The following is a 112,084-nucleotide window of genomic DNA, read 5'->3' as shown; positions in this document are numbered from 1 at the left end:
GATGATTCCGAAGACGACATGGGCATAGCGCCGGGGAATGGCCAAGGCGGTGACTCCTGGGGGGCGTTGGGTTGAAGGCCATTTTCATGCCAGCCGGCGCCGAGGCCGGCCGGGGTGGCGTCGTGCGGAACGTGTCGCGGGTCAGATCGAGCGCATCAGCCCGCCATCGACCCGAATGTTCTGGCCGGTGATGTAGCCGGCATCCGGTGAGAGCAGGAAAGCGATCGTGCCGGCGATCTCGTCGCTGCTGCCGTAGCGCTGCATCGGAACGCGCGCGCGTCGCTCCTCTCGCTCCGGCAGGCTGTCGATCCAGCCCGGCTGGACATTGTTCATGCGGATGTTGTCGGCCGCGTACTGGTCGACGAAAATCTTGGTGAAGGTCGCAAGTCCCGCCCGCGCCATCGCCGAGGTCGGGAACATCGCTTCCGGCTCGGAGGCCCAGGCCGTGGTGATGTTGACGATCGCGCCGGATGTCTGCGCCTGCATGATCGGCGTCACCAGCCGGATCGCGCGCACCGCACTGAGGAAGTAGACGTCGAGGCCGCGCTGCCAGTCCTCGTCGGTGATCTCCAGGATCGGTCCGCGTGGCCCGTGCCCGGCGCTGTTGACCAGCGCATCGACGCGGCCCCAGCGCTCCATCGTCAGGTCGACCAGACGTTTCATGTCGTCGCCGGAGAGGTTCGAGCCGGTGACGCCGAGCCCACCGAGTTCCTGCGCCAGCGCCTCGCCCTTGCCAGACGAGGACAGGATCGCGACGTCGTAGCCGTCGCCCGCAAGGCGCCGCGCCGTCGCTGCGCCCATGCCGCTGCCGCCCGCCGTGACGATCGCCACCTTCCTGATCATGTCCGTGTCCTCGCTTGTGTTGCGCCCGTTGTAGCGAATAGGCTGCCGTTGCGGATAGGGGCTCTCACCCGATCGCAGTCGATGGCGAACGCCGTCGCGTCGCCTGCTGACATGCCTGCCAACATGCCTGCCGATATGCCTAAGCGAGAGCGTGCAGACCTTGTCCGGCCTCGTATGCCCAAGACGCCGATCGCGGCCAGCCGCGGCTGGCACGAGCCTTGCCTCGCACAAAAGCCACCCAGAATGGCCTTCACAAATCAAAAACAGGGGAACGAAGACCGATGCAGATGCCGAACATCAGGAAGACCGCCGCGCTCCTGGCCTTCGCGGCCGCCACCATGGGCCTCTCGATGGAGGCCTCTGCGCAGGCGACGCTGGCGCAGGTCAAGGCCCGTGGCAGCCTCAATTGCCAGGTGGGCCTGCCGACTCCGGGATTCTATGCCCTGGCCTCCGACGGAACCTGGTCGGGCATGGATGTGGACATGTGCCGCGGCGTCGCGGCCGCCATCTTCGACGATCCGAAGAAGGTCCAGTACCAGTCGGTCACCTCCGCCGTGCGCTTCACCTCGCTCGCCAACGGCGAGTCGGACATGCTCTCGCGCACCACCACCTGGACCGCCGTGCGCGACACCCAGCTCGGCCTCGAATTCGCGGGCGTCAATTTCTACGACGGCCAGGGCTTCGTCGTGCCGAAATCCTCGAACATCAAGTCAGCGAAGGAACTGAACGGCGCCACCGTCTGCGTCCTGACCGGCACCACGACCGAGCTCAACCTCGCGGACTACTTCCGCGCCAACAACATGACCTTCAAGCCGGTGACGAACGAGAACGTCAACGTGCTGGTCGAGACGTATCTGGGCGGTGGCTGCGACGCCTACACCAACGACAAATCGGGCCTCGCCGCCCGTCGGTCCGCTTTCCCGAAGCCCGACGATCACATCATCCTGCCCGAGACGATCTCGAAGGAGCCGCTCGGCCCCGTCGTCCGCCATGGCGACAACAACTGGGGCGACATCGTGCGCTGGGTGCTCTTCGGCATGATCGAGGCCGAGGAACTCGGCGTCACCTCGGCCAACGTCACCGAGATGCTCAAGTCCAGCAACCCCAACATCAAGCGCCTGCTCGGTGTCGAGGGCAACGTCGGCGAGGGCATGGGCCTGCCGAAGGACTTCATGGTCCGCGTGCTCAAGCATGTCGGCAACTATGCCGAGGTCTATGAGCGCCATGTCGGCGCCAAGACGCCCGTCAACATCCCGCGCGACGGCTCGCTGAACGCGCTCTGGACCAAGGGCGGCATTCTCTACCCGATGCCGTTCCGGTGAGCGGGCGGCCGGGCAGGCCGCGCCGCGCCTGAGACCACGTCTCTCCACCGTCCGGCGCAATGCCGGGCGATGGAGGTGGCTCGGGCGCTGTCGCGGCCATCCCGGCAGGCCAATCCTCCGGGCTGACGGCGCAACCTCGCCGTCGGCGGTCGCATGAGCCCTTCGGCGCGAGGTCGCAGCATGGCCCTTTTCGAAAGCACGGCCCCGTCCAGCGCGGGCACCCGCCTGCTGGCGTTCGTCAACAACGCCTCGGTCCGTGCCGTCTTCTATCAGGCACTCACCCTCGGCTGCGTGGTGCTGCTGTTCTGGTACCTCATCAGCAACACCATCGAGAACATGTCGCAGCGCGGCATGTCGGCCGGGTTCGACTTCCTCGGCGTCTCGGCCGGCTTTGGGATCGGGTTCACGCTGATCCCCTATCGCGAGGGCGACACCTATCTGCGCGTCTTCATGGTCGGGATCGCCAACACCATGCTGGTGGCTGTGGTCGCGATCCTGTTCTCGACGATCCTGGGGCTGATCGTCGGGCTGGCGCGGCTTTCGAACAATTGGGTGATCCGCAACGTCGCGCGCTGGTATATCGAGATCCTCCGCAACACCCCGCTGCTGCTCCAGATCATCGCTTGGTATTTCGGCGTCTTCACGCTGCTGCCGCGGCCGCGCGAGAGCCTTGGCTGGCTCGATGCCGTCTTCCTCAACAACCGCGGGCTCTACATCCCGGCGCCACTGGTCGGGGGCGGCTTTTCCGTCGCGCTGGCCGCGCTGCTGCTGGGGATCGCGGGCGCCGTCGGCTGGGCGCGCTACGCCCGCCGCGAGCGCGAGCAGGCCGGCCGGATCAGGCCCGTCCTCGGCCCGGTGCTGGCGCTGCTGATCGTCCCGCCTCTGCTGGCGGCGCTGGCGGCCGGTGCACCCCTGGCCTGGGACATGCCGCAGCTGCGCGGGTTCAACTTCGTCGGCGGCATCAACATTCCGCCCTCCTTCTGCGCGCTGATCATCGCGCTCTCGATCTACACCTCCTGCTTCATCGGCGAGAATGTCCGCTCCGGCATCCAGTCGGTCAGCCGCGGACAGACCGAAGCTGCACGCGCACTCGGCGTGCCGCCCGGCCGAACCATGCGCTCGATCATCCTGCCGCAGGCGCTGCGGGTGATCATCCCGCCTCTGATCAGCCAGTACCTCAACGTCACCAAGAATTCGTCGCTGGCCATCGCGATCGGCTTTCCCGACCTCGTCAGCGTCTGGATGCACACCTCTCTCAACCAGTCCGGTCGCGCGATTCCCATCGTGGCGATGACCATGGGATTCTACTGCGCGGTCAGCCTGGCCGTCTCGCTGGTGATGAACCGCTACAACCGCTCCATCCTGATCAAGGAGCGCTGAGCCATGGATCACGCCGCCAGCCAGGCTTCCGCTCCTCCGCCCGCGGAGATCTTCCGTGCAAAGCCCGCGCGCCCAGCGCCGCCGAGCACGCTCGGCGTTCAGGGCTGGATCCGTCAGAACATGTTTTCCAGCGTTCCCAACGCGCTGGTCACCGTCATCGGCATCTGGATCGTCTACGCCTTCTTCGACGCGCTGTTCGGCTGGGCGGTCGGCAACGCCGTCTGGCAGGCCGCCAGCCGCCGCGAATGCCTCGACCAGGTCGGCCGCGCCGGGGCCTGCTGGCCGGGCGTCATCGCCTGGATTCCCAATCTGATCTACGGGCTCTACCCGAAGGACGAGGTCTGGCGCATCAATCTCGCCGGGCTCGTCCTGCTGCTCTGGGCCGCCCCGCTCTGGCTGCCGCGGGTGCAGTCGAAGGTCCAGATCGGGCTGTCGCTCGTCCTGCTCTTTCCCCTGCTTGCCTCCTACCTGTTCCTCGGCGGCGAGAAGGGGATCGTCTGGAGCGCCTTGATCGCGCTCGGTCTCGCCGCCTTCCTCTGGACCCTGCTGACGGCCGCGACGGAAACCGTCTTCGGGCTCGGCATCGCGCGCTTCGCCGTGGCGGCGCTCGGCTTTGGCGGGCAGGGCGACGAGGCCCGGCGGCGCCTCGCCATCGCGGTGCTGTTGGCCATCTATCTCGTCGCGGTGCTCCTCGTTCAGGCGCTGTCGCTTCCCTTCGTGCCGACGCGCGTCTGGGGAGGGCTGTTCCTGACGCTGGTGATCTCCGGCATCGGCATTGCCTTCTCGCTGCCGGCGGGCATCGTGCTGGCGCTGGGCCGGCGCTCGCGCATGCCGTTGATCAGCCTGCTCTCGACCACCTTCATCGAGCTGTTCCGGTCAGTGCCGCTGATCACCATCCTGTTCATGTTCAACACGATGCTGCCGCTGTTCCTGCCCGTCGGCGTCGAGGTCAACCAACTCCTGCGCGCCATCGTCGCCGTTTGCCTGTTTTCCGCCGCCTATATGGCTGAAGTCGTTCGCGGCGGGCTGCAGGCGATCCCGCGGGGCCAGTACGAGGCGGCCTCCGCCATGGGGCTGGGCTTCTGGCAGGCGACCGGGCTCGTGATCATGCCGCAGGCCCTGAAGATCATGATTCCGACCATCGTCGGCAACTTCATCGGCCTGTTCAAGGACACCACGCTGGTCTCGATCGTCGGTCTCTTCGACCTGCTCAGCATGTCGCGCGCCGTCGGCGAGGACACGCGCTGGCTCGGGTTGTTCCTCGAGCCCTTCTTCTTCGTCACGATGATCTATTTCGTCGTTTGTTTCGGCATGTCGCAATACAGCCTCAACCTCGAACAGCGCCTCTCGGCGGGAGAGCGCCGATGAGCGAGGCTGTTGCCGGGGCGCCGCCGATCGAGCTGATCGGGCTGAACAAATGGTTCGGCGCCTTCCATGTCCTCAAGGACATCGACCTGCGGGTGCAGGAAGGCGAGCGCATCGTCGTGTGCGGGCCGTCGGGCTCGGGCAAGTCGACGATGATCCGCTGCATCAACCAGCTCGAGACCCATCAGGAGGGGACGATCCGCATCCATGGCCGCAGCTATGGCCGGGATCCGCGCGAGAACGACGCCATCCGGCGCGAGATCGGCATGGTCTTCCAGTCCTTCAACCTCTTCCCGCATCTGACCGTGCTGGAGAATTGCACCTTCGCGCTGACCTGGGTGCGGCACATGCCCAAGCAGGAGGCGGAAGACCTCGCCATGTCCTTCCTCGCCCGCGTGCGCATCCCCGAACAGGCGGCCAAATATCCGCTGCAGCTCTCCGGCGGCCAGCAGCAGCGCGTCGCGATCGCCCGCGCGCTCTGCGTGCGGCCGCGCATCATGCTGTTCGACGAGCCGACCTCCTCGCTGGATCCCGAGATGATCAACGAGGTGCTCGACACGATGGTGGAACTCGCCGAGAGCGGCATGACCATGGTCGTGGTGACCCATGAAATGGGTTTCGCCCGCAAGGTCGCCGACCGGGTGATTTTCATGGACCAGGGCGAGATCGTCGAGGAGGCGCCGCCGGAGGCGTTCTTCGCCGCCCCGCGCTACGACCGGACGCGGCTGTTCCTCAGTCAGGTGCTCTAAGGGCGGGTATGGCGGCACTCTGACAACAAGACGCCGCCGTCGCGCAGGGCGCTTCGGCGGCGGGATGGTTGGTCGTGCTGTCAGGCCGTGCCTTCACAGGCTAGGCCAGCGCTGCTCAGAAGCGGTCGTAGCGGCGATAGCCATAGCCCGGACGGGGCCCGTAACCGGGGCGTGGGCCATAGCCGGGCCTTGGACCGTAGCCTCGCCCATAGGCGGGGCCACGGCCATAGACCGGGCCGCGCCCGTAGCCGCCACGGCCATAGCGCTGCTGGCGCTGGGTTTCCTGCATCATGTAGAGCCGGCGCTGCTTGGCGGCCGTCATGGTGTAGTCGGCATCCTGACGGTCGAGGCGCAGGGCCGTCTCGGCGGGCAGCGCCTCCGTGGCGGATGCGGGCGTGAGCGTTCCCAACCCGGCCAGGGCGAGGGCAGCGACGAAGCCGGCGAGGAGCGAAGACCGTTTCATGAAAATCCCTTTCGCGCCGCGGCGAGGCGGCCGAAGTCAACCGCGGGCCCGACGATTCGTTCCCGCCGGCCGACACTGAGGGCTGCAAACATCTTCGGCAATCATGACGATGCCTGCCGCTGCCGACCGAATGCCTTGCCCTTGACGAAACATGCCCGCGCAGGCGTCATGCGGCCATGACCGGTGCGATGCGAGCGATGGCAGTGCAGGCGAGCAGGAGCCCGAACGGGTCCGGCCCGGCCCGGCCGCGCGGGCGTCACGGCGCCCGAGGTTGAAGGCTGCGCGCTGCCCACCGTCCGTTCTCCCGCAATCCGCTCGACCAGGGACCCGCCAAAGCGGGCCGATCTCATGTCCGTATCCACGATGATCCTCGCTCTCTCTTGCCCCGATCGGCCGGGCATCGTCGCCGCCGTGTCGACGCTTCTCGCCGAAGCCGGCTGCAACATCCGCGACGCCCAGCAATTCGACGACCTCGAAACCGGGCGCTTCTTCATGCGCGTCGTCTTCGACCGGCTGCCGGGCGCCGCAGCGCCTGATGCGATCCGCGCCCGCATCGACGACCTCGCCTTGCGCTTCGCCATGGCCGTCTCGCTGCGCGATGCAGCCGAGCGGAAGCGCGTGCTGCTGCTGGTCTCGAAATTCGACCATTGCCTCGCCGACCTGATCTATCGCTGGCGCATCGGCGAACTGCCGATGGACATCACCGCGGTGGTCTCCAACCATGCGCGCGAGCACATCGCCTCGACCGATCTCGGCGATCTGCCCTTCCATCACCTGCCGGTCGACCGAGCCAAAAAGGCGGAGCAGGAGGCGGCGATCTGGCGGCTGGTCGAGGAGACCCGAAGCGACCTCGTCGTGCTCGCCCGCTACATGCAGATCCTGTCGGACGGCTTTTCCGGGAAGCTGGCCGGACGCTGCATCAACATCCACCACTCCTTCCTGCCGGGCTTCAAGGGGGCCAGGCCCTATCACCAGGCGCATGAGCGCGGGGTGAAGCTCATCGGCGCGACCGCCCATTACGTCACCGCCGATCTCGACGAGGGCCCGATCATCGAGCAGGACGTCGAGCGAATCTCGCATCGCGATCAGCCGGACGATCTCGTCCGCAAGGGGCGCGACATCGAGCGGCGCGTGCTCGCCCGCGCGGTGCGCTATCACCTCGAGGACCGCGTCCTGCTGAACGGCCGCAAGACCGTCGTCTTCACGGACTGACGCGCCGCCCGCTTAGCGGCGAAAGATCTGGCGGATCGAGCCTTCCATCAGGAAGGCGATGCCCAGCCGCGCGCCGACCATCATGCCGAAGATGGCGATCGGCCAGGACAGCGCCATCATCGAACCGGCCGAGATGCCCTGCCCGACGGTGCAGCCGCCGGCGAGGATGCCGCCCCCGCCCATCATCACCGCGCCGACCAGATGCCGGCGCATCTCGTGATGGTCGTCGAAGGCCTCCCAGCGCAGCTCGCGGTCGACCAGCGCCGACAAGAATGCGCCCAGCACAACGCCGAGGACCGAGCCGATGCCGAAATCCAGCAGACCCTCGGGCGTCGTCAGCACGGCATACAGCGCGCGCCCGACCGGCGACACGAAGGTCAGGCTCTGGGGGCGGGCGTGGAGCGAGAACGCGTCGACGGCCACCCCCGTCGCCCACCATCCGGTGACGACGCCGAGGCCGAGCGTCAGGCCCGCCAGCAGCAGGCGCGGGGAGCGCCGCAGGCGCCGGTCGAGCGCCACGGCGAGGACGAGGAGCGCGGAGGCGGAGGCGGCGATCACGAGCCGCAGGTCGCCGAGCCCCAGCCAGGCCAGAAGCGAGGGCAGGTCGCCCTGGCTGGCGCCGGGCACGGGGAGGGCGATCGCCTCCAGCCAGTCGATACGCAACGGCGCCAGGATCCCGCGCAAGGTGGCATAGGCCGTCGCGCCGAAGACCATCATCACGATGAGGCTGCGCAGGTCGCCGGTGCCGAGCCGGATCAGGGAGCCGAAGCCGCAGGTGCCCACCAGCGCCATCCCGAGGCCGAACAGCGTCGATCCGAGCAGGATCGCAAGCCAGGGCAGGGCGCTGGGGGTGTATGTCGTCAGCGCCGGATCGAGCGCTCCGCTCCAGACCATGGCCTGCGTGCCGAGCAGCGCCACCCCCAGCGCGAGTCCGAAAATCCGCAGCCGCCGCGTGTCACCGCCGATCCAGACGTCCTCGATCGCGCCGAATGAGCACAGCCTCGCCCGCCGTGCGGTGAAGCCGCAGGCCACGCCGATGGCGATGCCGACGAGTGCGACCGACCAGGCGGGCAGCGGCCCCATCGGTCAGGGCAGGAGCGGTGGGCGGCGCCGCGGCATCACTCTGCGGCCGACGGCTTCGGCGGGCCGCAGAAGATGTCGTAGATCACGGCGATCATCCGGCGGACATCGTCATTGGCCAGGCTGTAATAGACCGCCTTGCCGTCGCGCCGTGTCGTCACGAGCTGGTCGAGCCGCAGCCGCGCCAGCTGTTGCGACACCATGGGCTGGCGCAGCGAGAGAATGTTCTCGAGCTCGGTCACGGTCCGCTCGCGCTCGGCGAGCAGGCAGAGCAGCAGCAGGCGGTTTTCGTGCGAGAGCGCCTTGAGGAAGTCGCTCGCCTTGCGGGCCTTGCGCATCAGCACGTCGAGTTCGGCGGAGAACTCGGCGCCGTCGCGCAGTTCGTCTTCGAGAGCCTTTGATACGATCGCGCTCATGGTCAATCCAGTCTCGCGGCGGTGCCGCTCCGGTGAATGGGGCTTGGCATGTCAGCAAGCATCTTGCCAAGCAACCCCCAGAAGGCATCGTCTCCCTGGTAGCCCGTGATGCGACCCGTTTCGTGGCCGTCTTCGAACAGCACGAAGGTCGGCGCCGCGATGACGGGCGCGGCGAGCCCGGCGAGGTTGGAGCCACCGGCCTTCAGTTCGACGCGTCGCAAGGGTGCGCGCTGCCCTTCCTCCGTCCGGTGATAGGCGGGGGCGACCTCGCGCTCGAAGCGTGCGCACCAGGGACAGCCGTCGCGCGTGAACATCACCAGTTCAGCCGCGGTCGCACTCACCGGCGCGACGCTGGTCAAGATGAGGCCGAGCAGCGCCATAAACGCCATCGTGGAGGAACGGATGAATCCCATTGCGGTAATATAGTCGTATTCGTATGTTTATGCGAGTCACGAGCCGAAGGCTGTTTCGTGCCGGGAGTTTCGCCATGCAGACGCGCCGCACGATCCTCGCAGCCGGCCTTTGTGCCGCCCTTCCGGCGAGCGCCTCCGCGCGGGCGACGCTGGGTGAGGACGGCCTTTACAAGCTCGACTGGTATCTCGAGAGCTTTCTCGATCTGGCGGAGGATCTTGCCGCCGCGACCGCCGCCGGCAAGCGCTTCGCCATCCTCTGGGGGCTGAAGGGTTGCCCGGCCTGCCGCCGGATGCACGAGGTCCACCTCGCCGACCCGGCGACGGAGCGCTACATCCGCGAGAATTTCGAGATCCTGCATCTCAACATTCTCGGCCAGCGCCCGGTGACCGATTTCGACGCCAGCACGCCCGGCGAGAAAGCCTTCGCCGCGCGCTATGCGATCGAGGGAACGCCCTCGATCCAGTTCTTTCCGGAAACGGCGGAGGGGTTGGCCGCCAAGGCGCCGGCCGCCCGTGAGGTGGCGCGGATGCCGGGCCTGCCCGACACGCGCGCGTTCCTCGCCTGGTTCCGGTTTGTGCGCGAGAAGGGCTATGAGCGCGGAACTTTCGCCGACTGGCCCGGTAACAGGCCAGCCGGCGGCTGAAGCACCTATTTATTGACCGGTGATTCCGGGTCGAACAGATAGGCCATCACGTCCTTGATCTGCTGCTCGTCGAGCACCTTGTTGGTGCCGAAGCGCGGCATGTTCGAACAGGGCACCACCGCCATCGAATTGTAGATCTTGGTGTAGGCGTCCTTGATCGCCTCGGCGTCGTATTTGCGGTCCCGGCCATAGGCCGCGAGGCTGGGGCCGAGCGTGCCATAGCTGACTTCCTTGGGGTCGAGTTGGTGGCAGGCGAAGCAGTTGCCGCCGGCCACCGTGCCCGGCGGATCGGAGAACTGGCCGCCGCGGCCGTTATTGGCGACGCGGTAGCCCTTCTTCCAATCGCCCAGCAGCTTGCCGTCGGCGGGATAGACCACCTTGGCCAGTTCGCGCTTGATGATTGCCTCCGATTGCGCGGAGGTGACGTTGTTGCGCGTGGTGTTGCAGACGGCGAGCGACTCGTCGGGTGTGATCCTCGCCTGCCATTCGGGCGAGGCCTTGCCGAAGGTGGATTTGACGTAAGCCTCGATCGTGGCCTGGCTCGGCTTCTGCTGCGCAAAGGCTGGGCCGGCGATCAGGAGCGCGGCACAGGCCGCAGCGGCGAAAGCGGTTCTGGTCATCGGTTCCGTCCTCTCAGCGCTTGATCGAAGGCACGGCGATCTCGCCGCCGGTTGCCTGCTTCTGTAGGAAGACGGTCAGCGCCGTCAGGCTGTCGGAGCCGTATTCCGGCACCGGCCAGCGCTGCTGGCGATAGCAGTCCCAGAGCCGGTGCTGCATCGTGCGCAGCGCGCTCTGCGAGACGCGGTAGGTCGGCCAGGAGGCCATCGTCGCCTGCGCCGCGGCGCCCGGCGTCGACAGGTTCGGCAGACCCTGCAGGCGGATGCGCTTGCCTTCCTCGGCGTGGCAGGTGGCGCAGGAGAAATCCATCACCCCGCCGCGGCGGTAGAACAGCTCCTCGCCGACCGCCGCCATCTCGATCTCCTTGGGATGGCTGAGCTGCGGCTGGATTTTCATCCCGCTCGACTTGTTGGCGATGAAGGCCGTGAGGTCCTCGAGATCCGAGGCACGGCCGGGGCCGGAGAAGCGGCGGGTGACAACCTCCTTGGTGTCGAGGCCCTGCAAGGTGTCCATGCACCAGAGTAGCCGCTGCTCGGTGTCCATGACGCGGTCGGCATCGGCGAAATAGCGCGGCAGCTTGGCGAAGGCGCCTTCCAGCTTGCCGGGCCCCTCGCCGAGATCGCAGGCCTCCAGCGACGCCTTCTTGGTGCCGCGCGGCTCTGCCCAGAGCACCTCGCCGCGGTCGACCGCGAGAAAGCCGGGATTCGAGAACGGGTCCGACAGCATCTGCCGGTAGCGCTCGATTTCCTTCTCGCTGTCGTCCTGTGGCGGGGCCTGTGCGGTCAGGTGCCCGGCGGCCAATGTCATGGCGGCCGCCAGCACAGCCGCTCCGATGATGGGGAGCTTCATCCCTTGCCCTTTCGTTTCCTCAGGCGGCCGCGATGCGCGACCTTTGTTGCACGCCCCTCTCTGTCGGAGGGACTTTACATTCATAGAAAACAATATCACGATACGTGCAAATGATGATCGCGTGGCGGCCCTGCCGTCAAGAGCGGAACAAGAACATTTCCAAGGAGGAAGCCGATGCCATTCCCGAACGCGGGTCTCACCCGCCGCACCACCCTCACGGCCGGCGCACTCGCCGCTTTCGCGAGCCTGCTCGGCTCGCGCCTCGCCTTCGCCGACGAAAAGATGGTGATGGCGGAGATCAAGAAGCTCTATGGCGACAAGCCGATGGCCGAGGGCAAGATCAAGCTCGACGTGCCCGAGATCGCCGAGAACGGCCTTGTCGTTCCCGTCAATGTCGAGGTCGAAAGCCCGATGACGGAGGCCGACTACGTCAAGGCCGTCCACATCTATGCCGACGGCAATCCGCAGCCGGGCATCGTCAGCTACAGCTTCACGCCGGCCTGCGGCAAGGCTTCCGCCGCGACGCGCATGCGCCTCGCCCAGACCCAGAACATCGTCTGCGTCGCCGAGATGTCGAACGGCTCCCTCCACATGGCCAAGGCCAATGTGAAGGTGACCATCGGCGGCTGCGGCGGCTGACGGCCGACGCCCCCACCCCATAAAAAACGACTTCAGGTGAGGATAACGCCATGACGACCAAACCCACCCCGCGCGTGCGCGTCCCGGCCAAGGCCGCCGCCGGCGAGCTGATCGAGATCAAGACCCTGATCTCCCACGAGATGGAATCGGGCCAGCGCAAGGATGCGCAGGGCAAGACGATCCCGCGCAGGATCATCAACCGGTTCAGCGCCAGCTTCAACGGCAAGCCGGTCTTCGCGGCTGACTGGCACCCGGCGATCTCGGCCAACCCCTACCAGTCGTTCTTCTTCAAGGCGACCGAGTCGGGCGAGTTCACCTTCGTCTGGAAGGATGACGACGGCTCCGAGTACACCGCGAAGAACAAGCTCACCGTCGGCTGAACGGGCCGGCCAGGCCGGCGACAATCCTGATGAGGTGACGCGCGATGTCCTGAACGACATCGCCATGGGCAGCGCTTCGCGTTCGCTCAGAGGGTGAATCATGGTCTCCAGACGCGAATTTTTTCAGGCGACGGCCGCCGCCGCGGCGATTGCGGCAGCCTCGGGCCTCGGCCCGCTCGGGCGGGCGGCGGCGCAGCAAAGGCTGGCGCAGAGCGACATCCTGCGCTTCGATGCGCTGGGCACGCTGACGATCCTGCACGTCACCGACATCCATGCGCAGCTGATGCCGCTGCATTTCCGCGAGCCCTCGATCAATCTCGGCGTCGGCCCGGCCAGAGGCCAGCCACCGCATCTCGTCGATGCCGAGTTCCGTGCGCATTTCAAGATCGCCGCCGGCTCGCCCGACGCTTTCGCCCTGACCGCGGACGACTTCACCTCCCTGGCGAAGACCTACGGCAAGATGGGCGGGCTCGACCGGGTCGCGACGCTGGTCAAGGCCGTCAGGGCCGAGCGTGGCGACGACAAGGTGCTGCTGCTCGATGGCGGTGACACCTGGCAGGGCAGTTGGTCCGCGCTCCAGACCAAGGGGCAGGACATGGTCGACGTCATGTCGGCCCTGAAGACCGACGCCATGGTCGGGCACTGGGAGTTCACGCTTGGCGCCGACCGCGTCAAGGAAATCGCCGAGAGCGCGCCCTTCGCCTTCCTCGCCCAGAACATTCGCGACCGGGAATGGAACGAGCCGGTCTTCCCGCCGCGCAAGGTCTTCGAGAAGGGCGGCGTCAAGGTCGCGGTGATCGGCCAGGCGCTGCCGCGCACGGCCATCGCCAATCCGCGCTGGATGTTCCCGGACTGGGAGTTCGGCATTCGCGAGGAGGAGATCCAGAAGCAGGTCGACGAAGCGCGGGCCGAGGGCGCCGCCGTGGTCGTGCTGCTTTCCCATAACGGCTTCGACGTCGACAAGAAGCTCGCCTCGCGGGTCAAGGGCATCGACGTCATCCTCACCGCCCACACCCATGACGCGATGCCGGGTCTGATCCGCGTCGGCAACACGGTGCTGGTCGGCTCCGGCTCGCATGGCAAATTCGTCTCGCGGCTCGACATCGCTACCAAGGACGGCAAGCTCGCCGATATCCGCTTCAAGCTGATGCCGGTGTTCTCGGACGCGATCGCCCCCGATGCCGACATGGCCGCGCTGATCACCAAGGTCCGCGCGCCCTTCGCCGCCGATCTCTCGAAGGAAATCGGCCGGACGGATTCGCTGCTCTACCGGCGCGGCAACTTCAACGGCACCTTCGACGATCTGATCTGCGAGGCCATGCTGGAGCAGCGCGACGCCGAGATCGCGCTGTCGCCGGGCTTCCGCTGGGGCGGCACGCTGCTGCCGGGCGACGCCATCACCTGGGAGGCGATCACCAACGCCACGGCGATGACTTATCCCAACTGCTACCGCAACGAGATGACGGGCGCCCAGCTCAAGGACATTCTCGAGGACGTCGCCGACAACATCTTCCACCCCGACCCCTATTTCCAGGGTGGTGGCGACATGGTCCGCATCGGCGGCATGGGCTACGCGATCGATGTCGGCAAGCCGATGGGCAGCCGCATCTCCGGCCTGACCCATCTGAAATCGGGCCAGCCGATCGATGCGGCGCGCAAATATGTCGTCGCCGGCTGGGCCAGCGTCAACGAAGGCACGCAGGGTCCGCCGATCTGGGACGTCGTCCGCGACCATGTCGCCGCTCGCAAGACTGTCAGCATCCGCCCCAACGACGCCGTCAAGGTCAGCGGCGCCTGAGCGCGCTCCGCCGATCCTGGGCACCACAACCATGGGACATCCGCCGATGAGCTCAGACCCGAAGACCCAACCGCTCAACCGCCGGCGCTTTCTGGGCGCCGCCGGCCTCGCCGGCGCGGGGCTCGCCACCTCCGCGCTGCCGCTGCGGGCGCAGGAGGCCAAGCCCGACCCGCTGATCACCGAGGTGCAGGACTGGAACCGCTATCTCGGCGAGGGTGTCGACAAGCGCCCCTATGGCACGCCCTCGCCCTTCGAGAAGCATATCGTCCGCCGCGACGTCTCCTGGCTGACCGCCTCACCGGATTCCTCCGTCAATTTCACGCCGTTGCATGAACTCGACGGCATCATCACGCCGTCCGGCCTGTGCTTCGAGCGCCATCACGGCGGCATCGCCGAGATCGATCCCGCCAATCACCGGCTGATGATCCATGGGCTGGTGGACAAGCCGTTGGTCTTCACCATGGAAGACATCCGCCGGATGCCACGCCAGAACCATGTCCATTTTCTCGAATGCGCGGCCAATTCCGGCATGGAGTGGCGCGGCGCGCAGCTCAATGGCTGCCAGTTCACCCACGGCATGGTCCACAACGTCATGTATACGGGCGTGCCGCTGAAGCTGCTTCTGGCCGAGGCCGGGCTCAAGCCCAGCGCCAAATGGCTGATGCTGGAAGGCGCCGATTCCTCCGGCATGAACCGCTCGCTGCCGGTGGAGAAGGCGCTCGACGACGTGCTGATCGCCTTCGCCATGAACGGCGAGGCGTTACGCCCCGAGCAGGGCTATCCGCTGCGCGCCGTCGTCCCGGGCTGGGAGGGCAATATCTGGGTGAAGTGGCTGCGCCGGATCGAGGCCGGCGACAAGCCCTGGCAGGCGCGCGAGGAAACCTCGAAATACACCGATCTGCTCGCCGATGGCCGCTCGCGCCGCTACACCTTCATCATGGACGCCAAGTCGGTGGTGACGAATCCCTCGCCGCAGGCACCTCTGAAGCACAAGGGCCGCAACGTGCTGTCGGGGCTCGCCTGGTCGGGCCGCGGCACGATCAAGCGGGTCGACGTCACGCTCGACGGCGGCAAGAACTGGCAGTCCGCCCGCATCGACGGCCCCGTACTCGAGAAGTCGCTGACGCGCTTCTACGTCGATTTCGACTGGGCCGGCCAGGAACTGCTGATCCAGTCCCGCGCCATGGATTCGACCGGCTATGTCCAGCCGACCAAGGACGAGCTGCGCAAGGTCCGCGGCGTCAACTCCATCTACCACAACAACGGCATCCAGACCTGGCATGTCCGGCCCAACGGGGAGACCGAGAATGTCGAGATCGCTTAAGCCCGTCCTGCTCTCAGGCCTGGCCGCTCTCGCCATCATCGGCGCCGGCCCGCTGATCGCCCAGACGGCCAAGACGCCTGCGGCGGAGAAGGCGGCCCCGGCCGCCAAGGCCCAGACTCCGGCGGCCACGCCCGCCGCTGCGGCAAAGCCCGCTCCGCTCGGGCTGGGCCGCCTCGCTCTGCCCGCCGAGATCAAGGCCTGGGACATCGACGTCCGCCCCGACGGCGTCGGCCTGCCGCCGGGCAAGGGCACGGTCCGGCAGGGCGACGAACTTTTCCAGGCACAATGTGCCAGCTGCCACGGCGAATTCGGCCAGGGCAATGGCCGCTGGCCGGTGCTGGCGGGTGGGCAGGGCACGCTCACCGCCGACCGGCCCGAGAAGACGATCGGCTCCTTCTGGCCGGATCTCTCGACGGTCTACGACTACATCCACCGCGCCATGCCCTTCGGCAACGCCCAGTCGCTGAGCCCCGACGACACCTACGCGCTCACGGCCTATCTGCTCTTCCTCAACGACATCGTGAGGGACGAGGACTTCGAATTGTCGGACAAGAACTTCACGTCGGTGAAGCTTCCCAATGCCGGCGCCTTCTACGACGATGATCGCGAGACGGCCGAGAAGGCGTTCTGGGGCAAGGAGCCCTGCATGACGAACTGCAAACCGGAGGTGAAGATCACGGGCCGCGCCGCGGTCCTCGACGTCACACCCGATTCCAAATCGGCGCCGAAGGTCGACTGATGCGCAGCCCCCGGCAATCGCCCGGCTGGTTCAGCTTCGTCGCCTTCGCGGCTTCGCTGTCCGGCGGCCCCGCCTTGGCCTCCGGCGATGTCGCGCTGGGGGAGTATCTCTCCTCCGAATGCACGGCCTGCCACCAGACCAGCGGGCGGCAGGTCGGCGGCATTCCGGCCATCGTCGGCCACCCGGCCGACCAGTTCGTCGCGCTGATGGACGCCTACCGCGACAAGCATCGCGAGAACCAGATCATGCAGACCATCGCAGGCCGCCTCACCCGCGAGGAGGTGCTCGCTCTGGCCGCCTATTACGAGAGCCTGAAACCAGTCCGATGAACACAGCCTCCGGAGAGAGGCGAAGGGAGGTCGAGATGACCAGCGCACGCGACGAGACGTCACGCCGGACGATGATGGCCGCGGCCGTCGCGGGGTTGGCCGGCATGGCCGCTCCCGCGCTGGCGGCGCCGCGCGAACTGAAACTGGCCGATCTCAGGAAGGAGGCCGATGTCGCCTGCGTCTACCATTGCGACTTCGGCGATCCGCCGCGCTTCGTCCAGATGCTGACCAATATCGCCAATCACTATTCCGCCTACGGCGCAGACCCCTTCGCGCTGCAACTGGCGATCGTGGCGCATGGCCAGGGCGTGAAGTTCTTTCTCGAATCGCTGGAGGAGACGACCTGGCGTGACGAGGTCATGGTTCCCAAGATCTTCGAGCGGGTCGAGGACGTCGCGAAGAACGGGCTCAAGGTTCATCTCTGCGAGATCACCTTCAGCCGCCTGAAGCTCGACAAGGCCAAGGCGCGCAACGCGCCGTTCATTTCCTTCGTGCCGTCGGGCGTGGCGACGGTGGCCGCGCTCCAGTCCAAGGGCTTCGCCTATATGAAGATCGGATAGGCCCGCCAAGGGCCCGCAAAGAGGCCACCGGGGACGTCAACGCGCCAACAACCAACAAGAACAATCCGGGAGAGAGACATGAAGATCGATCGTCGTGCATTCACATTGTCGGGCCTGTCAGCGGCGGCGACGCTGGGTCTGGGCGCGCCGGCCGTCCTCGGCCAGGCCAAGCCGCGCGTCGTCGTCATCGGCGGTGGCGCTGGCGGCGCGACCGCCGCGCGCTATCTCGCCAAGGACAGCCAGGGCGCGATCGCCGTCACGCTCGTCGAGGAGAACGAGACCTACCAGACCTGCTTCCACTCCAATCTCTATCTCGGCGGGTTCAAGACCTATGACGAGATCGTCCATCGTTATGACGCGCTGGCGAAGACCCATGGCATTGCGGTCGTCCGCGCCCGCGCCACCCAGATCGACCGCGACAAAAAGGAGGTGGTGCTCTCAACCGGGCAGCGCCTGCCTTACGACCGGCTCGTGGTCTCGCCCGGCATCGACCTGAAATACGATTCCGTGCCGGGCTGGTCGAAGGACGCCGAGGAGGTCATGCCGCATGGCTGGAAACCCGGCCGCCAGACGCAGCTCATCAAGCAGAGGCTCGACGCGGTGCCCAATGGCGGTCTGATCGTGATGATCGCCCCACCCAACCCCTACCGCTGCCCGCCCGGCCCCTATGAGCGCGCCTCGATGTTCGCCCATGCGCTGAAGAAGGCCGGCAAGGGCGACGCCAAGATCATCATCCTCGATCCGAAGGAAGCCTTCTCCAAGCAGGGCGTGTTCCAGGCTGACTGGGAGAAGCGCTATGGCGGGATGATCGAATGGCTCGGCCCCAAGGTGCATGACGGCATCAAGTCGGTCGATCCGAAGACCAACACCGTCGTCACGGGCTTCGAGACCTATAAGGACTGCGCCTTCGTCAACGTCATCCCCGCGCAGATGGCGGGCGAGATCGCTCGCAGCGCCGGCCTCGCCCCGGCCGGAGGCTACTGCGCGATCGAGGCTGCGACGATGAAGTCGACAGTGGACCCGGCCATCTTCGTCCTCGGCGATGCCAGCATCGCCGGCGACATGCCCAAATCCGCCTTTTCGGCCAACAGCCAGGCCAAGGTGGCGGCGATGACCATTCGCGGCGAGTTGACCGGCGCGCGGACCTTCCCGGCACGTTACGTCAACACCTGCTGGTCGCTGGTCGATACCGACGACACCATCAAGGTAGGCGGTCGCTACGAGCCCAAGGACGGCAAGATCACCGCGACCGAGACCTTCGTGTCGAAGCCCGGCGAGAGCGACGCGCTGCGCAAGGAAAACCAGGCCGAGAACCAGGGCTGGTATGCCGCCATCACCGCCGACATGTTCGGCTGACGGGTCCCCCCGCACCGTGCCCTCCCGCGCGGTGCGACCTCCCTGGCCGCGCCCTGGGCGCGGCCTTTTTTTAGCCCCCCAACGAAGGACACCTCATGACAGTGCTGACCCGCACCCTTCTCGTGGCCTCGGCCCTCGCGGCCGCCTCGCCCGCCCTGGCGCAGGACATCGCCGCCGGCGAGCGTTCCTGGAACAAGTGCCGCGCCTGCCACCAGATCGGCGAGACCGCGAAGAACGGCGTCGGCCCCCATCTCAACGGCCTGTTCGGCCGCCATACCGGCGAAGTCCAGGGGTACAGCTACTCGGCCGCCAACAAATCGGCGAACCTGACCTGGGACGAGGCGATCTTCGCCGAGTACATCAAGGACCCGCGCGCCAAGATCCCGGGCACCAAGATGGTCTTCGCCGGCATCAAGAACGAGAAGGAAATCGCCGATCTGACGGCCTTCCTCAAGCAGTTCGGCAAGGACGGCAAGAAGCTCTGAGGACCTCGCCGGCTGCGGCGCCCGGCGCGCCCGCAGCCGGCGGACCCGGCGTCAGCCCGGCTGGACGAAGCGATAGGCTGCCCCCTGCTTCTCGACGCGGCCGATCGCGCCCGGCAGATGGTAGCCGATGATGCGGGCCTTCTCGGCCGCGGCGCGCTCCAGCAGGGCGCGCCGCGTCGCGACCGCCCTGTCGGGCTCATGGTCGGAGGTTGGCCGCCAGTCGGGATGCGCAAACGAGATCACGGGGTGCGTCAGCGCATCGCCGACGACGAAGACCGGCCCCTGCGCATCGCTGAAAGCGAACGAGACATGGCCGGGCGTATGGCCGGCCGTGGAAAAGGCGGTGACGCCGGGCGCCCAGTCCTGCCCGGCGCTGCGTGTCTCCAGCCGGTCGCCGAGTTCCTTCAGCACCCGTTGCGCGCCCGCTGCGAAGGCGTGGCGATCCTCCGGCAGGCCGTCATAGACCTTGGGGCTCGTCCAGTAGGCGACCTCGGCCGCGTCGGCGAGCCAGCGCGCATTGGGAAAGAGCGGCGTGTCGAAATCGTCCAGCGCACCCCAGAGATGGTCCGGGTGCAGATGGGTGAAGAGCACATGGGTGACGCTGTCGGGCGCGATGCCGGCCGCCTCGAGGCTGGCGGCGAGCTTGCCCGTGCCGGGCAGGAAATTCGCGCCCGAACCGCAATCGAAGACGATGGTGTCCTGGCCGCGCTTCAGGCAGGTGACGTTGAGCACGGTGGTCAGCGCCCCCGGCAGCTTCGCCACCTCCCGGACCTGCGCGATGTCGATGTCGCGCGCCAGCATCGCCGCCGGCATCTCGAAGCCGCCATCGCTCAGGACGATGACGCCGGCTGCGCCATCGCCGGTCTTCGCGACGACCTGGGCCGATGCGGGCAGCCGTCCCGTCGGCAGGAGCAGGGCCGCTCCGGCGGCGAGCATGCAGCGACGATCCAGCATCGAAACCTCCCTTTATATTGTTAAATAGGAATGTATCGAAATTTGATGGGTGCGCAAGCGTGCTCCTCCGGCCGGCCCATCACCGTGTCGCAGCGCCGCGCCAGTCAGGATGTATCCAAAATGGCCCTAGAAACTTCTGTGCGCTGGATTAGGCACGTTGTTTGCATACAATAATGCGATGTTCTTGATGTGCCGGAGAGAGGAGAGAGGCATGCAGACCCCGCTGCGGGAGATCGTGGCCGTCCAGGCGCGGACCTGGTCAGGCATTGAACAACCCAATGAGGCGGCCGGCGTCATGGCCGATGCCCTGGCCGGCACCATCGCCGGCTTCGAGGCCCTGCGCGGGCAGCTCGCCTTCGAGGACGAGCCCTCGAGCTTCGAGGCCGCGCTCCAGGAAACGAAGGAGCCGCAGCCATGAACGCCGCCGCGAAAAGCTCGCTCCTGCATCTCTCGCTGACCGACGCCGCCGACGCGCTGAAGGACGGCTCCGTCACCGCCGTCGAACTCACCACCGTCGCGCTGGAAGCCTTCACCCGTATCGACAAGGCGATCAATTCGGCGATCTGGCTGGAGGGCGCCGCTGCGCTCGAAGCCGCCGAGGCTCTGGACAAGAAGCGCAGATCCGGCGCGACGCTGGGTCCGCTCCACGGCCTGCCGCTGGCCCACAAGGACATGTACTACAAGGCCGGCAAGCTCTCAACCTGCGGCTCGGCGATCCGCAAGGATTTCCGCCCGACCTATACCGCGACCGTGATGGAGCGGCTGGAGGAGGCCGGCTCGGTGACGCTCGGCGGGCTGAACATGGCCGAGTTCGCGCAGAACCCGACCGGCCACAACCAGCATTACGGTCATTGCCGCAATCCCTGGCACACCGACTACTGCACCGGCGGCTCCTCCTCCGGCTCGGGCGCGGCGGTCGCGGCCCGGCTGGTCTATGGCGCGCTGGGCTCGGACACCGGCGGTTCGATCCGCCTTCCGGCCGCGATCTGCGGCGTCACCGGCATTAAGGCGACGCAGACCCGCGTCTCGCGCCATGGCGTGATGCCGCTCTCCTTCTCGGCCGACAATGTCGGGCCGCTGACGCAGACCGCCCGCGATGCCGCGCGCTTCCTCGGTGTGATCGCGGGGCATGATCCCAAGGATCCGACCTCGTCGGCCGAGCCGGTGCCGGACTACGAGGCGGCGCTGACCGGCGACATCCGGGGCATGCGCATCGGCGTGCCCACGAACTACTTCTTCGACGGCATCGATCCCGAGGTCCAGGCCGCCTTCGACGCCGTGGTCGCGGTGCTGCAGGCGCGCGGCGCCGTGATCCTGCCGGTGACGATCCCGCATATGGATGCGGTTTCGACCTATGGCGGCATCGTCTCGCGCGTCGAGGGCGGCACGATCCACGCCCAGTGGATGCGTGAGCGCCCGCAGGACTATGCCGTGCATCTGAGCGGGCGGCTCTATCCCTCGCAGGGCATTCCCGGCACCTATTACCTCGAGGCGCTGGCAAGGCGCGGAGCGATCCTGAAGGCGGTGGCGGCTGCGGTCTTCGGTGTCTGCGACGCCTTCATCACCCCGACCCTGCGGATGAAGGTGCCGACGCTGCTGGCGACCGACATCGATGCCGGCACGCCGGGCGCGATCGAGACCTTCCAGGACGTCTCGATCAACACGCGGCCGATCAACTATCTCGGCCTGCCCTCGGTCAGCGTGCCCTGCGGGCTCGATTCCAATGGCCTGCCGATCGGCTTCCAGATCCAGGGCCGCCCCTTCGCCGAGGCGCGCGTGCTGAAGATCGCCGACGCCTATCAGCGCGACACCGACTGGCACCGCCGCCTGCCGCCCAACGTCTCCTGACATGGCATACGGATCTGCCGCCGCCCCGTCGGCGGCAGATCGCCCTCAGCGGATCGAGGGCCGCCGCTGTCCGCCATCGACATGGATGTCGGCCGCATTGATGCCCGCCGCGCGCGGCGAGACGACGAAGGCGATCGCGTCGGCGATCTCCTGGACGGTGCTCAGCCGCTTCGCGGGAAAATCCTCCGCCTCGAACTTGGCGAAATCCTCGGGCCGCTCGGCCCGGGTCCGCTCCCAGCCGCCGCCGGGGAAGATCGTCGAGCCCGGCGAGACCGCGTTGACGCGGATGCCCTGGGGTCCCAGCTCCCAGGCCAGCGAGCGCGCGGCATGGATCAGCCCGGCCTTGGCGGCGGCGTATTGCGCGCCGCGCGCGGCCGGAGCGCGCCCGGAGATCGAGGCGACGAAGACCGCATTGCCGATGTCGCTGCGGGCGAGCGCCGGCGTCGCTGCGCGGAGCGCCGCGACCGCATGGCCGACATTGAAGCGGAAGGTCTCCTCCCAGTCGGCGTCATTGCTGTTTGCCAACTCGCGCTCGCCGAAGCTGCCGCCGGCATTGGCGATCAGGATGTCGAGCCCTCCATAGGCGGCTATCGTCTCCGCCACGGCCCGCGCCGAATCGGCGGGGTTGCGGAAATCCGCCTGGATGGTCAGGACCTCGCCGCCCCGTTCCCGGATCTCGGCCGCGGTCTCCGCCAGCGTCTCCGCCCCGCGCGCGGCGATGGCGAGGCGGGCGCCCTCGCCGGCGAGCAGCAAGGCGGTAGCCTTGCCGATGCCGCGGCTGCCGCCGGTGATCAGTGCGATCCTGCCCTTCAGACCCAGATCCATCTCAGGCCGCCTTCGGGAGCAGGAGCTTCTTGGCGAGCATGCAGTGGATGCCCTTGGAGCCGTTCACCGTCTGCGTTACCCGCAGATCGGCGGCGATCGAGCACAGCGTATAGGCATCCTCGCGCGACAGCCCCGCCACCTCGCCGATCAGCACGATCATGTCGCGCAGTGCCATCTCGGCGCAGCGATCGAGATCGGGGTCCATGCCCATGGTCAGGTAATGCGTCGGCGTCTCCGCCCGCGGATAGGTGAAGGAGAGGTCCTCGCGCAGGATGAAGGTGAAGCGGCCCTGCAGCGCGGTCTCGATCGCCGTGACGCAGACCTCGCCGTCGCCCTGCGCCGCATGGCCGTCGCCGCAGGAGAACAGCCCGCCCTCGACGAAGACCGGCAGGAAGATCGTCGCGCCCTCGACCATCTCCTTGTTGTCGAGATTGCCGCCGAAGGCGCGCGGCACGATCGAGGTCACGCGGCCCCAGGCCGGCGGCGGTGCCGTGCCCATCACCCCGAAGAAGGGCGCGAGCTCCAGCTCCAGGCCCCAGGGCAGCTTGCCGATCTTGGCGTTGAGGTCGAGCGGGATGTGCAGCAGCCGCGTGGCGTGGAAATCGCTCTGCAGCGTGCCGGCGAGCGGGCGGATGACGTTGTAGCCCCAGTCCTGCCGGAGCTGGATGTCCTCGATCCGCACCTCCAGCACATGGCCGGGCCTGGCACCCTCGACGGCAATGGGCCCGGTCAGGATATGGCCCGGCAGGGTCTTCTCGGCATGGGCATGGACGTCGGTGATCTCGGGCGGGGTGGTGAAGCCGCTGCCCGGCTTGGGGTGGACCTCGGGAGCACCGGTCACCGTATCGACGGTGACCGTGTCGCCGCTGGCGATCACCAGCTTCGGCTTCAGCGCCGCGTCAAAAAAGCCCCAATGGCAGGTCGCGCCGCTGGCTTTGAGGTGATGATGGGTCATGCGTCGTCGTCCGCTTCAGGGGGAGGGGAGGGTGTCGTGCAGGGCTGAGGCCACTGGGGCCCGCGCGCCGGCATTGTGGCGCATCGTATAGAGGGTGCCACCGGCCACCAGAGCGGCGCCGACGATGGTGACGAGATTGGGCAATTCGGCGAAGACGAGATAGCCGCTCACCGTCGCCAGCAGCAGGCGGACGAAGTCGAGCGGGGCCAGCGCCGAGGCCTCGCCCATCTGGTAGGCGCGGGTGACGAGCCATTGCCCGGCCGTGCCGACCACGCCGATCCCGACCATCAGTGCCCATTCGACCGGCGTCGGCGGCGTCCACAGGAAGACGGCGGGCAAGCCCAGCGCGATCAGCACCACCGCGCCCTGCCAGAACAGGATCGTCTCCGTGCGCTCGGACTGGCCGAGCACGCGCACCGAGATGGTGATGCCGGCCCCGAACAGGGCGCCGAGGATGGCGAGCAGCGCATAGCCGTTCATCGCCTCGCCGCCTGGCCGCAGCATGACGAAGACCCCGGCGAAGCCGATCGCCAGCGCGATCCAGCGCCGCCGGTCGACGACCTCGCGCAGGATCAGGATGGCGAGCAGCGTCACGAACAGCACCTGCGCGAAGCCCAGCGCCGTCGCCTCCGCCATCGGCAGATGGATCAGGGCCGTGAAACCGCAGAGCATGGCGCCGAGCGAGAACATCCCCCGCAGGAACTGCAGCCCCGGGCGGCTGGTGTGCATGATCCGCGGCAGGGCGCGGCCGACCACCAGAGCCAGGATCAGCGTCATCACCAACTGCCGGACGATCAGGATCTGCGGCAGGGGAATGCGCCCGCCGGCCAGCTTGATCAGCGTCATCATCACCGCGAAGGCGGTGAAGGCGGCGATCATGAGCAGTGAGCCGCGCAGATTGGGCGTGGCCGCCAGCCACCAGCCGCGGGCGCGTTCCAGGGGGCGCCGTCGCTCCGTCGGCAGGGCATTCGCCGCTGCCGGCAGGGCGGTTGCGGCGAGGATCGAAGCGGCGGCCGCGAGGCTGTCCGCCGAGGCCTCGACGGTGACAATCTCCGGAGCCGGCTCCGGCAGCGCGTCGTCAGGCAGGAAAGCGACGGCGCGCGCCCCGGCATCATCCTCGCTCATGGGGGCACCGGGTGTGGCCCTCGGCGCACCGGCGCCTCATGCCGCCTGCCTGAGTGCGGCTGTCGCCGGCCTCAGCCCCGTGAGCGCCAGCGCCGTCTCGATCTGCGCCCCGATGCGCAGCACCGTCGCCTCATCGAAGGGCCGCCCGACGATCTGCACCGAAAGCGGCAGGCCGGAGGCCGAGAACCCGGCCGGCATCGACATCGCCGGGTTGCCGGTGACGTTGAACGGCATGGTCTGGATCGGCCAGTTCGGCGGGAAGGCGTCCGACATGCTGTCGAAGCGCGCGGCCGGCGCCAGCGCCGAGGCGCAGAGGATCGCGTCGTAGTGCTTGAGCAGCTGGTGATTGACCGCGACCGCCAGTTCCCGGCGCAGGCGGTAGGCCTGGGTCAGATCGGCGGCGCTGAGTGTCGCCCCCAGGATCATCCGGGTGAAGGTCAGGCGGCCAAAATCGAGCGGCCGCTCGCGATAATCCTTCTCGTGGATGGAGAAGGCCTCCGAGAACATGATCACCCGCCCGACCGCGTTGAACAGCTCGTAATCGGGGATCGTGACCTCCTCGACGATCGCGCCGGCCTTCGCCAGCAGCGCTGCAGCGTTGTCGATCGCGGCGACGACCTCCGGCGAGACGCCCTCGGCCTGCGCGAAGAAATGGCGCGGCAGCGCAATCCGGAGACCGCTGACATCGCCGTCGAGCCCGCTGCGGAAATCAGGGAGCGCAACATCGGCGCTGGCGGGGTCGAGCGGATCATGGCCCGCGATGACCTCCATGGTGATCGCGCTATCCTCGACGGTCCAGCTCAGCGGGCCGCAATGGTCGAGCGTGTAGGAGAGCGGGAAGACGCCGCGCCGCGACACCAGCCCATAGGTCGGCTTCAGCCCGACCGTGCCGCAATAGGCGGCCGGCCCGCGGATCGAGCCGCCGGTGTCGGAGCCCATCGCCATGCGGCACAGGCCCGCCGCCACCGCCGCGCCCGACCCGGAGGACGATCCGCCGGGAATGTGCTCGGGGTTCCAGGGGTTGCGCGCCGGGGGAAACGGCAGGTCGAAGCTCGGGCCGCCCAGCGCGAATTCATGCGTCGAGAGCTTGCCGAGCAGCACGCCGCCACCCGCCTTGAGCTTCGCGGCCACGACGGAGTCGGCGGCGGGCACATTGTCGACCAGCAGCTTGGAGTGGCAGGTCGTGCGGATGCCGGCCGTGTCGTAGATGTCCTTCAGCGCATAGGGCACGCCCTGCATCGGGCCGGCGTCGATGCCCGCCTTGAAGGCGGCGTCGGCGGCGTCAGCATCGGCGAGTGCCCGTTCGGCCGTGACGGTGATGAAGCTGTTCAGTGCGCCGTCCAGCGCGGCGATCCGCGCCAGCGCGTCCTGCGCGAGCATGGTCGCGGTCACCTCGCCCGCACGCAGGGCAGCGCCGGCCTCGGCAATGGAAAGTTCGTGCAGCGGTTTGGTGGTGCCGGTTGCGGACATATCAGACCCCCTTCATCAGGGTGACGAGGGAGAAGGTGTTGGAGGGCTCGGCGGCGGCCGTGCGCGGCTGGCGCAGCAGCGCGCACATGCGCTTAAGGTCGCCATAGCCGGAGAGGACGGCGTCCATCCGGTCCGCCGGGACCGCCACTTCGGCGCGCCGCAGCAGCACCTCCAGTTCGAGCTTCAGATCGGCCGCGCTCGTCTCGCTCATCGCCCTGTCTCCGGTTCCGCTTTCGTCGGCCGGGCGATGCAACCGCCATGCCATTCCTGCGTCATTGTATCCAATAAAGCTCGGTGCCTTGCGCGACGGCGGGGGCGACTCGCCTGCTGGCCTGCGGTCGCCGACGATGGCGGGGCGTGCAAGAGCCCAATAAAGCGGCGGCTATGCCTCAACTTATCAGGTGTAGAAGCCGCTCATCTCGACGCTCCGGCCTCGCTCCGGTGCGGCGCGTCCATTTTGGCGGCAGTGCTGCATTGAATACAATCACTCGAAGCTTGGCACGGGGCTTGCTGTGATGGCGGGGCTATCGTCGGCGCGGCCCGAGGTGGGGCCTATGTCGGCGCGACCCTCACCCCGTCGATCAGGAGCGTCCCATGCACACCATCGCGATCCCGGAATACGTTCTCCAGCGCGTCGTCGAGCGGCGTGGCAAGGTCAGGCTGTTCGAGACGCTCGATCCGACCCGCACCGCGCTGATCGTGGTCGATCTCCAGAACGGCTTCATGGCGCCGGGCCAGCCGGCCGAAATCCCCTTTGCCCGCGAGATCGTGCCCAACGTCAACCGGATCGGGCAGGCGCTCAGGGCCGTCGGCGGCCTCGTCGTCTACATCCAGAATACGATCACGGACGAGACGCAGGCCGACTGGTGCGTCTGGTTCGACAACTTCACCAAGGGCGACTTCAAGCAGCGCATGATCGCTGCCTTCGCGCGCGGCAGTTTCGGCCACGCCATCTATCCGGACCTCGAGGTCCTGCCCGGTGACTGGGCGGTCGAGAAGCAGCGCTTCGGCGCCTTCGTCGAGGGCTCGTCGACGCTCCATGCGCAATTGCAGGAGCGGGGCATCGACACGCTGATCATCGTCGGCACGGCGACCAATGTCTGCTGCGAGTCGACCGCGCGCGACGCGATGATGATGAACTACAAGGTCGTTTTCGTGTCCGACGCCAATGCCTGCCGCACGGACGAGGAGCACAACGCGACGCTCGGCAACATCCTGGCCCTGTTTGGAGACGTCCAGTCGACCGACGAGGTCATCGCGGCGTTCGGCGCTGGCGCTGCGGTGCTGCAGGCGGCCGAGTGATGTCGATCCCGCGAGGCGGCCGCGCCTTCGGCGGCGCGGCCTGCACGGCGGAACCAAGATATGTTCGCAGCTTCTCCGGAAAAATATTGTGCAGCGCAGCAGAGTGCGGCCTGCACAATGGCCACTTCGCTTCGCCCGCTGGCCGCTATGGCCAAATTGTGTGCAATGACGTGATCGGGGCGTGATAGTGCGCGTCGCTCGGTCATGACGGCGAAGCCAGATCAGATGGGTTAGGCGCTTGTTTCCGCCGGAATTCGAACTCTGCGCGCGCGCCGTCTCCCGGCAGTGTACAGCGCTGCGTGGCCGGATTGGACACAATCGAGCCGGCTTGGCACGGCCCTTGCTAAATTCCCCGGGACGCCGCTCACGACCTCATCGCATCCCGGAGGGAGCCTGCATGCCTCACCACACCCAGACTTTTCGGAAGAACGCCGCTTGTCTCGCCGCCGGCATTGCCCTGGCTTTCGGGGCCTCCGCCCTATCCTCCATTGCCCCCGCCCAGGCCCAGACGACCTTGCGCGTCGCGATGACCGCGGGCGACATCCCGGACGTCACCGGCCAGCCCGATCAGGGCTTCGAGGGCTACCGCTTCGTCGGCTACACGCTCTACGACTCGCTCATTCTCTGGGATCTCTCGCGCTCGGATGTCGAGGCCTCGCTGACGCCCGGCCTCGCCACGAAATGGGAGATCGACCCCAAGGACAGCAAGCGCTGGATCTTCACCCTGCGAAAGGACGTGAAGTTCCATGACGGGTCGGATTTCAACGCCGACGTCGTGCTCTGGAACATCTCGCGCCTCACCGACGAGAAGGTCCCGCATTTCAACGCCAAGCAGTTCGCTTCGATGCGCACCCGCACGGTCAATATCGACCGGGCCGAGAAGGTCGACGATCACACCGTCGCGATCATCACCAAGGAGCCGGATTCACTCTTCTACGTCCAGATGAGCTTCTGGATGATGATCTCGAAAGCCCAGTTCGAAAAGGCCGGCTCCTACGAGAAATACGCCCAGATGCCCTCAGGCACCGGTCCCTACCGCTTCGCCGGCATGGTGCCGCGCGAACGGCTGGAGCTGACCCGCAACGAGACTTACTGGAATCCCAAGCGCATTCCCAAGCATGACCGGCTGGTGCTGCAACCGATGCCGGAGGCCACGACGCGCGCCGCCGCGCTCCTGTCCGGCCAGGTCGATTTCATCGAGGCGCCCTCGCCGGACACGATCGCCCGGCTCAAATCCTCAGGGATGCAGGTCATCACCCTGCCTTACCCGCACAACTGGCACTACCAGTTCAACTTCGTCGACGGTCCCTTCAAGGACAAGCGCGTGCGCCAGGCGGCGAACTACGCGATGGACCGCGGCGAAATGGTCGAGATGCTGAACGGCCTGGCCCAGGAGGGCTACGGCACCGTGCCGCCGAGCTCGCCCTATTTCGGCAAGCCGGTCCTCTACAAGCTCGACCCGAAGAAGGCGACCGCACTCCTCAAGGAGGCGAAGTGTTACCCCTGCGAGGTCACGCTGGCGATCTCAACCTCGGGCTCGGGCCAGATGCAGCCGCTGCCGATGAACGAGCTGGTCAAGTCGCAGCTCGAGGCGGTCGGCTTCAAGGTCAAGCTCGAGGTGATGGACTGGAACGCGCTGCTCGACGTCACCTTCAAGGGCCGCGAGAAGTTCCCCGCCTACCACGCCATCAATGTCAGCCGTGCCACGCAGGATCCCTTCTCCGGCATCTTCCGCTTCGCCATGCGCAAGCAATGGGCACCGGCCGGCGGCAACTGGGGCCATTACCAGAACCCGGAGATCGAGAAGCTGATCACGGAGATCTACAACACCTTCGACCAGGCCAAGCGCGACGCGATGATCACCCGCGTCCACGAGATCATGAACGCGGACGCCGCCATGCTCTTCGTCACCCATGACCTGAACCCGCGCGCGCTCTCGCCCAAGGTCAAGGGCTTCGTCCAGGCCCAGAGCTGGTTCCAGGATCTGACGCCGATCACCGTCGGCACGACGAACTGACGCGGCCCCGCCTTCGGGATGCGGCCCGTCGGGGCCGCATCCCCCTCCGAGCCCAAAGCGATCCAGGACCCGAGCCGACCGAAGGAGACCTCCATGTGGCACTACATCGCAAGGCGCATCGTCTACGCGATCCCGATCGCCATCGGCGTCACGGTCTTCTGCTTCGCGCTCGTCTTCCTGGCGCCGGGCAACCCCGTCCAGATGCTGCTCCCGGCCGATGCCAGCCAGGAGGTCGTCGACCTCATCATGAAGACCTACGGCTTCGACCGGCCGCTGCCGGTGCAGTACTGGACCTGGCTGACGCGCGCCGTCGTCGGTGATCTCGGGGTCTCGATCCAGTCCAACCGGCCGGTGATCGACGAGGTGCTGCGCGCGCTGGGCAACACCGTCTTTCTCTCCTTCGGCGCGGTGATGCTGGCCTTCAGCATCGCCTTCGTGCTCGGCACGCTGGCGGCATATTACCGGGGCAGCGCGGTCGATCGCGGCGTCACCGCCTTGTCGATCGTCGGCGTCTCGATACCCAATTACTGGCTCGGCATCGTCCTGGTCATCGTCTTCGCGGTCGAGCTGAACTGGCTGCCGGCGACCGGCATGGGCCCGCGCGGCTCGGAAACCTTCGACCTCTTCAACTGGTCGCATTTCAAGCATGTCATCCTGCCGATCATCACGCTCTGCATGGTGCCGGTCGGGATGATCACCCGCACCACGCGCTCCGCCGTCTCCGAGGTGCTGGGCAATGACTTCGTCAACACGCTGCGCGCCAAGGGCCTCGGCGAGCTCGCGGTGATCCGGCACGCGCTCAAGAACGCCATGCCCCAGATCCTGGCCGTGATGGGTTTGCAGTTCGGCTACCTGATGGGCGGCTCGATCCTGGTGGAGACGATCTTCAACTGGCCAGGCACGGGCTTCCTTTTGAACAAGGCGATCCTGACCCGCGACATCCCCGTCCTGCAGGGCACGATCCTGATCCTCGCCCTCGTCTTCGTCTTCACCAACCTCGTTGTCGACCTGTTCCAGACCGCGGTCGACCCGCGCATCAAGCGCTCCTGAGGAGGCGACCATGACCGATTTCACCACGGCGACCCGTCTTCTCGCAGCGGAAGAAGAGGCCCCGGCCACCAAGGTCCGCGGCTACTGGCAGAATGTCGGCTACCGCCTGCGCTACGACTACGTCACGCTCGCCTTCGCGCTGGTCATCGTTTTGATCGTGGCCCTGGCCGTATTCGCGCCCTGGATCGCGCCAAAGGACCCCTACAAGACCTCGATGGCCTTCCGGCTGCGCCCGGTCGGCTTCCGCGACTTCCATCTCGGCACCGACGAACTCGGCCGCGACATCCTCTCGCGCCTGATCCATGGCGGACGCATGTCGCTGCTGATGGGCGTGGTGCCGGTGGTCTTCGCCACGCTGATCGGCGGCTTCCTCGGCGTGCTCGCCGGATTCATCGGCGGCAAGCTGAACATGGCGATCATGCGGACCATGGACGTCTTCTACGCCTTCCCCTCGATCCTGCTGGCGGTCGCGATTTCCGGCGCCATGGGCGGCGGTATGGCCAATGGCATGGTCGCGCTGACGCTGGTTTTCATCCCGCCGCTCTGCCGCATCGCGGAGACGGCGACCACACAGGTCCGCGGGCTCGATTTCGTCGAGGCCGCCCGGGCCTCGGGCGGCTCGACCGGCTCGATCATCGCCACCCACATCCTCGGCAACGTGCTCGGCCCGATCTTCATCTACGCCTCCGGCCTGGTCTCGGTCTCGATCCTGATCGCCTCGGGGCTGTCCTTCCTCGGCCTCGGCGTCGAGCCGCCCCATCCCGACTGGGGGCTGATGCTCTCGACGCTGCGCCAGTCGATCTACGTCAACCCGATCGTCTGCGCGCTGCCGGGCGTGATGATCTTCGTCACCTCACTCGCCTTCAACATGGTCAGCGACGGGCTGCGCCAGGCGATGGACGTCAGACTGTGAAAGGGCCCGCCATGTCCACGACAGAAGCGCTGATCTCCCGCCCGCCGCAGCTGTCCTCGGTCCCGGAGGGAGACCTCCGCGATCGCGGCGGCCCCTCCCAGCCGATGCTGATCGTCTCCGATCTGAAGAAGCACTTCGCGATCAAGGGTGGGATGCTCAACCGCACCCAGGGGCATGTCCGGGCCGTCGACGGCGTCTCCTTCACCGTGCTCAAGGGCGAGACGCTCGGCGTCGTCGGCGAGTCCGGCTGCGGCAAGTCCACCCTGGCGCGGCTCCTGATGCATCTCATCCCCTATGACGGCGGCGAGGTGCTGTTCGATGGCGAGGCGATCGGCGGCGTCCGCGGCCTGACCATGAAGGAGTTCCGGCGCGCCATGCAGATGGTGTTCCAGGACAGCTACTCCTCGCTCAACCCGCGCCTGCCGGTCGAGGAATCGATCGCCTATGGCCCGCGCGTCCATGGCATGCCGGCCGCCAAGGCCAAGGAGATCGCCCGCGAACTCCTGACCAAGGTCGGCCTCAAGCCCGACCTCTTCGCTCAGCGCTATCCGCACGAGCTCTCCGGCGGCCAGAAGCAGCGCGTCAACATCGCCCGGGCGCTGGCGCTGGAGCCGCGGCTTCTGATCCTGGACGAGGCGGTCTCGGCGCTCGACAAATCGGTCGAGGCGCAGGTCCTGAATCTGCTGCGTCAGCTCAAGCGCCACTTCAACCTGACCTATGTCTTCATCAGCCACGATCTCGACGTGGTGCAATACATCTCCGACCGCGTGCTGGTGATGTATCTCGGCGAGATCGTCGAGATCGGGCCGGTCGATGCGATCTACGACCATCCCAAGCACCCCTATACCCGCGCGCTGCTCGCCTCGCGGCTCTCCTTCGATCCGGCCGAGCGCGTCCATGAGGCGCCGCTGACCGGCGACCCGCCCAACCCGATCAACCCGCCATCGGGCTGCCGCTTCCGCACCCGCTGCCCGATGGCGGAAAGCGTCTGCGCGGAAACCTCGCCCCGGCTCGAGGGCGCCGTCGCGGCCGACATCCATGTCGCCGCCTGCCACGTCCAGAACCCGGGCTCGGGCCACAGCCTCGCCGGCAAGGCGCCGGTGCTGGTCGCAAGGCCCCAGCCCAGTCCCAAGGTCGAGGCCGCCCCGCTGGCCGCCACCGCGTGAGGAGGAACCGATGACGACAGCCACCGCGCCATCCGCCGTTCCCGGCCCCGTCGCCCTCGCCGCGGTCCGCCCGCTGGTCGAGGTCGAGGACCTCTCGGTCAAATTCGTCAGCCGCGAGGCCACCGTCGCCGCCGTCAACGGCGTCTCCTTCTCGATCCAGCCGGGCGAGGTGCTCTGCATCATCGGCGAATCCGGCTCCGGCAAATCCGTGACGATGCGCGCCCTGATGCGGCTTCTGCCCAAGGGCCGCACGAAGATCGGCGGGCGGATGCGCGTCGGCGAGCACGACATCATGGCGCTCAGCGACAAGGAGCTGACGCAGATCCGCGGCTCCACCATCTCGATGATCTTCCAGGAGCCGATGACGGCGCTCGACCCCGTCTACACGATCGGCCACCAGATCGCCGAAACGGTCGTCAAGCACGAGGGCTGCTCCTATGCCGACGGGCTGAAGCGCGGGCTGGAACTGCTCGAATTCGTCAAGGTGCCCTCGCCGGAGCGGCGGCTGAAGGCCTATCCGCACGAGCTTTCAGGCGGCCTGCGCCAGCGTGCGATGATCGCGATGGCACTGTCCTGCCGGCCGCAGCTTCTGCTGGCCGACGAGCCGACGACCGCACTCGACGCGACCGTGCAGATCCAGGTGCTGGTGCTGCTGCGCAAGCTCCAGCGTGACATGGGCATGAGCGTGATCTTCGTCACCCATGATCTCGGCGTCGCCGCTCAGATCGCCGACCGCGTCGCGGTGATGTATGCCGGCCGCGTCGTCGAATCCGGGCCGGTGCGCGACGTGCTGATGAACCCGCAGCACCCCTATACCCGCGGCATGCTCGCCTCCTCCGTCCATGGCAGCGCGCGCGGCGTCGACATCGAGGCGATCCCCGGCTCCCCGCCCGACATGCGCCGCCTGCCGCCGGGCTGCGCCTTCGCGCCACGCTGCAAATTCGCCGACGATTCCTGCCGTGCCGCGAGCCCGCCGGAAACCTCGCCTGCGCCCGACCGCACCGTCTGCTGCTTCAAGGTCGGCGCACCCGCCTTGTCCTCCTGAAACCCGCACGAGAGAGCCCGCCATGCACAAGGTCGAGATCCCCGCCTATGTCACCGAGCATGTCGTCGCTCGTCGCGGCGTCGAGCATGTCTATGCCGATCTCGATCCCGCCCGCACGGCGCTGATCGTGGTCGATCTCCAGAATGGCTTCATGATGCCGGGCGTCGCCCATGCGCTCTGCGACACGGCCCGCGAGATCGTGCCCAACGTCAACCGGATCGCCGACGCCGTGCGCCGGACCGGCGGCAAGGTGTTCTGGATCAAGAACACCCATGACGAGGCCTGCCTGACCTCCTGGTCGCATTTCCATGAGGACCTGACACGGCCGGAGCGGCGCGGCGCGCGCGTCGAATCCATGTCGGAAGGCAAGCTCGGCCACGAACTGTGGGCCGATCTCGAGGTCGCGCCGGAGGACGAGATCGTCCGGAAGACGCGCTTCAGCGCCTTCATCCAGGGCTCGTCCGATCTCGAGGCGAGGCTGCGGGCGCAGGGCTACGACACCCTGATCATCACCGGCACGGTGACCAATGTCTGCTGCGAATCGACCGCCCGCGACGCCATGATGCTGAACTTCAGGACGATCATGGTGACCGACGGCAACGCCGCCAATTCCGATGCCGAGCACAACGCCTCGCTGATCGCCTTCTACCTCACCTTCGGCGACATCATGGACACGCAGATGCTGATCGGCTGTCTTGAGAAGAACGCCCGCTTCCGCGAGGCGGCCGAATAACCCGGCGCGCGCGCCCGACACCCCGAGAGAGATATGCCTGTTTTGCCCAAGGTCGCGGTCATTGGGACCGGCGGCACGATCTGTTCCATCGGCACCGGCCCCTTCGACATCCTCGACTACGGCGCCAATGAAACGATGCTCCATGCCGACGCGCTGGTGGCGATGTTTCCCGACGTCGCCCAGCTCGCCGAGATCATCGCCGTTCCGTTCAAGGCGGTGCCGAGCCCCAACATCTTCTTCGAGGACTGGAAGGCGATCGTCCTGACCTGCGACCGGCTCGTCGCCGAGCATCCCGACCTCGCCGGCATCGTCATCCTGCACGGCACCGCCTCGCTGGAGGAGACGGCCTATGTCCTCAGCCTGACGCTGAAGGTGGCGGTGCCGGTGGTCGTCGTCGGCTCGCAGCGCCCGGCGAGCGCGCTCTCGACCGATGCGGGGATGAACCTCGCCAATGCGATCCGCACCGCGGCTTGCCCGCAGGCGCGCGGGCTCGGCGTTCTCGTTCTGCTCAACGACGAGATTCACGCCGCGCGCGACGTGACGAAGACCTCGACCTTCCGGCTGCAGACCTTCCGCTCGCCCGATTTCGGCGTGCTCGGCCATGCCGATGGCGACGCGGTCGTGTTCTACCGCAAGCCGGTGCGAAAGGCGGCGCCCGACACGGAGTTCGATATCCGCAGCCTCGACGCCCTGCCGCGCGTCGACATCGTGCTCGCCTATACCGGCTCGGACGGCACGGCCGCCCGCGCCTTCGTCGCGGCCGGCGCGAAGGGCATCGTCTCCGCCGGCTTCGCGCCGGGCTTCGCCGGCCCGGCTGATTTCGAGGTGCTGAAGCAGGCCGCTGCGGACGGCATCGTCGTGATGCAGTCGACCCGCGCCGGCTCGGGCCGCACCTTCAAGGGCAAGCGCCTGCGCGAGGGCGGCTTCCTGATCACCGACAATCTCACGCCGCAGAAGGCAAGGCTGCTGCTGGCGCTGGCGCTGACGATCAGCGCCGAGCCGGCCGAGATCGAACGCATCTTCCTGACCTACTGACGATGACTGTGATCCTGAAGGCGCCGGCGGGAGAGGAGCGCGATGCGCGACGCGGCGTCGTGATGATGCTCGTCGGGTTGGCGCTGTTCTCGATCCTGAACGGTGTCGTCAAGGCGCTGGCCGAGACCTTCGCGGTCAACCAGATCGTCTTCTTCCGCAACGGCTTCGCACTCGTCACCCTGCTGCTGATGGCGCGCGGGCTCGGGGGCTTTGCCGCGCTGAAGGTCCACAACCGTCCCGGCATGGCGTTGCAGGCGGTCCAGTTCACGGCCGTCCTGCTCTTCATCTTCGTGGCCTATCGCCACATGCCGCTCGCCGACGCGACCGCGATCTCCTTCCTCCAGCCGGTCCTCGTGCTGCTGCTCTCGGCGCCGCTGCTGGGCGAGAAGGTGACGCGGCTGGGCTGGCTCGCACTGCTGCTCGGACTCGGCGGCGTGCTGCTGATGGTGAAGCCGAGCGGCGGCGGCAGCCTGTTCGGGCTGACCATGTCGGTCATCGGCACGGTTTTCAGCGCGCTCTCGCTGATCCAGCAGCGCAGCCTCTCGCGCAACGAAACCTCGCTGTCGATCGCCTTCTGGACGCTGGCCGGCTCGGCCCTGCTCGTCCTGCCGAGCCTGCCCTTCAACTGGGTCCAGCCGACGCCAGCGCAATGGGCGCTGCTGATCGGCAACGGCCTGGCCTCGGGCGCCTGCCAGTATTTGACCACGCGGGCGCTCTTCCATGCGCCGGTGGCGACGATCGCGCCGCTCTCCTACACCAAGATGCTCTGGGCCCTGATCGTCGGCTTCGTCTGGTTCGGCGACGTGCCGACGCTGCTCGTCCTCGGCGGCTCGGCGATCGTGATTGCCGCGAGCGCGCTGGTCTATCTGGCCCCCAGGCCGGTGCCCGCCCCGGTCAGGCTCGAAGAAACGCCATGAATCCTCTGACATCCCCCGTCGCAGCCTGGATGCGGGACATCCGGGCCGGCTTTGCCGCCATGCGACCCTCCCGCTTCCCGTATCCCCGCTTCGCCCTGGCGCTGGCGCTCGGCGTCGCGGGCGGCTTGCTGTTCCAGCGCCTGTCGCTGCCCTTGCCCTGGATGATGGGCCCGATGGTGTTCTGCACGCTGGCGGCGCTGCTGCGTCTGCCGGTGGCCGCGCCCCCGGTCATTCGCCCGCCCATGACGATGGTGATCGGCGTCATGCTCGGCGCGGCCTTCAGCCCCGATCTCATGGCGCGCATCCCGCAATGGTGGCCGGCCACGCTGGGGCTCGTCGCCTTCATCGCGCTCTGCGGCGGCTCGGTGGTCTGGTACTTCCGCGCGGTGGGCGGCTATGACCGCACCACCGCCTATTTCGCCGGCATGCCGGGCGGGCTGGTCGAGATGATCAGCATCGGCGAGGAGCGCGGCGGCGACGGACAAGTCATCGCGCTCGTCCACTCGGTCCGCATCCTGCTCATCGTCATGACGCTGCCCTTCGCCATCCAGTGGCTCGAGGGCGTCTCGCTGAACCGGATGGCCGGTGCCGTCTCCGTCTTCTCCACGCCAGCGACGGCGGAACTCTGGCTGCTCGGCTGCGGCCTTGCCGGCTGCCTCCTCGGCCACAGGCTGAACCTCCCCGCGAAATATCTGCTTGGACCGATGCTGGTCAGCGCTGCCGTTCATCTCGCGGGCTGGAGTGACTTCAAACCGCCCTTCGAGATCGTCAACGCAGCCCAGCTGATCCTCGGCGTCGTCATCGGCTGCCGCTTCGCCGGCACGGCGCCGCGCACGGTCGGGCGCATCATCCTGCTCTCGCTGGGCTCGACCGCGATCCTGCTGTTCTGGACCGCCGCCTGCGCCGCCCTCGTATCGTGGCTGACCGGATTTCGCGCGATGACGCTGATCCTGGCCTACTCGCCGGGCGGCCTGGCCGAAATGAGCCTGATCGCGCTCGCCGTCCATGCCGAGGTCGCCTTCGTCGCCGCCCACCACATCATCCGCATCTTCGTGGTGATGGTGGCCGCCGCGCCGGTTTATGCGGTCATCGCCCGCCTCGGCCGGGACCGGGCCGGCTCACCCGCGCCGCGCGGGATGCCGGCCGAATGAGACGATCCGGTTGCTTGTATTGCATACAATGAAGCACTGAAGCGCCCATCATGCACACTTTCTCGTCAGCGCCGCCGGAATCGCGTTGACGTAGGGGCCATCGCCCCCTAATTGCCTGCCGACTGTACACGATCGGGATGATTCTGCCGCCGGCATGATCATTCTCCGGCCGCGGGCAGGTCCCCTTCTTCATCCGCCTCTTCGACAGGACGGCACATCATGGCGACACGCGGCGTCTCGGTCACCAACAAGCTCAGGGAAGCCGTGCTCGGAGGCGACTATGCTGGCGGCACACGCCTGAACGAGGTCGATCTCGCCGATGCGCTGGCGGTGTCGCGCACGCCGATCCGGGCCGCCCTCTCCACCCTCGCGGCCGAAGGGCTGCTCGAATATCGCCCCAACAGCGGCTACGCGGTGAAGACCTTCGCCGCCAAGGACATCGAGGGCATCTATGTCGTGCGGGCCAATCTCGAGGGCCTGTGCGCACGGCTGGTGGCGCAGCAGGGCCTGTCGGACGTCCATCGCGGGCTCCTGCACAAGGTGCTGGCGGAAAGCGAAGATCTGCAGAACGTCGAGAGCTGGACCGACGAGGTCTCCGATCTCTGGCGCGATCTCAACGACCGCTTCCACAACACGCTGATCGAAGCCTCGGGCAACTCGCATCTCGCGATGATGCTGCGCAAGTCCCGCACCATTCCGCTGCTCAACCAGCTCAAGTTCCGCTGGTTCGACATGGAAACGCTGGCCCGCGCCCATGACGACCACAGCCAGATCTTCGCCGCCATCACCGGCGGGCAGGTCGTGCGCGCCGAGAGCCTCGCCGAGGAACATGTCTACCGCTCGGGCCAGCGCATCATCGAACACTGGCGCAAGATGGATACGCGCAAGCCGGCCGCCGGCACGAAGGCCCGCGCCGCCTGACCTGCCGCTGTCGCCGCCTCGTCGCGGCACGGCCCGGGGGCCGTGCCGCGCGGCAGCCGCCTCAGGCGGCCTCCGCGAGGCCAAGCATGGCCGGGCGCCTTTGCCGCCAGGGCGTGGCCTGCTCGAAGGCATGCGCGGCCTGCAGCAGCACCGCCTCGCCGAAGGGCCGCGCCGCGAGCTGGATCGACACCGGCAGGCCATTGGGGCCGAAGCCCGAGGGGACGCAGATCGCCGGCATCCCGGTCAGGTTGAAGGCCATGGTGAAGTTCGGCTTGTCGAGATTGTCCCAGCGCGGGACCTGGTCGATCGGCGGCGCCTCGTCGGGGTTGCCGGCGGTCAGCACCACGTCGACGCCGGCCATCGCCGCCGCCATTTCCGCGATCAGCTCGCGCCGCCGCCGCAGCGCCTGGACATAGTCCATGCCGGTGCAGAGCGCGGCGAAGACCAGGCGGTCGCGATAGCGCTGGCCGAACTTCTCGGGGTTCTTCAGCATCATCCGCTCATAGGCCGCGCCGCGCTCGACCGTCGAGATGAAGAAGCCGGCCGCATTGTACTCCTGCATGGCCGAGAGCTTTATCTCGACGATCTCCGCGCCGAGGCTCTCATAGGTCGAAATCGCGGCGTCGATGCCGGCCTTGACCGCGGGAGCCACCGGCCTGTCGGTCTCGTGCCAGCGGCTGAGCACACCCACTTTCAGCCCCTTGGCCCCCTTTCCGAGCCCGGCGGTGTAGTCGGGCACCGGCCTGTTGGCACTGGCGGGATCGGCGGGGTCGTGACCGGCCAGCGCCTGCAGCATCAGCGCGCAATCCTCCGTCGTCCAGGCCATCGGGCCGATATGGTCGAGCGAATAGGCGGCCGGCGCGACGCCGGCGCGGCTGACCAGCCCATAGGTCGGCTTGAGGCCGACGATGCCGCAGAGCGCCGCAGGGCCGCGGATCGAGCCGCCCGTATCGGTGCCGAGCCCGCCGAGCACGAGGCCGGCCGCAACCGCCGCCCCCGTGCCGCTCGAGGATCCCGCCGTGAAGCGCTGCGTATTCCAGGGATTGCGCGAGGGCGGCCAGGGCAGATCGAAAGACGGGCCGCCATCGGCGAATTCATGCGTGGTCAGCTTGCCCATCAGCACGGTGCCGGCGGCATCGAGCGCCGCGGCGCAGGTCGCGTCGGTCTCGGGGATATTGCCGATGTTGTGGGCGGACTGGCAGGTCGTCAGGATGCCCTTGGTGTCGATGATGTCCTTGAGGCCGATCGGGATGCCGTGCAGCGGCGATGCCGGGCCCGAGGCCTTGATCTCGGCCTCAGCCTTCTTGGCGTCGGCCCGGGCGCGATCCTCGGTCACGGTGACGAAGGCGTGCAGCTCCGGCTCGAAGGCCTTGACGCGGGCCAGGCACATCTCGGTCAGCTCGACCGGGGAGAGCTTGCCGGCCTTGATCAGGGCGGCGGCCTCGCTGATGGTCAGGATGTCCGTGCTCATCGGGCGACCTCCTCGGTCGGGAAGCTGAAGACATGGGCCGGCTCGGCCATATAGCTGCGCTCGCCGCGGATCCGGGCCGACATCTCGACGATGTAGCCATAGGCCTCGGCATATTCGGCGATCTGCTCGGGCGTCAGGGTGAAGCCGGCGCGTGCCAGGAAGGCGCTCATCTCGGCTTCGGATGCGATCGGTGTCGGCATGGCTGGCGGTTCTCCTGTGGCGCGGGTCGAATGCCCGCAGGCCTTGCGGGCGGCGAGGGGCCGGGCTCCGGCTAGAGCGGAACCTGGCGACGCTTGCGGTGCTCGTCCTGGAAGATGAAGACGGTTGCGCCCATCACGATCGCGGCGCCGACCAGCGCCCAGCGATCGGGAATTTCCTGGTAGGCGAGCCAGGCGAACAGCGCGATGAAGGGCAGGCGGGCGAAGTCGAAGGGCATCACGGTCGAGGCCGGCGCATTGCGCAGCGCCAGGAACAGTGTCAGCCGGCCGACGAACATCGCCACCGCCATCACGACCAGAAACAGCATCATGTCGAGGGACGGTGTCCGCCAGTAGAGCACGGCGGGGATCAGGCCGGTGACCACCGGGATGAGGGTGGTGATGGCGACGATGCGGCTGGTGCTCTCGATCTGCGTCAGACGCTTCGAGATCAGGTACATCGAGGCCATCGAAAGGGTCGAGATCATCAGCGCGATCGTGCCGGCGTCGAGCGCGACGAAGCCCGGCCGCGAGATCACCATCACGCCGACGAAGCCGACCATCACCGCCGCCCAGCGGCTGCGCGAAACGCTCTCGCCGAGCAGGACGCCGGCCAGCGCCGTCACGATGATCGGGGCGGCGAAGGTCATCGCGGTCGCCTTGGCCAGCGGTACATGAGCGAGCGCATAAAACCACGTCAGGTTCGAGACGCAGCCGACCGCGGTCATGATCGCGTAGAGCCTGCGCTTCTCGCGCCGGTCCGGCAGGCCGGCCCCGCCCCGCAGCTGCGGCCAGACGAAGACGAGCATGATCAGATTGGTCAGGAAGCTGATCTGGAACGGATGCAATTCGGTTGCGATCTGCCGGACCAGCGAATTGCCGCCCGCCAGGAAGGCCGTGCTCAGGATCATCCAGAGGATCCCGGCCTGGGCGGTGTTGCGGGCCTCGGCCATGGCGCGGCGCATTCCTCGAATACGGGGCAGGGGGAACGGGCGGCCCCGGCGGGCCGCCCGGCATTAGGGTCAGGCGGCGAGCAGGGCCGGCCGCGTCGCACGCCACTGGGTCGCCTGCTCATAGGCGTGGCCGAGCTGAAACACGGTCGTCTCGGCGAAGGGGTGCCCGACGAGCTGGATCGCGACCGGCAGGCCCGTTCCCGGCTCGTAGCCGGCGCAGAGCGCCAGCGCCGGCAGGCCGGTGACGTTGAACGGCATGGTGATCGAGGGCTTCTGGTACATCAGCCATTTCGGCACCTCGTCGATCGGCTGGGCCGGGAAGGGCGAGCCGGCCGTCAGCAGCACGTCGATGCCGATCATCGCCTCCGCCACCGCGGCTTTCAGCTCCTGGCGTCGGCGCAGGGCCTGCACGTAATCCGCCCCCGTCAAGAGTCCGCCCATGCTGATCCGGTCGCGCGCGATCTCGCCATAGAGCTCCGGCGTCGCGCGCAGATCCGCCTCGTGGATCGCGAAGGCTTCCGACGACATGATGATCAGGCCAACGGCAGCGAAGTCCATCAGCGGCGGCAGCGTCACCTCCTTGATGACGCAGCCGAGCGATGTGTAGACCGTGATCGCCTGCTCGATCGCCGCCAGCACGGGCGGCGCCGCCTGATGGTCGGTCTCGTGGAAATGGCGGATCACGCCGATGGTCTTGCCCTTCACCGTCTCGTCGAGCTTCTCGGTGAAGTCCGGCACCGCGACATCGGCGCAGGCCGGATCGAGCGGATCATGCCCCGCCATCGCCTGCAGCATCAGCGCCGCATCCTCAACCGTCCAGCACATCGGCCCGGCATGGTCGAGCGATTGCGACAGCGGCAGGATGCCCCTTCGCGAGAGCAGCCCATAGGTCGGCTTGATGCCGGCCAGCCCGCACAGCGAGGACGGGCTGCGGATCGAGCCGCCGGTGTCCGAGCCGGTCGCGCCCAGCACCATCCCGGCTGCGACCGCCGCGCCCGAGCCGGAGGAGGAGCCACCGGTCGTGCGGGCCGGGTCCCAGGGGTTGCGCGCGGGCAGCGTGAACAGGTCGAAGGAGGGGCCACCGATGGCGAATTCGAAGGTGCCGAGCTTGCCGGTGATGACCGCGCCGCTCTCGCGCAGCTTCGCCACGGTGAAGGCGTCCTCGGTCGGGACGCGGCGCTTCAGCAGGTTGGAATGGCCGGTCGTCGCCACGCCGGCCGTGTCGTAGATGTCCTTCAGCCCGACCGGGATGCCATGCATCGGGCCGCGCGGCCCGCTCTTGCCGATCTCGGCCTCCGCGGCCTCGGCCGCTTCCAGCGCCAGCTCCGGCGTGAAGGCGACATAGGTGCTCAAGCTGGCGTCGAGCGCCTGCGTACGCGCGATGCAGGCCTTCGTCAGCTCGACCGGTGAGAGCTTGCGCGCCGCGATCAGTGTCGAGGCCTCGCGGATGGTGAGCAGCGTGGGATCGCCGGTCATCTCAGCGGCCCATGGGGGAAAAGATATGAGCCGGCTCGGCATCATATCCGCGGGGCTTGCGCACGCGCTCCCGCATCGCCTGGAGCAGCATATAGGCGCTGCGCATCTCATCCATATGCTCGGGCTTGACGCTGATGCCCGCCCGGTCGAGCAGCACCTGGAAGGCTTCGGTCGAGATGGTCTCGCTCATGATCGTCTCCACGAAAGAAGGAAAGGCACCGGGTCACTCGGCGGCGAGCGCCTGCTGCGCCCATGGTGCCGGGCGCAGGTCGCGGAAGGCGGTGGCTTTCTCGAAGGCGCTGCCGACGCGCAGCACGAGGTCGTCCTGGAACGGCCGCCCAACGATCTGCATGGCGAGCGGTAGCCCCGCCACCGAGAACCCCGAACAGACCGACAGCGCCGGCGAGCCGGTCAGGTTGAAGACGCGGGTGAAGGAAGGCCGCGAGCGCGACATCATGTTGCCGAGATCGCCGAGCTTCGGCGCCACGCCCGGCATGGTCGGACAGATCAGCACGTCGACGCTCTCGAACACGGTCGCAATCTCGGTGATCAGGCGGCCGCGCTCGCGCAGCGCGTTGACATAGTCGCAGGCCCGCACGAACGCGCCCATCATGATGCGCTGGCGGGCGAGCTCGCCATAGAGTTCAGGGGTCGCCTTCAGCGTCTCCTCATGGAAGGCGAAGGCCTCCGAGCGCGAGATCAGCGCCGCGACGTCGCCATAGGCCGAGAGCGGCGAGAGCGTGACGTCGACCACCTCGCAGCCCAGCTCCCGGAAGGTCACCAGCGCCGCCTCGATGCCGGCCTTGATCTCGGGGTCGGTTTCGGCGTCGCTCTCGAAGAAATGCCTGACCACGCCGATGCGCAGCCCCTTCACATCCTTCTGCACGGAGCCGGCGAAATCGGGCCTGGCGACGTCGGCGCTGCCGGGGTCGAGCGGGTCGTGCTGCGCCAGCACCTCCATCATCAGCGCGCAATCCTCGCTGGTCCAGCACATCGGCCCGCCGTGGTCGAGGCTGAAGGAGAGCGGCAGGATGCCCCGGCGGCTGACCAGCCCATAGGTCGGCTTCAGGCCGGAGATCCCGCACCAGGCGGCCGGCCCGCGGATCGAGCCGCCGGTGTCGGTGCCCATCGAGCCCATGGCGAGCCCGGCCGCGATCGCCGCACCCGAGCCGGAGGAGGAGCCAGCCGGATCATGGGCGAGGTTCCACGGGTTCTTCGCCGGCGGCCAGGGCAGGTCGAAGGAGGTGCCGCCGATCGCGAACTCCCAGGTCGAGAGCTTGCCGAGCAGGATGGTCCCGGCCTCGGCCAGGAGCCGCGTCGTCGTCGCGTCCTCGTCCGGGACATGGTCCTTGTAGAGGGCGGAATGGCCGGTCGTGGGGATGCCCTTGGTGTTGTAGATGTCCTTCAGGCCGATCGGCACGCCATGCAGCGGCCCCTTGTAGCCGCCCTTCATGATCTCGCCTTCGGCCTTGCGCGCGGCCGCCATCGCCTGCTCCGGCAGCACGCGGATGAAGGCGTTGAGCTGCCCGTCGAAGGCCTCGATCCGGGAGAGATAGGACGCGGTCAGTTCGACCGGGGAAAGCTTCTTGGCCTGCAGCAGCGGGGCGGCTTCGGCGATGGTCAAATCGTGCAGCGCGGTCATGGCGGCCCCCTTCACTTGGTCCAGAGCCGGAGCGCGTGGACCGGCTCCTGCAGGTAGCTGCGCTTGACCCGGATGTTGCGGGCGGCGGCCTCGAGATCGGCGACGGAGCCCTTCAGGGATTCCAGCGTCTCCGGGCCGACCTTGAGGCCGTATTCGGCGAGCTTGGCCTCGATCGGGATCGGCGTGGCGGGCGTGTCGGTCATGGCGGCCTCCGGGACGCGGATGAGAGGGGCGGGCGGCTATTCGGCGGCGAGGCTCATCGGCGCCGCGGCCTCCAGAGCGGGCCGGCGTTCCCGCCAGGCGGTCGCGGCCTCATAGGCCTGGGCGGCGCGGTAGATCGTCGCCTCGCCGAAGGCATGGCCGGCGATCTGGACCGACAGCGGCAGGCCGGATGCCGAGAAGCCGCAGCACATCGTCAGCGAGGGCATGCCGGTGACGTTGAAGGGGAAGGTCAGCGGCGGCTTGGCGAAGAGGCCGAATTTCGGGATCTCGGTGATCACCGGGGCGGGCGTTGCGGTCGCCGCACAGACGATGATGTCGAAGCGAGACATCGTCTTCGCCACGGCCGCGACCAGCTCCGTCCGCATCCGCAACGCCTGGACATAGTCGCTGGCGTCGATCAGCCCGGCGAGCAGCAGCCGGTCGCGCAGGATCTCGCCATAGAGTTCGGGCTTCGCCTGGATGTTCGGCTCATGGATGGCGAAGGCTTCCGATAGCAGGATCATCATCCCGCAGGCGGCGAAATCGGCCAGCGGCGGCAGCGTCACCTCCTCGACTACCGCACCGAGGTCGGCGAGCGTCGCAGCCACCCCGGCGACCGCGCCCTGCACCTCCTCCGTGGCCTCGGCCTGCGCCCCGAGCGAGGGCAGGTAGCCGACGCGCAGACCCTTCACGCCCGCGCCCAGCAGCGCCTCGGGCGTGGGGTCGGGCCGGTCGGCGCTGGCGGGGTCGAGCCGGTCATGCCCGGCCAGAACCTTCATCAGCAGGGCGTTGTCCTCGACCGTCCAGGTCATCGGGCCGATATGGTCGAGGCTCTGCGAAAGCGGCAGCACGCCGCGCCGCGAGACCAGCCCATAGGTCGGCTTCATCCCGACGATGCCGCAGAAGGCGGCCGGCAGGCGGATCGAGCCGCCGGTGTCGGTGCCGAGCGCCGCCGGCACGAAGCCTGCCGCCACCGCCGCGCCCGAGCCCGAGGAGGAGCCGCCGGTGAAATGCGCGAGGTTCCAGGGGTTGCGCGCCGGTGGGAAGGGCAGATCGAACGAGGGCCCGCCCATTGCGAATTCATGCGTCGCGAGCTTGCCGAGGATGACGGCGCCCGCCGCGCTCAGCTTTTGCGTGACGAAGGCGTCGTCGCTCGCCCAGTTGTCGATGAGTTGGTGCGAATGAGCGGTGGTGCGCACGCCCTTGAGGTCGATGATGTCCTTCAGACCGACCGGCACGCCATGCAACGGCCCGCGGCTGATCCCGGCCATCACCTCGTCCTCGGCCTTCTTCGCCTGGGCGAGGGCGAGGTCCGCGGTCACCTCGATGAAGGCATGGGTCATCCCGTCGAGCGCGGCGACGCGCGCGATCAGCGCCCTTGTCAGTTCGACCGGGGAGACGGTCTTGGCCGCGATCCCCTTGGCAAGGTCTGCGACGGTCATGAAATGCAGCGGAGCGGACATGGCAGGGGCCTCCTGACGGCGCGGGCAGCGGAACAGGGAAAGAAAGGGTGGCGCGGAGGCGGGCCGGGGAGGAAACCGCCCCCGCGCCGGTGGCAATCAGTCGAGGCTGATCGTCACGAAGTCCTGCATCCAGCTCTGGGCCGGGACGAAGCCCTTCACCTTGGGCGACATCGCCCGCGGGTTCAGGTCGTGGACGATGAAGAGCCGGCCGGCCTGCTCGCTGATGATCTCGTGCAGGCGGATGAACATCGCCAGCGACTTCTCCGGCTCGAAGGTGTTCATCGCCTTCTCGGCCAGCTCGTCGAACTCCTTGTTGTCGAACCAGCCCCAGTTCCACCCGCCCGGAGCCCGCCGCGACGTCGCGAAATGGCCGATCATGCCCGAGACCGGGTCGACCGAGCCCAGCGAGATGTTGATCGCGTCATAGGTCGGCGCGCGCTCCCAGCCCTTGAAGAACAGGTCGAGCAGGGCGTTCCAGTCGAGCACCTCGAACTTGACCCGGAAGCCGACCGATTCGAGCTGCGCCTTGACCAGTTCGTTCATCGGCAGCGGCTGCATCTGGCCCGAGCCCGAGGTCGAGATGCCCACCGTGATGGCGCAGGGGTAACAGCCGGCCTCCTTCAGCAGGGCGGTCGCCTTTTTGGCATCGTAGGGGTAGGTCTTAGGCTTGCCGTAGATCGCCTGGTGCGGGGTGAACAGCGCCTCGCTGGCCTCGGCGATGCCGCCGAGCATCTCGACCATCTCCTGGCGGTCCATCGCGTGGTTGGCCGCCTGGCGGACGCGAATGTCCTTGAAGGCGCCGCGCTGGAAATTGAACTGGTAGTGCCAGTTGTGCGGATAGGTCAGCGTCGTCACGCGCATGCCGGCCGCCTTCAGCCGCGGCAGCGTGTCGGGCGAGGGCGCCTCGATGAAGTCGACCTGGCCCGAGAGGAGCGCCGCCGCCCGCGTGGTCGCCTCCGGCATCGGGATCAGCACCATCCGGTCGTGCTTGGGCACGCGGGCCGGGTTCCAGTAGTCGGGATTGCGCACCAGTTCGAGCCGCTCGCGCGGCACGACCGAGCCGAATGTGTAAGGGCCCGACCCCTGCGGCGAGAGCGCATAGACCTTGTAGTCATAGCCCGCCTTCTCGAGCGCGCATTTCGAGATCACGAACCAGACGGCCATGTTGTAGGGGAAGACCGCTTCGGGAACCTTGGTGTCGATCGCGATGGTGTAGTCGTCGATCTTGACGGCGCCGGCGACGTTCACGGTGCGCGAGCGGTTGCGCGCGAAATGGACCGGGTTGAACTGCGGCGCCTTGTCGTCGGTGATGCGCGCGATGTTCCACAGCGCGGCCTCCGCGTTCCAGGGGCAGCCGTCATGGAACTTCACGTCGCGCCGCAGCTCGAAGATCCAGCGCCTGGTGTTGGCGGGATCGGGATACCATTTCGAGGCGAGCCCCGCCGTCGGCACCGCCTCGCGGTCCGAGCGCGTCAGGTCCCAGTTCAGGAAGCTGTCATAGAGCGAGAAGCCGACGAAGCGCTGGCCTTCCGCGCCCTGGTCGGGATGGCCCGTCCAGTCGGGAATGTCACCGGCGGTCATCGCGACACGCAGGACCTTCTCCTGCGCGTGCGCCGGGGCGGACGGCGCCAGCGTCAGCGTGGCGCCGACGGCGAGCGCGGCGAAGGCAGCCGACACGCTGCGGGTGACGCGGGAACGGGGCGAGGGGATGGAAGCCGGGAACCGCATGCGAAACCTCCGGGCAGGATGGGGGAGCCGCGAGGCGGCCCGGGCCGGGTTCTGCAATGCGCGTGCCAAGACGTCATGATTGTATCCAATAAAAAGGGCGCGCGCCGGTCTCGTTGCGGAAAATAGCGATGAAACACAGGGGTTGATGAGAAATTGCGCGGGATTGCATCCATATGACCGCTCTGAGTCCTCTCGATGCGGGTCGAAGGGCGCTGTCAGCGGCATGGCGGCCCTGCGGCTTTGGTCTGCGTCTTGAAGAGCTCATCGGCGCGCGCCGACGTTCGATCCGGACGGACGCTGTCGCGCGTCGTCAAGAATGGATACAATTTCGGTCGCTTGAATGGAATTTGGGCAGGCCGGCCCCGGCCGGGGCCGTCGCCGCCGAGGGCGATCTCGCCGCACGGAAACCCGCTATCGGCGACCTTGAGGGTTCACTCGACGGCGGTGATGACGGCATCGACATCCGTGACGACACAGACATTCTGCAGCGCGTAATTGACCGAGGCCGTGTGCCACTCGGCGTTCATGGTCGAGCAGGCATCCTCCGGCACGAGCATGAAATAGCCCTTGTCGGCGCCGGTGCGGGCCGTGTGCTCGATCGACATGTTGGTCCAGGCGCCGGTGACGATGACGACGTCGCGGCCCAGCGCCTTGAGCACGGTTTCGAGCCGTGTCCCCTCCCAGGCGCTCATGCGGCACTTCTCGACGACATGGTCGCCGGCCTGCGCCTCCAGCCCCGGCACGGGCGCGCAGCCCCAGGTGCCACGCACCAGCGCCTTGGCGTCCGCCAGCCCCTCGAACAGAGGCGCGTTCATGGTGACGCCGGGCGCTCCCGCCTCGACCACGAACCAGACATGGATCACCGGGATGCCGCGGGCACGCGCCGCCTGCGCCAGGCGGGCCGCATTGGCGATGGCGTTCTGCTGCCGGCAATGCTCCGGTGAGCCGGAGGAGGCGAAAGCGCCGCCCTCCATCACCACGTCGTTCTGCATATCCTGGATGATCAGCGCGCAGCGCGCGGGATCGAGCCGGTAGCCCGGCGCCGCCTTCTTCGCGCCGCTGGCGGCGACGGTCGCGGCGGGTTTGACGCCTGACACGGGCTCGGCCTGGGTGCTGCCGCTGCTGCGGCCGCTCGGCCCGCCAGTGGCCTTCATATAGGGCTCCATCCGCGGGCCAACCTTGGTCTCGACGGCATAGAGCGAATGCGTCGCGGTCAGGAAGAGCGTGCGCCAGTCCGGCCCGCCCCAGGTCAGGTTGCCGACGAGTTCGGGCACGCGCAGCTTGCCGATCAACTCGCCCTTGATCGTGTAGACCCAGACGCCGCCGGGTCCGCAGACCCAGAGGTTGCCCTGCGCGTCGCACTTCATGCCGTCGGGGACGCCGGATTCGCTGACCGAGACGATGCCCGACGCGAAGATGCGCCCCGGTCCGAGCCGCCCGTCGGGCAGGATCGGAAAGACGCGGATGTTGTGCTGCACCGTGTCGTTGACGAAGAGCCGGTCCTCGGTCGGGCAGAAGCACAGGCCGTTGGGCTGGTCGAACAGATAGCGGTCGACCAGGAGCTGCGGTTCGCCGCCCCCTGGCGGAATGCGAAAGACACCCTGGAAGCCGAGTTGCCGCGGCCGCTCGACGCCGAAGACGGGCATGCGGCCATACCAGGGATCGGAGAAATAGATCGCCCCGTCCGACTTCACCACGACGTCATTGGGGCTGTTGAGCTCCTGACCCTCGAAATGCGAGGCGACGACCTCCCGCCGACCATCCGGCCGCTCGCAGATCAGCGAGGAGGTGGCGTGTTCGCAGACGATCAGGTTGAGCTCGGCATCATAGGTCATGCCGTTGCATTTGTTCGCCGGGCGCTTGACCTCGCGCACGCCGCTTTTGTCCCAGCGACGGCGGACATCGCCCGGCATGTCGGAGAACAGCAAATGCTGCTCGCGCGGATGCCAGACCGGCCCTTCGCAGAATTCGAAGCCGGTGCCGAGCTGGCGCACCGGCGCCCAGAGATCGACGAGGTCGGCGAAGGCCGGGCGGACGGCGACGTGCGTGGTCATGGCGGCAGGCCCTTACGCCGCGAACCAGTTGCGCGGCGGCAGCGACTGCACGACCGGGCCGGGAACCGCCATATCCATGCGGCCGACGACCTGACCATGGGCGATCTTGGCCGGCTTGTCATGGACCGGCAGCAGGAATTTGCCCGTCGAGAGGAGCTTCTTGATCGCGGCCTTCTCCTCGCGTTTGGAGACGCCGTGATTGCCGGTGGTGCGTGGTTCGTTGGCGCTGATCTCGTGGAAGGGCGTGACGATCTGGTCGTTGAAGTCGTAGATCACGTCGCCGCAGATGATGGCGCGGCCCTCGATCGTGTCGACATGGACATTCATCGAGCCCTCGGTGTGGGCGCCGGCAGCCTCCAGATAGCAGCCGGGGAAGAGCTCGATCATCCCGGAAAGCTCCAGATCCTCGAAGCGCAGCGCGTCGCGCGTGTGCAGCCGGTCGATCAGGTGCTTGATGTCGGGCGCAGGATATTGCGGGTGCATCAGGCCGGAAACGGAGTATTCCAGCTCGCGCCGGTTGACGATCACCGTCGTGTTCATCGGGAAGAGCTCGTCCTTCCCGGCATGGTCGATGTGGAGATGTGTGTGCATGACGTAACGCACATCGCCCATCCGGACGCCGTATTTGGCGAGCTGGTTCTCGATCATGTTCTCGTGGAACTGGAGACCGCGCATGCCCAGCGTCTCCATGATCTGGTTGTGCCGGTAGCCGGTGTCGACGACGACCGGCCAGGGGCCGCCGAGGATCAGGAAGCCATAGGTCGGCACGCGCCGCGTGCGCCCGCAATCGCGGCCGAGCACGAGGAAGCTCGATTCCAGCTCGATGTCGCCATAGTCCAGAATCTTGATTTCGAGCGCCATGGAGTGTCTCCCGTCAGGGCTGGGCGAGGCGGTAGACCCGCCGCGCGGTGTGGCTGAAGATGTGATCGGAGGCGTCTGGCGGCACGGCGGCGCGATGGGCGCCGATCAGGTCCGCATAGGTCGTCCAGAGCTTCTCGATCGGGAAATTGGAGCCGAACAGGCAGCGCTCCGCGCCAAACAGCGTGAGCGTCTCCGTCGCGACGAAAGCGACATGCGCGGGGTCGTTCCGACGCAGGAAGGTACCGAGTCCCGAGAGCTTGCTGACGATGTTGGGCTGGCCGGCGAGGGCGCGCATGCCGTCCCGCCACTGCTCGATGCCGTCCGGCGAGAGGTTCTCCAGCATCCCGGCGTGTTGCAGCACGAAGGTCACATTCGGGCAGGAAAAGGCGAGTTCGGCCGCGCCGGCCATCTGTGGCGCAAAGACCTGAAGGTCGAAGCTGAAGCCGTAATCCGCAAGCCGATCGACATTGGCCTGAAGCCTGGGCTCGCGGCAGAGATCGGCTCCGCCTGCGAAGCGATAGAGCGGGTTCTCGTGCCAGTGCAGCTGCATGCGCACGCCGCGTACCCGCGGGTTCTGAGCCAGGGCGTCGAGCTGCGGCCGGACGTCCTCAGCCAGCATGTCGGCATAGGCGACGATGGCGATCGGGAAGCCGGATTCGTCGGAGGCCCGGGACACGAAGGCGACCTCGTCGAGATGGCGCGCCGGTGCCCAGTTCGCCTGGACATAGACGGCCTCGATGACGCCGCAAGAGCGGCAATCCGCGAGATACTCCGCGACCGGATAGTCCCGCCGGATCGGCTCATACGGGCCGAAGATGCGCGGCTGCATCGGACCGACGAGCCATGGCAGGTCGGCCTGGTGCCAGATGTGGAAATGCGAATCGACGATTCCGGTCATGCCGCGGCCGAGCCTCCGAGCGAAAGGATGTGCCGGCAGATCCGCGCCGTGCTGGCGCCGTTGCCGAGGCTGGCGAGTTGGGGCGCGATCAGGCGCAGCGCCTCGGTCTCGGGCCGGTAGCCGGGGTCGGTCGCAAGCGGCGTCAGCCAGTCGATGCGGTGGGCCCGGGCCGAAAGCCTCGTGACCGCCGAGACCAGCGCGGCCGGATCGCCGCGTTCCAGACCGTCGGACAGCACGACGACGACGGCGCCACGCGCATAGGAGGCAAAACGCGGCACGGCGAGGAAGGCCTGCAGCGCATCGCCGATGCGGGTGCCGCCATCCCAGTCGGCCACCAGCCCCGACGCTTCAGTGAGCGCCTGTTCGCGGCGCTTGCGGCGCAGCGCCCGCGTCACCCGCGTCAGCCTGGTGCCGAAGGTGAAGACCTCGACGCGCGGTGTCGCCTGCACGATCGCATGCGCCAGGGCGAGATTGGCGTCGCTGCGCTGCTTCATCGAGCCGGAGACGTCGATCAGAAGCAGGATCGGCCGGGGCCGGGTGACGCGCCTCAGCTTCTTCAGGCTCATCACCTCGCCGTCATGGCGGATCGCGGCGCGCAGGCTGCGGGCGAGATCGACGCTTTGCCCTCGCCTGGCGCCACGATGGCGATAGCCGCGGCGGCGGGGCAGCGCGGCCGGCAGAGCGCGGGCGAAGCGCCGCAGCGTCTCGCTCTCGTCCAGCGGCTGCAGGGCCCGAACGGACAGCGCTTCCGCCCCCGTCGCGGCCTGGCCGGTCTCGTTGACCTCCTCGCCGACCAGGATTTCGCGCGAGCCGGAATCCTCCTGGACCGCCATCTCCTCGTCGGGCGCGAAATCCTCGTCGCCGGGCTCTGCGATGGCGCCGAGGAAATGCAGGTCGAACAGCGCGTCGAACAGCTCGCGCTGTTCGGGATGCGGCGCGAGCGTCGCCACCGCCGCCTTGCGGATGTGCTCGATGCTGCGGGGCCCGAGCAGCTCGATCGCCATCAGGAAGCTCGTCGTCTGCTCCGGCGCGACCGAGAAGCCATGCCCGCGCAGGAGCGTCGGGAAGGCGACGAACAGGCGTCCGGCTGCGGGGAGCGGGGCGATCATGGCCGACTCCAGCCGTCATTGCGAGGAGCGCCAGCGACGAAGCAATCCAGGGAGGCGTTGAGCATGGCCGCCCCTGGATTGCTTCGCTGCGCTCGCAATGACGATTGAATGCTCATGCCGCCAGCCCCGGGATGATCAGCGGCAGGCGGGGCCGCAGATGGACGAAATCCTCCTCGTCCTTGATCGCGGCGCCCAGCGAGCGGCGGAAGGCCTCGGGCCAGGGCGCGCCGGCCCGGGCGAGCGCGGTGGCGGCCTCGGCCCAGTCGACGGCCTCGGCCACGCCCGGTGGCTTGGCCAGCGGCTCCAGGCGCAAAAGACCGATGGCGTGGACGACGGCGCGCGCCGTGCCCTCGGCGACGGCCGAGGAGCGCATCATGATGATCTGGGCCTCCCGCTCGGGCTCGGGATAGGCGATGTAGTGGTAGACGCAGCGGCGCCGCAGCGCCTCATGCAGCTCCCGCGTGCGGTTCGAGGTCAGGACCACGACCGGACGCTCGGCGGCGCGCAGGGTGCCGCGCTCGGGGATCGAGATCGAGAAATCGGACAGGAATTCGAGCAGGAAGGCCTCGAATTCATGGTCCGACCGATCGATTTCGTCGATCAGCAGCACGGTCGACTCCGGCCGGCGCAGTGCCGTCAGCATCGGCCGCTCGATCAGGAAATCGTCGCGGTAGATGTCGAGCGTCTCGCCCTCCCGTGCCTGGCGGATCGCCAGCATCTGGCGCGGATAGTTCCACTCATAGAGCGCAGCCGACGCGTCGATCCCCTCGAAGCATTGCAGCCGGATCAGCTGGCGCCCGAGGATGCCGGCGATCGCCTTGGCGGCCTCGGTCTTGCCGACGCCGGGCGCGCCCTCGAGCAGCAGCGGCTTGCCGAGAGCGAGCGCGAGGTAGCCGGCGGTGGCGATGCCGTCATCGGCGAGATACATCGCGCCCGTCAGGGCCCGGGCGAGGTCCTCGGGGCTGGAGAGGCCGGCGACGGTGGTGCGCAGCGCCATGCCGTCACCGCCAGTTCACGGGGCCGCCGCGGCGCGGGCCGGGCTTGACCCCGCCATTGGCCTTGAGTCCGCGCAGGATCTTCTCGGGCGTGATCGGCAGCTCATCGACGCGCACGCCGACCGCGTTGTAGACGGCGTTGGCGATCGCCGGCAGGACCGGATTGGCGCACATCTCGCCGGGTCCCTTGCCGCCATAGGGCCCGTCGGGCGCCGGGCGCTCCAGCACCGTGACGTGATAGGGCGCGATCTCGCCCGGCCCCGGCATCAGGTACTCGTTGAAGTCGCGCGGGCCATGGGCGGTGTCGGGATAATAGGGCTCGGGCGTCTCGTAGAGCGCATGGCTCATGCCCATCCAGGCCCCGCCGACGAGCTGCTGCTCGACCATGCGGGGGTTGATCACCCGGCCGAGCTCATAGGCGCTGGTCATCCTGAGCACCTCGACCTCGCCGGTCTCGTCGTCGACAGTCACGTCCGCCACCAGGCAGGCATGGGCGAAGGCGGTGTTGGGGTTCATCTCGCCGGTTTCGGCATCGACGGCCGAGAGCGGGATCAGGAAGATGCCGCGCCCGGCGATGGTCTTGCCCTGCTTGAACTGCGCCGCCTGGGCGGTCGCCTTGACCGTGATCGAGCGCGAGGGCGCGCCGCGAACGTGGATGTTGCCGCGTCCGTCGGTGACGAGGTCGCCGGCATCGACCTCGAGTTCCTCGGCCGCCGCCTCCAGCAGCACGCCGCGGGCCTCGCGCGCCGCGACGATGATGGCGTTGCCCATGCGGTGCGTGCCGCGCGAGGCAAAGGAGCCCATGTCATGGGGACCGGTGTCGCTGTCGGCGGTGTCGACATAGACGTCCTCGACGGGCACGCCGAGCGTCTCGGCCGCGATCTGCCGCGAGACCTGCTTCATGCCCTGGCCGAGATCGATCGCCGAGAGCGCGACGGTGAATTTGCCGTCCGGATTGGAATGGATCAGCGCCTGGCTCGGATCCCCGCCGAGATTCATCCCGATCGGGTAGTTCACCGACGCCATGCCGCGACCTTCGTGACGGGCCATGTCAGCGCCTCCTGCCGAAGACGGACGAGAAGCGCACCGCGCCATGCTGGGTTTGCGCCGGAGCGGCCGGCGCGGGCGAAGGCGGCGCCGGGGGTGGCTGATAGGGTGGCGGCTGCTGGCCAGATACCGGCTGGTAGGGCGAGGGGGGCTGCGGCGGCGGAGAGGCCGGCTGCGCTGCGTAGGACGGTGGCACGGCCGTTGCGGGGCGCGGCGCCTCGTAACGCGGCACCTGCGTGGGCGCGGCGCGCCCGTCGCGCGCGCCCTCCATCACCGGCTGCTTGCTCAAGGCGATGCGGGAGGTGCCGGCCGGCAGGGTCTGCGTCGGGCCCGATTGCCGCGTCTCGGGCCGGCTGATCTGGCCGCGTGCATCGAGCACGGTGGCGGGGATCTGGGCGCGCTCGCCTGCGCCGCCGCCGGTGAGCGAGGATTGCCGCTTGCCCTGTTCCGAGATCGGCCAGTTCGCCTTCTCCGCCGCCACCTGGACGCATTCGATCAGCGCCGTGTTCGAGGCCTTGCGCCGATGCGGCTTCATGTCCCCGTCGCGGTAGGCGTTGAGGATCCGGAACTCCATCGGGTCCATGCCGGCCGCCTCGGCGAGCCGGTCCATCTGGACCTCCAGCGCGAAATCCACCGCAGTGATGCCGAAGCCGCGCATGGCGGTCGAGGGGCAGCGGTTGGTGTAGGCGACATGGACGTCGGAGGCGACGTTGGGAATCCAGTACGGCCCTGGCAGATGCGCGGTGCACTTGATCGCGGCATAGCTGGAGAGCCGCGTATAGGCGCCTGCATCGAAATAGCTGCGGATGTAGCGGGCGACGATGCGCCCGTCGCGCATCAGCCCGTCCTTGATGTAGATGCGCTCGGCCCCGCGCGGCGAGCCGTAGAGCATCTCCTCCTCGCGATCGAGCACGAAGCGGACCGGGCGCCCCGTCACCATCGAGCCGAGCACGGCCAGAGGTTCGGTCAGTGAATCGACCTTGCCGCCGAAGCCGCCGCCGACCGTGCCGCCGATGAAATGCAGGCGGTTGGACTCGACCGCGACGATCTTGGCGGTGGTGCCGAGCGCGAAGAACAGACCCTGCGCGCAGGAATGGACGACGAAGCGGCCGTTCTGCTCGGGCGCGGCGATCGAGCCGTTGGTCTCCGTCGGCGCATGCTCGATCGGTGACATCTGGTAGCGGTGCTCCAGCACCATGTCGGCACCGGCAAAGGCGCGCTCGACATCGCCGAAGCGCAGCTTCTGATGGTCGAAGCGCTCGTGATACTCGAAATAATTCGCCGGATAAGTTTCGTTGACGACCGGCGCGCCCGGCTTCAGCGCCTCCTCGACATCGAACACGGCCGGCATCGGCTCGTAGTCGATGCGCACCAGCGCCTTCGCCGCGAGCGCCTGCGCCTCGCTTTCGGCGATGATCGCGACGACGGGCTCGCCCACATAGTGCACCTTGTCGACCGCCAGCGAAGGCTCGTCGTCCTTGCCGAAATTGATCAGGCTGAGCAGCGTGTTCCTGTTCACCGGCACGTCGGCCGCGCGCAGCACGCGCTTGACGCCCGGTGCACGGGCGGCGGCCGAGACGTCGATCGAGCGAATGCGGGCGCTTGCATGGGGGCTGCGCACCACCTTCAGATGCAGCATCCCGTCGAAGGCGTGGTCGTCGAAGTAGCGCGTCAGCCCGGTGACATGGCCGGGCATGTCCTGACGCTGGATGCCCTTGCCGACGACGTTGAGATTATCGTCGCGCTCGTCGGCGAAGAGGTCCTTGCGGAGTTCTAGCATGGCCGGGTTCTCCCTGTGAGCGTCCTCCGGAAAGGTGCGTTCCCTTCCCCCCGCTTGCTGTGGGGAAGGGCTAGGGATGGGGGGGCGTGACGAGACCGCTCTGACCGTCCCGCCAAGCGGCACGCCCCCCCACCCAACCCTCCCCACCGCAAGCGGGGGGAGGGCTTGAGCCCACCATGGGCGCGGCCGTGTAAGAGGTGCGATCGCAGCGCAGGATTGACGCGAGCCACCGCGAGAGCTTCCGTCACCATCACCACCTTCATCATGCCCGCCTCGCGCTCTGCCCGCCGGCGGCGAGGATCGCGGCGACGATGGGCTCGTAGCCGGTGCAGCGGCAGATGTTGCCGCTGATGGCTTCGATGACCTCGTCGCGGGTGGGGTTGGGGTTTGTGTCGAGCAGGGCTCGCGCCGCCGTCAGCATGCCGGGCGTGCAGAAGCCGCACTGGGCGGCGAAATGCTCCATGAACTGCGCCTGCAGCGGATGCAGATCGGGTCCATCGGCCATGCCCGAGGCCGTCTCAACCTGGCGGCCCTCGCAGGCCACCGAGAGGGTCAGGCAGGAGAGATGCGGCTCGCCGTCGATCAGCACGGTGCAGACGCCGCAGGCTCCCTGGCCGCAGCCATATTTCGGGGCGAAGTCGCCCAGGCTCCGGCGCAGCGTGTTGAGGAGCGTCTCGGGCGCGTCGACGAAGGCGGCGCGGTCGGTGCCGTTGAGGCGGAACTGGACAGGAATTTTGGCCATGGCGCGCTCCTCAGCGGGGCTCGCCGGCGAGCAGCCGGCCGAGATGGACGGGCAGCACCTCGCGGCGATACCACTCGCTGGCGATCGCATCGGTCGCGGGCCGGCAGCCTTCGAGCGCGGCCTGTTTGGCGGCGGCGATGGCGGTGGCATCGAGCGCCTTGCCCTCCAGCGCCCGCTCGACGCCGCGCGCGCGGATCGGCGTCGGCGCCATCGCGCCATAGGCCACCCGCGCCTGGCTGACGCGCCCGCCCGCCAGCGGCAGATGGGCGGCGATCGACAGCACCGAAATCCCCTTCGGCTTGACGCGGCTGATCTTGCGGAAGTGGAAATCGCCGGGGCTGGCGGGTCGCGGGAACTGGATGGAGGCGACCAGCGCCGGCCCCATGCGCCCGCGGGCCGTCAGGAACTCCTCCAGCGGCGTCGCGCGCCCACTGCCGAAGCCGGATTGGACCACCACCTGCGCATCGAGCGCCAGCAGCGCCACGGTGAAATCGCCGTAAGGCGTGGGCGCGAAGAGATTGCCGCCGACACTGGCCATGTTGCGGACGGCCGGGCCGCCGATCGCGCGGGCCGCCGGATGGAGAAAGGCGAGCTCGCGGCTGGCCAGGAGCTGGCCCATCGTGACCCCGCCGCCGAGCTCGATGCGGGCCCCATTGGCCTCGATCCGCCGGAAGGCGGGATCGGTGACTCGCAGCAGCGTGCCCTCGGTCAGCCGGCCTTCGTTGACGTCGCGCATGACCAGCGTGCCGCCACCGATCAGCACCGCTTGCCGGTCTCCGGACAGGATGCCGGCGGCTTCCGACAGCGTCGCGCAGCTTCTCACAGCGAGCATGTCAGACCGCCTCCCGCGCCAGTTCGGGCAGGTGGCGCACCGCCTCGATGCCGTTGGTGTAGACCTCGTCGCCGACGATGCGGGCGAGCTCCGCCTCGCGGCCGCGGGGCGTGGTGAAGCGGCTCTCCCAGTGCCAGAAGGCGCGGTTGCCGTCGGTCACCGGCAGCAGCCGGACATGGGCGACATAGTTGAAGAGCGGGATCGGCGTATCCAGCAGGCAGTAGCTGAAGGTCATTTCGAGGTCCGACAGCGTGAGGAGCTGCTCGCGCAGCTCGCTGCCGTCCTGCAGCCAGAACCGGCGCACGCAGCCGATCCGGTCGGACGGGTGGCCGCGCTCGATTTCGCTACGTGCGACGATCGGGTGCCAGCGGTCATGGCCGTTGAAGTCGCGCAGCACCGACCAGAGCAGGTCGACCGGCGCGTCGATGATCGTGCTGCGGACGACGTGAGGCATGCCTCATCCCCCGAATGCGCGCTTGAGGGCATCAAAACCGCCCTGGAAGACATTGGTGCCGATGCCCTCGACCAGCTCCGCCTCGCGCTCCGGCGCGCAGTCGAAATCGGCCGACCATTCGATGAAGGTGCGCTCCTGGTCGGTGATCGGGGTCAGCCGCAGCGTCGCGACGTAGTTCGTCAGCGGCATCGTCGAATCCAGGATCGAGTAGGTGCAGAACATGTCGTAGTCGGAGAGCCCGAGCAGCTGCTCGCGCAGCCGGTCGCCGCTGCGCAGCGAGAAGGCGCGGATGCAGCCGACCTTGTCGGCGGGCTCGCCATTCTCGATCCGGCTTTCGGCGATGCGCGGATGCCAGTTCGGCAGGCCGTTGAAATCGCGCACGCGGGCCCAGACCTTGGCGGCGGGGGCGGAGATGACACTGGAGACGTAGACGCGGGCCATGATGCTGCAGCCTCAGGAGGTCTTGCCGGGGCCGGCTTCGGAGGCAGAGCCCTCGCCACCGGTCGTAGGCTCGCTCTTGGCATCGCCGCCGCCCTTCGGCCTGGCCGGCTGCGCATCCTTGGCGACGCGCTGCATGTCGGACGCTTCGCGCATCAGACCGCCCATCTTGGCGAGGTTGCCGCCCTCGATGCCGATCTCCTTCAGCACCTGGTCGATCATCGGCGCCTGGACGCGGTAGCGCAGCGCCGACTCGATCACCTCGTCGGTCGGGGAGCGCGCCGCGCCACCCGAGCCGCCCGAGCCGCCGCCACCGGCGAGACCGTCGACATGCAGGATGCGGATGCCCTCGATCTTCTCCATCGGCTTGACGCTCTCGCGCACGATGCCCTCGATCTTGTCGAGCAGGCGGCGCCGGAACAGCCCGTAGCGGGCACCGTCGCTGAGCACGTTCTCGGCCTCGTAGAGCAGCTTCTGGGCCTCGGCCTCGACGGTGCGGCGCACCTTGTCGGCCGCGGCGGCGATGTTGGATTCCTCCGCCGCCTTCTCGGCGAGCAGCACCTCGACGGTCTTGCGCCGTTTCGCTCCTTCGCTCTCGCGGATCGTCTTGACCTGTTCCTCGGCCTCGACCGCCTTGGCGCGGGCGCTTTCGGCATTGGCCTGGGCGGCGGATTCCTCGAGCGACTTGGTGTAGAGCGCGATCGCCTTGTCCATGGCGGCCGCCTCGACATCGCGCTCCCTCGCGATCTCCAGCTTGCGCAGCTCGCGCTGGCGCCCGACACGGGCTTCGTCGAGTCCGCGGTCCGACGAGATGCGGGCGCGCTCGACCTCCTCGTTGGAGGCGATCTGCGCCTCCTGCAGCGCCTGAGTCCGGGCGATCTCGAGCTGCTCCAGCGCGCGCCGTCGCTCGATCCGGGCGGCCTCCAGCGCCTGTTCGCGGACGATGTCGACGGATTCGACCTGCTGCTTGGCGGCGATCTCGGCCTGGCGCAGTGCGCTGTCGGCGTCGGTGCGCTCGACCCTCTTGGCGGCGAGCACGATGGCGCGGTCTTCCTCCGCCACCTCGACCGCCTTCTTCTGGGCGATCTGCAGCATCTCGCGGGACTTCGCCGCGTCGATGCGCTCTTCGTCCAGACCGAGTTCCGTGGCGATGCGCTGGCGCTCGACGGTGTCGCGGCGCTTCAGCTCCGCGGTGTCGAGATCGGCGTTGCGGCGGATCTCCAGCTCCTTCGTGGCGAGTTCCGCCGCGATCCGTTCGGCAGCGACGACCTTCTCCTGGGCGATGCGCGCGGCTTCCGTCGCCTCGCGCGCGGCGATCTCGGCGGTGTCGATCGCCTGGTTGCGGGCGATCTCGAGATTGCGGACCTCCTCGTCGCGGCGGATGCGCTCGCTGGCGACGGTCCGCTCCTGGCTGATGCGCGCCTTCTCGACGCTCTCGCGCGCCGCGATCTCGGCGGCCTCGATCGTCTCGGTCTGCTCGATCTCGAGCAGGCGCTTGCGCTGCTCCAGCGCGATGCGCTCGGCCGTCAGCACGTTTTCCTGCGCGATGCGGGCCTTCTCGACCGCCTCGCGGGCGGCGATCTCGGCCTCGTCGAGGGCGCGGTTGCGGGCGATGCCGAGCGCGCGGACGCGCTCCTCCTGGCCGATGCGGGCGGTGTCGACCGCCTCGCGCGCGGCGATGTCCTCCTGGTCGAGCACGCGGGTGCGCTCGATCTCGCGGTTGCGGATCTCCTGCTCGCGGATGATGCGCTCGGCACTGATCGCGGTTTCCTGCAGGATGCGCGCCTTCTCGGTCGCCTCCCGTGCCGCGATCTCGGCGGCTTCAAGTGTCTGCGCGCGCTCGATTTCCTTCTGGCGGATGTCGCGCTCGGAGGCGATGCGGGCCGCGCTGATCGCCTGCTCATTGGCGATGCGGGCCTTCTCGATCAGCTCGCGCGAGCTGATCTCGGCCTCCTCGACGGCCTGCGTGCGCGCGATCTCCTGCTGGCGGATGTCGCGCTCGGAGGCGATGCGCGCTTCGCTGATCGCGCGCTCGTTGGAGATGCGCGACTTCTCGATCTCCTCGCGCGAGAGGATCTGCGCCTGCTCGGCTTCCGTATCGCGGGCTGCGCGCTCGCGGGCGATCTCGGCCCGCTGCACGGCGCGCTTGATCTCGATCTCGCGCTGCTGTTCGAGGCGCGCTGCCTCGCTGTCGCGCTCGATGTCGAGCGCCTGGCGCTCCGCCTCGAGGTTGCGGGTGCGGATGCGGATCATCGAATCCTGCTCGATGTCGTTGCGCAGCTTCCGCTTGTCCTCGATCTCCTCGATGATCCGCGTCAGGCCGGCGGCGTCGAAGCGGTTGGAGGGGTTGAAATACTGCAGGTCGGTCTGGTCGAGGTCGGTGAGCGCGACCGATTCCAGCAGCAGGCCGTTCTGGTCGAGCGCCTCGGCCGCGGCCTCCTTGACGCGCTGGACATACATCCCGCGCTGCTCGTGCATCTCCTCCATCGTCATCTCGGAGGCGACGGTGCGCAGCGCCGAGATGAACTTGCCCGAAAGCAGCGCATGGAGCTGGTCGGGCTGCAGTGTGCGGCGGCCCAGAGTCGCGGCGGCGATCGAGACCGAATCCCGCTCGGGCTTCACCCGGACATAGAACTCGGCGTCGATGTCGACGCGCATCCGGTCCCGCGTGATCAGCGCGTCGTTGCTGGCGCGCGTCACGGCGAGCTGCAGCACGTTCATGTTGACGGGCGTGACGTCGTGGATGATCGGCAGCACGAAGGCGCCGCCATTGATCACCACCCGCTCGCCGAACAGGCCGGTGCGGACGAAGGACACCTCCTTCGACGAGCGCCGGTACAGCCAGTTCACCAGATAGACGATGATGGCGATGACGATCACCGCCACGATCAGCCAGAGGATCAGCGATCCGATCAGCTGTCCCGTCATGTCCTCATCCTCCCACCCGTGGCCCGGGTCACTTCGCCTTGCCAGCCTTCCCGGCGGGCTTTTTGTTCGTCAGATCGCGCCCGATGCGCTTGAAGGCGCGCGTCTGGTCGCGGATCGCGACCTCGACCGGCAGCCGCTCCATCGAGGATGCCCCGTAGAAGCCGTGGCAGTACTTCGTGTGCTTCATGATGAAGTCGGCATCCGCCGGCTCGGCGACCGGGCCGCCATGCACGAGGATGAGCGCGTCCTTCTTCACCGCGAGGGCAGCGGCAGCCCAGGCGTCGACCAGCGCCGGGCAGTCGGCGAGCTTGAGCGCCGTCTCGGCGCCGATCGCGCCGCCGGTCGTCAGCCCTAGATGGCAGACGATGATGTCGGCGCCGGCTTTCGCCATGGCGCGCGCATCGGCCTCGCAGAAGACGTAAGGCGTCGTCAGCAGGCCCTTGGCGTTGGCGAGACGGATCATCTCAACCTCGAGGCCGTAGCCCATGCCGGTCTCTTCGAGGTTCTTGCGGAAGATGCCGTCGACCAGTCCGACGGTCGGGAAGTTCTGCACCCCGGCGAAGCCGATCCGCGCGACCTCGTCCAGGAAGACGTCCATCCGCCGGAACGGGTCGGTGCCGCAGACGCCGGCGATCACCGGCGTGCTCTTGACGACCGGCAGCACCTCGGCCGCCATCTCCATGACGATGGCGTTGGCGTCGCCATAGGGCATCAGCCCCGAGAGCGAGCCGCGGCCGGCCATGCGGTAGCGGCCGGAATTGTAGATGACGATGAGGTCGATCCCGCCGGCCTCTTCGCATTTCGCGGAAAGCCCGGTGCCGGCGCCGCCGCCGACGATCGGCTCGCCGGCCTTCACCATGGCCCGGAAGCGCTTCAGCAGGGCCGTCTTGTCGAAGGCGGTCATGGGCGTTCCTCGAAGTCGAAGCCGCCGCCGAACGCCGTCATTGCGAGCGCAGCGAAGCAATCCAGGAGGAGGTAGGGCGCTGCCGCCCCTGGATTGCTTCGTCGCTGCGCTCCTCGCAATGACGGTGAGGCGATCATCATCGAGTTCATGCCCTGCCTCCATTGGCCCGCTCGCGCCGGCGCCCGGCGTGCAGGGCCCTGAACTCCCGCACCAAAGCGGCGGCGAAGGCCGGGTCGTTGATGTGATGCGGGCAGCGGATCAGCTGCCGCGTCGGCGTCTGCCGCACGGTCTGCTCCAGCGCCTGGAACAGGGCGGCGTCGGCGGCGGGATCGTGGAAAGGCTGGCCGGGCGCATCGAGGGCCGAGACGCCGCGCTCGGGCAGGAGGAAGCGCACCGGCCCCTCCATCAGGTTCAGCCGCTCGCCGATCCAGCGCCCCATCCGCGCATTCTCGTCCGCCGTTGTGCGCATCAGCGTGATCTGCGGATTGTGCGGATAGAGATTGCGGCCCCGGTAGCGCTCCGGGACCGTCTCGGGGGCGAAGAAATTGACCATGTCGAGCGCGCCGACCGAACCGACATAGGGAATGCGCGTGCGGATGATCGCGCCGAAGCGGTCTTCCGTCGCGGGCAGGAAGCCGCCCATCATCATGTCGCAGATTTCGGTGGTGGAGACGTCGATGACGGCCCCGACCAGCCCGGACTCGACCAGCTTCTCCAGCGCCCGCCCGCCCGTGCCGGTGGCGTGGAAGACGAGCGGCTCCCAGTCGGCCTCCAGCAGCCGCGAGACCTGCTGCACGCAGGGCGTGGTGACACCAAACATGGTGAGGCCGACGAGCGGCTTTTCGGGCTCGGCGCGCCGCGTCGTCGCCGGTCTGGTCAATTCGGCCAGCCGCGCCTTGGCCATGGCGGCCATCGCCCGCGCCCCGTTGCCGAGCACCAGCCGCGAGACCCGGTTGATCCCCTGCACATCAGTGACGGCATGCATCATGGTGATGTCGGCGGCGCCGACATAAGCCGCGACATCGCCCGAGGCCATGGTCGAGATCATCAGCTTCGGCAGCCCGATCGGCAGGGCCTGCATGGCGGGCGTCACCATGGCGGTCGCCCCCGAGCCGCCGGCCGAGATCACGCCGAGAACGCCCTGCTGGCGCGGCAGCCAGGCCTTGAACGCCTCCGTCATCGCCGCCACGGCCGCGCCGCGGTCGCCCGACGCGATGCCGGCAGAACCGCGCGGATGGGCGAGCGCGATCTCCTGCGGGGTGACGTCGCCGCCGGCACTGCGGCCCGAGGTCGAGATGTCGACCAGCCGTGCCCGTACCCCGTCAGCCTGGACGAGATCGCGGATGAAGCGCAGCTCCTCGCCCTTGGTGTCGAGCGTGCCGACGACGATGACATGCGGCTCGCCGCTGCCCGAGGGCGCATGGCGCCGGCCGTCCGCGACCCGGGCACCGTCGCGCGTCGCCAGCGTCGGGCGCGAGATCGTCCGCGCCTGCGCCTCGATCCGCGCCGCCGGGACGGGCTGCGACCAGCGCGTCGGGATGACCGGATTGGCGTTGTAGACCCGCATCGGGCCGCTCGGCGGGGCAGGGGCGCGGGCCGTCCCGCTCTCCGACGTCTCCGCTGGTTCGGGCGCGCCGTCGGTCTCGTCATGGCTGTGCCGGCCGACGCCCAGCAGGCGCTGCTGCAGGTCGCGGTCACCCGCCAGCGTCGCCGAGGCGATGATGCGGTTGATCCGGCCATTGACCATGATGGCGACCGGGTCCGACATTTCGGTCGCGACGCCGATGTTCTGCTCGATGACCAGGATCGCGACGTCGCCCTGCTCGGCGAGGCGCACCAGCATCTCCTCGACATGGGCGACGATGACGGGCGCGAGCCCCTCCGTCGGCTCGTCCATGATCAGCAGACGCGGATTCATCAGCAGGGCCCGGCTGATCGCCAGCATCTGCTGCTCGCCGCCCGAGAGCTGGGCACCGCCATTGTTGCGGCGCTCTGCCAGCCGCGGGAAAGCCTCGTAGATGCGCTCGGGCGTCCAGACGCCGCGCTTGGAGCGCTGCATCAGCCGCAGATGCTCGTCGACCGTGAGCGAGCGCCAGAGCCGGCGCCCCTGCGGCACATAGCCGATGCCGAGCCGCGCGATCTCGGCCGGGCTGCGCCCAGCGATCTCCTCGCCGAAGAATCGGATCGAGCCCGAGCTGACCGGCACCAGCCCCATGATCGCCTTGCACATGGTCGTCTTGCCCATGCCGTTGCGGCCGACCACGGAGAGCACGCCGCTATGGAGGGTGAGGTCGACGCCCTGCAGCGCATGGGAGCGCCCGTAGAACACGTTGAGGCCGGCGATCTGCAGGATCGGCACGCCGACGCCGGGCGGGGCCTTGAGACGCTCAGCCATGCCCGCCTCCGACATGTCCGCCGCCGAGATAGAGCTCCTGGACTTCCGGGTCGCTCTCGATCTCCTGCGGCGCGCCTTCCTTGAAGATGCGGCCGTTGTGCATCATCGTCACGCTCTCGACGACGCGCAGCGCCACATCCATGTCGTGCTCGATGATGATGTAGCCGATATGGCTCGGCAGCGAGGTCAGGATGTGGACGAGGTCGCGCCGCTCGGTCGGCGAGAGCCCCGCCGCCGGCTCGTCGAACAGGATGAAGCGCGGCGCGCCCGACAGAGCGAGCGCGATCTCGAGCTGGCGCTGCTGGCCATAGGCGAGCTCGCCGACCAGCCGGTCCTTGACGGCCGAGAGATGCACCGCCTCGACCAGCGTCTCGGCCGCATGGACCAGCGCATCGTCCCGGCGCGGGCGCAGCAGCGAGAAGCGGTTCCGCGAGACGCCCCGGCAGGCAAGATAGACGTTGTCGAGCACCGAAAGCCCGGTGAACAGCGACGAGATCTGGTAGGTCCGGCGCAGGCCCCGCCGGATGCGCTCCTGCGGCGGAAAGGCGGTGACGTCCTCGCCGAAGAAGCGGATCACGCCCGAGCTCGGCGCGAAATCGCCGGTGACGCAGTTGAACAGCGTCGTCTTGCCGGCTCCGTTCGAGCCGAGCACGGCGCGCCGCTCGCCGGGCTTCACCGAGAGCGTGATGTCGGTGAGCGCCGCCAGCGCGCCGAACAGCCGCGAGACCCCGCGCAGTTCGAGCGCATTGGCAGAGCCCGCCGCTGTCAGCCGCTCGCGGGAGACGACCGCGCTCATGGCGCGCCTCCGCCTGTGCCCATCTGGCTGTCGCGGGCCTCGCGGCCGCGGCGATAGCGCTCGCGCAGCCGCTGGAAGATGCCGATCAGCCCGTCGGGCGAGAACAGCACGATGACGAGAAAGCCGAGCCCGATCAGCAGCTGGTAGCGCCGCCCGTCGAGGCCGACACCCTCGAGCACGTCGAGCGCGAAGGTGCGCAGCAGCACATAGACCAGCGCGCCGATGAAGGGGCCGATCGGGCGGCTCAGCCCCCCGACCACCGCGATGATCAGCATGTCGACGACGGGCCCGACCCCGGCCGTGCCGGGCGAGATCTGGCGCTGGTACCAGACCAGCAGCACGCCTGCCGAGGCGGCGATCAGCGAAGCAAAGGTATAGGCGGCGATGCGATGCGCGACGACGTCGAAGCCGAGCGCCGCCATGCGGCGGGGGTTGTCGCGCGTGCCCTGCAAGGCGAGCCCGAAGGGGGCCCGCGAGACATAGATCACCGCGCCATAGGCCAGCGCCGCACAGGCCAGGGTCAGGTAGTAGAAGGGCAGGCTCTGCCCCCAGTCGATGCCCAGGAAGACCGGCGGCAGGATGCCGTTGAAGCCGCTGAAACCATTGAAGATCGTGTAGTTCTGCAGCGTCAGGTAGTAGAAGGCCGAGGCGATCGCGAGCGTGATCATGATCGTGTAGATGCCCTCGGTGCGCACCGAGAGCGCTCCGCTCAGCGTTCCGAACAGCGTCGCGACCAGGATCGCCACCGGCACCGCTGTCCACCATGGCCAGTTCAGGCTGATCTGGGTGATGGCGCTGCCGCCGAGGATCGCTACGAGGTAGCCGGCAAAGCCCGCCACCGTCATCTGGATCAGGCTGACGATGCCGCCATAGCCGGCCAGGAACATCAGGCTGAGCGCGATCAGGCCCAGGATCATCGCATAGGCGATGATCTGGACGAGCCAGAACGGGCTGGCGATGGCGGGCATGACCAGCAGCAGGGCGGACACGACCCAGAAGGCCGTGCCCCGGCGCGCGACCCAGTCCCCGAAGCCCTCCTGGGGGCGGGCGCGCTGCGGCAGATCGAGGTCGGCGATGGCCATCGTCAGCGCCTCGCCGCCAGGCCTTCGGGCCTGATCGCCAGGACCGCGACCATGATCAGGAAGGTCAGCATCACCGCATAGGTCGGCATGTAGACCGAGCCGAACTGCTCGGCGAGGCCGACGATCAGCGCCCCGACCGCCGCCCCGGGGATCGAGCCCATGCCGCCGACGATGACGACGACGAGAGAGGACAGCAGGATGCGCGTATCCTCGCCAGGCTGCAGCGACTGGAAGGTGCCGCCGACGACGCCGGCGAGGCCGGCGAGCCCGGCCCCGAAGGCGAAGACCATGACGAAGACGAGTTGCACGCGCACGCCGGTCGCCGACAGCATGTCGCGGTCGTCCACCCCGGCGCGCACCAGCATGCCGACCCGCGTGCGGTTGAGCGCCAGCCACATCAGCACGCCGACGACGATCGCCCCGATCAGGATGGCGATGCGCACCAGCGGATAGGTCATCATCACCGCCTCGCCATTGCTGCGCAGCGCGACTGCCAGGGGCAGCGTCACCGGCCCGGAGAGCCAGTCCGGCGCCGTGACCTGGAAGGTGTCGCCGCCATAGCTCCACAAAAGCAGGTCGGCGAAGATGATCGAGAGCCCGATGGTGACGAGCGTCTGGCGGAGGTCCTGGCCCTCCATCCAGCGAAACAACAGCACCTGCATGAGGATGCCGACGATCGCGACGACGAGGAACGCCGCGAGCAGGGCAACAAGCCAGGAGCCCGACCATTCGCCGACGCTGTAGCCGACATAACCGCCGAACAGATACAGCGAGCCATGGGCGAGGTTGACGTTGCGCATCAGCCCGAAGATCAGCGTGAATCCGCTGGCGACCAGGAAATACAGCGCCCCCAGCGTGATGCCGTTGAACAGCGCGCTCAGGAAGACACGCTTGCGCCCGAACATCGCCTCCATCCCCGGCGTCCAGATCGAAAAGACGAGCCAGGCCAGCACGGCCAGCGCCAGCAGGATGATCAGCGACCAGATCGGGCGGCGGGCGACGAAATCAGACATGGCAGGCCCGCAGCGACGGGCCGGAGAGCTGCGGCGCCTGGCCGATACGGCGCAGGACGCGGCGATAATCGCGCGGCGCCATGCCCATATGGGCGGTGAAGAAGCGGGTGAAGACGCTCTGGCAGGAGAAGCCGAGCGCCTGGCTGATCTGCGTGACCGGCTCGCCCGAGAGCACGAGGCGGTCGAGCGCGGCATCGAGCCGGACGGTGTTGGCGAAGACGGTCGGGGTGACGCCGACCTGCTCGCGGAAGAGCTTGAAGAAATGCGCTCGCGACAGCCCGGCCTCCCGGGCGACACGGGCGAGCGCACCTTCATGGGCGGGATGGGCCTCGATCAGGCGTTGCGCCCGCGCCACCCGCCGGTCCAGCACGCTTTCCGGTGCGACATGCAGCAGGGCGGAGGCGAGGTCCTGGCCGATCGGCTCGCTCGAGGCTTGGGCCAGCGCCATCAGCACGGGCGCGAGGTTGAGATCGCGATGGGCCGACAGCAGCATCTCAACCGCCTCGTCCCGCCAGGCGGCGAGTTCGCGGGTGACCACGAGCTCGGAGGCGGGGAAGGCCAGCGCGCCGGGCGGCGTCATGGTCTGGGCCGCCAGCCATTCGGGCTTGAGATAGACGACGAGGAAGAGGCCCAGCGCGCCCGCCCGTTCCGGCTGGAAATTATGAGGCTCCCAGGGGTTGATCGCCACCCCCATGAACGGGTCGACCAGCGTGGTGCAGCCATTCACGGTGACGAGGCCGCGCGACCCTTCGAGGAAGAAGATCAGGTGGGCCTCGCGGTGGGCGTGCAGCACCAGCGGGCGGTCGAGATCGTAGATCGCGACGCGGCCGAAGGGACCGTGGCAGACCGCAACTGCGCGACTCATGATGCCTCGCGAAAGTAGGTCCGACGCAGGAAGCTGGGCCTCGTCAGGCAAGCCACCGGCTCGGCACCGCGAGATCCGCTCGCAGGCGCCGGGAGTCGGGACGTGACGGAAGCGGAGGGGGCACGCAGGATGCGGGTCCCCTCCAACGGGCGCTCTGGCGCCCTATTTCTTGCATTCCGGATTGGTCCGGGACGGCAGGCCGATCGCCTTGAACGCCTCCAGCGAGAGGCCCAGCGTCTGCGTCACGTCCGGCACGGCGCGCACGAACTTGTTGGTCAGATCGCCATTGGGCAGCTCGGCGACCTCGGTGATGAAGGTCGTGGCGATCGCCTGCCGGTTGTCGTCCAGCTTGATCTTGCCGTTGGGCGCGTTCAGCTCAACCTTGGCGAGTTCGGCGCGCAGCTTGGCGCCGCCATCCGACAGGTCGCCCTTGACCTTGTCCATCGCGATCGAGAGCGCCATCACGGCGTTGTAGTAGTTGGTCGCGAAGAGCGAGGGGCTGGCGAAGCGCTTGTCGGCCGGGAACGCCTCTTGATAGGTCTTGACCCAGGCCTTCCAGCGCGGATCGTCCCAGGCGTCGGCGACGCCGCCGGAGGAGGGCGTCCCCACCAGAAGGCGCTTGGCGGCGCCTTTCGACGACAGCACGGTCTGGTCGACCATGATCGAGCCGCCGATGAACTTCGCCTTGCCGCCGGTCTGGCTGTACTGGTTCAGGAAGTTGACCGCGTCGCCACCGCCCAGGCCGAGGAAGACGGCGTCGACATCGTCGGGGATGTTGGCGATCACCGAGCCGAAATCCTTGGTGCCGAGCGGCACCCACTGGCGCTGGACGATCTCGCCGCCCGCCCGGCAATAGCCGATCGCGAAGCCGAAGACCTGCGTGTAGGGGAAGGAGTAGTCCTCGGCGATCACCGAGATCTTCTTGAAGCCCTTGTCCTTCAGCACGTATTCGCCGAGGCCCGCCATCCACATCGCGCCGTCGCTGTTGAAGCGGAAGAAGTTCGGCGAGGGATTGACGAAGGTCGTCTCGAGCGCGCCCGACGAGCCGTTGACCATGACGAGGTTGGGCACCGTCTTGCTGTAGTCGCGCATGGCGATGCCTTCGGAGCCCGACAGCGGCCCGATGATGAGCTGCACCTTGTCCTGCTCAACCAGCTTGCGGGCCGCGCGCAGCGCGGAATCGGGGCTCGCATCGGTGGCCGTGATGATGAACTCGAACTCGCGCCCGGCCATCTTGTTGCCGAGTTCCTTGGCCGCGATCTGGACGCCGCGGACGCCGTCTTCACCGCCGGACGTCAGAGCGCCCGACAGCGTCGCCATCACACCGATCTTGAGTTTTTCCTGGGCATGCGCGGCCGGTGCAGCCGCGACGAAACAGGCCGCGAAAGCGGCCGCAAGCGTCTTGCGCATCGTAGTCCTCCCTGCGTGCTGGCCGCGCCGAAGGTTCTGACGGCGAAGCCGGTGGCGGCTTTTGGATCCGCTCTAAACACACGGTAACATAGCGCCGGACGCTGCCAAGGCCGCGGATATTGCGCTGGGTCTGCTTTTTCGGTGCCGTAGCCCCGAGGGATCGTGCATCCTCCTCAGGAGGCCGCATCACCCGCACAATATCACATCGCGCTAAGCCTGCAGCGTGAGTGGCCTGCCGATGGGCCCTGTTCCGTAGTCAATTCCGGCGCGTCGGCCGAAAGCGCGCTGGTGAAGCGGGTTGGCTAGGTAGGACGCCCACGCGCCGCCATTTCGCGGGCGACAGCCAAGAAAGCCTTCATGCCCGCCGAGAGGTTTCGGCGGCCGGGGTAGTAGATGCAGAGCCCGGGGGAAGGCGGCGTCCAGTCGTCCAGGATGCGGATGAGATCGCCGCTTGCGATGTCCGCGAGGACGTCCTGCTCGAGGAAGAAGCCGATGCCGATGCTCTCTCGCACGGCGATACGCGCGAGGCTGCCCTCGTCCAGAATGATCGGGCCGCGGACATCCAGTTGGACGATCTCGCCATCCTTCTCGAAGCGCCAGCGAAACAACCCGCCATCCGGCAGCCGAACTCGGATGCAGATATGACGGATAAGGTCCGGCGGGACCCTTGGCTTGCCGTGGCGCTCGAAATAGTGCGGTGAGCCGACGACCGCATACCGCTGCGGGCGCCTCAGTGGCACTGCGATCATGTCGCTGGGCACGAGCCCCGCGACCCTCACGCCCAGATCGAACCCCTCGGCGACGACGTCGACCAGCCTGCCCTCAGTGACGATGTCGATGTTCATGTCGGGATAGCGTTGCAGGAATTCGACGACGAGCGGCGACATGATCTCGCGGGCAGCGAACGGCGCGGCGTTGATCCGGATCGTCCCTGAAGGCGTCTCGCTGTGTGACCTGACGCTTTCGAGGGCGCTGCGCATATCCTGCAGCGTCGGGCCGACCTGCTCGACGAATAGGCGCCCGGCCTCGGTCAGCGATACGCTCCGGGTGGTTCGATTGAACAGGCGCACGCCCAGATCCGCTTCGAGTCTGCCGATCGCATGGCTGAGAGCTGTGGCCGACAGGCCGAGATCGACGGCAGCGGCGCGGAAGCTGCCCTTGCGCGCGATCGACAGGACCGCCTCCAGATCATTGACGGCCAATCGATCCATTGTCCCGATCCATTCATCTCGTCATCCCCTAATATCCCGATTATTAAAACAATCGTCGAGGGCTATCTTCGGTCGCATCAGACCATTGTCGGTCAAAAGGAGGGACAAGATGGACCTGCCGAACTGCATCAAGGCCTATTTCGAGGCCGACAGCCGCAACGACGTCGAGGCGCTGATGGCGACCTTGTCACCCGGGGCCATCGTCGAGGATGAGCGCCAGCGTCATGCCGGGCTCGATGCGATCCGCGCCTGGTGGATGGAGGCGAAGCAGAAGACCCCCCATGTCAACGCGCCGATCGACGTGACCACAACCGGCGATGTGACGCAGGTTCGCACCCGGGTCAGCGGCGACTTCCCCGGCAGCCCGGTGACGCTGCTCTTCACTTTCACCGTCGCAAACGACGCGATCGCGCGGCTGGAGATCGCGTGATGACCGGCTTCATTTCTTTCGAGGGCAAACGCGCGCTGATCACCGGTGGCACCAAGGGCGCTGGAGCGGCCACGGTGTCGCTCTTTCGCGAGCTTGGCGCAAAGGTGCTGACCAGCGCTCGCTCCCGGCCCGACACGCTGCCCGAAGACCTTTTTGTCCCGGCCGATCTGACGACCGAAGACGGCGCGAGGACGGTCGCCGAAGCCGTTGCCAAGCGCCTCGGCGGCGTCGACATCCTCGTGAATATGGTCGGAGGCTCGTCCGCCCCAGCCGGTGGCTTTGCGGCGCTCACGGAGGAGGAGTGGCAGAAGGAACTAGCCCATAATCTCCTGCCGGCCGTGCGCCTCGACCGGCTGCTCCTGCCGGAGATGGTATCGCGCGGGCGTGGTGTCGTGGTCCATGTCTCGTCGATCCAGCGGCTGTTGCCGCTGCCGGAATCGACGATCGCCTATGCCGCGGCGAAGGCTGCGCTATCTGCCTACAGCAAGGCGCTGTCCAAGGAGGTCTCGCCCAAGGGCGTCCGTGTCCTGCGGGTCTCGCCTGGCTGGATCGAGACCGAAGCCGCCACACGTCTGGTCGAGCGGTTGGCGCAGGAGGCGGGCACCGATTACGAGGGCGGACAGAAGATCGTCATGGACGGGCTCGGCGGCATCCCCTTGGGACGTCCGGCGCGGCCGGACGAAGTCGCCAGCCTGATCGCGTTCTTGGCCTCCGACCGGGCCGGCGCGATCACCGGTTCCGAGCACATCATCGACGGCGGAACCGTGCCGACGGTCTGACGAGGCGACTGCGATCAGGCGGGTGTCGTCCATCCGCCGAGCTGGGAATAAACCGCGTCGCGCAATCGTCGAACATCACGATTGAGGTCGGACAAATCGTTCGGGCTCTGAAGCGAGGCACCCAGGAGAGCATTGCCGAGACATCCCGCTCTGGACCTGATGGCGATTCCAGCGTCAGTCAGGCTGACCACGACCTGCCGCTCGTTTTGAGGATTCCGCGTTCTCCTCACGAGACCAGCGACCTCCAGTCGCTTCAGCAGCGGCGTGAGCGTGCTCGACTCCAGGGCTAGTTTTTCGGCGATCGCGCCGACGGTCTGTCCGTCTTCAGCCCAGAGAACGTTGAGCACGAGGTATTGCGGATATGTCAGACCGAGATCGTCGAGCAGCGGCTTGTAGACGCGCTGGATAGCCATGCCGGCAGAATAGAGCGCGTAGCAGAGCTGGTCGTCGAGAGCTGGCGGGGTGCTGATCTGATCGGACACGGAAGGCCTCCACGCCCCCACAGATAGAGGGGCCCGCGCTAAAAACAATATCGCGATAAATGTCACTTGACAGCCCTTGTCGCGCCAATCAAATAGATATCACGATAAACATTATCTCAATATCAAAAGGAGAATGATCATGAACCCACTGAGCAACAGCATCCTCGCCGCCGCGGCCGCAGCCGTGCTTGGCCTCCAATCTGCACAGGCTGCCGAACCCATTCCAGCGAGCCAGTCCGTCAGGAACGTCGTGCTCGTGCACGGCGCCTTCGCCGACGGCTCCGGCTGGCGGGGCGTCTACGACAACCTCACGGCGCGGGGTTACAAGGTCACCATCGTCCAGAACCCTTTGACCTCGCTCGCCGACGATGTGGCCGCGACCAGGCGCGCTCTCGCCCGGCAGGACGGCCCCGCCATCCTCGTCGGCCATTCCTGGGGCGGCACGGTGATCACGGAGGCGGGCAACGATCCCAAGGTCGCGGGGCTGGTCTATGTCTCGGCGCTGTCGCCCGACGCCGGCGAGACGACGGCCCAGCAATATGCCGGCTACACCACACCGCCCGAATTCGTTCTCGACATCCACAGCGACGGATTTGGCTACGTCGCCCCGGCCAAGTTCAAGGCCGGCTTTGCGGCGGATGCCGGCGACGCCGATGCGGCCTTCATGCGCGATGCTCAGGTGCCCATCGCCATGTCGGCCTTCGAGACGAAGCTGACCCAGGCCGCCTGGCGCAGCAAGCCGAGCTGGGCCGTCATCGCGACCGAGGACAAGGCCTTCGACCAACGCATGCTGCACGGCATGGCGAAGAAGATCGGCGCGAAGGTGACCACGGTCGCAGCCAGCCACGCGCTCTTCATGACGCAGCCCAAGGTCGTGTCTGACGTGATCGACGAGGCCGCGCGGACCTCCGGAACCGCCAGCCGCTGATCCGCAGCTGCGGTCTTTCAGGCCTCTATGCAGGCGGGTTCTCGGATCCCGCCTGCTCGTTGTTCCCGTCTTGCACCCTTAGGCGGTGGCGCCCGTCACAAACCCGTCACTACGCGCGGTCTGGCAAACGCACGCCCCGGACCCGAGACCTTTCGATCGCCCGGGGCTCGCCCCGCTGGAGCCGCTTCGTGAAGCACATTCTTCTGATCGATGACGACCCGACGATCCGCGACCTGCTGTCCGACTACCTGTCGCAGCACGCGTTCCGCGTCACCGCGATCAGCGACAGCCGATCGCTGGCGCGGATCGTCGGCACCGATGCAGTCGACCTCGTGGTCGTCGACCTCAATCTCGGCCATGAAGACGGTCTGGAGATCGTCCGCCGCCTGTCCAGCACCTCGGATGCGCCGATCATCATCATCAGCGGCGACCGCCTGGACGAAGCCGACAAGGTCGTGGGGCTCGAGCTCGGCGCCACCGACTACGTCACGAAGCCCTTCGCGATCCGTGAGTTTCTGGCGCGTGTCCGGGCATCCCTGAGGGAAAGGCCCGCGCAAAAGAAGCGCAAGGAGCGGAAGACGTATCGCTTCGGCCGATTTGAGCTCGACATCGATACGCGAAAGCTCTCCGACGCCGATGGCGCAGAGATCAAGCTCACCGCAGGCGAGTTCAAGCTGCTCACCGTCTTCCTGAAAGCGCCCCAGCACGTGCTGTCGCGCGAACAACTGCTGACGGAAACGCGCAGTCACAACGACGATGTCTTTGATCGCAGCATCGATGTTCTGATCCTGAGACTCCGGCGAAAGCTGGAGGCGGATCCGGCCCGGCCGAAGCTCATCCGGACCGAGCGCGGGGCCGGCTATGTGTTTACCAGCGATGTCACGGTCAGCGACGCAGCGCGGGCACGGATATGAGCGAGCCTGTCGCGATGTTGGCCAGCAGCCGGATGGGACGGCTGCTCCGTGCGCCAGGCGTCAGCAAACGACATGGGCCAAGCGTCGTCGGAGTCATCGATCGAATATTTCATCTGTAACTTTAAAGCAGGATCTGCTCGTCTCTGTGTAACAAGACGCTCAGATAACGGCTTCATCGCAGACGATGGAGCCGTCCATGAAGTACTCCGATCCAGCGCAAATAAAAGATCGGACTGATCATCTTTTATATCTACCCGCGCCGGGCGCAGACATCATCGCTTTACGGCGACCTAACGGGGTTCATGGGTGGCATCGGTCGGGCTTCTCCCCGCGCGGTGACGTGCCAACTCCCCCGGTAATGTCGCCCGAATGCCTCGGGACGCGCACGCCCAAGTCCGGGGTCTCCTGGATCGAACGGCTGGTGATCGATTTTGGGATCGCCGGCAACGCCCTCGCATTCGGCAGCCCATTCGGGCCTTACCCGACGCGCTCGGTTCCCGCTCAGGCGAAGGTCGTCCAAGCGGGGCGCCCGACGCTGGCGCGCCGGTTGGGGGCTGCGGTTGCAGGCGCCTGGCATCGCATTGGGCGCGAGCTGGCGATCAGGCGCGCCGTACAGGATCTGCGCCGGCTCGATGCACCGATGCTGCGCGACATCGGCATCGTCGACGCCAACGCGATCGAGCTCTTCGTCCGCAACGGCGGCGAACGCTGAGCTGCGAGGTCCCGGGCGCGCCCGTCGATCGGGCCGCATCGCCCGCCAGCCGCTTCAACAACCCGACCGGGACCACCGTGACGAGCAGCGTCGTGACCAGCCCGTCCACCCCATCGCCGAAGCACCGCCGCTCGTCGCGCTCCTGAAGCGTCCGACGGGTTCGGCGCTCCAACCCGCAAAACAGAGGTACCAATGGACCATTCGCACGACTTCACAGGCCGTCCTCAGGTCGACGATCAGCCTGCTACGGAGCAACGCGATCGCAAATGGGACGATTTCGATTTCATCGTCTGCGGCGCCGGCTCCAGCGGCTGCGTGGTCGCGGCCCGTCTGGCGGAGGACGGGAAGGCGAGCGTCCTCCTGCTGGAGGCCGGCGGAGACGACGAGTCCGAGACCGTGTCAGACCCCGCACAATGGCCTCTCAATCTCGGCAGCAGCCGTGACTGGGGCTTCGTCGGCGAGCCGTCGACCGGCCTGGGCGGTCGTCGTCTGGCCTTGAGCATGGGCAAAGGCCTCGGCGGCGGCTCCAGCATCAACGTCATGGTCTGGGCCCGCGGTCACCAGGCGGATTGGGACCACTTCGCCGCCGAGACCGGGGATGAGGCCTGGGGCTATCAGTCGGTGCTCGGCTATTATCGCCGGATCGAAGACTGGCGCGGCGCGCCCGATCCGCTGCGTCGCGGCTCGGATGGTCCTGTCTACGTTGCTCAGCCGCAGGCGCCCCAGCCCGTCGCACGCACGCTCGTCGAGGCCGCCGGCGCGATGGGCATTCCCGTCTTCGAATCGCCCAATGGCGAGATGATGGAGAGCGCGGGCGGGGCCGCGATCGCCGAACTACGGGTGCGCGGCGGCAAGCGTGAATCGGTCTTCCGCTCCTATGCCCATCGCATGATGTCACGGTCGAATCTGACGGTCGTGACCGGCGCGCTCGTCACACGTGTCCTGTTGGAGGGCCGGAAGGCGGTCGGGGTCGAGATCCTCCACGAGGGCAAACGGCGACAGATCCGCGCCCGCTGCGAAACCGTGCTGTCGCTCGGAGCCGTCCAGACCCCGAAGGTGCTGATGCAGTCTGGTATCGGCCCCGAGGCCGAGTTGAAGGCCCATGGCATCGACATGGTCCAGCATCTGCCGGGCGTCGGCCGCAATCACCAGGACCATATCGCCTTCGGCTGCACCTGGGCCTACCGCAAGCCCCAGCCCATCGGAGCCGGTGGCTGCGAAGCGGCGATCTACTGGAAAAGCGATTCCCGCCTGCCAGCGCCGGATATCCTGCAGTGTCAGCTCGAATTCGCGGTGCCTTCGCCGGCTGAGACCGGGATCGAGACGCCGGCGCATGGCTGGACGATGTTTGCAGGGCTCGCCCAGCCCAAAAGCCGCGGGCGGCTGCGCCTCTCCGGGCCCAATGCCGGCGACCCCATGCTGATCGAGCCGAACGCGCTCAGCGAACCGGAAGACATCCAAGCCGCACTGGCGGCCGTCGAGCTGTGCCGCGAGATCGGCAACGCCAGGGCCTTCGACGATCTGGTCGAGCGCGAGACGGCGCCAGGCCTCCGTGATCGGGCCGGCATGCTCGATTTCATCCGCAGATCGGCGGTGACCTACTGGCATCAGTCGGGCACGGCCAAGATGGGACGTGACGAGATGTCGGTCGTCGACAACCGGCTCAAGGTCTACGGGATCGACGGGCTGCGAATTGCCGATGCCTCGATCATGCCGCACATCACGGTCGGCAACATCATGGCGCCCTGCGTCGTCATCGGTGAGCGCGCAGCCGACATGATCCGGCGACAGCACGGGCTGTCGGAGGCCGAGTGCTCCGGCACGGCCGCCGGGCCAGGGGTTGAGACCGCCCCCTGAAACGACGCCCGTTCGCCACATCCTCCGCGCCATCGCAGGCAGGTTCGTTCCTCGGCGACAGCCGCCCTGGCGCCAAGACGCGCCAGGGCGCAATCGAAGTCTGGTATGCGAAGGTGTGCGGGGCCGGCATCATGACCATCGCCTCCACCGCCCTGTTGTCGCGCTGGCCGCAGAGCACCATGGCGACGTCGAGGTCCTTGCGGATGATCGCGAGGCAGCAGGCAACGCCTGACCGCTTCACAGAAGCGTGAGAGCGGAACCTGGATGGAATAGATCGCTCCCCTCGGATGTCTCACTCCCGAAACAGGAGCAGGACATGTCGAGCAGAAACGCAAATGGTCACAGCCGCCGCGCCGTAATCCAGGCGACCATTGCCGCCGCGGCGCTTGGATCCAGCGCAGCCCGGGCCCAGACGCCGGCTGCCCAGTCGGGCCCGCGTGCGGGTGACCGTGTATTCATCACCAACGAGGATTCCAACACGCTGAGCGTCATCGATCCGGTGACGGACGAGCTGCTGCCGACCGTCAATCTGACGAGCTTCGACGAGGATTCACGCCCTCCGTTCCGCTTCGTGACCGGCAACGTCACGCCGACCCATGGCGAGATGATCCAGAAGCCGCTCTATCACGGCGCGATCTCGATCCACGGCTGTGTCCCATCACCGGATTCGCGGATCTTCGCCACCGCCGGTCGCGGCACGAGCAATCTCTACCTCGTCGATGCGGTGACGCTGAAGGTCATCGGCAATCAGCCCAATCCGCTGGCCGGCCCGACGACGAGTCCGGAAACCCTGACCTCCGGCATCCTTGTCGGGCGCGAGCCGCACGAGCCCACCTTCACCCGAAACGGCAAGGAGATCTGGGTCGCCCTGCGCGGCGAGAACAAGCTCGCCGTCATCGATGTCGAGCGCGCCAAGGCTGAGTCGGCGGGCGAACTGCCGCGCGGGGCGGCGATCCGCCGCTTCATCCCCGTTCTGGCGGGGCCCGCCATGGTCTGGTTCTCGGCTGGCGGCGAGACCGCTTTCGTGATCTCGCAGAAGGTTCGACGCATCGACGTCTTCAGCGTCCAATATGACGCGCAGGGTTTTTCGACGACGGAGCGCAAGGCGACGATCGACACCTCGGCGCAGGATCGCTTTGCTTTCGCCCCGTTCCTGAAGATCAGTCCCGATGGTCGCGAGTTCTGGATCTCGCAGAAGCTCGCCGATGGCGTCTCGGTCTACGACGCCGGCGGCGATCACAAGCTTCTCGAGCATCTGCCGCTCGGCGACCGGGCCCGCCCGAACCATGTCGAATTCGTGCGAAACGAACGCGGCAACGTCGCCTACGCGACCTTCGGCCGGGTCGACGATGCCGGGCCGGAGGGCCGGGCCGCCAGCCGGATCGCCATCATCGACAGGTCGGCGCCTCCCGGCCAGCGCCGGGTCATCGGCCACTTCTTCAGCCATGGCCGCGAGGCGCACGGCATCTGGACCGACCCGTCCAACAGCAAGCTCTATGTCGCCCACGAACTGGACGAATTGCCCGGTTCGCCGCATGCCGGACAGACGGTCTGCTGCGTGTTCGATGTGGCGGACCCGCTGCGCCCGCGCTTCGTCAGGCAGATTCCGCTCGGGACTCTCGATCTGCCATCCGGCAAGCTGCGCAACAAGAAATCGATCAACCTCGTCTATGTGCGCCCCGGCGCACGCAGCGCGACCGCGTGAGGGGAGCAGACGATGGCCTTCTCGCTCGGGACAATCCTGACGCACATCATGGACGGGCCAGTGCTCGCCCAGCACAGCGGGCACGCAGCCCATCATGGCCACGCAGCCCATCATGGTCACGGCCGTCAGGACAGCGCGACCGCTCCGCCGGGCGCGGTAAAACGCCAGACGGCAAGCCCGACTCCCGCCGGCGCGACTCCGGCCGCCCCGGCGGGCTATGACGGCTTCATCAAGGACATGCATGTCGGCATGGAGAAGATGATGCAGGACATGCACGCCGATCCACCGTCCGGCAATCCCGACATCGACTTCCTCGTCATGATGGTTCCCCACCATTGGGGTGCCGTCGAGATGGCGCGGCTGGTGCTGCGCGACGGGCGCGACCCGCTCGTCCGCGAGATCGCGCAGAGCATCCTCGCAGGCCAGCAGACCGAAATGCAGGGCATGCGCGGACGCCTCGAGGCGCTTCGGCGCGGCGGAGACGACTATCCGTCGCTGAGCGGCAACCGGGGGCCCTGATCATGCTCGGCAGCGTGTCCGACCTCGAAGTCGAAGCCCAGATCCCGGCCCTGAGGCGGTTTGCACGCTCGCTTGCCCGCAACCCCGACGATGCCGACGAACTGGTCCAGGATACGCTGCTGCAGGCGCTGTCGCGCTGGCGGCAACTGCGAAAGCCGGGCAGTGTCAGGGCTTGGCTGTTCCAGATCCTGTTCAACCTGCACCGTACTCATGGGCGCCGCCGCCAGCGCGATCTCGCCCGTTTTACTGATGACGACGGAGCCGACCATGCCGATCCGTCGAGCGACCAACATCAGGCTCTCCATCTCGGCGACGCGTTCTCGGCGCTGGCGCGGCTGCCGCAGGACCAGCGCATCGCGCTCGAACTGGTTGCCGTGGAGGACATGACCTATGAGGAGGTCGCCAGAGTGACCGAAGTCCCGATCGGAACTGTCATGTCGCGCCTGAGCCGCGCCCGCGAGCGCCTGCGTAGCGAGTTGGAGGGCAGCAATGTCACCCCGTTCCGGAGGCTGAAATGATGTCGCGCTCGGGTCCGATCGGCGATGACGACATCCAGGCCTTCATCGATGGCCGCCTCGCAGCGGATCGGCAGCGCGAGGTCGAGGCTTTCCTTGCCTCGGAGCCGGCTCTGCGCAGCCGCATCGAACAGCAGCGCGCCGACGTGCACGCTCTGAGAGCCGCCGGTCAGCTTCGGCCTCCCGAGCCGATTCCGGCCTCGCTGCGATTGTCCGAGATTAGGCGGCTGCGGGCTGCACGGACCATCTCCCGTTACCGGCAACTCGCGGCCGGCCTGTGCCTCTTTGCTGTCGGCGGCCTGCTGGGCGCTGTCCTGTCTCGGCAGGAGCCGGCCCCGGCCGCAGCGCGACCACTGATGGCCGATGCCGTCGTCGCGTTTCGCGCCTTCGCAGGCCGCTCGGTCGATACGGTCGAGTTTCCGGCCGCCCAGGCTGCGGTCATGAGGCAGATGATCTCGCAGCACCTCCGGCAAGACATCGTCGTGCCCGATCTCTCGGGCGTCGGCCTGGCCTTTCGGGGCGGGCGGCTGCTGGCCAGCGACGAGGGGCCGGGCGGCATGTTCGTCTACGCCGACCCGATGGGCGGGCCGATCGCGGTTTATGTCAAGACGCTGGCCAGAGCTCGCAAGGCGAATCTCAATGCGCGGCAGGACGGTGATGTCACAGCCTATTTCTGGTTCACCGGCGAACTCGGCTATGCGGTCCTTGGCCCGTCGACGTCCCCCTATACCAAGCGCGCCGCCGAACAACTTGTAATAACGGGAAGGAGTAAAGAGGGGTCTTAGAAGCGGATAATCAAACGTATTTCTTTTAAAATCTTTGCGGAAGCACTCCAATATGATACCATCACGACAACGGATGCGATCCGATCTTGAAGGATGTCTGTATGGTATCTGCCGTAAATTGCCAGGGGTGACCTGTGTCGCGAATGCTGCTATTTCAGGCTGCCGGATAAAAATCCCCTGAGCCTATCGCTTCTCGGCTGCGACAGGACCTCGGCCGGCGCCCCTTCCTCCTCAACCACGCCCTGATGAAGGAAGACGACGCGACTGGCGACCTCGCGGGCAAAGCCCATCTCGTGCGTCACGACGAGCATGGTGCGGCCCTCCTCCGCCAGGAGCCGCATCACCCGCAGGACCTCCCCGACGAGCTCGGGGTCGAGCGCAGATGTCGGCTCGTCGAAGAGCATGACCTCCGGCTCCATGGCGAGCGCGCGGGCGATGGCGACGCGCTGCTGCTCGCCGCCCGACATATGGGCGGGGTAGGCATCCTTGCGGTGGGAGACGCCGACGCGCGCGAGATAGCGTTCCGCGCGCTCGACGGCCTCCGCACGCGAGAGGCCGAGCACGCGCATCGGCGCCTCGATCACATTCTCAACCGCCGTCATATGCGCCCAGAGATTGAACTGCTGGAACACCATCGCCAGCCGGGCGCGGATGCGCTGCAGCTGAGCCGGGTCCGCGGCCTCGAGTTCGCCCTTGCGGCCGGGCGCGAGCCTGAGTTCCTCGCCACCGACGAAGACGCGCCCGGCACTGGGCCTCTCGAGCAGGTTCAGGCAGCGCAACACCGTGCTCTTGCCGGAGCCGGAGGCGCCGATCAGCGCAATGACGTTGCCGGCATCGGCCGAGAGCGAAACGCCCTTCAGCACCTCGACCGCACCGAAGCTCTTGCGCAGGCCTTCGGCCCGGAGCTTCTCGACGGAGCTGCCGCCGGCCGCGGAGGGCTCGATGGCTGACGGGTCCATGGCGCGATCCTTTCAGGGGCTGAGCAGCCGGCCGCTGCGCTTCAGGCTGGTGCCGGCGACCTTGCCCAGCCGCTTGCCGGCGGTAACAAAGCGCAGCGCCGAGCGCGCGAAGAAGACGCCGCCGGACTGGCAGCGGATGGGGGTCACCGCGCCGCTCAGCGGGTCGATCAGCTCGGCCAGCACCGCACCCGCCTCGACCGTCTCCCCCAGTTCGCGACGATAGACGAGGATGCCGGCCGTCGGCGCGACGAGGGGCTCGGAGGCTTCGAGCGCGGTCGGCTGGCACAGGGCCACGGGCAGGACCGGCCTTTCGCCCGCGATGACGCCGACATGGCGCATGAAAGCGACGATCGCACGCGCATCGGCATCGGCCATGGTGTCATTGACGTCGCTCTGACCGCGCAGCTCGACCGTCACCGAGTGGCAGCCGAAGGGGACGGGTCGGTCTGGAAAAACGCGGGCGAGTTCGGCCCAGGGGCGGCTGACAGCCTCGTCGAAGGGATCGCCGCCCGAGACATCGGCGAGCAGGAGCGCCCGCGCCCCGAGATGGGCCGCGAGCGGTGCGAAAATCGGCGCGCTGTCGGTATGGGTGTACAGATGCATCGCGGCTTCGGCATCGCAGTGCAGGTCGAGTACGAAGTCGGCGTGAAGGGCGAGCGCCAGCAGCGTCGCCTTGAGATGCTGCGGCGGCGTCTCGACCGGGAACGAGGCCAGCCCGGCGGCGAGCTCCGCCCGGATGAGCGCGAGATTGCTGTCGGGGTCGTCGGTCAGCGCCTCGCCGATGCGCGACAGGCCCACCGTCAGGTCGGGGAAGTCGCGGTTGAAATTGCCGCCCTCCGCCAGCGCGAAGCGCCCCACCGGCTGGCCGAGCACCTGCTGGCCGAGCCCGAGCGGGTTGGCGACCGGCACGAGCACGACTTCGCCGCGCAGATCGCCCGAGGCCTCGAGCGCGCCAAGATCGCGGCGCAGCGCCTGGGCGCAGATCATGCCGGGGATCTCGTCGGCGTGCAGGGCCGCCTGGATATAGACGCAAGGCCGCGCCCCAGATCGGCCGAAGCGCTGCACGGTGAGGTGGTGGGCCGTCCCTGGGGTAGCGGCGGGGATCGCGATGATGTCGGTCTGCATGGCGTCAAGCGGGCCTCGGGTCGGCCGATTTGGGCCGAAGGTGCTTCAGGAACCGGGCCTCCAGCAGCTTGACGAGGCCGACGAGCGTGAAGGTGATGACGAAGTAGAACACCGCCACCAGGCCGAAGGCCTCGAGCGGGGCGAGGTTGTTGTAGTAGACGTCACGGGCGGTGCGGGTGAGTTCGACGATCGTGACGGCGCTGGCGATCGAGGTCGCATGCATGACCATGACGAGTTCGTTGCCGTATTGCGGCAGGGCGCGGCGCATGGCGCTCGGCAGCAGGATGCGGCGGTAGATCGCAAAGGTCGACAGCCCCAGGCTGCGCGCGGCTTCCAGCTCGCCACTGGGCGTCTGACGCAGGGCGCCGGCGAGGATTTCCGTCGTATAGGCCGTGCTGTTGAGGGCAAAGGCCAGCCAGGCGCAGAACCAGGCGTTGCGGAACAGCGGCCAGGCCGCGCTCTCGCGCAGCCATTCGAACTGCGCCAGGCCGAAATAGATCATGTAGAGCTGCACCAGGAGCGGCGTGCCCCGGATCACATAGGTGTAGAGGAACACCGGCTTCGAGAGCAGCGGATTGGGCGAGACCCGCGCGATCGCCAGCGGCACCGACAGCAGGAACGAGGCCGAGACCGAGATCGCCATCAGGATCAGGCTGACCTTGAGGCCGTTGAGATAGAGCGGCCAGGATTCCGCGATGAGGGCCCAGTCGACCATCAGAATTCCACCTTGCGCACGCCGAGCGAGAAGCGCCGCTCGACCCAGCCGAGCAGCAGGATCGAGACCGTGGTGACCGCGAGATAGATCCCGCCGATCGCGGCGTAGAAGGTGAAGGGCTCACGCGTGGCGGCCGAGGCGAGGTTGGCCCGGTGGACCATGTCGTCGAGCCCGATGATCGACAAAAGCGCGGTGGCCTTGATCATCACCAGCCAGTTGTTGGTGAAGCCGGGAATGGCGTGGCGGACCATCTGCGGCAGAACGATGCGACGCAGCACCTGGCCGCGGCTCATGCCATAGGCGAGACCCGCCTCGCTCTGCCCGCGCGGGATGGCGAGGATGGCGCCGCGAAAGGTCTCCGTCAGATAGGCTCCGAAGATGAAGCCCAGCGTCGTCGTGCCGGCGACGAAGGGGTTGATGTCGAGATAGCCGAGCCCGGCCTTGTCGGCGAGGCTGTTGATCAGGATCTGGCCGCCATAGAAGATCAACAGCAGCAGAACGAGCTCCGGCAGCCCGCGGATCAGCGTCGTGTAGGTGTCGGCCGCGATGTTGGCCGCCCGCGAGGCCGACAGCTTGGCGCCGGCCCCGATCAGCCCGAAGACGCAGGCGATCGCCAGCGACACGGCCGAAACCAGCAGCGTCGAACGCAGGCCTTCGAGAATGGCGGGGAAATAGCCGTGGAGGAACATGGCGTCGTCCGGATCGGCATGAAAGGGCGTCATGGCCGGGCGGGCCCTGGCCAAGTCCCGCGAAACGAGGCGGGCCGGACCGAGTTGTCAGGGACGGGTCAGACCCGACCCCGACGCCGGGTGTTGGCCTCAGGCCCCCGAGATGTCGAAGTCGAAATAGCGGTCGGCCAGCGCCTTGTAGCCGCCATTGGCCTTGAAGGCGGCGAGCGCGGCGTTGACCTGCGTGCGCAGGGCATCGTCGCCCTTGCGCATCGCGATGCCGACGCCCGAGCCCGCGCCAATCCGGATCGCCGGGCCGAGCTGGGCGTAGCCCTTGCCTTCCGGCTTCTTCAGGAAGGCCTCGCCCGAGACGACCGAGGAGCCAAAGCCGACATCAGCGCGCCCGACGGCAAGCTCCATGTAGACCTCGGTCTCCTTGCCGGCGAAGACGATAGTGCTGTCCTTGTAGTTCTCGGCCAGATAGGCGGCGCGCGGCGAATTGCGCAGCACGACGATGGTCTTGCCCTTCAGCGCGGCCGGCGAGTGATCCGCAAAGGCGCCGGCCTTGGCGACGAAGCGCGAGGGTACGTCGTAATAGGGATCGGAGAAATCGACGGACTTCCTGCGCGCCTCGGTGATCGTCATCGAGGCGACGATCATGTCGAACTTCCTGGCGTTCAGCGCCGGGATCATGCCGTCGAATTCCTGCTGGACGAAGCTGCACTCGGCCTTCATCTGCGCGCAGATGGCGTTGGCGATGTCGATGTCGAAGCCGCCCAGCTTACCGTCGGGCGCGATCATCGAGAACGGCGGATAATTGCCCTCGACCCCGATTCGCAGCTTCGTGGCCTGGGCCGCCGCCGGCTGGCCCAGCACGAGTGCGATCGAGGCCGTTGCGGCCCAGGCAAGGACAGTACGCTTCAGCATGACATTCTCCCGATCAGTGGTGTTGAGTTCCCGCTCGGACTTCACATTGGCGATTAATTTTCATAAGGTCAACATATGAAAATATCTCTTCACAATGGCCCGGGTGGCAGCGGCGCGAGCGACATGGCCTTCGCCGCCTCCGAACTCGGCCGGAAGCTGCTAGCGCTGCAGGCGTCGGGATCGGCCTCCAATCGCGTCATCGCTGAGCATCTCCTGCGCAATCCAGTGCGCGGCTCGGCCCTGTCGATCGAGGATCTCGCGGCCGCGACGGGCGTCTCGACCGCGACCCTGTCGCGGTTCGCCCGGCTACTGGGCTTCAGCGGCTTTCCCGATCTGCGCGCCGCGCTCGCCGACACGCTCCAGGCCGTGCTGCGCCCGGTCGAGAAACTGCGCGGCAGCTTCAACCGCGAGGACGGGCGCTCGCCGCTGCGCGAGGGGCTGGAGGACACGCTGGCCAATCTGCGCGGCACGGCCGAGGCGATCGAGCCCGAGGGCCTTTCGCGCATCGTCGCCCGCCTGACGCAGGCGCGCTGCGTCTATGTGATGGGTTTCGGCCTCTCGGCCCATCTGGCGGGCCTGCTGACGCTCGGCCTGCAGCCCTTCTGTCGCCAGCTCGTTAATGTGGTCGAGTTCGGCGGCACCGAGAATGCCGCCGGCCGCCTGATGGCGCTCGGCCCGGAGGATGTGCTGATCGCCATCTCCTTCCCGCGTTACGCCACCGATGTCGTGCACCTGACGCGCTATGCCGCCGATCGCAAGGCGGCCATCGTGGCGCTGACCGACTCGGCCGCCTCGCCGCTCGCCCCGCTTGCCGACGAGGTCCTGATCGCCCGCTGTACCCATCCCGTGCTGTCGTCGAGCAATGTCGCGGCGCTGCTCGTGATCGAGGCGCTGGTGACAGCGCTGATGGTTTCGAACGCCGACAATGTCGCCAAGGCGGCCCAGCTGACCGACGCCATCTCGAGCTATCTCGTCTAGCAGACCTCCCGCGGCCGCTAAGGCGCGGCGGCCGGAACCGCCCCGGCGCGCAGCAGCATGCCGAACAGGTCCCGCGGTTCGTCGGGATCGGCGAGCAGATCGAGCTCATCGTTCTCGCCCGTGCGGGCGGCCTCCTCCGCGAGCCAGCGCAGGACAGAGAAATCCTCGATCGCGAACCCCACCGAACCGAACAGCGTGATCTGCCGCTTCTCCTGCCAGCCCGCCGCCTGCCCCGTGAAGACGCGCCAGAGGTCCGCGACGGATTGTCGGCGGGGAGCTGCTGGATGTCACCCTCGATGCGCGTCTGCGGCGGATAGCCCATCGGCACGCTATGGAGGTGGCCGCTCTCCGTCGTTTCCAGCGTGTGGAGGTCGGGATGGGCGTTGAGCCAGAGCACGTAGAGCTTGCGACCGTCCTTGTTCGCGCGGCGGGTATGGCTGGCGAGTGTGCCGGCCGCCAGGCTGTGATCACCGCCGAGAACGATGGTCATGCCCTCCGAATCGCTCTCGTAGACGGCCTGCTCCAGCGCCTCGGTTCAGGCCACGATCTCGGGCAGGCCGTGCAGCGCGGGGTTGGCGTGCGTCAGGTTCCGTCGCGGCGCCGGGACGAGGTTGCCGCGGCCGACGACGGTGTGGCCGAGCCACTGCTCAGGGCCGCGGCCGAGACGCTCGCCACTATCGCGATCAATCCCCGTGACCGAGGCGATCACGCTCGGCGCCATCGGCTTCGACGCGGTCAAGCTGATCGCGCTGGCGCGTGTCGAGCGCAGGCCCGCCCGTCTCGACCTGTCGGCCTATCCCCATCTGCCCAGGACGACGGTCAGGACGACCTCGGCCGCAGACTATGCCGTACTCCTGCCGGAGGAAGCGGCATGACCGGCAACACCAGCGACGCGATGCCGACGGGAACGACCAGCGGCACGCCCCAGGTTCTCCTGGCCCACCATCTCAAGCAGCTCAAGCTGCCGACGGTGCTGCGCGAGTACGACAAGGTGGCCCGCGAATGCGCGCGTGATGGCGTCGATCATCCCCGCTATCTGCTGCGCCTGATCGAGCTCGAACTCATTGATCGCGAGCGCCGCACGGTCGAGCGGCGCATCCGGGCAGCGCGGTTCCCGGCGGTGAAGAGCTTCGACACCTTCGACTTCGCCGCAATCCCCGGCCTCAACAAGATGCTCGTCCTGGAACTGGCGCGCTGCGGTTATCTCCTGCGCCGGGAGAACATCATCGCGCTCGGCAACAGCGGCACCGGCAAGACCCATGTCGCGCTGGCGCTTGGGCTGGCGGCTTGCCAGAGGGGCTTCTCCGTCACGTTCACGACTGCGGCCTCGCTGGTCAACCAGTTGCTGGAGGCGCGCGACGAGCGCCGCCTGCTCAGGCTTCAGCGCGATCTGCAGGCGGTCAAGCTGCTCATCGTCGACGAACTTGGCTATGTGCCGTTGTCGCCGACAGGTGCCGAACTTCTCTTCGAGACGTTCTCGCAGCGCTACGAGCGCAGCTCGACCATCGTTACCTCGAACCTGCCGTTCGAGGACTGGACCTCGATCCTGGGATCGGAGCGTCTCACCGGCGCGCTGCTCGACCGGCTCACTCACCACGTCAGCATCCTGGCCATGAACGGCGACAGCTATCGGCTGAAGCAATCCGCCGGCCGACGGCGCAGCCTCGCCGCGGCGGAGCAAAACCAGGCCACTGCCGAACACCTCGATCCCGAGACCGGCGAGATCACAACAAGCTGATCGGAAACGAATGCGACGATACGCAAAGGGCCCCGATCGGGGCCCTTTGCGTATCGTCCGCCCGCGCCGCCACCGGCCTGCTTTTACTCCGCCGCGCTGGCCTGGAATCTGACCGACGTTGACAGATCGCACCGGCATGGGTGTTGTTCGACCAGATCCTGGCAATTGCAACGACTGAAAAGGCCGGCGCCCTCGCGCCTCTCTCAGAATTGAATCTTCTGTGTCGAGACGCCATGCGTGAAAGACGCGCGCAGATCATCAGGCTCTCGGACAAACCCGAGAAGCACTTCGCGTCGAGAAAGCTGCGAACAGTCGCGCGGAAAACGGTCGGTTCGACAAAGAACTTGACGAAGGCAAGGCGGCTGTCGCCGAGCGAAATCGCGGAGCTGCCGATCCTGCTGACATAGCCTTTCGGAAACTCTCCCCCTAGGCGCAACGTGTGATGTGGTGAACTTGGACAGCCTCCCGACCGGAGGCTGTCATGGCCCAAAGGCCCAAACCGAAACGCGTTCCCGTCGCCTCCGGCCAGCTGGCCGGGGGCGGTGCGTCGTTTCGGTCGAAATCATCGGGAAGAGGGCGCGAGGAAGCCTATATCCAAGTGGAAACGGATTTCGAGAGCTTGCCGGTGACGCCCCGGGAAATCGAGTTGCTGAGCCACTATCTGGGTGCTGAAATCGACGCCCTGCTGCGCGGCGATGGCTGATGGATAGAAGGTTGGAGACCATGGCAGCGAAGAAGCGATCGGCAGCTAATCAGCCCACCTCGACCGGCCCATTGCGTGTGTGCTCCTATTGCCGCGTCTCAACCGGCCGGCAGGCCGACAGCGATTTGTCGATTCCCGATCAGAACCGTCAGATCGGCGACTACGTTGCGGCGAAGGGCTGGGAGCTCGTTGCGACCTATGTCGATCCCGGACTGTCGGCGACCGATGACAACCGGCCGCAGTTCCAGGCCTTGATCGAGAGGGCGCTCGACGACGACCATCCCTTCGATGCCGTTCTGGTCCATTCCTACTCCCGGTTTTTCCGGGATTCCTTCAACCTCGAACTCTATCGTCGGCGGCTCGAGAAGGCCGGGGTGAAGCTGGTCTCGATCACGCAGGAACTTGGCGACGAACCCGCCGACGCCATGATGCGTCAGCTCATCGCGATGTTCGACGAGCACCAGTCGCGCGAAAACGGAAAACACGTCCGCCGGGCGATGCAGGAGAATGCGCGGCAGGGCTTCTACAACGGCTCACCCGTAGCGCTCGGCTTCACGACCACGGTGGTGGCCCGGCACGGCAACCGCGACAAGAAGGTCCTTGTCATCGATTCCGTCGAGGCCGAGCTGGTTCGGCGGATCTTCCTCCTGTACCGCGATGGGGACGGCGCCAGCGGGCCGATGGGCGTCAAGGCGATCGCGACCTGGCTCAACGGGCATGGCTACCGAACCAAGCGCGGTGGCCTGTTCGGCGTCGCTGCCGTCCACACGATCCTGACCAACAGGGCCTACATCGGCCAGACGACCTTCAATCGCCGCTGCTCGCGGACACTCCGCCAGAAGCCGGCAGACCAGCACATTCATGGCGAGGTCGAGCCGATCGTCGACGCAACCCTATTCGAGTGGGTCCAGCAGGCTCTGCCGACCCGCAGCCCTAAGGTCGTCGCCCCACGCGTGGTCACCGGGCCGATCCTGCTGACGGGTCTCGCCTCCTGTAGCTGCGGAGCCGCAATGACGCTGCGGACAGGCACCGGTGGTCAGGGCAGGGTCTACAAGTACTACACCTGCTCCGCCAGCGCCCGGCAGGGCAAGACCGCGTGCAAAGGGCGGTCGATCCGCATGGACCGGCTCGATGGCCTCGTCGTCGACGCTCTCAAGAAAAACCTTCTTCAGCCGGAACGGCTCGCCGACGTGCTGTCAGCCGTCATCGATTCCCGCTCGCGTCGTGCCGAGGAGATCGAGCAGCGCATCCGGCGTCTTCAGCAATCTGGCGCCGAAGCGCGCGACAAGCTCCGGCGGCTGATCGACCTGATCGAAGGCACCGACTTCATCGATGATGAAATCAAGAGCCGTATCACCCAGCGTCGCAGCGAGATCGCCAAGGTGGAAGCCGAGCTCGAAAGGCTTCAGGCGCCCCGATCAGGGCAGGAGGCATTTTCCCATGAGGTGCTGATGCGATTCGGCCAACTCGTCTCGGAAAACATCGCAAACGGACCGATCCCGTTTCGGAAGGGCTATCTCCGCGCCGTGCTTGATCGCGTAGAGGTGGATGACGGTATCGTCCGTCTCGTCGGTAACACCCACGTGCTGGCCCAAGCCGTCAAGGACGGCCCGGCCAACGTGCAGGGAGTTCGCAGATCTATACCGAAGTGGCGCGCCCGACACGATTCGAACGTGTGACCTTTGCCTTCGGAGGGCAATGGCCGAAGTTTTCCGAACGACGGCGGGGATTTCTGGAGCCTCATAACCTATTGAAAATACGAAAGTTCGATTTCTTGTGATGTCCGGATGTTTCCCGTAATGTCTCGCCCGTGGCTATTCGGTGGCTACTCGAAAAGAGAGAGGCGGGCGACCATGCCGACGATTAAACTTACGAAACGCGCTCTCGACGGCATCAAGCCAGGCGGTACGATCGGCTTCTGGTACGTGTCCGCCTTCAGCGCTCTTGAGACAGTTTAGGGGTTTTCGGGAAGGGAGGATTTCTGGATCATCGCAGCCATTCAGGAGCGCAGATGAGACAGAAATCGGGGCCGGAGAAAGCACCGGCAGAGCAAGTCGTGAAGGATATTCGCCGAGCGACGCGGCGGCAGTTCTCGGCCGAAGAGAAGATCCGCATCGTGCTGGAGGGCGTGCGCGGCGAGGAGAGCATCGCGGAGCTGTGCCGGCGCGAGGGGATCGCCTCGTCGATGTATTACGGCTGGTCGAAGGAGTTCCTCGACGCCGGCAAGCGCCGTCTCGCCGGTGACACGGCCCGCGCCGCGACGTCAGACGAGGTGAAGGAACTGCGTCGCGAGGCGCAGGCCCTGAAGGAGGCTGTGGCCGATCTGACCCTGGAAAACCGCCTGCTTAAAAAAAGCATGCTCGCGGATGGGGAGGACGACATATGAGGTATCCCGCCTCCGAGAAGGCCGAGATCATCCGCCTGGTCGAGGGATCGCACCTGCCGGCGCGTCGCACCTTGGACAAGCTCGGCATCCCGCGCGCCACGTTCTATCGCTGGTACGATCGCTATCTCACCGGCGGGATCGAGGCGCTTGCCGATCATCGCTCGCGGTCGGATCGTGTCTGGAACCGGATTCCCGACCCGATCCGGGCCGAGATCATCGACCTGGCGCTGCGCGAAACGGAGCTGAGCCCACGCGAGCTGGCGGTGCGCTTCACCGACGAAAAACACTACTTTGTCTCGGAAGCATCGGTGTACCGGCTGCTGAAGGCGCATGATCTGATCACCAGCCCGGCTTACATCGTCATCAAGGCGGCGTCCGAGTTCAAGGACAAGACGACGGCGCCCAACCAGCTCTGGCAGACCGACTTCACCTACCTGAAGATCACGGGCTGGGGCTGGTATTATCTCTCGACAGTGCTCGACGACTTCTCCCGCTTCATCGTCGCCTGGAAGCTCTGCGCCACGATGCGGGCTGACGACGTCACCGCCACGCTCGATCTGGCTCTGGCGGCATCGGGGCTCGACCAGATCACGGTCGCTCATCGACCCAGGCTGTTGAGCGACAACGGCAGTTCCTACATCTCGGCCGACCTCGCCACCTGGCTCGACGGCAAGGGCATGAAACACGTTCGCGGCGCGCCCTATCACCCTCAGACACAGGGCAAGATCGAGCGCTGGCACCAGACCCTGAAGAACCGCATCCTGCTGGAAAACTACTATCTGCCCGGCGATCTCGAACGGCAGGTTGCCGCCTTCGTCGAGCATTACAACCATGCCCGCTACCACGAGAGCCTCGGCAACCTCACCCCGGCCGACGTCTACTTCGGCCGCGGGCAGGCCATCCTCACCGAACGCGAAAGGATCAAGCGCCAGACAATCCAGCGCAGACGCTTGCAGCATCAGCTGCAGGCCGCATAACCTCAAACCCAGATGAGCCAGAACCTCCGTTCCTGAGACGCCGCAACAGTCTCAAATCATCTGACGACGGACAGTTCTACAACACCATCCGCAGGCACTCGACCATCGGCTATCTCAGCCCGGTTGAGTTCGAGCGGAACGTGGGATTAGCTTAACTGCGTGTCCACAAAACCGGCAGCAGGCCATCCGCCCTGATCACGTCAACGGCACTATTGTCCTTCATCGTCGTTTCTGTGACCTCTCTGCCGTCAGTTGAATGGGCAGTGGTGGCCCATTCCCGACCTTGGGAGAGTCCGGTGTTGGGCATCCAGAATGCACCTAACCGATCTATGGTCGCCTCTCCATATTCAGCTAGAGCAGCGGACTCACGTATGCGCGTCGGACGAAGACGGTCGCGCGACCTTCTCTTCAGCCCTTCGCGATGACGCCGACGATCACCGTGCCCCATGTCGTCAGCAGGATGTGGGCGAGCGGGACCGCCGGGGTGTAGCCGAGAACCGCGACGGGGCTGTTGGCGCGGACCTGGACGGCCGCCATCGCGGCCGTCATGGTCATTGAACCGGCGAGCCCGCCGAGCAGCAGCACCGGGTTCATCCGCAGGACGAAATGGCCGAAGGCAAGGCCCGTCAGCAGGGGCGTCAGCGTTACCACCATGCCGCCGAACATCAGGCCGATCCCGGCCTCGGCCAGCGCGCTGAAGAAGATCGGCCCGGCATGCAGGCCGGTCATCGCCACGAAAGCGGCCAGGCCTAGCGAGGTCATCAGGGTCACCGCTCCGTCCGGGATGCGGCCGAACAGGGGATGTCGCGTGCGCAGATGCCCGACGAGCAGCCCTGCCAGCAATGCGCCGACACTGGTGCCGAGCGAGATCGTCAACCCGCCGATCGGGATCGAAATGACGGTTCCGACGAGTCCGCCGAGAAAGATTGCGAGCCCGAGCACCACGAAATCGGTCGTCTCCGGCGGCCGCACGATCTGGCCGATCAGGGCGGCGGCGGTCTCCACCGCGCGCTCATGGCCGATCAGCCGGAGGATGTCGCCGCGGTGCAATTCGGTTTGTGCGCTGATGGGAATTTCCTGCCCGCCCCGTTTCAGCGAGCGCGGGTAGACGTTGCGCGATTCAGCGAGCCCCGCGAGGTCGCCCAGTCTCCGGCCGGACGCGCCGGGGGCCGACACAAGCACGTCGAGCATGGCCACGGGCATGTCGAGCAGGGACACATCCTCGACCTCCTCGCGGTCGGGTCCGATCAATGCCACCAATGCCTCGCGCTTCCCCGATACGGCCACGACGTCGTTGGCCGCGATGGTGGTGTTCGGCGACACCTCGATCAGCTCGCCCGCGCGCCGGATGCGCTGCGCGAACATCCGCTCGCCGGGGCTGCGCTTCTCGCATTCGGCAATGCTGAGGCCGATCAGCGGGCTGTTCGCGCCGATGCGAAACGCCCGCAATTCATAAGGCCGCCACGCCGAGACGATGCCCGACGCCTGGCGGGTGATGCCGAGTTCGGTCTCCAGCTTCAGCGATTCCGCCACGAGATCGGCGCCGATCAGCCGCGGCGCGATGGAGCTGATGAACCAGATGGTCAGGACCGAGCCGGAAATGTAGCAGACGGCATCGGCCACCGCGATGTGGCTGATCAGGCGCGCCTTCTCGGCAGCCGGGATCGACAGGGCGTTGATCGCGTCGGTCGCCGTCCCCATCGCGGGCGACTCGGTCAGAGAGCCCGATACCAGGCCGGCCGCATAGCCGGCATCGAGGCCAAGCACCTTGGCCACCGAGATCGCGGTCAACAGGCCCGCGACGGTGGTGACGATCGCCAGCGCCACCGGTTTTAGCCCGTCGCGCTTCAGGCTGGCGACGAACTGGGGGCCGACCGAGTAGCCGATGCCGAAGAGGAACAGCAGGAACAGGAAGGATTTGGCGATCGGCGAGACTGGCACCTCGGCGAACTGGCCGATCGAGAGGCCGGCAAAGAGCGAGCCGGTGACGGGCCCGAGCTTGAAGGCGCCGAAGCTGACGCTCCCGATCCAGTACCCCAATCCGATCGCCAGAAAGACCGCCAGTTCCGGGTACCCGACCAGGAAGTTGCCGAACCAAACCACGCCTCGAGCCCCTCTCATCTGCCGAAACGGGCCGCGCGCGCGAAGGCGGGCAGCCCGTTGCCGTCGTTGGAGCCGGCCGGCTAGTTGGCCAGGACCATGGCGAAATAGCCGAACACCGTCAGCAGCACGCCGGAGACAGCGTAGGCCACGGGAAACCCGATCCACGGTACGTTCGACTGGATCTCGACCGTGGCCTCGCGGCAGGGGCCCGAATGGCTGCGCGCCCCCGCGACGCCACCCATCAGCACGGCCGGGTTGAGCTTGAACAGGTGAAACCCGATCGCCCAGACCAGGATCGGCGGGATCGAGCAAGCGAGGAAGCCGACGACGAAGATCTTGACCGCCAGGATCCCAGTGAGCTGCGCCAGCAGCGAATTCCCCGCATTGATGCCGACGATCGCGACGAAGACGATCAGCCCGAGATCCTCCAGCACGTTGCGAGCGGCGGTCGGCGTGTTGCCGAAGAAGCGTAAGCGCGACGAGAGCGAGGAGACCAGGATCCCTGAGACCAAAAGGCCGCCGGCATTGCCCAGACCGATCGAGGCGCCGAAGGCGGGGAACTCGATCGCCCCGATCAGGAACCCCAGGATCATGCCGACCGAGAGTGTCAGCAGATCGGTCGCGACGCTGGGGCGCACGATCCGGCCAAACAGGCTTCCGACGCCATTGACCGCGCTCTTGAGGCCAACGACCGTGACGATGTCCATGCGCTGCAGCGTGGTTGCAGTGCCGATCGGGATCGGCACGCCGCCACGCTCGATCGCCACGACCTGAAGCTGATCCACGCCGGGCAAGGCTCGCATCTCGGCATAGGTCTTGGACAGCATGGCCTTGTTGGTGACGAGGATGTCGGCGCGGTCGAGCTGAACGTCGAGCGCCGCCCGGTCGGCGACCTCGGGGCCGAGGAGACCCATATTAGCCGTCAGTGCTTCCGGCGTTCCGCCGAGCGCGATCACATCGCCCGTCTGCAGCACGACGGTAGGCTCGACGCCGACAGGTACCCCGTCGCGCAGCACGTTGCCGATGCGGTATTGCGGGTAGCGGCTCAGCAGGTCGCCGATGGTGCGGCCATTCCACTCCGCGTTTTCGAGGCGGTAGGCGCGTGCGCCCGACGACCGCCAGCCCGTGATGATCGGCCCGTCGCCGCTCGCCACGCCATTGGCCTTCTCATAGTCCTTTGCGGCGGCGCTGGCATCGATGCCCCACCAGCGCGGCAGGTATTTGGTGATGAGCACGATGCCGACCGTGCCCCAGATATAGGTGATGCCATAGGACAGGGCGATCATCGCGCTGACGTCCGCCGGCGTGGTGCCGGCCGGCAGTGTCAGCACGCCTGAGAGCGCAGCCTGCTCGGCTGAGCCGATCGACGCCGACATGGTCTGCGAGCCCGCGAGGATACCGCCTGCCGCGCCCGGAGGCAGCCCCAAAAGCTTGGCGCCCAGAACGGTGATGCCGAGGCCGAGAACGCAGCTGACGATCGCGAGCAGCGTGAATTTCAGCCCGTCGCCGCCCAGGCTGTTGACGAAGGACGGGCCGACGCGCAGGCCGACGCCGTACATGAAGAGATAGTAGAAGAGCAGCCGCGTGAAATTATCCAGTTCGAGCTTCTGGCCGTAGACCGAGGCCCAGACCGACAGCCCGCAACCGACGATGATGGCAGAGGCGACCATGCCGAGGCCGTAGCCAGCAATGGTCTGCCGGCCGATCCAGACGGCGAGGCCGACGGTGAAGAACAGCAGGATATAGGGGCTGGACGCCAGGAAGGTGAAGAAGGCCGCCATGGGGTCAGCTCCCCATGCGCTTGGCGAGAGCCGCCGTGGTGATGAGCTTCAGGCCCTTCTCACGCTCGTAGCCATGGATCTCCTTCACATCGAGCTTCCGCATGAAGGTGATGGTGTGCTCGGTCACCACCTGCCCGGGCACGAGGATTGGAAAGCCCGGCGGGTAGGGAATGACGAAATTGGACGAGACCATCGGCGGGCCGTTTGCCAGCCGCTCGTCGCAGGCCGCACCGAAGATCGGCACATACTCGCATTCGGCGGCATTGTAGGCCGCGTAGAAGGCGCTGCGCATGTCGCCCTCCGGCGTATCCGCGCCGGCATCCTTCCGGAAAGCCGGATGGAACGACGAGAAATTCGGCAGATCTGGCACGTCCGTCATCAGCGATGTGGTGCGTGCGTCGAAGCTGCCGCGCCCGGCCGCGCCGCCCTGTGCCAGCGTCTTCTCGATGCCGGCGCAGATTTCGGCCAGCACCCGGATGAAATGCGCCACGTCACTGCGGGTGTTGTTAATGTTGGATTGCAACAGCACCGAATTCCGCGAGGTCTTGTTGACCTGGATGTTGAAGCGCTCGGCCAGGATGCCTTTGAACTGGGTGCCGTCGAACCCGGCCGCGCCGCAGATCAGGGTCATGCGGGTGGGGTTGAGGATGAACTCGTCCTCGCGCACGGCTTTCAGCGCGTCGCCCCACGTGGTGTCGGGCGTCAGGAAGTCGACGAAGCCCGACTGGCGGAAGCGCTCCGGGATCATCTGGTCGGCGCCAGCGATCGAGAAATACCTCGAGATCAGCGGGTGCTCTGCGATGGCGCGGCGGATGGCGAGCGCGATCTCGATGGCGTTCATCACCAGCCCATAGCCTTCGAGCTCCATCTGCCGGCGTGCCACGTCGAGCGAGGCTATCAGCTGCTGGTTGGGGCTGGTCGAGGCATGGGTGAAGATCGCCTCGTGGAACTGCGCCTCGATCGAGCCGAAATCGACGTCCTTGACGATGACAATCGAGCCCTGCCGGATCGCGGACATGCTCTTGTGAACCGAGGTGGTCTGGTAGACCCGCAGCCGCACGGCGCGCGGATCGGGCACCAGCCTGGTGTTCAGCAGCACCTCGTCGCTGGGGTTGTCCCCCAGAAGCGCCTGCTGGCTATCCCAGGCGGCGAGCGCTTCCGGCGTGGCCAGCGATGCCTCGATCTCGGCGGCAGCGCCCATCGCCGTGCGCGGCCGCAGATAGGGCGACCAGCGCGCGAAGGCCGACCAGGCCTCGTCCCACAGGAAGATCACGTCGGGCTTGATGGCGAGGCATTCCTCCATCACCCGGCGCGTGTTGTACATGTGTCCGTCGAAGGTGCAGTTGGTCAGATCGACCATGCGCAGCCGGTCGAGCCGTCCTTCAGCGCGCAGCGCCAGCATCGCCGCCTTGATCGTCGCCAGCGGCACCGCGCCATACATCGAGAATTCCGTCAGCGGGAAGGCTTCGACATAAAGCGGTTGGGCGCCGGCGAGCACGCATCCGTAATGGTGCGACTTGTGGCAGTTGCGATCGAGGATGACGATATCGCCCGGCGCACACAGGGCCTGGTGAACCATCTTGTTGGAGGTGCTGGTGCCGTTAGTGACGAAGAAGGCGTGGTCGCCGCCGAAGGCGCGCGCCGCCAACGCCTGCGCCTGCTTGATCGTGCCGGTGGGTTCGAGCAGGGAATCGAGCCCGCCCGTCGTCGCCGAGGACTCCGCCAGGAACAGGTTGATCCCGTAGAACTCGCCCATGTCGCGGATCCAGTCGGACTTGAAGATCGACTTGCCGCGCGCAATTGGAAGCGCGTGGAAGGTGCCGACAGGCCGCTTGGCGTAGGCTTTCAGATTGTCGAAGAAGGGCGACTGGTACCGATCCTGAATGCCTTCGAGCACGGCCAGATGGAGTTCAAGCGGCTCTTCCACCGAGTAGAAGATCCGGCGCACAGCGTTGGCAGCCGGATCGCCAGCCATCTGCTCGACGTTCTGGTCGCTCAGCAGGTACAGGTTGAGTTCGGGACGCATCCTCTTGAGGCTGCGGCACAGGCCGAGCGCGGTCCTGTCGGCGCCGGCGTCTTCCAGCGCCGGATCGATGATCGTCCGCAGCACCGGCATGTCGTGCCGCGAGCGCAGATCAAACCCCTGATGCGCCACGACCGCCAGGATCGACGGATTGAGCGCGGCGGCGCAGAGCGCATCCTCGAATGACCCGACGAAGACCGGCTCGTAGATGAAGCTGTCCTCCGGCCGGCGCAGGCGGCGGATCTCGGCCGCAAGTGAGGCCCAGCGCGCGGGCGGTGCCGCTGAGACGAACAGCACCTCAAAATAGGGCCGCGCCTGGACGTGATGCGGCGCGAAGGACAACTCGGCTGCGCTGGCGGCGTCGTCGCTCTGGTCGGTCCCGTCGAAACCGGCTCGGTAGGAGCGGTTGAGCAACTGGCTGCTGATCCGGCGTGCGGCCACGGCGCTGCCGGCGGCGTCGTCTGCCGCGATGCGGTCCTTCAGGGCCGCCATCTGGCGCGAGCCGGGGAATGCGAAGAACTCCTCCAGGGCGGCAGCCTCAGTCATCACGCCGTCGACATCGGAGCGGCCAGCCTTGCCACGGCTCCAGGCCTCGCAGCACGATGCGAGGCGGCGCCAGCGATCGGCGCGGGCAGCGGGTGCGGAAAACAGATGATCGACGCGCGAAGCGCCGGCCCCGTTCGAGGTCTGTATCGCCATAGCGCCTCTCCAAATTTTCCGCCTAGGAAGGATGACTTCCTGTTGGTCATCTGACAGTATTCAACACCCAATCGGCGTCATTTACCAACGGTAATTTCTGGTTTTTTAGACCGTTAGCCGGGGCTTTTTATATCGTTTTTATTTAATTGAATCAGGGGATTCCGTCGGTGAATACATCTCGGGGGCCAGATGACAATTTTGGCGATTATCGGGAGGGGCTGGCCGTCGCTACGCCAGCGTCGAAGGCCGCTGCTGTGTTCGTCGGCACGTTCATGGCGGCGATGTTTGGCCTCTCGCTCTTTTACGTCACACGCCCTCAGGTTCTGCTCGTCCAGGGCGAGGCCGATGCCACCCGCATCGATATCGCTGCTCGCATCGATGGCCGCATCGCGACGAGGCCCGCTGGGCGCGGCGATAATGTCGTGGCGGGTCAGGTGCTTCTCACCATCGAGAACCAACAACTGCTGACCAAGCTCGCCGAGGCGGAAGCCGCGCATGCGGTGTCCCTCGCCGATCTGAGCCGGATCGAGGCCGGGACGCGTCCGGAGACGATCGCTGCGCGCAAGGCGGCGCTGGCCGCAGCGGAAGCCTCCGCCCATCTCGCCCAGCAGAGCTACGACCGCGTCAAACTGCTGGCCGACCGGGATTTTGCGTCCAATCAACGGCTCGATGAGGCCACCGCATCGCTCGACGTCGCGCTGCGCAGCGCCGAGCAGGCGAGGCTCGCCCTGGCGGCGGCACAAGCCGGTGCGACGGCCGAGGAACGCGGCGTGGCGCACGCGGCAGTCGCCCGCTCAGAGGCCGCGATCGAGACCTTGAAGGCCCAGGCCGCCGAACTGGTCGTCAAGGCGCCCGCCGCAGCCCAGATCTACCAAATCGGCGCAGAACAGGGCGAGTTTGTCTCGCCCGGCGTGCCCTTGATGTCCCTGGTGGATCTCGGCGACGTCTGGCTGCGCTTCAATCTCCGCGAGGATCTGGTCAAGGGTCTCAAGCCCGGCGACAGGCTCAACGTCACGGTGCCGGCGCTTGGCGACCGCAGCATCACTGTGGCCGTCCGCAGCATCGCGAGCCGCGGCGAATATGCCGGCTGGCGCGCCACCCGTGCGACGGGCGATTTCGATCTGCGCAGCTTCGAGGTGCGGGTCTATCCGGTCGATCCGCTGCCTGGGCTGAGGCCGGGCATGAGCGCCCATTTCGACCGCGCCGGCGCACGCTGATGGGCGCCGTGGCGGACACGGGTCTGCTTGCCGTCGCCCGCCGCGAAGTCTCCTGGATCTGGCGTGACAAGGTCGCGCTCATCCTGTTGTTCGTCATCCCGCTGATGTCTTTCGCCGTTCTGGCGACAACCTTCAGCGCAGCCGTCATCCGGGAACTCAAGATCGACGTCGTCGACCTCGACAATTCCGCGACGTCGCTGGCCCTCGTGGAGACCATCGCCGCCTCCCCGAGCGTCCGGGTCGCGCACCGCTCGAACGATCTGACCGGCGCAATGACGTCGATCCGGTCGGGACAGGCGATCGCCGCGGTCTATCTGCCGCGCGATTTCGAGCGCGACATTCTCGCGGGCAAACGCCCGCAGGCGGTGATCTTCGCCAACAAGCAGTTCCTCACGCCCGGCAACGTCGCCGCCAGCGGGCTGCAGGTCGCGTTGTCGAATGCCGTCGCCAATTTGCCGAAAGGTTCAGCCGCGTCAGCCGGCGATGCGCCGGGCGCGCTGGTCGTCGAGCAGTTCGTGCTGACCAATCCGGGCCTGAACTACGCCCAGTTCCTGCTGCGCTCGATCCTGCCGACCATCCTGCATGTGCTGATCGCCTGCGCGGCGGGCTATGCGGTCGGCTCCGAATTCAGCCAGCGCGACATGCGCGGCTGGCTCGCCACCGCCGGGGGCTCGCCGCTGACGGCGCTGACCGGCAAGCTCTTGCCCTATGCCGCGATCTTCCTGCTGATGATGATGGTCGGGCTCGTGATCATCCACGGCCTGTTCGGCGTTCCCTTCAGGGGCGATCCCGTGATGGTGGCGGCCGCCGCCTGCCTGCTGATCGTCGGCTATCTGTCGCTGGGGGCGCTGCTGCCGCTCCTGGTCAAGAGCCTGCCCTCCGGCCTCGTCCTCACCGGCGTCCTGTGCTCGCCGGCCTTCGGCTTTGCCGGCGTCGGCTATCCGATTCTCGCCATGAACGACTTTTCAGTCGCCTGGGGGGCGATCCTGCCGCTGCGCTGGTACATCGAGGTGCTGTTCGATCAGGCCGCGAGAGGCGTGCCGGTCGGCACCTCCGCGATAGCTTTCACCGCTCTGGCCACGCTCGCGCTGTTCTATGGCGGTCTGGCCTGGATGCGTCTTCGCGCCCTGGCGCGGCAGCCCTTCGCCGCCGCCCCCGAGCCCCGGCTCAGCCGCGCCACCGCCAGGACGAGGCTGGTGCGCGGCTTCATGGGGGAATTCCTGCGCGTGATGCGCGACCGCGGCGTCTTCGGCCTGATTATTTTGGGCCCCCTGATCTACGGCTTTCTGTATCCACAGCCCTACGCAACCCAGCTCATGCGCAACGTACCGATCGCCGTGGTCGATCAGGACGGCTCCGAGCTCGGCCGCACCATCGTGCAGGCGCTCTCGGCCCATGAGGGCGTCAGTGTGGCGATGCGCGGTGCGACCCTGGCCGAGGCCGAGGCGGCGATGGCGCGAGGCGAGGTCTATGGCGTCGTCGCCATTCCCGCCAACGCGCAGCGCGAACTCATCCGCGGGGAGCGGGTGGCGATCCCGGCCTATGTCGATTCCGCCTATCTGCTGATCTACAGCCGTGTTACCCAGTCGATCCTCGAGGCCGTCGGCACCGTATCGGCGGAGATCGCGTCGCGAGGCGCACGCTCCGACGGAAGTCTCTATCGTCAGGCGCTGGTCACCAATGCGCCCGTCGAGGTCGTCAGCCAGCCGCTCTTCAACCCGACCGGCGGCTATGGCAGCTATGCCGTGCCGGCCGCCTTCGTGCTGATCCTGCAGCAGACGCTGCTGATGGGCGCGGCCATGCTCGGCGGGCTCGCCTTCCTGACGGGCCGGGCCGCTTCGCGTCGCGCACGGCTCCAGCCAGGCGCGGTCCTGGGCCAGGCGCTCGCGCATCTCCTGCTCGTGCTGCCCGGCTTCGCGCTCTATCTGATCGTGCTGCCGCGGTTCTACGGGTTCTCGCAGCAGGGCCGCGTTCTCGACCTCATCGTCTTCTCGATCCCCTTCATTCTAGCCGTCAGCTTCCTCGGCCAGTTCGTCGGCGCGTTTTTCCGCCGGCGCGAGACCTCCGTCCTGCTGCTGATCTCGGTCAGCCTGCCGCTGTTCTTTCTCGTGGGCGTCGCTTGGCCGCCGGAGGCCATCCCCGGCGGGCTGCGCATGGCGAGCCTCGTCATCCCCAGCACGACCGCGATCGACGGGCTGGTGCGCATCAACCAGATGGGCGCCTCCTTCGCGGATGTGCATCGCGACTGGCTGGTGCTGTGGGGACTGGCTTGCCTCTATGCCGTCCTGGCGATGCTCTCGCCATTGCTCATGCCGAAAAGGGCCATCGCCGATGAGCGCTAGAACGTCGCCGGCCTCACCCTTGTTCGCATTCGCCGCCCTTGTCGCGATGGGGCTCGGCCCCTCCGTGGCAAAGGCGGAAGCCATCGCCGGCATGGTGCGCCAGACGCAGATCAAGCTGTCACCGACCATCGGCGGGCGCCTGAAGTCGGTCGCGGCCCTCCCCGGCCAGCGCGTGCGGCAAGGCGAGGTCCTGGCCGTCATCGACAGCCCCGAACTCACGGCCTCGGTCGCCGAAGCGCAGGCGGCCGTCGGAAGCGTCAATGCCGAGCGAGACCGCGTCCTGGCGGGACCGCGTGCGGAAGAGATCGCCATCGCGCGTCAGGCCGTCGAGACCGCGAAGGCCAATCTCCTCCTGTCCGAGCAATATGCCGCCCGCATCGCGGCGCTGGCGGCGCGCAATGTCGGCTCGCGGGCCCAGCTCGACGAAAGCACGGCTGCATTGGCGAAGGCCCAGGCCGATCTCGCCCTCAAGACGGCCGACTGGGACGCGGCGACAGCCGGCCCCGTAGCCGAGGAGCGCGCGCTGCTGGACGCCAAGCTCGCGCTAGCACAGGCAAGCCTCGCCGATCTCGCCGCACGGCTGGACAAGACGCGGCTGACCGCGCCGATGGACGGCACGATCGGCATCCGCATCGTCGAGCTCGCCGAGATCGTTCCGGCCGGCCGGGCGATCCTGACCCTCGTGCCCGATGGCCAGACCTGGCTCAGCTTCACCCTGCGCGAAGATGCGCTGCGGGGGCTGGCGATCGGACAGACGGTTTCGGTCGACAAGGTCGGCGGTCAGACGCTTCAGGCGCGGGTGACCGAACTGCGCCCGCTGGGCGAATTCGCCACCTGGCGCGCCGCGCGCGCCGTGGGCGCTCATGATCTGAACAGCTTCCGGATCCGGCTCGAACCCGTTCAGCCGGATCCGCAGCTCCAGCCGGGCATGACCGTGTGGCTCTCGCGACGACCCTGAGCACGGCTCATGTCGAGACGTGACCTCTTTCGCAGGAAGGGTGAAGACGATGACGATCGAGCCGAAGCTGAACCGCCGCAACGTTCTCGCGACATCGACGGGCCTGGCGCTCGGGGCGTCCGCGCTGGGAGCGGGGGTCGCTGTCCCCGTTCTGGCGCAGGTCGCCTCGCCCGCCCCGGCAGCCGTGGGGGCGACGACACAACCGCCGGCTTCAGTCGCGCTGGCAGCCAAGGCCGTGAGCGAAACCCGTGACGCCATCATCAGGATCTCGCGCGAGGTCTGGGCGACGGCCGAACTGTCGCTGGCGGAGGTCAAGTCGCACCAGATCCACATCCGCGAGCTTGAAGCGGGTGGGTTCCGCATCTCCAGCCGGGCGACGGCCGGCATCCCCACCGCCTTCATCGCCGAGTGGAGCCAGGGCAGTGGCGGGCCGATCATTGGCTATCTGCCCGAATATGACGCGCTGCCGGGACTCGGCAATGCCGCCGAGCCCGTCCAGAAACCAGGTCCGACCGGAACCGAGATCGGCCATGGCTGCGGCCACAACATGCTCGGCGCCGGCTGCACCGGGGGAGCGCTGGCACTCAGGCGCATGATGCAGGCGGCCGGCACGCCCGGGACCATCAGGGTCTATGGCTGCGCGGCGGAGGAGACCGAGGGCGCCAAGGTCTACATGGCGCGCGCGAACCTCTTCGCCGATGTCGATGCCGTTCTGGCCTGGCATCCGGCCCCCTTCGCGGCCGCAGGCACGGTGCGCACGACGGCCACGAACAATGCCAAGGTCATCTTTCGCGGCAAGACGGCCCATGCCGGCAATGCGCCCTGGGAAGGACGCAGCGCCCTGAAAGCCGCTGAGCTCTTCGGCATCGGCGTGCAGATGATGCGCGAGCACATCCTGCCGAGCGCCCGGATCCACTACATCTACGAATCCGCCGGAGTGGCGCCCAACATCGTGCCGGACCTCGCGCAGATCTGGATCGCGATCCGCGATGTCGACCGCGATAAGGTCACCGCGATGACGCACTGGATGCGCCAGATCGCCGACGGCGCCGCCATGGCGACCCAGACCACGGCCGAATTCGACCATTTCTTCGGGATGTACGATCTGCTTCCCAACGAGCCACTGGCCCGGCAGCTCTATGCTCATATCCTGGCCATCCCGACGGACTGGACGCCGGACGAGCAGGCCTTTGCGAAAGCCTGCCAGCGGGCCATGCAGGTCCCGGAAGCCGGCATGGCGGAGAAGCCGCTGCCGTTCCTGGTCAATGTCGCGGCGGGCGGCTCGACCGATGTCGGGGACGTCAGCCATCAGACGCCGGCCGGCGTCTTCGGCTGGCCGACGCTGCCGCTGGGGATCGGCCTGCACACCTGGCCCGTGACCGCCTGCGGCGGCATGTCGATCGGCGACAAGGCCTCGATCGCCACGGCGCGGATTCTCGCTGGCGTGGGGTTCGACCTGATGACCGATGCCGGGCTGCGCCAGGCTGCCAAAGCCGACTTCCAGAGACGGCGAGGCGACCGCCCCTTTGTGTCGGCCATTCCCGACAGCCGGAAGACACCCCGCGGGTTGCCGCCCTTCCTGGTCAAGACGGGAGGCGACGAACTGCTCTCGCAGGTCCAGGCGCCATAAGCAGGAAGGGGGCGATCATTTCAGGGCCGCCGACGTTGCCTTGCCGGCAGTTCGGCCGTGTTGCGAAGCCAGAACGGCAATGTCCGCTCGTGGGCGGAGCGCCAACGTCAGCTAATGTGAAGGGTTTCGGATGCCGGCCCATGCGAGCGGGTTCGGACTGGGCTGAGGGCCGGCGTCCGAAAGCCTCCAAGGGAGGAAGCCGCGGCCCGGGGCCGTGGGCTATGGGGATTTCGCCGCGCGGTATGGTCTGCGAGATCGTGCGAGGCGCGAGGCGACGGTGCGATGCTCCGACCGAGCGGCCCCGAAGCTGAGGTTTAGCTGCACATTTGGTGGATCCGAGACCGCGGCCATCTCCGTTTCCGCGATTGGGCCGAACGGGATTGCCCGCTCTCTGGCCGAGATCGGCAGTGCTTCCTGAAGATGCCGCCATGGGGCCATCGTCATGATGTGTCGATCCTGACGGCGAGGATGGTTCGCGGCGCTGTGCCCGGCGCGAAGCGCTCGACGAGGATCATGCGGCCGCCGCAGCATGGGCATGGCGGGTGGGGTTCAGAGGCCTGCTCGGGTTGCGCTGCGGCGACCGGGACGTCGTCTCTGGCGATGTCGTCCGGCGTCGTCGCCGCGATGATCTGCCTGATGCGGACGATGGTGTCGGCACGGCGGCTCGAGGCGAGCAGGCCGTAATGGCGGATGCGGTGGAAGCCGTCGGGCAGGACATGGAGCAGGAAGCGGCGGATGAACTCGTGGGCCGTCAGCGTCATGGTCTTGCGCCGGCCCTTGCCGGTGGAGCGGGCGCGATAGTCCTTCCAGCGGAACGTGACCCTGTGCCGATCCACGGCAATGATGCGGCTGTTGGCGATGGCGACACGGTGGGTGTAGCGGGCGAGATAAGCCAGCACGGCCTCAGGGCCACCGAAGGGGCGCTTGGCATAGACGACCCAGTCGGCGCGCCGCAGCGGCGCCAGCATGGAGGCGAAGGCATCGGCCTCAGTCAGATCGGCGAGATTGCCTTGGAAAGCGAGCCGCCCGGCCGCGTGCAGGGCCGCGAGCCCTTCGAGGAAGAGCCGTCTGAACAACCGCGAGAGCACGCGCACGGGCAGGAAGAAGCCGGATCGGCATGAGATCCAGCGAGCGCCGTCCGGCGACAGGCCGCCGCCGGGCGCGATGATGTGGAGATGGGGATGGTGCGTCATCGCCGATCCCCATGTGTGCAGTACGCTGGTGAAGCCGATGCGGGCGCCGAGATGCCGGGGATCGCTCGCGATGGTGGCGAGCGTCTCGGCTGCAGCCCTGAACAGCAGGCCGTAGACCTCGGCCTTGTTCTGGTAGGCGACCGCTGCGATCGACGCCGGCAGTGTGAAGACGAGATGATAGTAGGGCACGGGCAGGAGATCGGCCTGGCGATCCGCGAGCCAGTCCTTTGCCGCTGCGCCCTGGCAGCGCGGGCAGTGCCGGTTGCGGCAGGAGTTGTAGGCGATGGCCGCGTGATCGCAGTCGCCGCAGGCCATGACATGGCCGCCGAGCGCAGCCGTGCGGCAGGCCCGGATGGCACCCATCACCTTGAGCTGACCGCGGCTGAGCCGATGGCGCGCGAGATAGGCCTCGCCATGCCGGTTCAGGATATCCGCAACCTCCAGCGAAGGCCGCGCCATGATCGGCGCGGGACCGCTATGGCGGTGGCGGCGGCGCCAGCAGCGCGAGCGGGCTCGTCACTTCGCGCAGCGTCTTCAGCGCGACGCGGGTGTAGACGGCGGTGGTGTCGAGCTTCCTGTGCCCGAGCAGGACCTGGATGACGCGGATATCGGTCTTCCGCTCCAGCAGATGGGTGGCGAAGCTGTGCCTGAGCGTGTGCATTGACACCCGCTTGTCGAGCTTGGCTGCCTCGGCTGCAGCATGGCAGGCCCGGTTGAGCTGGCGCGTCGTGATCGGCTGGCCCGGCTGCTGGCCGGGGAAGAGCCAGCCGCGCGGCCGCTTCACCCGCCACCACTGCCGCAGCAGATCGAGCAGGTCGGGCGCGAGCATGACATAGCGGTCCTTGCGGCCCTTGCCCTGCTCGACCCGGATCAGCATGCGGGCGCTGTCGATGTCGGTGACCTTGAGGTTGGCGATCTCCGAGACGCGCAGGCCGCAGCCATAGGCGATGCTCAGCGCGGCGCGGTCCTTCAGGCTCCGCGCATGCGCCAACAGCAGCGCCACCTCCTGCGTGTCCAGAACCACCGGCAGGCGATCGGGCGTCGGGATCCGCGCCATGCGGTCACCAAAGCCGGTCCGGCCCAGCGTGACGTGGAAGAAGAAGCGCAGGGCCGTGCAGGCCAGGTTCATCCGGGCATAGCTGGCGCCGAGCGAAGCCATGTGAAGCTGATAGCGCCGTAGATCCTCGGGCTCGGCCCGGTCCGGCGGCAACCCAAGGAAGGCCGTGAACTCACGCACCTGCCGGACATAGTCGCGCTGCGTGTGCTCGCCGAACCGGCGGATGGTCATGTCCTCGATCATCCGCTGGCGCAGCGGGCTGACGGTGTGAAGGGTTTCGGATGCCGGCCCATGCGAGCGGGTTCGGACTGGGCTGAGGGCCGGCGTCCGAAAGCCTCCAAGGGAGGAAGCCGCGGCCCGGGGCCGTGGGCTATGGGGATTTCGCCGCGCGGTATGGTCTGCGAGATCGTGCGAGGCGCGAGGCGACGGTGCGATGCTCCGACCGAGCGGCCCCGAAGCTGAGGTTTAGCTGCACATTTGGTGGATCCGAGACCGCGGCCATCTCCGTTTCCGCGATTGGGCCGAACGGGATTGCCCGCTCTCTGGCCGAGATCGGCAGTGCTTCCTGAAGATGCCGCCATGGGGCCATCGTCATGATGTGTCGATCCTGACGGCGAGGATGGTTCGCGGCGCTGTGCCCGGCGCGAAGCGCTCGACGAGGATCATGCGGCCGCCGCAGCATGGGCATGGCGGGTGGGGTTCAGAGGCCTGCTCGGGTTGCGCTGCGGCGACCGGGACGTCGTCTCTGGCGATGTCGTCCGGCGTCGTCGCCGCGATGATCTGCCTGATGCGGACGATGGTGTCGGCACGGCGGCTCGAGGCGAGCAGGCCGTAATGGCGGATGCGGTGGAAGCCGTCGGGCAGGACATGGAGCAGGAAGCGGCGGATGAACTCGTGGGCCGTCAGCGTCATGGTCTTGCGCCGGCCCTTGCCGGTGGAGCGGGCGCGATAGTCCTTCCAGCGGAACGTGACCCTGTGCCGATCCACGGCAATGATGCGGCTGTTGGCGATGGCGACACGGTGGGTGTAGCGGGCGAGATAAGCCAGCACGGCCTCAGGGCCACCGAAGGGGCGCTTGGCATAGACGACCCAGTCGGCGCGCCGCAGCGGCGCCAGCATGGAGGCGAAGGCATCGGCCTCAGTCAGATCGGCGAGATTGCCTTGGAAAGCGAGCCGCCCGGCCGCGTGCAGGGCCGCGAGCCCTTCGAGGAAGAGCCGTCTGAACAACCGCGAGAGCACGCGCACGGGCAGGAAGAAGCCGGATCGGCATGAGATCCAGCGAGCGCCGTCCGGCGACAGGCCGCCGCCGGGCGCGATGATGTGGAGATGGGGATGGTGCGTCATCGCCGATCCCCATGTGTGCAGTACGCTGGTGAAGCCGATGCGGGCGCCGAGATGCCGGGGATCGCTCGCGATGGTGGCGAGCGTCTCGGCTGCAGCCCTGAACAGCAGGCCGTAGACCTCGGCCTTGTTCTGGTAGGCGACCGCTGCGATCGACGCCGGCAGTGTGAAGACGAGATGATAGTAGGGCACGGGCAGGAGATCGGCCTGGCGATCCGCGAGCCAGTCCTTTGCCGCTGCGCCCTGGCAGCGCGGGCAGTGCCGGTTGCGGCAGGAGTTGTAGGCGATGGCCGCGTGATCGCAGTCGCCGCAGGCCATGACATGGCCGCCGAGCGCAGCCGTGCGGCAGGCCCGGATGGCACCCATCACCTTGAGCTGACCGCGGCTGAGCCGATGGCGCGCGAGATAGGCCTCGCCATGCCGGTTCAGGATATCCGCAACCTCCAGCGAAGGCCGCGCCATGATCGGCGCGGGACCGCTATGGCGGTGGCGGCGGCGCCAGCAGCGCGAGCGGGCTCGTCACTTCGCGCAGCGTCTTCAGCGCGACGCGGGTGTAGACGGCGGTGGTGTCGAGCTTCCTGTGCCCGAGCAGGACCTGGATGACGCGGATATCGGTCTTCCGCTCCAGCAGATGGGTGGCGAAGCTGTGCCTGAGCGTGTGCATTGACACCCGCTTGTCGAGCTTGGCTGCCTCGGCTGCAGCATGGCAGGCCCGGTTGAGCTGGCGCGTCGTGATCGGCTGGCCCGGCTGCTGGCCGGGGAAGAGCCAGCCGCGCGGCCGCTTCACCCGCCACCACTGCCGCAGCAGATCGAGCAGGTCGGGCGCGAGCATGACATAGCGGTCCTTGCGGCCCTTGCCCTGCTCGACCCGGATCAGCATGCGGGCGCTGTCGATGTCGGTGACCTTGAGGTTGGCGATCTCCGAGACGCGCAGGCCGCAGCCATAGGCGATGCTCAGCGCGGCGCGGTCCTTCAGGCTCCGCGCATGCGCCAACAGCAGCGCCACCTCCTGCGTGTCCAGAACCACCGGCAGGCGATCGGGCGTCGGGATCCGCGCCATGCGGTCACCAAAGCCGGTCCGGCCCAGCGTGACGTGGAAGAAGAAGCGCAGGGCCGTGCAGGCCAGGTTCATCCGGGCATAGCTGGCGCCGAGCGAAGCCATGTGAAGCTGATAGCGCCGTAGATCCTCGGGCTCGGCCCGGTCCGGCGGCAACCCAAGGAAGGCCGTGAACTCACGCACCTGCCGGACATAGTCGCGCTGCGTGTGCTCGCCGAACCGGCGGATGGTCATGTCCTCGATCATCCGCTGGCGCAGCGGGCTGACGGTGACGGCATCGATCATGGAAACCTCCAGGGATCAGGGGAAACGACCCCAAATCCTCGGATGCAGCGCCTCACAGGCGAAATCTCAGCGATGACCGCGCCGCAGCACCCTGCCGCGAGAGCGGCTTAGTCCACTGTGAAGGGTTTCGGATGCCGGCCCATGCGAGCGGGTTCGGACTGGGCTGAGGGCCGGCGTCCGAAAGCCTCCAAGGGAGGAAGCCGCGGCCCGGGGCCGTGGGCTATGGGGATTTCGCCGCGCGGTATGGTCTGCGAGATCGTGCGAGGCGCGAGGCGACGGTGCGATGCTCCGACCGAGCGGCCCCGAAGCTGAGGTTTAGCTGCACATTTGGTGGATCCGAGACCGCGGCCATCTCCGTTTCCGCGATTGGGCCGAACGGGATTGCCCGCTCTCTGGCCGAGATCGGCAGTGCTTCCTGAAGATGCCGCCATGGGGCCATCGTCATGATGTGTCGATCCTGACGGCGAGGATGGTTCGCGGCGCTGTGCCCGGCGCGAAGCGCTCGACGAGGATCATGCGGCCGCCGCAGCATGGGCATGGCGGGTGGGGTTCAGAGGCCTGCTCGGGTTGCGCTGCGGCGACCGGGACGTCGTCTCTGGCGATGTCGTCCGGCGTCGTCGCCGCGATGATCTGCCTGATGCGGACGATGGTGTCGGCACGGCGGCTCGAGGCGAGCAGGCCGTAATGGCGGATGCGGTGGAAGCCGTCGGGCAGGACATGGAGCAGGAAGCGGCGGATGAACTCGTGGGCCGTCAGCGTCATGGTCTTGCGCCGGCCCTTGCCGGTGGAGCGGGCGCGATAGTCCTTCCAGCGGAACGTGACCCTGTGCCGATCCACGGCAATGATGCGGCTGTTGGCGATGGCGACACGGTGGGTGTAGCGGGCGAGATAAGCCAGCACGGCCTCAGGGCCACCGAAGGGGCGCTTGGCATAGACGACCCAGTCGGCGCGCCGCAGCGGCGCCAGCATGGAGGCGAAGGCATCGGCCTCAGTCAGATCGGCGAGATTGCCTTGGAAAGCGAGCCGCCCGGCCGCGTGCAGGGCCGCGAGCCCTTCGAGGAAGAGCCGTCTGAACAACCGCGAGAGCACGCGCACGGGCAGGAAGAAGCCGGATCGGCATGAGATCCAGCGAGCGCCGTCCGGCGACAGGCCGCCGCCGGGCGCGATGATGTGGAGATGGGGATGGTGCGTCATCGCCGATCCCCATGTGTGCAGTACGCTGGTGAAGCCGATGCGGGCGCCGAGATGCCGGGGATCGCTCGCGATGGTGGCGAGCGTCTCGGCTGCAGCCCTGAACAGCAGGCCGTAGACCTCGGCCTTGTTCTGGTAGGCGACCGCTGCGATCGACGCCGGCAGTGTGAAGACGAGATGATAGTAGGGCACGGGCAGGAGATCGGCCTGGCGATCCGCGAGCCAGTCCTTTGCCGCTGCGCCCTGGCAGCGCGGGCAGTGCCGGTTGCGGCAGGAGTTGTAGGCGATGGCCGCGTGATCGCAGTCGCCGCAGGCCATGACATGGCCGCCGAGCGCAGCCGTGCGGCAGGCCCGGATGGCACCCATCACCTTGAGCTGACCGCGGCTGAGCCGATGGCGCGCGAGATAGGCCTCGCCATGCCGGTTCAGGATATCCGCAACCTCCAGCGAAGGCCGCGCCATGATCGGCGCGGGACCGCTATGGCGGTGGCGGCGGCGCCAGCAGCGCGAGCGGGCTCGTCACTTCGCGCAGCGTCTTCAGCGCGACGCGGGTGTAGACGGCGGTGGTGTCGAGCTTCCTGTGCCCGAGCAGGACCTGGATGACGCGGATATCGGTCTTCCGCTCCAGCAGATGGGTGGCGAAGCTGTGCCTGAACGTGTGCATTGACACCCGCTTGTCGAGCTTGGCTGCCTCGGCTGCAGCATGGCAGGCCCGGTTGAGCTGGCGCGTCGTGATCGGCTGGCCCGGCTGCTGGCCGGGGAAGAGCCAGCCGCGCGGCCGCTTCACCCGCCACCACTGCCGCAGCAGATCGAGCAGGTCGGGCGCGAGCATGACATAGCGGTCCTTGCGGCCCTTGCCCTGCTCGACCCGGATCAGCATGCGGGCGCTGTCGATGTCGGTGACCTTGAGGTTGGCGATCTCCGAGACGCGCAGGCCGCAGCCATAGGCGATGCTCAGCGCGGCGCGGTCCTTCAGGCTCCGCGCATGCGCCAACAGCAGCGCCACCTCCTGCGTGTCCAGAACCACCGGCAGGCGATCGGGCGTCGGGATCCGCGCCATGCGGTCACT

At 67.4% G+C, this 112,084-nt stretch carries 108 protein-coding genes and 3 pseudogenes (1 of these 111 cut by a window edge); 49 read left to right on the top strand and 62 right to left on the bottom strand.

Going from position 1 to position 112,084, the window contains the following annotated elements; all coding sequences use genetic code 11:
• Positions 1-45 carry the start of a DUF2798 domain-containing protein gene (locus SJY11_RS00555; protein WP_376984478.1) on the bottom strand. The gene continues 180 nt to the left of window position 1, outside the view, so 45 of the gene's 225 nt are visible here — the first part of the coding sequence; its start codon is at positions 43-45; the stop codon falls past the left edge of the window.
• A gap of 96 nt (positions 46-141) precedes the next feature.
• Positions 142-843, bottom strand: a complete 702-nt coding sequence (locus SJY11_RS00550) for an SDR family oxidoreductase (RefSeq protein ID WP_376984476.1) — start codon at positions 841-843, stop codon at positions 142-144.
• 281 nt (positions 844-1,124) lie between these two features.
• On the opposite strand from SJY11_RS00550, the gene SJY11_RS00545 reads away from it, so the two are divergent.
• From SJY11_RS00545 to SJY11_RS00530, 4 genes are all read left to right on the top strand, one after another.
• Positions 1,125-2,165, top strand: a complete 1,041-nt coding sequence (locus tag SJY11_RS00545; RefSeq protein ID WP_376984475.1) for an amino acid ABC transporter substrate-binding protein — start codon at positions 1,125-1,127, stop codon at positions 2,163-2,165.
• 180 nt (positions 2,166-2,345) lie between these two features.
• Entirely contained in the window at positions 2,346-3,545 is a 1,200-nt protein-coding gene (locus tag SJY11_RS00540) for an amino acid ABC transporter permease (protein ID WP_376984473.1), read from the top strand.
• A gap of 120 nt (positions 3,546-3,665) precedes the next feature.
• A complete protein-coding gene (locus tag SJY11_RS00535; protein WP_376984471.1) occupies positions 3,666-4,913 on the top strand; it encodes an amino acid ABC transporter permease in 1,248 nt (415 codons plus the stop codon).
• Complete coding sequence (locus tag SJY11_RS00530; RefSeq protein WP_376984469.1) at positions 4,910-5,659, top strand: amino acid ABC transporter ATP-binding protein; 750 nt, start codon at positions 4,910-4,912, stop codon at positions 5,657-5,659. Before SJY11_RS00535 ends, SJY11_RS00530 begins: the two co-directional genes overlap by 4 nt.
• Positions 5,660-5,774: 115 nt before the next feature.
• Here the strand turns inward: SJY11_RS00530 and SJY11_RS00525 are convergent, their stop codons facing one another.
• Positions 5,775-6,122: a hypothetical protein gene (locus SJY11_RS00525; protein ID WP_376984468.1), complete on the bottom strand. Its 348-nt coding sequence runs from the start codon at positions 6,120-6,122 to the stop codon at positions 5,775-5,777.
• A 348-nt stretch (positions 6,123-6,470) separates the two neighbouring features.
• Here SJY11_RS00525 and purU point away from each other — a divergent pair, with 348 nt between their 5' ends.
• A complete protein-coding gene (gene purU, locus SJY11_RS00520) occupies positions 6,471-7,334 on the top strand; it encodes a formyltetrahydrofolate deformylase (RefSeq protein ID WP_376984466.1) in 864 nt (287 codons plus the stop codon).
• A 12-nt stretch (positions 7,335-7,346) separates the two neighbouring features.
• Here purU and SJY11_RS00515 read toward each other — a convergent pair whose 3' ends face one another.
• The 3 genes from SJY11_RS00515 to SJY11_RS00505 are packed head-to-tail and all read right to left on the bottom strand — an operon-like array spanning position 7,347 to position 9,210.
• The gene (locus SJY11_RS00515) at positions 7,347-8,417 is read right to left on the bottom strand and encodes a YeeE/YedE family protein (protein ID WP_376984464.1); all 1,071 of its coding nucleotides are present in this window, start codon (positions 8,415-8,417) and stop codon (positions 7,347-7,349) included.
• 35 nt (positions 8,418-8,452) lie between these two features.
• Positions 8,453-8,830, bottom strand: a complete 378-nt coding sequence (locus SJY11_RS00510) for an ArsR/SmtB family transcription factor (protein ID WP_376984463.1) — start codon at positions 8,828-8,830, stop codon at positions 8,453-8,455.
• A 2-nt stretch (positions 8,831-8,832) separates the two neighbouring features.
• On the bottom strand, positions 8,833-9,210 hold the full coding sequence (locus tag SJY11_RS00505) for a hypothetical protein (RefSeq protein ID WP_376984461.1): 378 nt from the start codon (positions 9,208-9,210) through the stop codon (positions 8,833-8,835).
• A 107-nt stretch (positions 9,211-9,317) separates the two neighbouring features.
• On the opposite strand from SJY11_RS00505, the gene SJY11_RS00500 reads away from it, so the two are divergent.
• Positions 9,318-9,887, top strand: coding sequence for a thioredoxin family protein (locus tag SJY11_RS00500; RefSeq protein ID WP_376984459.1), 570 nt, complete (start codon positions 9,318-9,320; stop codon positions 9,885-9,887).
• 5 nt (positions 9,888-9,892) lie between these two features.
• Here SJY11_RS00500 and soxX read toward each other — a convergent pair whose 3' ends face one another.
• Together soxX and soxA are read right to left on the bottom strand one after the other, a co-directional pair.
• Positions 9,893-10,507 (bottom strand): sulfur oxidation c-type cytochrome SoxX, encoded by a 615-nt coding sequence (gene soxX, locus SJY11_RS00495; RefSeq protein WP_376984458.1) that lies wholly within the window; start codon positions 10,505-10,507, stop codon positions 9,893-9,895.
• Positions 10,508-10,520: 13 nt separating this feature from the next.
• Positions 10,521-11,312, bottom strand: coding sequence for a sulfur oxidation c-type cytochrome SoxA (gene soxA / locus SJY11_RS00490; RefSeq protein WP_376989218.1), 792 nt, complete (start codon positions 11,310-11,312; stop codon positions 10,521-10,523).
• Positions 11,313-11,528: 216 nt separating this feature from the next.
• On the opposite strand from soxA, the gene soxY reads away from it, so the two are divergent.
• The 9 genes from soxY (at position 11,529) to SJY11_RS00445 (ending at position 18,964) form a co-directional block, all read left to right on the top strand.
• Positions 11,529-11,993 carry a thiosulfate oxidation carrier protein SoxY gene (gene soxY, locus SJY11_RS00485; protein ID WP_376984456.1) on the top strand — a complete coding sequence of 155 codons (465 nt, stop codon included), beginning with the start codon at positions 11,529-11,531 and terminating at the stop codon, positions 11,991-11,993.
• Positions 11,994-12,043: 50 nt separating this feature from the next.
• Positions 12,044-12,373: a thiosulfate oxidation carrier complex protein SoxZ gene (gene soxZ / locus SJY11_RS00480; protein WP_376984454.1), complete on the top strand. Its 330-nt coding sequence runs from the start codon at positions 12,044-12,046 to the stop codon at positions 12,371-12,373.
• Positions 12,374-12,473: 100 nt separating this feature from the next.
• Positions 12,474-14,171 carry a thiosulfohydrolase SoxB gene (gene soxB / locus SJY11_RS00475; protein ID WP_376984453.1) on the top strand — a complete coding sequence of 566 codons (1,698 nt, stop codon included), beginning with the start codon at positions 12,474-12,476 and terminating at the stop codon, positions 14,169-14,171.
• A gap of 46 nt (positions 14,172-14,217) precedes the next feature.
• Positions 14,218-15,495: a sulfite dehydrogenase gene (gene soxC, locus SJY11_RS00470; protein ID WP_376984451.1), complete on the top strand. Its 1,278-nt coding sequence runs from the start codon at positions 14,218-14,220 to the stop codon at positions 15,493-15,495.
• Positions 15,479-16,234 (top strand): c-type cytochrome, encoded by a 756-nt coding sequence (locus SJY11_RS00465; RefSeq protein WP_376984450.1) that lies wholly within the window; start codon positions 15,479-15,481, stop codon positions 16,232-16,234. Before soxC ends, SJY11_RS00465 begins: the two co-directional genes overlap by 17 nt.
• Positions 16,234-16,563, top strand: a complete 330-nt coding sequence (locus SJY11_RS00460) for a c-type cytochrome (protein WP_376984448.1) — start codon at positions 16,234-16,236, stop codon at positions 16,561-16,563. The genes SJY11_RS00465 and SJY11_RS00460 overlap by 1 nt, the downstream gene beginning before the upstream one ends.
• Positions 16,564-16,598: 35 nt before the next feature.
• Positions 16,599-17,123 carry a DsrE family protein gene (locus tag SJY11_RS00455; RefSeq protein WP_376984447.1) on the top strand — a complete coding sequence of 175 codons (525 nt, stop codon included), beginning with the start codon at positions 16,599-16,601 and terminating at the stop codon, positions 17,121-17,123.
• A 78-nt stretch (positions 17,124-17,201) separates the two neighbouring features.
• Positions 17,202-18,479, top strand: coding sequence for an FCSD flavin-binding domain-containing protein (locus SJY11_RS00450; RefSeq protein WP_376984445.1), 1,278 nt, complete (start codon positions 17,202-17,204; stop codon positions 18,477-18,479).
• Between the two features lie 95 nt (positions 18,480-18,574).
• Positions 18,575-18,964 carry a c-type cytochrome gene (locus tag SJY11_RS00445; protein WP_376984443.1) on the top strand — a complete coding sequence of 130 codons (390 nt, stop codon included), beginning with the start codon at positions 18,575-18,577 and terminating at the stop codon, positions 18,962-18,964.
• A 51-nt stretch (positions 18,965-19,015) separates the two neighbouring features.
• Here the strand turns inward: SJY11_RS00445 and SJY11_RS00440 are convergent, their stop codons facing one another.
• Positions 19,016-19,918, bottom strand: a complete 903-nt coding sequence (locus SJY11_RS00440; protein WP_376984442.1) for an MBL fold metallo-hydrolase — start codon at positions 19,916-19,918, stop codon at positions 19,016-19,018.
• 211 nt (positions 19,919-20,129) lie between these two features.
• Here SJY11_RS00440 and SJY11_RS00435 point away from each other — a divergent pair, with 211 nt between their 5' ends.
• Both SJY11_RS00435 and SJY11_RS00430 read left to right on the top strand, forming a co-directional pair.
• Positions 20,130-20,336 carry a hypothetical protein gene (locus SJY11_RS00435; protein ID WP_376984441.1) on the top strand — a complete coding sequence of 69 codons (207 nt, stop codon included), beginning with the start codon at positions 20,130-20,132 and terminating at the stop codon, positions 20,334-20,336.
• Positions 20,333-21,766 carry an amidase gene (locus tag SJY11_RS00430; protein WP_376984439.1) on the top strand — a complete coding sequence of 478 codons (1,434 nt, stop codon included), beginning with the start codon at positions 20,333-20,335 and terminating at the stop codon, positions 21,764-21,766. Before SJY11_RS00435 ends, SJY11_RS00430 begins: the two co-directional genes overlap by 4 nt.
• A 45-nt stretch (positions 21,767-21,811) precedes the next feature.
• Here SJY11_RS00430 and SJY11_RS00425 read toward each other — a convergent pair whose 3' ends face one another.
• Genes SJY11_RS00425 through SJY11_RS00405 form a run of 5 tightly spaced genes read right to left on the bottom strand, consistent with a single transcriptional unit; the run spans position 21,812 to position 26,352 of the window.
• A complete protein-coding gene (locus SJY11_RS00425) occupies positions 21,812-22,591 on the bottom strand; it encodes an SDR family NAD(P)-dependent oxidoreductase (protein ID WP_376984438.1) in 780 nt (259 codons plus the stop codon).
• Between the two features lies 1 nt (position 22,592).
• The gene (locus tag SJY11_RS00420) at positions 22,593-23,546 is read right to left on the bottom strand and encodes an acetamidase/formamidase family protein (protein ID WP_376984436.1); all 954 of its coding nucleotides are present in this window, start codon (positions 23,544-23,546) and stop codon (positions 22,593-22,595) included.
• A 15-nt stretch (positions 23,547-23,561) separates the two neighbouring features.
• On the bottom strand, positions 23,562-24,671 hold the full coding sequence (locus tag SJY11_RS00415; protein ID WP_376984435.1) for a DMT family transporter: 1,110 nt from the start codon (positions 24,669-24,671) through the stop codon (positions 23,562-23,564).
• A 36-nt stretch (positions 24,672-24,707) separates the two neighbouring features.
• Complete coding sequence (locus SJY11_RS00410) at positions 24,708-26,141, bottom strand: amidase (RefSeq protein ID WP_376984434.1); 1,434 nt, start codon at positions 26,139-26,141, stop codon at positions 24,708-24,710.
• Position 26,142: 1 nt separating this feature from the next.
• Positions 26,143-26,352, bottom strand: a complete 210-nt coding sequence (locus SJY11_RS00405; protein WP_376984432.1) for a hypothetical protein — start codon at positions 26,350-26,352, stop codon at positions 26,143-26,145.
• Between the two features lie 383 nt (positions 26,353-26,735).
• On the opposite strand from SJY11_RS00405, the gene SJY11_RS00400 reads away from it, so the two are divergent.
• The 11 genes from SJY11_RS00400 (at position 26,736) to SJY11_RS00350 (ending at position 38,391) form a co-directional block, all read left to right on the top strand.
• Positions 26,736-27,443, top strand: coding sequence for an isochorismatase family protein (locus tag SJY11_RS00400; protein ID WP_376984430.1), 708 nt, complete (start codon positions 26,736-26,738; stop codon positions 27,441-27,443).
• A gap of 397 nt (positions 27,444-27,840) precedes the next feature.
• Positions 27,841-29,460 (top strand): ABC transporter substrate-binding protein, encoded by a 1,620-nt coding sequence (locus tag SJY11_RS00395; RefSeq protein WP_376984429.1) that lies wholly within the window; start codon positions 27,841-27,843, stop codon positions 29,458-29,460.
• 93 nt (positions 29,461-29,553) lie between these two features.
• Positions 29,554-30,510 carry an ABC transporter permease gene (locus SJY11_RS00390; RefSeq protein WP_376984427.1) on the top strand — a complete coding sequence of 319 codons (957 nt, stop codon included), beginning with the start codon at positions 29,554-29,556 and terminating at the stop codon, positions 30,508-30,510.
• A gap of 10 nt (positions 30,511-30,520) precedes the next feature.
• On the top strand, positions 30,521-31,423 hold the full coding sequence (locus tag SJY11_RS00385) for an ABC transporter permease (RefSeq protein ID WP_326911194.1): 903 nt from the start codon (positions 30,521-30,523) through the stop codon (positions 31,421-31,423).
• 104 nt (positions 31,424-31,527) lie between these two features.
• Complete coding sequence (locus SJY11_RS00380; protein WP_376989217.1) at positions 31,528-32,589, top strand: ABC transporter ATP-binding protein; 1,062 nt, start codon at positions 31,528-31,530, stop codon at positions 32,587-32,589.
• A gap of 10 nt (positions 32,590-32,599) precedes the next feature.
• Positions 32,600-33,634, top strand: coding sequence for an ABC transporter ATP-binding protein (locus SJY11_RS00375; protein WP_376984426.1), 1,035 nt, complete (start codon positions 32,600-32,602; stop codon positions 33,632-33,634).
• Between the two features lie 22 nt (positions 33,635-33,656).
• Positions 33,657-34,367, top strand: a complete 711-nt coding sequence (locus SJY11_RS00370; RefSeq protein ID WP_376984424.1) for an isochorismatase family protein — start codon at positions 33,657-33,659, stop codon at positions 34,365-34,367.
• A gap of 33 nt (positions 34,368-34,400) precedes the next feature.
• A complete protein-coding gene (locus SJY11_RS00365) occupies positions 34,401-35,402 on the top strand; it encodes an asparaginase (RefSeq protein WP_376984423.1) in 1,002 nt (333 codons plus the stop codon).
• A gap of 2 nt (positions 35,403-35,404) precedes the next feature.
• Positions 35,405-36,319: a DMT family transporter gene (locus SJY11_RS00360; protein WP_376984422.1), complete on the top strand. Its 915-nt coding sequence runs from the start codon at positions 35,405-35,407 to the stop codon at positions 36,317-36,319.
• The gene (locus SJY11_RS00355) at positions 36,316-37,470 is read left to right on the top strand and encodes an AbrB family transcriptional regulator (protein ID WP_376984420.1); all 1,155 of its coding nucleotides are present in this window, start codon (positions 36,316-36,318) and stop codon (positions 37,468-37,470) included. The genes SJY11_RS00360 and SJY11_RS00355 overlap by 4 nt, the downstream gene beginning before the upstream one ends.
• Before the next feature lie 219 nt (positions 37,471-37,689).
• Positions 37,690-38,391, top strand: a complete 702-nt coding sequence (locus tag SJY11_RS00350) for a GntR family transcriptional regulator (RefSeq protein WP_376984418.1) — start codon at positions 37,690-37,692, stop codon at positions 38,389-38,391.
• A 61-nt stretch (positions 38,392-38,452) separates the two neighbouring features.
• Here the strand turns inward: SJY11_RS00350 and SJY11_RS00345 are convergent, their stop codons facing one another.
• The 30 genes from SJY11_RS00345 to SJY11_RS00200 form a co-directional block, all read right to left on the bottom strand.
• Positions 38,453-39,862: an amidase gene (locus tag SJY11_RS00345; protein WP_376984417.1), complete on the bottom strand. Its 1,410-nt coding sequence runs from the start codon at positions 39,860-39,862 to the stop codon at positions 38,453-38,455.
• A complete protein-coding gene (locus tag SJY11_RS00340; protein WP_267520353.1) occupies positions 39,859-40,062 on the bottom strand; it encodes a hypothetical protein in 204 nt (67 codons plus the stop codon). The genes SJY11_RS00345 and SJY11_RS00340 overlap by 4 nt, the downstream gene beginning before the upstream one ends.
• A gap of 71 nt (positions 40,063-40,133) precedes the next feature.
• Entirely contained in the window at positions 40,134-41,012 is an 879-nt protein-coding gene (locus tag SJY11_RS00335) for a DMT family transporter (RefSeq protein WP_376984415.1), read from the bottom strand.
• 69 nt (positions 41,013-41,081) lie between these two features.
• Entirely contained in the window at positions 41,082-42,488 is a 1,407-nt protein-coding gene (locus SJY11_RS00330) for an amidase (RefSeq protein WP_376984413.1), read from the bottom strand.
• A gap of 1 nt (position 42,489) precedes the next feature.
• On the bottom strand, positions 42,490-42,678 hold the full coding sequence (locus SJY11_RS00325; RefSeq protein WP_376984412.1) for a hypothetical protein: 189 nt from the start codon (positions 42,676-42,678) through the stop codon (positions 42,490-42,492).
• 33 nt (positions 42,679-42,711) lie between these two features.
• Entirely contained in the window at positions 42,712-44,130 is a 1,419-nt protein-coding gene (locus SJY11_RS00320) for an amidase (RefSeq protein WP_376984409.1), read from the bottom strand.
• Positions 44,131-44,141: 11 nt separating this feature from the next.
• Positions 44,142-44,333, bottom strand: a complete 192-nt coding sequence (locus SJY11_RS00315) for a hypothetical protein (protein ID WP_267520349.1) — start codon at positions 44,331-44,333, stop codon at positions 44,142-44,144.
• Between the two features lie 36 nt (positions 44,334-44,369).
• On the bottom strand, positions 44,370-45,794 hold the full coding sequence (locus tag SJY11_RS00310) for an amidase (protein WP_376984407.1): 1,425 nt from the start codon (positions 45,792-45,794) through the stop codon (positions 44,370-44,372).
• A 96-nt stretch (positions 45,795-45,890) separates the two neighbouring features.
• Positions 45,891-47,522 (bottom strand): ABC transporter substrate-binding protein, encoded by a 1,632-nt coding sequence (locus SJY11_RS00305; RefSeq protein ID WP_376984405.1) that lies wholly within the window; start codon positions 47,520-47,522, stop codon positions 45,891-45,893.
• Positions 47,523-47,953: 431 nt separating this feature from the next.
• Complete coding sequence (locus SJY11_RS00300; protein ID WP_376984402.1) at positions 47,954-49,576, bottom strand: isochorismatase family protein; 1,623 nt, start codon at positions 49,574-49,576, stop codon at positions 47,954-47,956.
• A gap of 12 nt (positions 49,577-49,588) precedes the next feature.
• Entirely contained in the window at positions 49,589-50,437 is an 849-nt protein-coding gene (locus SJY11_RS00295) for an MBL fold metallo-hydrolase (RefSeq protein ID WP_326911243.1), read from the bottom strand.
• Between the two features lie 13 nt (positions 50,438-50,450).
• Positions 50,451-51,335, bottom strand: coding sequence for an amidohydrolase family protein (locus SJY11_RS00290; RefSeq protein ID WP_376984401.1), 885 nt, complete (start codon positions 51,333-51,335; stop codon positions 50,451-50,453).
• A complete protein-coding gene (locus tag SJY11_RS00285; RefSeq protein ID WP_376984400.1) occupies positions 51,332-52,444 on the bottom strand; it encodes a vWA domain-containing protein in 1,113 nt (370 codons plus the stop codon). The genes SJY11_RS00290 and SJY11_RS00285 overlap by 4 nt, the downstream gene beginning before the upstream one ends.
• A gap of 112 nt (positions 52,445-52,556) precedes the next feature.
• Positions 52,557-53,441, bottom strand: a complete 885-nt coding sequence (locus SJY11_RS00280) for an AAA family ATPase (protein WP_376984399.1) — start codon at positions 53,439-53,441, stop codon at positions 52,557-52,559.
• A gap of 4 nt (positions 53,442-53,445) precedes the next feature.
• Complete coding sequence (locus SJY11_RS00275) at positions 53,446-54,489, bottom strand: xanthine dehydrogenase family protein molybdopterin-binding subunit (protein WP_069054935.1); 1,044 nt, start codon at positions 54,487-54,489, stop codon at positions 53,446-53,448.
• A 1-nt stretch (position 54,490) separates the two neighbouring features.
• Positions 54,491-56,266: a xanthine dehydrogenase family protein molybdopterin-binding subunit gene (locus SJY11_RS00270; RefSeq protein WP_376984397.1), complete on the bottom strand. Its 1,776-nt coding sequence runs from the start codon at positions 56,264-56,266 to the stop codon at positions 54,491-54,493.
• A gap of 262 nt (positions 56,267-56,528) precedes the next feature.
• The gene (locus SJY11_RS00265; protein WP_376984396.1) at positions 56,529-57,008 is read right to left on the bottom strand and encodes a (2Fe-2S)-binding protein; all 480 of its coding nucleotides are present in this window, start codon (positions 57,006-57,008) and stop codon (positions 56,529-56,531) included.
• Between the two features lie 10 nt (positions 57,009-57,018).
• Positions 57,019-57,840, bottom strand: a complete 822-nt coding sequence (locus SJY11_RS00260) for an FAD binding domain-containing protein (protein WP_376984395.1) — start codon at positions 57,838-57,840, stop codon at positions 57,019-57,021.
• A gap of 1 nt (position 57,841) precedes the next feature.
• Complete coding sequence (locus tag SJY11_RS00255) at positions 57,842-58,294, bottom strand: SRPBCC family protein (protein WP_376984392.1); 453 nt, start codon at positions 58,292-58,294, stop codon at positions 57,842-57,844.
• Positions 58,295-58,297: 3 nt separating this feature from the next.
• Positions 58,298-58,735, bottom strand: a complete 438-nt coding sequence (locus SJY11_RS00250) for an SRPBCC family protein (RefSeq protein ID WP_376984391.1) — start codon at positions 58,733-58,735, stop codon at positions 58,298-58,300.
• Between the two features lie 12 nt (positions 58,736-58,747).
• Positions 58,748-61,660, bottom strand: coding sequence for a flotillin domain-containing protein (locus SJY11_RS00245; protein ID WP_376984389.1), 2,913 nt, complete (start codon positions 61,658-61,660; stop codon positions 58,748-58,750).
• Between the two features lie 28 nt (positions 61,661-61,688).
• The gene (locus SJY11_RS00240; protein ID WP_376984387.1) at positions 61,689-62,564 is read right to left on the bottom strand and encodes a phosphoenolpyruvate hydrolase family protein; all 876 of its coding nucleotides are present in this window, start codon (positions 62,562-62,564) and stop codon (positions 61,689-61,691) included.
• Positions 62,561-62,713 carry a hypothetical protein gene (locus SJY11_RS00235; RefSeq protein ID WP_376984384.1) on the bottom strand — a complete coding sequence of 51 codons (153 nt, stop codon included), beginning with the start codon at positions 62,711-62,713 and terminating at the stop codon, positions 62,561-62,563. Before SJY11_RS00235 ends, SJY11_RS00240 begins: the two co-directional genes overlap by 4 nt.
• The gene (locus tag SJY11_RS00230; RefSeq protein ID WP_376984382.1) at positions 62,710-64,959 is read right to left on the bottom strand and encodes an ABC transporter permease; all 2,250 of its coding nucleotides are present in this window, start codon (positions 64,957-64,959) and stop codon (positions 62,710-62,712) included. The genes SJY11_RS00235 and SJY11_RS00230 overlap by 4 nt, the downstream gene beginning before the upstream one ends.
• Positions 64,952-65,755 carry an ABC transporter ATP-binding protein gene (locus SJY11_RS00225; protein WP_305681676.1) on the bottom strand — a complete coding sequence of 268 codons (804 nt, stop codon included), beginning with the start codon at positions 65,753-65,755 and terminating at the stop codon, positions 64,952-64,954. Before SJY11_RS00225 ends, SJY11_RS00230 begins: the two co-directional genes overlap by 8 nt.
• Complete coding sequence (locus tag SJY11_RS00220; RefSeq protein ID WP_376984380.1) at positions 65,752-66,837, bottom strand: branched-chain amino acid ABC transporter permease; 1,086 nt, start codon at positions 66,835-66,837, stop codon at positions 65,752-65,754. Before SJY11_RS00220 ends, SJY11_RS00225 begins: the two co-directional genes overlap by 4 nt.
• A gap of 2 nt (positions 66,838-66,839) precedes the next feature.
• Positions 66,840-67,850: a branched-chain amino acid ABC transporter permease gene (locus SJY11_RS00215; RefSeq protein ID WP_376984379.1), complete on the bottom strand. Its 1,011-nt coding sequence runs from the start codon at positions 67,848-67,850 to the stop codon at positions 66,840-66,842.
• Entirely contained in the window at positions 67,843-68,715 is an 873-nt protein-coding gene (locus SJY11_RS00210; protein ID WP_376984378.1) for a helix-turn-helix transcriptional regulator, read from the bottom strand. The genes SJY11_RS00215 and SJY11_RS00210 overlap by 8 nt, the downstream gene beginning before the upstream one ends.
• A gap of 162 nt (positions 68,716-68,877) precedes the next feature.
• Positions 68,878-70,125, bottom strand: a complete 1,248-nt coding sequence (locus tag SJY11_RS00205; protein WP_376984376.1) for an ABC transporter substrate-binding protein — start codon at positions 70,123-70,125, stop codon at positions 68,878-68,880.
• A gap of 302 nt (positions 70,126-70,427) precedes the next feature.
• Positions 70,428-71,336, bottom strand: coding sequence for a LysR family transcriptional regulator (locus SJY11_RS00200; protein ID WP_376984374.1), 909 nt, complete (start codon positions 71,334-71,336; stop codon positions 70,428-70,430).
• 109 nt (positions 71,337-71,445) lie between these two features.
• On the opposite strand from SJY11_RS00200, the gene SJY11_RS00195 reads away from it, so the two are divergent.
• Together SJY11_RS00195 and SJY11_RS00190 are read left to right on the top strand one after the other, a co-directional pair.
• The gene (locus tag SJY11_RS00195; RefSeq protein WP_376984373.1) at positions 71,446-71,766 is read left to right on the top strand and encodes a nuclear transport factor 2 family protein; all 321 of its coding nucleotides are present in this window, start codon (positions 71,446-71,448) and stop codon (positions 71,764-71,766) included.
• Positions 71,766-72,545: an SDR family oxidoreductase gene (locus SJY11_RS00190; RefSeq protein ID WP_376989216.1), complete on the top strand. Its 780-nt coding sequence runs from the start codon at positions 71,766-71,768 to the stop codon at positions 72,543-72,545. The genes SJY11_RS00195 and SJY11_RS00190 overlap by 1 nt, the downstream gene beginning before the upstream one ends.
• Positions 72,546-72,559: 14 nt before the next feature.
• Here SJY11_RS00190 and SJY11_RS00185 read toward each other — a convergent pair whose 3' ends face one another.
• A complete protein-coding gene (locus SJY11_RS00185; protein ID WP_376984371.1) occupies positions 72,560-73,027 on the bottom strand; it encodes a MarR family winged helix-turn-helix transcriptional regulator in 468 nt (155 codons plus the stop codon).
• Positions 73,028-73,166: 139 nt separating this feature from the next.
• On the opposite strand from SJY11_RS00185, the gene SJY11_RS00180 reads away from it, so the two are divergent.
• The 8 genes from SJY11_RS00180 (at position 73,167) to SJY11_RS00145 (ending at position 80,962) form a co-directional block, all read left to right on the top strand.
• Positions 73,167-73,955, top strand: a complete 789-nt coding sequence (locus SJY11_RS00180; protein ID WP_376984369.1) for an alpha/beta fold hydrolase — start codon at positions 73,167-73,169, stop codon at positions 73,953-73,955.
• A 188-nt stretch (positions 73,956-74,143) separates the two neighbouring features.
• A complete protein-coding gene (locus SJY11_RS00175; protein WP_376984367.1) occupies positions 74,144-74,869 on the top strand; it encodes a response regulator in 726 nt (241 codons plus the stop codon).
• A gap of 196 nt (positions 74,870-75,065) precedes the next feature.
• The gene (locus SJY11_RS00170; protein WP_376984366.1) at positions 75,066-75,581 is read left to right on the top strand and encodes a DUF1127 domain-containing protein; all 516 of its coding nucleotides are present in this window, start codon (positions 75,066-75,068) and stop codon (positions 75,579-75,581) included.
• A gap of 192 nt (positions 75,582-75,773) precedes the next feature.
• A complete protein-coding gene (locus tag SJY11_RS00165) occupies positions 75,774-77,438 on the top strand; it encodes a GMC family oxidoreductase (RefSeq protein WP_376984364.1) in 1,665 nt (554 codons plus the stop codon).
• A 316-nt stretch (positions 77,439-77,754) separates the two neighbouring features.
• Complete coding sequence (locus SJY11_RS00160) at positions 77,755-79,143, top strand: YncE family protein (protein WP_376984363.1); 1,389 nt, start codon at positions 77,755-77,757, stop codon at positions 79,141-79,143.
• Between the two features lie 12 nt (positions 79,144-79,155).
• Positions 79,156-79,662, top strand: coding sequence for a DUF305 domain-containing protein (locus SJY11_RS00155; RefSeq protein WP_376984362.1), 507 nt, complete (start codon positions 79,156-79,158; stop codon positions 79,660-79,662).
• A 2-nt stretch (positions 79,663-79,664) separates the two neighbouring features.
• Positions 79,665-80,180, top strand: coding sequence for an RNA polymerase sigma factor (locus SJY11_RS00150; RefSeq protein ID WP_376984361.1), 516 nt, complete (start codon positions 79,665-79,667; stop codon positions 80,178-80,180).
• The gene (locus SJY11_RS00145) at positions 80,177-80,962 is read left to right on the top strand and encodes an anti-sigma factor family protein (protein WP_376984360.1); all 786 of its coding nucleotides are present in this window, start codon (positions 80,177-80,179) and stop codon (positions 80,960-80,962) included. Before SJY11_RS00150 ends, SJY11_RS00145 begins: the two co-directional genes overlap by 4 nt.
• Positions 80,963-81,111: 149 nt before the next feature.
• Here SJY11_RS00145 and SJY11_RS00140 read toward each other — a convergent pair whose 3' ends face one another.
• From SJY11_RS00140 to SJY11_RS00120, 5 genes are all read right to left on the bottom strand, one after another.
• Positions 81,112-81,921, bottom strand: a complete 810-nt coding sequence (locus tag SJY11_RS00140; RefSeq protein ID WP_376984358.1) for an ABC transporter ATP-binding protein — start codon at positions 81,919-81,921, stop codon at positions 81,112-81,114.
• 12 nt (positions 81,922-81,933) lie between these two features.
• The gene (locus tag SJY11_RS00135) at positions 81,934-83,046 is read right to left on the bottom strand and encodes a succinylglutamate desuccinylase/aspartoacylase family protein (protein WP_376984357.1); all 1,113 of its coding nucleotides are present in this window, start codon (positions 83,044-83,046) and stop codon (positions 81,934-81,936) included.
• Positions 83,047-83,050: 4 nt separating this feature from the next.
• Entirely contained in the window at positions 83,051-83,761 is a 711-nt protein-coding gene (locus tag SJY11_RS00130) for an ABC transporter permease (protein WP_376984356.1), read from the bottom strand.
• Entirely contained in the window at positions 83,761-84,483 is a 723-nt protein-coding gene (locus tag SJY11_RS00125) for an ABC transporter permease (RefSeq protein WP_376984354.1), read from the bottom strand. Before SJY11_RS00125 ends, SJY11_RS00130 begins: the two co-directional genes overlap by 1 nt.
• A gap of 96 nt (positions 84,484-84,579) precedes the next feature.
• Positions 84,580-85,356, bottom strand: a complete 777-nt coding sequence (locus SJY11_RS00120) for a transporter substrate-binding domain-containing protein (RefSeq protein WP_376984352.1) — start codon at positions 85,354-85,356, stop codon at positions 84,580-84,582.
• A 75-nt stretch (positions 85,357-85,431) separates the two neighbouring features.
• Between SJY11_RS00120 and SJY11_RS00115 the strand changes: the two genes are divergently transcribed.
• On the top strand, positions 85,432-86,334 hold the full coding sequence (locus SJY11_RS00115) for a MurR/RpiR family transcriptional regulator (protein ID WP_376984350.1): 903 nt from the start codon (positions 85,432-85,434) through the stop codon (positions 86,332-86,334).
• Positions 86,335-86,351: 17 nt separating this feature from the next.
• Here the strand turns inward: SJY11_RS00115 and SJY11_RS00110 are convergent.
• The 3 genes and pseudogenes from SJY11_RS00110 to SJY11_RS00100 all read right to left on the bottom strand — a co-directional run.
• Positions 86,352-86,650, bottom strand: a pseudogene (locus tag SJY11_RS00110) (ornithine cyclodeaminase); the annotation flags it as partial.
• 51 nt (positions 86,651-86,701) lie between these two features.
• Positions 86,702-86,824: pseudogene (locus tag SJY11_RS00105) on the bottom strand (arginase family protein); the annotation flags it as partial.
• 45 nt (positions 86,825-86,869) lie between these two features.
• Complete coding sequence (locus SJY11_RS00100) at positions 86,870-87,043, bottom strand: hypothetical protein (RefSeq protein ID WP_376984348.1); 174 nt, start codon at positions 87,041-87,043, stop codon at positions 86,870-86,872.
• Between SJY11_RS00100 and SJY11_RS00095 the strand changes: the two are divergent.
• The 6 genes and pseudogenes from SJY11_RS00095 to SJY11_RS00070 form a co-directional block, all read left to right on the top strand.
• Positions 87,027-87,209: pseudogene (locus tag SJY11_RS00095) on the top strand (IS21 family transposase); the annotation flags it as partial. The gene SJY11_RS00100 and the pseudogene SJY11_RS00095 overlap by 17 nt on opposite strands.
• Before the next feature lie 20 nt (positions 87,210-87,229).
• Positions 87,230-88,072 (top strand): IS21-like element helper ATPase IstB, encoded by an 843-nt coding sequence (gene istB / locus SJY11_RS00090; protein ID WP_376989215.1) that lies wholly within the window; start codon positions 87,230-87,232, stop codon positions 88,070-88,072.
• A gap of 143 nt (positions 88,073-88,215) precedes the next feature.
• On the top strand, positions 88,216-88,479 hold the full coding sequence (locus tag SJY11_RS00085; RefSeq protein ID WP_376984346.1) for a hypothetical protein: 264 nt from the start codon (positions 88,216-88,218) through the stop codon (positions 88,477-88,479).
• 74 nt (positions 88,480-88,553) lie between these two features.
• A complete protein-coding gene (locus tag SJY11_RS00080; protein WP_376984344.1) occupies positions 88,554-88,775 on the top strand; it encodes a hypothetical protein in 222 nt (73 codons plus the stop codon).
• Positions 88,776-88,795: 20 nt separating this feature from the next.
• Positions 88,796-90,454 carry a recombinase family protein gene (locus SJY11_RS00075; protein WP_376984342.1) on the top strand — a complete coding sequence of 553 codons (1,659 nt, stop codon included), beginning with the start codon at positions 88,796-88,798 and terminating at the stop codon, positions 90,452-90,454.
• Positions 90,455-90,786: 332 nt separating this feature from the next.
• A protein-coding gene (locus SJY11_RS00070; protein WP_376984341.1) for an IS3-like element ISMex37 family transposase occupies positions 90,787-92,138 on the top strand; the annotation gives its coding sequence in 2 pieces (ribosomal slippage) (positions 90,787-91,123 and positions 91,123-92,138; 1,353 coding nt in all).
• 408 nt (positions 92,139-92,546) lie between these two features.
• Here SJY11_RS00070 and SJY11_RS00065 read toward each other — a convergent pair.
• From SJY11_RS00065 to SJY11_RS00055, 3 genes are all read right to left on the bottom strand, one after another.
• Positions 92,547-94,241 (bottom strand): aspartate-alanine antiporter-like transporter, encoded by a 1,695-nt coding sequence (locus SJY11_RS00065; protein ID WP_376984340.1) that lies wholly within the window; start codon positions 94,239-94,241, stop codon positions 92,547-92,549.
• An 80-nt stretch (positions 94,242-94,321) separates the two neighbouring features.
• Entirely contained in the window at positions 94,322-96,022 is a 1,701-nt protein-coding gene (locus SJY11_RS00060) for an aspartate:alanine exchanger family transporter (RefSeq protein WP_376984338.1), read from the bottom strand.
• Between the two features lie 4 nt (positions 96,023-96,026).
• A complete protein-coding gene (locus tag SJY11_RS00055) occupies positions 96,027-98,738 on the bottom strand; it encodes a decarboxylase (protein ID WP_376989214.1) in 2,712 nt (903 codons plus the stop codon).
• 260 nt (positions 98,739-98,998) lie between these two features.
• Between SJY11_RS00055 and SJY11_RS00050 the strand changes: the two genes are divergently transcribed.
• From SJY11_RS00050 to SJY11_RS00035, 4 genes are read left to right on the top strand one after another with little or no spacing between them, the layout of a single operon-like run.
• Positions 98,999-99,961, top strand: coding sequence for an HlyD family secretion protein (locus SJY11_RS00050; protein WP_376984336.1), 963 nt, complete (start codon positions 98,999-99,001; stop codon positions 99,959-99,961).
• Positions 99,961-102,303: an ABC transporter permease gene (locus tag SJY11_RS00045; RefSeq protein WP_376984335.1), complete on the top strand. Its 2,343-nt coding sequence runs from the start codon at positions 99,961-99,963 to the stop codon at positions 102,301-102,303. The genes SJY11_RS00050 and SJY11_RS00045 overlap by 1 nt, the downstream gene beginning before the upstream one ends.
• A 19-nt stretch (positions 102,304-102,322) precedes the next feature.
• Positions 102,323-103,261, top strand: a complete 939-nt coding sequence (locus SJY11_RS00040) for an HlyD family secretion protein (RefSeq protein WP_376984334.1) — start codon at positions 102,323-102,325, stop codon at positions 103,259-103,261.
• A gap of 49 nt (positions 103,262-103,310) precedes the next feature.
• Complete coding sequence (locus SJY11_RS00035; protein WP_376984332.1) at positions 103,311-104,891, top strand: amidohydrolase; 1,581 nt, start codon at positions 103,311-103,313, stop codon at positions 104,889-104,891.
• A gap of 440 nt (positions 104,892-105,331) precedes the next feature.
• On the opposite strand, the gene SJY11_RS00030 is transcribed toward SJY11_RS00035, so the two are convergent.
• From SJY11_RS00030 to SJY11_RS00005, 6 genes are all read right to left on the bottom strand, one after another.
• Positions 105,332-106,543 (bottom strand): IS91 family transposase, encoded by a 1,212-nt coding sequence (locus tag SJY11_RS00030; RefSeq protein WP_376984328.1) that lies wholly within the window; start codon positions 106,541-106,543, stop codon positions 105,332-105,334.
• Positions 106,544-106,559: 16 nt separating this feature from the next.
• Complete coding sequence (locus SJY11_RS00025; protein WP_376984331.1) at positions 106,560-107,384, bottom strand: tyrosine-type recombinase/integrase; 825 nt, start codon at positions 107,382-107,384, stop codon at positions 106,560-106,562.
• 348 nt (positions 107,385-107,732) lie between these two features.
• Positions 107,733-108,944 (bottom strand): IS91 family transposase, encoded by a 1,212-nt coding sequence (locus tag SJY11_RS00020; RefSeq protein WP_376984328.1) that lies wholly within the window; start codon positions 108,942-108,944, stop codon positions 107,733-107,735.
• A 16-nt stretch (positions 108,945-108,960) separates the two neighbouring features.
• The gene (locus SJY11_RS00015) at positions 108,961-109,824 is read right to left on the bottom strand and encodes a tyrosine-type recombinase/integrase (RefSeq protein ID WP_376984330.1); all 864 of its coding nucleotides are present in this window, start codon (positions 109,822-109,824) and stop codon (positions 108,961-108,963) included.
• A gap of 441 nt (positions 109,825-110,265) precedes the next feature.
• On the bottom strand, positions 110,266-111,477 hold the full coding sequence (locus SJY11_RS00010) for an IS91 family transposase (RefSeq protein ID WP_376984328.1): 1,212 nt from the start codon (positions 111,475-111,477) through the stop codon (positions 110,266-110,268).
• A 16-nt stretch (positions 111,478-111,493) separates the two neighbouring features.
• Positions 111,494-112,084 (bottom strand): tyrosine-type recombinase/integrase (locus SJY11_RS00005; RefSeq protein ID WP_376984326.1); only part of this gene is annotated, 591 nt, incomplete at its 5' end.

The sequence above is a fragment of the Allobosea sp. R86505 genome (assembly GCF_042466375.1).
Taxonomy (GTDB): domain Bacteria; phylum Pseudomonadota; class Alphaproteobacteria; order Rhizobiales; family Beijerinckiaceae; genus Allobosea.
The sequence above is the reverse complement of the archived record's forward strand: the minus strand, read 5'-3'. Positions and strand labels throughout refer to the sequence as shown.

Bases quoted from the DNA above. Each gene is read 5' to 3' on its own strand.
- SJY11_RS00550 (WP_376984476.1), bottom strand. From the start codon at position 843: ATGATCAGGAAGGTGGCGATCGTCACGGCGGGCGGCAGCGGCATGGGC.
- SJY11_RS00545 (WP_376984475.1), top strand. From the start codon at position 1,125: ATGCAGATGCCGAACATCAGGAAGACCGCCGCGCTCCTGGCCTTCGCG.
- SJY11_RS00540 (WP_376984473.1), top strand. From the start codon at position 2,346: ATGGCCCTTTTCGAAAGCACGGCCCCGTCCAGCGCGGGCACCCGCCTG.
- SJY11_RS00535 (WP_376984471.1), top strand. From the start codon at position 3,666: ATGTTTTCCAGCGTTCCCAACGCGCTGGTCACCGTCATCGGCATCTGG.
- SJY11_RS00530 (WP_376984469.1), top strand. From the start codon at position 4,910: ATGAGCGAGGCTGTTGCCGGGGCGCCGCCGATCGAGCTGATCGGGCTG.
- SJY11_RS00525 (WP_376984468.1), bottom strand. From the start codon at position 6,122: ATGAAACGGTCTTCGCTCCTCGCCGGCTTCGTCGCTGCCCTCGCCCTG.
- purU (WP_376984466.1), top strand. From the start codon at position 6,471: ATGTCCGTATCCACGATGATCCTCGCTCTCTCTTGCCCCGATCGGCCG.
- SJY11_RS00515 (WP_376984464.1), bottom strand. From the start codon at position 8,417: ATGGGGCCGCTGCCCGCCTGGTCGGTCGCACTCGTCGGCATCGCCATC.
- SJY11_RS00510 (WP_376984463.1), bottom strand. From the start codon at position 8,830: ATGAGCGCGATCGTATCAAAGGCTCTCGAAGACGAACTGCGCGACGGC.
- SJY11_RS00505 (WP_376984461.1), bottom strand. From the start codon at position 9,210: ATGGCGCTGCTCGGCCTCATCTTGACCAGCGTCGCGCCGGTGAGTGCG.
- SJY11_RS00500 (WP_376984459.1), top strand. From the start codon at position 9,318: ATGCAGACGCGCCGCACGATCCTCGCAGCCGGCCTTTGTGCCGCCCTT.
- soxX (WP_376984458.1), bottom strand. From the start codon at position 10,507: ATGACCAGAACCGCTTTCGCCGCTGCGGCCTGTGCCGCGCTCCTGATC.
- soxA (WP_376989218.1), bottom strand. From the start codon at position 11,312: ATGACATTGGCCGCCGGGCACCTGACCGCACAGGCCCCGCCACAGGAC.
- soxY (WP_376984456.1), top strand. From the start codon at position 11,529: ATGCCATTCCCGAACGCGGGTCTCACCCGCCGCACCACCCTCACGGCC.
- soxZ (WP_376984454.1), top strand. From the start codon at position 12,044: ATGACGACCAAACCCACCCCGCGCGTGCGCGTCCCGGCCAAGGCCGCC.
- soxB (WP_376984453.1), top strand. From the start codon at position 12,474: ATGGTCTCCAGACGCGAATTTTTTCAGGCGACGGCCGCCGCCGCGGCG.
- soxC (WP_376984451.1), top strand. From the start codon at position 14,218: ATGAGCTCAGACCCGAAGACCCAACCGCTCAACCGCCGGCGCTTTCTG.
- SJY11_RS00465 (WP_376984450.1), top strand. From the start codon at position 15,479: ATGTCGAGATCGCTTAAGCCCGTCCTGCTCTCAGGCCTGGCCGCTCTC.
- SJY11_RS00460 (WP_376984448.1), top strand. From the start codon at position 16,234: ATGCGCAGCCCCCGGCAATCGCCCGGCTGGTTCAGCTTCGTCGCCTTC.
- SJY11_RS00455 (WP_376984447.1), top strand. From the start codon at position 16,599: ATGACCAGCGCACGCGACGAGACGTCACGCCGGACGATGATGGCCGCG.
- SJY11_RS00450 (WP_376984445.1), top strand. From the start codon at position 17,202: ATGAAGATCGATCGTCGTGCATTCACATTGTCGGGCCTGTCAGCGGCG.
- SJY11_RS00445 (WP_376984443.1), top strand. From the start codon at position 18,575: ATGACAGTGCTGACCCGCACCCTTCTCGTGGCCTCGGCCCTCGCGGCC.
- SJY11_RS00440 (WP_376984442.1), bottom strand. From the start codon at position 19,918: ATGCTGGATCGTCGCTGCATGCTCGCCGCCGGAGCGGCCCTGCTCCTG.
- SJY11_RS00435 (WP_376984441.1), top strand. From the start codon at position 20,130: ATGCAGACCCCGCTGCGGGAGATCGTGGCCGTCCAGGCGCGGACCTGG.
- SJY11_RS00430 (WP_376984439.1), top strand. From the start codon at position 20,333: ATGAACGCCGCCGCGAAAAGCTCGCTCCTGCATCTCTCGCTGACCGAC.
- SJY11_RS00425 (WP_376984438.1), bottom strand. From the start codon at position 22,591: ATGGATCTGGGTCTGAAGGGCAGGATCGCACTGATCACCGGCGGCAGC.
- SJY11_RS00420 (WP_376984436.1), bottom strand. From the start codon at position 23,546: ATGACCCATCATCACCTCAAAGCCAGCGGCGCGACCTGCCATTGGGGC.
- SJY11_RS00415 (WP_376984435.1), bottom strand. From the start codon at position 24,671: ATGAGCGAGGATGATGCCGGGGCGCGCGCCGTCGCTTTCCTGCCTGAC.
- SJY11_RS00410 (WP_376984434.1), bottom strand. From the start codon at position 26,141: ATGTCCGCAACCGGCACCACCAAACCGCTGCACGAACTTTCCATTGCC.
- SJY11_RS00405 (WP_376984432.1), bottom strand. From the start codon at position 26,352: ATGAGCGAGACGAGCGCGGCCGATCTGAAGCTCGAACTGGAGGTGCTG.
- SJY11_RS00400 (WP_376984430.1), top strand. From the start codon at position 26,736: ATGCACACCATCGCGATCCCGGAATACGTTCTCCAGCGCGTCGTCGAG.
- SJY11_RS00395 (WP_376984429.1), top strand. From the start codon at position 27,841: ATGCCTCACCACACCCAGACTTTTCGGAAGAACGCCGCTTGTCTCGCC.
- SJY11_RS00390 (WP_376984427.1), top strand. From the start codon at position 29,554: ATGTGGCACTACATCGCAAGGCGCATCGTCTACGCGATCCCGATCGCC.
- SJY11_RS00385 (WP_326911194.1), top strand. From the start codon at position 30,521: ATGACCGATTTCACCACGGCGACCCGTCTTCTCGCAGCGGAAGAAGAG.
- SJY11_RS00380 (WP_376989217.1), top strand. From the start codon at position 31,528: ATGCTGATCGTCTCCGATCTGAAGAAGCACTTCGCGATCAAGGGTGGG.
- SJY11_RS00375 (WP_376984426.1), top strand. From the start codon at position 32,600: ATGACGACAGCCACCGCGCCATCCGCCGTTCCCGGCCCCGTCGCCCTC.
- SJY11_RS00370 (WP_376984424.1), top strand. From the start codon at position 33,657: ATGCACAAGGTCGAGATCCCCGCCTATGTCACCGAGCATGTCGTCGCT.
- SJY11_RS00365 (WP_376984423.1), top strand. From the start codon at position 34,401: ATGCCTGTTTTGCCCAAGGTCGCGGTCATTGGGACCGGCGGCACGATC.
- SJY11_RS00360 (WP_376984422.1), top strand. From the start codon at position 35,405: ATGACTGTGATCCTGAAGGCGCCGGCGGGAGAGGAGCGCGATGCGCGA.
- SJY11_RS00355 (WP_376984420.1), top strand. From the start codon at position 36,316: ATGAATCCTCTGACATCCCCCGTCGCAGCCTGGATGCGGGACATCCGG.
- SJY11_RS00350 (WP_376984418.1), top strand. From the start codon at position 37,690: ATGGCGACACGCGGCGTCTCGGTCACCAACAAGCTCAGGGAAGCCGTG.
- SJY11_RS00345 (WP_376984417.1), bottom strand. From the start codon at position 39,862: ATGAGCACGGACATCCTGACCATCAGCGAGGCCGCCGCCCTGATCAAG.
- SJY11_RS00340 (WP_267520353.1), bottom strand. From the start codon at position 40,062: ATGCCGACACCGATCGCATCCGAAGCCGAGATGAGCGCCTTCCTGGCA.
- SJY11_RS00335 (WP_376984415.1), bottom strand. From the start codon at position 41,012: ATGGCCGAGGCCCGCAACACCGCCCAGGCCGGGATCCTCTGGATGATC.
- SJY11_RS00330 (WP_376984413.1), bottom strand. From the start codon at position 42,488: ATGACCGGCGATCCCACGCTGCTCACCATCCGCGAGGCCTCGACACTG.
- SJY11_RS00325 (WP_376984412.1), bottom strand. From the start codon at position 42,678: ATGAGCGAGACCATCTCGACCGAAGCCTTCCAGGTGCTGCTCGACCGG.
- SJY11_RS00320 (WP_376984409.1), bottom strand. From the start codon at position 44,130: ATGACCGCGCTGCACGATTTGACCATCGCCGAAGCCGCCCCGCTGCTG.
- SJY11_RS00315 (WP_267520349.1), bottom strand. From the start codon at position 44,333: ATGACCGACACGCCCGCCACGCCGATCCCGATCGAGGCCAAGCTCGCC.
- SJY11_RS00310 (WP_376984407.1), bottom strand. From the start codon at position 45,794: ATGTCCGCTCCGCTGCATTTCATGACCGTCGCAGACCTTGCCAAGGGG.
- SJY11_RS00305 (WP_376984405.1), bottom strand. From the start codon at position 47,522: ATGCGGTTCCCGGCTTCCATCCCCTCGCCCCGTTCCCGCGTCACCCGC.
- SJY11_RS00300 (WP_376984402.1), bottom strand. From the start codon at position 49,576: ATGACCACGCACGTCGCCGTCCGCCCGGCCTTCGCCGACCTCGTCGAT.
- SJY11_RS00295 (WP_326911243.1), bottom strand. From the start codon at position 50,437: ATGGCGCTCGAAATCAAGATTCTGGACTATGGCGACATCGAGCTGGAA.
- SJY11_RS00290 (WP_376984401.1), bottom strand. From the start codon at position 51,335: ATGACCGGAATCGTCGATTCGCATTTCCACATCTGGCACCAGGCCGAC.
- SJY11_RS00285 (WP_376984400.1), bottom strand. From the start codon at position 52,444: ATGATCGCCCCGCTCCCCGCAGCCGGACGCCTGTTCGTCGCCTTCCCG.
- SJY11_RS00280 (WP_376984399.1), bottom strand. From the start codon at position 53,441: ATGGCGCTGCGCACCACCGTCGCCGGCCTCTCCAGCCCCGAGGACCTC.
- SJY11_RS00275 (WP_069054935.1), bottom strand. From the start codon at position 54,489: ATGGCCCGTCACGAAGGTCGCGGCATGGCGTCGGTGAACTACCCGATC.
- SJY11_RS00270 (WP_376984397.1), bottom strand. From the start codon at position 56,266: ATGCTAGAACTCCGCAAGGACCTCTTCGCCGACGAGCGCGACGATAAT.
- SJY11_RS00265 (WP_376984396.1), bottom strand. From the start codon at position 57,008: ATGGCCAAAATTCCTGTCCAGTTCCGCCTCAACGGCACCGACCGCGCC.
- SJY11_RS00260 (WP_376984395.1), bottom strand. From the start codon at position 57,840: ATGCTCGCTGTGAGAAGCTGCGCGACGCTGTCGGAAGCCGCCGGCATC.
- SJY11_RS00255 (WP_376984392.1), bottom strand. From the start codon at position 58,294: ATGCCTCACGTCGTCCGCAGCACGATCATCGACGCGCCGGTCGACCTG.
- SJY11_RS00250 (WP_376984391.1), bottom strand. From the start codon at position 58,735: ATGGCCCGCGTCTACGTCTCCAGTGTCATCTCCGCCCCCGCCGCCAAG.
- SJY11_RS00245 (WP_376984389.1), bottom strand. From the start codon at position 61,660: ATGACGGGACAGCTGATCGGATCGCTGATCCTCTGGCTGATCGTGGCG.
- SJY11_RS00240 (WP_376984387.1), bottom strand. From the start codon at position 62,564: ATGACCGCCTTCGACAAGACGGCCCTGCTGAAGCGCTTCCGGGCCATG.
- SJY11_RS00235 (WP_376984384.1), bottom strand. From the start codon at position 62,713: ATGAACTCGATGATGATCGCCTCACCGTCATTGCGAGGAGCGCAGCGA.
- SJY11_RS00230 (WP_376984382.1), bottom strand. From the start codon at position 64,959: ATGGCTGAGCGTCTCAAGGCCCCGCCCGGCGTCGGCGTGCCGATCCTG.
- SJY11_RS00225 (WP_305681676.1), bottom strand. From the start codon at position 65,755: ATGAGCGCGGTCGTCTCCCGCGAGCGGCTGACAGCGGCGGGCTCTGCC.
- SJY11_RS00220 (WP_376984380.1), bottom strand. From the start codon at position 66,837: ATGGCCATCGCCGACCTCGATCTGCCGCAGCGCGCCCGCCCCCAGGAG.
- SJY11_RS00215 (WP_376984379.1), bottom strand. From the start codon at position 67,850: ATGTCTGATTTCGTCGCCCGCCGCCCGATCTGGTCGCTGATCATCCTG.
- SJY11_RS00210 (WP_376984378.1), bottom strand. From the start codon at position 68,715: ATGAGTCGCGCAGTTGCGGTCTGCCACGGTCCCTTCGGCCGCGTCGCG.
- SJY11_RS00205 (WP_376984376.1), bottom strand. From the start codon at position 70,125: ATGCGCAAGACGCTTGCGGCCGCTTTCGCGGCCTGTTTCGTCGCGGCT.
- SJY11_RS00200 (WP_376984374.1), bottom strand. From the start codon at position 71,336: ATGGATCGATTGGCCGTCAATGATCTGGAGGCGGTCCTGTCGATCGCG.
- SJY11_RS00195 (WP_376984373.1), top strand. From the start codon at position 71,446: ATGGACCTGCCGAACTGCATCAAGGCCTATTTCGAGGCCGACAGCCGC.
- SJY11_RS00190 (WP_376989216.1), top strand. From the start codon at position 71,766: ATGACCGGCTTCATTTCTTTCGAGGGCAAACGCGCGCTGATCACCGGT.
- SJY11_RS00180 (WP_376984369.1), top strand. From the start codon at position 73,167: ATGAACCCACTGAGCAACAGCATCCTCGCCGCCGCGGCCGCAGCCGTG.
- SJY11_RS00170 (WP_376984366.1), top strand. From the start codon at position 75,066: ATGAAGTACTCCGATCCAGCGCAAATAAAAGATCGGACTGATCATCTT.
- SJY11_RS00165 (WP_376984364.1), top strand. From the start codon at position 75,774: ATGGACCATTCGCACGACTTCACAGGCCGTCCTCAGGTCGACGATCAG.
- SJY11_RS00160 (WP_376984363.1), top strand. From the start codon at position 77,755: ATGTCGAGCAGAAACGCAAATGGTCACAGCCGCCGCGCCGTAATCCAG.
- SJY11_RS00155 (WP_376984362.1), top strand. From the start codon at position 79,156: ATGGCCTTCTCGCTCGGGACAATCCTGACGCACATCATGGACGGGCCA.
- SJY11_RS00150 (WP_376984361.1), top strand. From the start codon at position 79,665: ATGCTCGGCAGCGTGTCCGACCTCGAAGTCGAAGCCCAGATCCCGGCC.
- SJY11_RS00145 (WP_376984360.1), top strand. From the start codon at position 80,177: ATGATGTCGCGCTCGGGTCCGATCGGCGATGACGACATCCAGGCCTTC.
- SJY11_RS00140 (WP_376984358.1), bottom strand. From the start codon at position 81,921: ATGGACCCGTCAGCCATCGAGCCCTCCGCGGCCGGCGGCAGCTCCGTC.
- SJY11_RS00135 (WP_376984357.1), bottom strand. From the start codon at position 83,046: ATGCAGACCGACATCATCGCGATCCCCGCCGCTACCCCAGGGACGGCC.
- SJY11_RS00130 (WP_376984356.1), bottom strand. From the start codon at position 83,761: ATGGTCGACTGGGCCCTCATCGCGGAATCCTGGCCGCTCTATCTCAAC.
- SJY11_RS00125 (WP_376984354.1), bottom strand. From the start codon at position 84,483: ATGACGCCCTTTCATGCCGATCCGGACGACGCCATGTTCCTCCACGGC.
- SJY11_RS00120 (WP_376984352.1), bottom strand. From the start codon at position 85,356: ATGCTGAAGCGTACTGTCCTTGCCTGGGCCGCAACGGCCTCGATCGCA.
- SJY11_RS00115 (WP_376984350.1), top strand. From the start codon at position 85,432: ATGAAAATATCTCTTCACAATGGCCCGGGTGGCAGCGGCGCGAGCGAC.
- istB (WP_376989215.1), top strand. From the start codon at position 87,230: ATGCCGACGGGAACGACCAGCGGCACGCCCCAGGTTCTCCTGGCCCAC.
- SJY11_RS00080 (WP_376984344.1), top strand. From the start codon at position 88,554: ATGGCCCAAAGGCCCAAACCGAAACGCGTTCCCGTCGCCTCCGGCCAG.
- SJY11_RS00075 (WP_376984342.1), top strand. From the start codon at position 88,796: ATGGCAGCGAAGAAGCGATCGGCAGCTAATCAGCCCACCTCGACCGGC.
- SJY11_RS00060 (WP_376984338.1), bottom strand. From the start codon at position 96,022: ATGGCGGCCTTCTTCACCTTCCTGGCGTCCAGCCCCTATATCCTGCTG.
- SJY11_RS00045 (WP_376984335.1), top strand. From the start codon at position 99,961: ATGGGCGCCGTGGCGGACACGGGTCTGCTTGCCGTCGCCCGCCGCGAA.
- SJY11_RS00035 (WP_376984332.1), top strand. From the start codon at position 103,311: ATGACGATCGAGCCGAAGCTGAACCGCCGCAACGTTCTCGCGACATCG.
- SJY11_RS00030 (WP_376984328.1), bottom strand. From the start codon at position 106,543: ATGGCGCGGCCTTCGCTGGAGGTTGCGGATATCCTGAACCGGCATGGC.
- SJY11_RS00025 (WP_376984331.1), bottom strand. From the start codon at position 107,384: ATGATCGAGGACATGACCATCCGCCGGTTCGGCGAGCACACGCAGCGC.
- SJY11_RS00020 (WP_376984328.1), bottom strand. From the start codon at position 108,944: ATGGCGCGGCCTTCGCTGGAGGTTGCGGATATCCTGAACCGGCATGGC.
- SJY11_RS00015 (WP_376984330.1), bottom strand. From the start codon at position 109,824: ATGATCGATGCCGTCACCGTCAGCCCGCTGCGCCAGCGGATGATCGAG.
- SJY11_RS00010 (WP_376984328.1), bottom strand. From the start codon at position 111,477: ATGGCGCGGCCTTCGCTGGAGGTTGCGGATATCCTGAACCGGCATGGC.